We start from the raw sequence: 113,752 nt of genomic DNA, 5'->3' as shown, positions 1-113,752 counted from the left end.
ACGAGGCCCGTGCCGAAATCGGTGGTCCCGGCCCCGGTGTCGGGCGCCTCCTCCGCCGGGGCCCCCGGGAGGACCACGGGTTCGGCGGCTCCGGCGGGGGGACCGGCGATCCCGGGTGCCAGCCACAGGCCGAGGCTGAGCAGCGGTCCTGCGGCGAGGACGATGCCGCCCGCGATCTGCACCGGTCGACGGCGGGCGCCGCGACGTGCAGCCGGCACCTCTCCGTCCTGCGGACCGGGCAGCCCCGAGAGGCCGGCCGCCAGGAGGCACAGGGACATCACCGACACGAGCGGACCGGAGAAGGGCGGGATCAGGGAGGTGGCGGCTACCGCGACAGGCAGCGCCGGGGCAACGGCCGCCAGTGCGAGGGCGAGGACCGTGACCAGCCAGAAGAAGCGCACAGCGGTGCGGTGGCCGCCCCGGCTGAACAGCGCGGCGGCCGCCAGCACGAGAACGGGCCCGCCGATGACGACGGCGGCCACAAGTGCCGGCCCCGCCCCGAGGACGCCGGCCGATGCCGGTGGGAGCAGGGGCTGGAAGGACACGGGGAAACCGAGGAGTTGCTGCCAGGGGGCAGCCGGAGCGAAGGGAACCGGGAGGCCGGGATCACCGAGGAGTCCGCGCGGGTCCCGCAGCGCTGACAGGGCATACGGCAGGTGCAGCGCCACGACCGGCAGGAGCGTCCACCACAGAGTACGGGCGCGGCGTCGACCCGCGACCAGGGTGAGGGCGAGCCCGACGAGCACCAGAGGGAGAAGAGACGGCGCGGAGGCGGTGACGACGGCAAGGACCAGCCCGGCGGCCGCCGCGGCGGTCCAGCTCCGGGTGCCATTGATGCCCGGCGTGATGATGCCTTCGGGCAGCGCGCGTTCCGTCTGCGCACCCCCCACCGCCCGGACGATCCCGAGTAGCGCCAGCGGCAGCAGGAGGTGGGCGATCAGGGCGCCGAGGCGCCCGCTGCCCAGAGCCACCTGCAGGGCGGGTGCCGCTCCCCAGAAGAGGGCGGCCCACAGGCGCAGGCCGCGCGAGCGCGTGAAGGCCGCGGAGGCGAACCATGCGGACAGCCCCGCCAGCGGCAGGGCACAGACGATCGTGACGACGACGGCGGTGTTCGCCGAGCCCAGTCCCAGCAGGGAGAGGAGCCAGAGGACGTAGGTGAACGGGGAACCGTGGGCGGCGGAGCCGGTGCCGAGGCCCGTCCACCATGCGGTCGCGCTGTCCCAGACGGCACCGGGTGTCTGTGCCACCGGCAGCAGCGCACCGCCCGCGAGGGCCTGCGCTCCGACCAGCAGGTGAAGGCCCACGAGGGCCGCGGCCAGAAGCACGACGACGGCGACGACGGCGCCCGCCCCGACCCACGGCCGGGCGGGAGCTGTGAGTGCGGCGAAGTCATCGTGGCTGTCGCCCGATGGTACGTACTCCTCCGTGGCCTGCAGTCCCTCCGGGCCGCTGTAGCCCCCGCGTGAGGTGAAGGCGTCGAGGACGGACCTGCGGTGGGACCAGACGTCGCGGCGGGAGGTCACCAGGGACCGGACGATCGACCGGGGCAGTGTCCTGCTACGGGCGGCGGAGCGGCGGGACCGCAGGAGGTGGAGTGGCCGGAAGACCCCGCCGAGGCTCCCGAGCAGTTGTCCGGTGCCGTGCGCGGGGTCCTTCGCCAGGAGCCCCAGGAGGAACCGGACCAGGCCCCCGAGCACGGCTCCGACAGCCAGGAAGGGCACGATCCACGGGGCCGCATGCTTGAGCCGGAGGTACACCTCGGCGGCACGGGCGGCATGGGGGGTGGACGCAGGATGCGGCCGGGAACTCGCGTGGCGCAGGACGGCGTGGGGTACCACCACCACCCGGTTGCCCGCGAGGCGGTTCCGCCAGCACAGGTCGACGTCGTCGCCCACGCCGTGGAAGGCGGGGTCGAATCCGCCGAGGGCGTCCCACACGTCCCGGCGCACGAGCATTCCCGCGGAGTTGACGGCGAAGACGTCGCTCCGGGCGTCGTACTGCCCCTGGTCGTGCTCGTCGACATCGATGAGCGTGAGGCGCTCAGCCCACCTGCTGATGGACAGACCGACGTCCACGAGTTCGCGGGGGTCGTCCCAGGCCACCTGCTTCGCTCCCGCGACAGTCACCGAGGGCGCACGCTCCACGGCGAGGAGGAGTTCGGCGAGCGCGTCGGGCTCGGGTGCGGAATCGTCATGGAGGAGCCAGAGCCAGTGCTGCGTACTCCCGTCCTCCGAGGTCCGGGGTGCAGGGATCTCGGCGACAGCGGTCCGCACCGCGGTGCCGAATCCGGCCCGCACAGGCGCTCCGACCACCGGGCTCCCGGCCGGCAGCTGGAGCTGGAGGATGGAGGCGGAACCGTCCGTCGATCCACTGTCGACGCCGACGCAGAAGTCGGCGGGGCGGGTCTGGCGTTCGAGGGCTTCCAGTGTTCGCGGGAGGTACGAGGCGCCATTGTGGGCTACGACGATGGCGGTGACACGGAGGTGGAGCTGAATCAGACTGCTCGCTTCCGCAATCTGCGCCGCTCGCGCTCGGAGAGGCCACCCCAGATACCGAAGCGCTCGTCGTTCTCCAGCGCGTACTCGAGGCATTCGGACTTCACGATGCAGGCGCCGCAGACCTTCTTGGCGTCACGGGTGGAGCCGCCCTTCTCGGGGAAGAACGCCTCCGGGTCCGTCTGCGCGCACAGCGCGTCGGCCTGCCAGGAGAGTTCGCCGTCGTCGTCCGGGTTGCCCGGCACCAGCGGCAGGCCGACCCAGGCCGGCTGCCCGGCGGGGGCCGAGTGCGGCCGTGCGTCCTCGAGCTCGTCCGGCAGGATGCCGGAGGTCTCCGGATCCAGGCTGGGCAGGACGAACAGGCTGCTCGGACGGTCCTCGACGTCGGGGAGTGAGGTCAGCGCCTCATGCGCGGCGAGGAAGGCCGTTGCCTGGTCCTCGAGCACGGAGCGGGTCTCTTCACGGTACCGCTCCCCTGCCAGGGGGTCTGCGGGGTCCAGGAACCAGTCGGCAGGAACGCCCCGTGAGCCGTAGCGGGCCGAGGCCTGCGCTGCGATGTCTGGTCGTTCCTGAATGCGTTCTGCCTGCCCCATGTCAGCCTTCCCGGTGTTGCCGTTCCAACATCAGCATGGGTCGACCCTCGCGCCCCGCTGCTGGAACAAATCCGATGAGCTAATTACACGTGTGTAAGTCCGACCCGTCAAGCGGGGAGGGGATCTTATAGACTCGGAAGCAGACATTCACGGGCGCCACGCCGATTTGACTACCTGTTCGACTACCTGCTTTTGGTGGCGGACCCGAGTAGTCCGGCCGCCCAGAACGGAAGGGCCATCATGCCACAGACACCTGCAGGGCTCCTGGCCAGGCTGCGGTCCGTCCATCCCTCCTCGCCCCGTCTCGTCTGGCACGGCCGGGACGGCCGGATCGAGCTGTCGGGGCGCGTGTTCGACAACTGGGTGGCCAAGAGTTCGAACCTCCTCGCGGACGAACTCGACGCGGCCGGCGGCACCCTCGTCGAGTTCGACCTCCCCGTCCACTGGAAATCCGTGGCGCTCGCCTTCGCGTGCTGGCAGGTCGGCGCCGTCACCGTCCTGCAGGACGGAGTCCTCCCCGACCCTGCTCCCCCGGTCTCCCCCGGGCACCCGCAGGGGGCCGACATCGTCCTGTCGTCGCACGAGGGCGCCGACGTCGCCCCGCCCCGCCTGCTCGTGTGCGTGGCGCTCGGGTCCCTCGCGCTCCGGTGGGACGGTCCGCTGCCCCGGGGTGCAGTGGACTTCGCGGCGGAGGTCCGCTCCCACGGCGACGTCTACCTCGGAGAGCCCGGCGCCGGCGACGCCCCGCTCGTCTCCACCGGCGGCCGGTCCCTGGCGGCCGCGGACCTCGCGGGCCTCGTGACGCTGCCGCCCGCCGGGGACTCCGGTAGCTCCGGTGACGCTCCCACCGTGCTCCTCGAACCGGGAACGGACCTCCTGCGCGTGCTCGCTGCCGCCCTCGCCGTGTGGCAGCAGGACGGCACGCTCGTCCTCGTGGAAGAGGGCGTCCCCGTGACCGACCGTCTGCTGGCCGGCGAACGGGTCACGGGCCGGCTGGGGACTGCCTGACCGGCTCGGCCGCCTCGACGGGCATGTCGACCGGTCCGTCGGCCGGCTCGCCCGCCGCGACCGGGTGATCGCCCGACTCCGCGCTGTGCGGGTGGAGGATCTCCTGGTCGTGGCTGAACTCGGGCTCGGCGTCGAGCTCGGCGCTGAAGACCCAGAAGCGGTAGGCGACGAAGCGCACCAGGGTGGCGAGCGCGGTGCCGAAGATACCAACCAGGAAGAGGGGGCTCGGCTCCGTGACGTCGAAGACGTACTTGGCGACCCAGACGCAGCCGGCCGCGATGCCCATCCCGATGACGTTGATGAAGATGAACATGACGAGCTCGCGGGCGGCGTTGGGCTGCCGCCGGTGCCGGAAGGTCCAGTAGCGGTTCGCCACCCAGGCGAAGATCGTCGCGACGCCGGCGGAGACGAAGCGGGCCTTCACCTCACTACCGCTCATGGGACCGTGGATCAGGTACCAGTACAGGCCGTTGTCTATGACGAAGGCCACTCCGCCGACGGCACCGAACTTCGCGACTTCGCGCCAGAAAAGGGACGCGAGGCCCCGCATCCGATCCATCAGTCCTGCCACTGCAACCTCCACGGTCTGAATGAGAACGCCGTGAATCCCGGGGGGAGACCCCGGCGATTGCAGGACCAACCGCGACAGGGGCCAGCAGAGCGAGCCACCCCGGCTGACCTTTGCATGGCGTGTTTCGTCCTATTTTACGGTGTGTGTGCTACTGCAGGGTTGCCGGACGGACTCCGGCAGCCTGAGAGTCCGCCGGGAATCCGTGGTAGCGGAGGTGCCCGCGGCTGCCCGGAGGAGGTGCGGCCCGGGAGCGATGCCGGGAGCGGCCCGCTCGGTAGGTACCCTGTGATGGTGACTTTTCCAGTAGTAGGCGTGGTCGGCGGCGGCCAGCTCGCGCGCATGATGGCCGGTCCCGCAGTCGAACTCGGGCTCACGCTCCACGTCCTCGCCGAGGGACCCGACGTGTCCGCGGTGGCCGCCGTGGCCCACTCGAGCGTGGGCGACTACCGCGACCCCGAGACCCTGCGGGCGTTCGCCGCCGGGGTCGATGTCGTGACCTTCGACCATGAGCACGTGCCGGGCGAGCTCCTCGACGAGCTCGCCCGCGAGGGCGTCGCCATCCATCCCTCACCGGCTGCGCTGCGCCACGCCCAGGACAAACTGGTGATGCGACGGGCCGTGGAGGAGCTGGGCCTGCCGAATCCCCGATGGAGGGCCGTCAGCGGCACGTCCGACGTCGAGGCCTTCGCGGCGGAGACGGGATGGCCCGTGGTCCTGAAGACCCCCCGCGGCGGGTACGACGGCAAGGGGGTCCTCGTCCTGCGCGACGCCGACGGGCTCGCGGCCGCGGAGTCCTGGTTCACCGGCGGGGAGCTGCTGGTGGAGCAGTTCGTCCCGTTCAGCCGTGAGCTCTCCGTGCTGGTGGCGCGCCGTCCGTCCGGCCAAGCCGTGACGTGGCCGGTCGTCGAGTCGATCCAGGTGAACAGCGTCTGCGACGAGGTGATCGCACCCGCACCGGACCTGCCCGAGGACGTCGCCGCTGCCGTCACCGCAGCCGCGCTCCGCCTCGCCGAGAGCCTCGATGTCACCGGCGTCATGGCCGTCGAACTGTTCGAGACGCCCGGCCTCGGTGCCGGGTACCTGGTCAACGAGCTCGCCATGCGTCCCCACAACTCGGGCCACTGGACCATGGACGGCGCCGTGACGGGCCAGTTCGAGCAGCACCTACGCGCGGTCCTCGACCTGCCGCTGGGAGCGACGGACCCCGTGGGCCGGCACACCGTGATGAAGAACATCCTCGGCGGACCGAACCTCGACATCTACGCGGCGTACCAGTCGGCGTTGTCCTCAGGACCATCGGCTAAAGTGCACTTCTACGGCAAGGACGTGCGTCCCGGCCGCAAGATCGGACACGTCAATGCGCTGGCGGCCCCGGAGGAACCGCTCGAGGCCGTCCGGGCCCGGGCCACGAGGGTTGCCGCGATACTCCGCGACGGCGCCTGACGACCTCGCCAGGACCGATGGATCGACCGGCCCGGATCAACGGACGGGGATCGCCCGGAATACGCAGGATTACCAAGGATCAACCGGAGGAATGCAGTGACGAACGCTCAGGTGGGCCTTGTGATGGGCTCGGATTCGGACTGGCCCGTCATGGAGGCCGCAGCGGCGGCGCTGGCCGAGTTCTCCATCCCCTATGAGGCCGACGTCGTCTCCGCGCACCGCATGCCCACCGCCATGATCGAGTACGGCCGGACCGCGCACGAGCGGGGCCTGCGTGTGATCATCGCCGGCGCCGGCGGAGCAGCGCACCTCCCCGGCATGCTCGCCTCCGTGACTCCGCTCCCCGTGATCGGCGTGCCGGTCCCCCTGCGCTACCTCGACGGCATGGACTCCCTGCTGTCGATCGTGCAGATGCCGGCAGGCGTTCCCGTCGCGACGGTGTCGATCGGCGGGGCCCGCAACGCCGGCCTCCTCGCCGTCCGGATGCTCGCGGCCGGCACGGACGAGCAGGCGCAGGTCCTGCGCAGGCAGCTCGTCGAGTTCGCGGGCGCGCTCCGGGAGACCGCGGAGAACAAGGGCGCGGCCCTTCGCGACCGCATCGCAGCCTCGACCGCCGAGAAGTCATGATGACCGGCACGCGCGTGCAGGGCACGGATGGCGAGGGCACGACCGGCCTCACCAATCCCGTGAGGTACCCGGAGGCCGCATCACCCGCGGTCCGCACGAAGCGGGCCTTCGTCCTCCTGGCTCTGACCCTCGTCCTGCCAGGGTCCGCGCAGGTCGTCGCCGGCGACCGCCGGCTGGGCCGCCGGGCGCTGAGGACCACCTTCACCTGCTGGGCGCTCGTCCTCCTCGGACTGGTCCTCGCCCTGACCAACCGCAGCCTGGCCGTCGGCGTCGTCACCCACCGCTGGTGGTCCCTCCTGCTGATCGTCGCACTGCTGGGCATGGCCGCGGCCTGGGCCCTGCTGTTCATCAACACCCTGCGTCTGATCAGGATGCCCCTGCTCGACCGCGGCGTACGTCCCCTCGTGGCCGGCACCCTGGTCCTGCTCATGGCGCTCACCAGCGGCTCCCTGGCCTACGGCGCCTACGTGCTCGGGGTCGGCCGGTCGACGGTGGGGTCGATCTTCCAGACCGGTCCGGCGTTCGACCCCGTGGACGGACGGTACAACTTCCTGCTCATGGGAGGGGACGCCGGCGAGGACCGCACGGGCCGGCGGCCCGACAGCATCTCGGTCATCAGCGTCGATGCCGAGACGGGCTCGACGGTGACCTTCAGCATCCCCCGCAACTTCCAGAACGCACAGTTCTCCGACGACTCCCCACTCTGGGAGGCCTACCCCGACGGGTACAACTGCGGCGACCCCTGCATCATCAACAGCCTCTACACCGACGTGACCCAGAACTACGCCGATCTATACCCGGGCGCTGCGGACCCGGGCGCCGAGGCGATGATGGACGCCGCGAGCGGCGTCCTGGGGATCGAGGTCCAGGCCTACCTCCTCGTCGACATGAACGGCTTCGAGAAGCTGGTGGACGCCATGGGCGGCATCAGGATCGATGCAGGCGGCTGGGTCCCGATCACGGCCGGCGAGATCCCCGGCACGGACCCCATCCGCCACTACCCGCCCGACGGGTGGATCAAACCGGGGGTCCAGACGCTCGATGGCTACCATGCCCTCTGGTACGCGAGGTCGCGCGAGTTCGTGACGGACTACGACCGCATCTCGCGCCAGCAGTGCGTCCAGCAGGCCATGATCGCCCAGCTCGATCCCGCCACCGTGCTGACCCGGTTCCAGTCCATCGCGGCTGCCGGCACCCAGATTGTCGAGACGGACATCCCCCAGGACCAGCTGGCGAGCTTCGTGGACCTCGGGCTGAAGGCGAAGGGCCAGCAGACCCGTCGCCTGACCATCGGCCCCCCGGACTTCGGCACGCCTGCGGAGAACTTCGTGACCTACCCCGACTTCGACCGCATCCACAGCCGGGTGCAGCAGACCCTGGCGCAGGGTTCTGCAGAACCGGGCGCGGCGGGCCCGCTGCAGCTCGACCGTGCGGCGCTCGTGGAGGAACTGCCGGCACAGACCACGGGCGACGGCATCACCGAGGAATACCTGCAGGAACTCGCCACCATCGGTGACGACGCCACCCTCGGCGAACTGCTGGCGAACAACGGCGAGTGCTCCCCCGCCTGACCCCGCCCGGCCCGTACGCCCGACCACCCCCAGCCGAAGGATCCGACGATGTACCTCCTGGACAACACCCTTCGCCCCTACGCGTGGGGCTCGGAACGCGCGATCGCCGAGCTGCTCGGACGGGAGCCGTCCGGCGGGCCCGAGGCCGAGCTATGGGTCGGCGCCCACCCCGACTCGCCCTCGCAGGCCGTTCAGCCGGACGGCGCCCGGCGCAGCCTCGCGGACCTGATCGCCGAGGACCCCGAGGGGCTCCTCGGCGAGGCGACGGCAGCGCGCTTCGACGGCCGACTCCCCTTCCTTCTCAAGGTCCTCGCCGCAGGCTCGGCCCTGTCCCTCCAGGTGCATCCGAGCCTGGAACAGGCCGCTGCAGGCTACGACGCCGAGGAAACCGCCGGTATTCCGCGGGACGCCCCGCACCGCAACTACCGGGACCGGAACCACAAGCCCGAGATGATCTACGCGCTCACCCCGTTCGAGGCGCTGTGCGGATTCAGGCCGCTGTCCGAGGCCCTGCGCACCTTCACGGCCCTCGCGTCCGCCGTCGAGCCCGGCTCATGGACCCATGAACTCCTCGACTCCGTCGCAGCCCAGCTTTCGTCCGGCGCGGACTCGGCGTTGCGGTCCGCCTTCACCCTGCTGCTCGAGGCGGCACCGGAGGCCGTTGACGCCGTGGTGGCAGCCGTCGCCGGCGCAACGGGTCCGGCCCAGGCCACCAGCGCCGGAGAGGCGGACGCCGTGGCGGCCGATCTCGCGACCGTCGCCGAGCTGTCCGCGCAGTACCCGGGCGACCCGGGGGTGCTCGTCGCGCTGCTGCTCAACCGCGTCTCGCTCCGGCCCGGGGAGGCCCTCTACCTGCCCGCCGGGAACATCCACGCCTACCTCCAGGGCCTGGGGATCGAGGTGATGGCGTCGTCGGACAACGTGCTGCGCGGCGGACTGACGCCCAAGCATGTCGACACGGCCGAACTGCTCTCCACCGTGGTCTTCGAGCCCATCGCACCACCCGCGCTCGCGCCCGAGTACACGCTCCTCGACCAGGAGCTGTACCGCCCACCGTTCGAGGAGTTCCAGCTCCAGCGGATCGTGCTGGGCGACCCTGCGGCGGGACTGCAGGGCGAACCGGCGGACGGCGCGGACAACGGCCACGAGGACAGCCCGCTGCCGGCCGGCGAGAGCCTCACCCCGGCGCACGTCCCCGTGCTGCAGAACGGTCCCGTGCTGGTGCTGGCGGTCAGCGGGCCGATCCTGCTGGACACCCCCAACTCGACCCTCGAGGTCCCCCGCGGCGGCAGCGCCTTCGTCGCTGCTGGGGAGGCGCCGCTCGTCGTGCGTCCAGCCGCCGACGAGCACGGCGCGACGGACGGCCCCGTGCTGGCCTTCGCCGTCACGACCGGCGGCGGGACACCGACGCTCTAGGAGCGGCTCGCCCCGAGGACCAGGCACCGGCGCTCCAGGAACGGGTCGCCCCGAAGGCCAGGCGCCGGCGATCAGGAGCGGCCCGCCCGCACCTGCCGCACTACGCCGAGGACCCGCCCGGCCTGCCGGCGCGCAACCTGCATGCTGCGCTTGGCAAGCGGCAGCGCCCGGCTGAACAGCGGGTAGAACGGCGAGAGCGGCAGGTCCCAGGTACCCGCGAGCTGGTCCTCGTGCTTCGCCCACCCCATCTTGAACTTGGAAACCCCGTCGTTGAGCAGTCCGTTGAAGTCGTAACGCACCACGCCGCGCACCTTCATCTCGGAGATCGCGAACCACTTGAGGGCGTAGTTCGCGCGCAGGCGCTCACCCTCGTCCGTCATGCCGCCATAGAGCTCGAAGGACGTGGTGTCCGTCGCCGACAGCCACAAAAAGGCGACGACGTCGTCCCCGGAGAACGCCGCATACACCGGCGAGGCGTCACCGAGGTTGTCGAAGATGTCGAGGTAGTAGGAGTCCTCGTGGATGCCGAACCCGGCACGCTCCGCCGTCAGCCGGTAGACGTCGAGGCACGCGCCGATCTCGCTCCGGACGACCCGCCGGATCTCGAGGCCCTCTCGCCCGGACTTCCGGATGTACTGGCGGTGCTTCTTGGTCATGTCGGCCAGCAGCTCGTCCTCCGACCGGCTCAGGTCGAGGATGAGCGTCCGTCCGATCAGGATGGTGTTCGTGCTCGCCCTCCAGCCGGCGGCAGGCAGCGCGCGCACCGCATCGCTTGCGGCGTCCCAGTCCGGTTCGATGGACAGTGCGACCGAGCGGTGCGCAGCGCGGACATAGCCCGCGACGGCCTCGAGGACCTCGACCTCGCGCCCAGGGGCAGTCTGGGGACCACGCGGAATGTAGGCCAGGTTCCGCAGCGGAAGCGGCAGGGACCTGCAGACGATCTGCGCCGCACCGACGACCACGCCGTCCTCGGCGACGATCACGCGGTCGGCGCTCCAGCCGTGCGCCGCCTTCGTCTCGCCCCATCCCCACAGCTGCTGGGGATGGCCTCCCAGCTGGTTGACGGTGGTGTCCCACAGGGCACGGTCGAAGCAGGGCGATACGGAGAGGGTCATCCGACCAGCCTATAGGGGCGCACCGCCCGTCCGTTCCCGAGCGGCGCGCCCCGCCGTGCTCCTACTCCTTGATGCGGGCGTACGTCTCCCACTTGTGGGCCTGGTGCTCGCCGTCGACCACGCGGATGGTGCCGGACTTGGAGCGCATGACCATCGACTGCGTCAGGACCTTGTCCTTGCTGTAGCGGACGCCGCGCAGCAGGTCGCCGTCGGTGATGCCGGTCGCAGCGAAGTAGCAGTTGTCGCTCGTCACGAGGTCGTTGGTCGAGAGCACCCGGTCGAGGTCGTGGCCGGCGTCGAGGGCCTTCTGCTTCTCCTCGTCGCTCGTGGGCCAGAGCCGGCCCTGGATGACGCCGCCCAGGGACTTGATGGCGCACGCCGCGACGATGCCCTCGGGCGTGCCGCCGATGCCCATGAGGGCGTCGACGTCGGTGCCCTCGCGGGCCGCTGCGATCGCTCCGGCGACGTCGCCATCCATGATGAACTTGGTGCGCGCGCCGGCCGCGCGGATCTCCTCCACGAGCGGCTTGTGCCGGTCGCGGTCGAGGATCATGACGTTGAGCTGGCTGACCTTCTTGTTGTTCGCCTTCGCGATGAGGTGCAGGTTCTGCTTCACGGGCAGGCGCAGGTCCACCATGTCGGCGGCCTCCGGGCCCGTCACGAGCTTCTCCATGTAGAACACCGCGGACGGGTCGAACATCGAGCCGCGCTCGGCGACCGCGAGGACGGCCAGGGCGTTGTTGATGCCCAGGGCGGTCAGGCGGGTCCCGTCGATCGGGTCGACGGCGACGTCGCACTCGGGTCCGCTGCCGTCTCCCACGCGCTCACCGTTGAACAGCATGGGCGCCTCGTCCTTTTCACCCTCACCAATCACCACGACGCCGTTGAAGTGGACGGTCTGCAGGAGCGAGCGCATGGCGTCGACCGCGGCACCGTCGGCGAGGTTCTTGTCGCCGAAGCCGACCCAGTGGCCGCCCGCGATGGCCGCGGCCTCCGTGACGCGGACGAGCTCCAGCGCGAGGTTCCGGTCCGGTTCGTCGTCCCCGACGGCCAGAGCCGGTGACAGTGTCGAGTACTGGGCATTCTTAGCGTTCTGGGACACGTCTATCCTCATCGTCGAAGGTGTTCAGGCACTGCGCGGGCGTACCTGTCCGTGCTGTCATCATAGGCGGGCCGGGCGCCGTCGTCCCTGTGATACTGCATACGTGCCCGCCGATGAAGCCCCTTCCGGTTAGGTGGCGGGGCCCGCATCAGCGAAAATGGAGGGGTGAGCAATTCAGGCGAAGAGCGGCCGACCCCGGGAACCGAGGCAGGCTCCGGCGTGCAGCATGCCGGCGGACACGCCGTCGAACGGCCGGTCGGCAGCCCCCGTCCCGATCCAGCCCGGGACGACGACCTGTACGACGACGCGCCTCCCATCACGCTCACGCCGAGCCAGGCGAAGCGTGCCAGCTCGACCGCCCGCGGCATGCTGATCGCCACCGGGGCGACCATCGCCGTCGTCCTGCCCGTCTACTTCCTGAACCCCACCTACACCGCCGAGACGTACAAGCGCGACATCGACGTCGAGACCGTGGCGCGCCAGGCCGCGGGCGACGCCGGCTACCTTCCGGCCTCACCGGACCTTCCCGAGGGCTGGTCCTCCAACTACGCCCGCTGGGTCACCGGCCGCAGCGACAGCGTGGATTTCTGGGAGGCGGGGTTCCTCACCTCGGACAGCGGTTTCATCCAGCTCACCCAGACCGACGACGCCAACCCCACCTGGGTGGCCCAGCGGGTCGGCGATGCGCAGGTGTCCGGCACACGGACCATCGGCGGCCTGGAGTGGGAACTCCTGGACGCGCCGAACGGTGACACGGTGCTGACGTCCGACGTCGACGGCGCGACCGTCATCCTGAACGGGGAGGCCTCCCTCACCGAGTTCGACACCATGGGCGCAGCCGTCATCGAGGACGTACGGCAGAATGCCGCCGAGGAGGCCGAGCGCCTGTCATCTTCCGACACGGACGGGTGAGAACGGCCGGGCCCAGTACAGTGGTCGGCGTGACACAGCAACTGACCCCAGCCGCGGCATGGCGCCGGCTCCAGGAGGGCAACGCCCGGTTCGTCGCCTCCGACGTCTCGCACCCCAACCAGGATGCCTCCCGCCGGACCGCGCTCGTGAACAACCAGAACCCGTTCGCCGTCATCTTCGGCTGCTCGGACTCGCGCCTGGCGGCGGAGATCATCTTCGATCTCGGCCTCGGCGACGTCTTCGTGGTGCGGACGGCCGGCCAGGTGATCGACGACGCCGTCCTCGGCTCGCTCGAGTACAGCGTCAGCGTCCTGGGCGTGCCGCTGATCGTAATCCTCGGACACGACAGCTGCGGAGCCGTCACCGCGACCGTCAACGCCGTCGAGACCGGGGAGATGCCCGTCGGGTTCATCCGTGACCTCGTGGAGCGCATCACGCCGTCGGTCCTCACGGCGCGCAGGGCCGGCATCACCGACATCAACACGACCGTCATCGAGCACACGAAGCAGACCGCGGGGCGGCTCGTCGACAGCTCGCGGGTGATCGCGGAGGCCGTGGAGAACGGGTCCGTCGCCGTCATCGGCGTCTCCTACCGCCTGGACGAGGGCAAGGCCGTGCTCGTGTCAGGATTTGGCGCACTGTAGCGCCAGCGGTGAGAATTGCCGCATGACTCCAACGCCTGCAGCCAGCCCTGAACCCAGCTCCACGACCGGCGCGACGCCCGGCACGGAGGATGCGGAGTACCGCATCGAACACGACACCATGGGCGAGGTGCGCGTCCCGGTCAACGCCCTGTACCGGGCCCAGACGCAGCGCGCCGTCGAGAACTTCCCGATCTCCGGAACCACCCTCGAGCGCGCGCACATCGAGGCGCTCGCCCGCATCAAGAAGGCCGCCGCGACGGCCAACGCCGAACTCGGCGTGCTCGACGAAGAGCGTGCGCGGGCCATCGAGGCGGCAGCCGAGGATGTCGCCTCGGGCCGGTACGACGGCGACTTCCCCGTGGACATCTACCAGACCGGTTCGGGGACGTCCTCGAACATGAACGCCAACGAGGTCATCGCGACCCTCGCCAGCCGGGCGCTCGAAGCCGCCGGCAGCTCGACCTCGGTCCACCCCAACGACCACGTGAACGCGTCGCAGTCCTCCAACGACGTCTTCCCGACGTCCGTCCACGTGGCGGCGACGTCGGCACTCGTCAAGGACCTCATCCCGGCCCTGGCACACCTCGCGGAGGCGCTGGAGCGCAAGGCCGAGGAATTCAGCACCGTGGTGAAGTCCGGCCGCACGCACCTCATGGACGCCACACCGGTCACCCTCGGCCAGGAGTTCGGCGGCTACGCGGCGCAGGTCCGCTACGGCATCGAGCGCATCGAGGCGTCGCTGCCCCGCGTCGCGGAGGTCCCCCTGGGCGGCACGGCCGTCGGCACCGGCATCAACACCCCGGCCGGCTTCTCGGCACGCGTCATCGAACTCCTCGCCGAGGACACCGGGCTCCCCCTCACCGAGGCACGCGACCACTTCGAGGCCCAGGCCAACCGCGACGCCCTCGTCGAGGTCTCGGGCATGCTGCGCACCATCGCCGTCTCCCTCACCAAGATCCACAACGACCTCCGTTGGCTCGGGTCCGGCCCCAACACCGGTCTGGGCGAGATCGCACTCCCCGACCTGCAGCCCGGCTCGTCGATCATGCCCGGCAAGGTCAACCCGGTCATCGCCGAAGCCGTCCTCATGGTCTGCGCCCAGGTGGTCGGCAATGACGCCACAGTGGCCTGGTCGGGGACGAACGGTGCCTTCGAGCTGAACGTCGGCATCCCCGTGATCGCCCGCAACGTGCTCGAGTCCATCCGCCTGCTCAGCAACTCGACGCGGGTCTCGGCCGACCGCATGATCGACGGGATCACCGCCAACGTCGAGCGTGCGCGCTTCCTGGCGGAGGCCTCCCCCTCGATCGTGACGCCGCTGAACAAGTACATCGGCTACGAGAACGCGGCCAAGATCGCGAAGAAGGCCGTGGCCGAGGGCCTCACCGTCCGCGAAGCCGTCGTCGCGCTCGGCTTCGTGGAGCGCGGTGAACTCACCGAGGAGCAGCTGGACTCCGCCCTCGACGTCCTGTCGATGACGCGTCCGCCGCAGGCCTGACCGCAGCCGGCACCCGTCCGGGGAGGGCGCACCATCCGGTGCGCCCTCCTTTTCTCTGCCTGCCGAAGCTAAATTTGCACCATAGGCCCCCTAGTGCAAATATGTACTCTGTGATGATAAGTGCAACAAATAGCGAGCCCGGGCTGCGGGAGCGCAAGCGCCGACAGACGAGGGCCTCCCTCGTCTCCGCTGCCCGGCGGCTGACGCTCGACCACGGTCTCAGCGGATTCACGGTCGAGCGGCTGTGCGACGAAGTAGGCATCTCCCGCCGGACGTTCTTCAACTACTTCCCCTCGAAGGAGGACGCCGTGCTCGGCTCCTCCGACGAGGGACTCCCGGAGGAGCTGCTCTCCGACTTCGTCGCATCGGGCCGGGGGAATCCGCCCCGCCCCCTCCTCGACGCGCTCACCACCCTGTTCGTCGCGTTCGGCAGCAGGATCGGGATCTCGCGTGAGGAGTACGAGACGATGTCCGCCGTCCTCCACCGGGAGCCGCAGCTCCTGGCCCGGATGTTCGCGAAGGCCGAGTCGAAATCCCAGCTCCTGATCGAACTGATCACCACGCGGGAAGGCCTGCCCGCGGGCCACCCCACCGCGCGCGTCGCCGTCCTCGTCTTCGGAGAGCTCTTCCGCCGGTCACTGGACGAGTTCTTCGCCGAGGGCAACGACCTGAGCTACGCGGAGGTCTTCCGCCGCAACATGGACGCCCTGCACTCCCTTTTCACCTCCTCCAGCCCCCAGGTCCTCCCCGACCGACCCTCCCAGAACCAGGAACCAGCATGAGCACCACGACGGCGCCGGACGGCCCGCTCCTCCTGACCCAGAGGCGCATCTGGATCATCTTCTCGGCGCTCATCGCCGGGATGCTGCTCTCCAGCCTCGACCAGACGATCGTCTCCACGGCGATGCCCACCATCGTGGGCCAGCTCGGCGGCGTCGAGCACCAGACCTGGATCACGACGGCGTACCTCCTCGCCACCACGATCGTCATGCCGATCTACGGCAAGTTCGGCGACGTCCTCGGACGCCGGAACCTGTTCCTCTTCGCGATCGCGCTCTTCACTGTCGCCTCCATCGGGTGCGCCTTCGCCACCGACTTCTGGGCCTTCGTGGTCTTCCGCGCCATCCAGGGCCTGGGCGGCGGCGGCCTGATGATCCTGTCCCAGGCGATCATCGCCGACATCGTGCCTGCCAACGAGCGCGGCAAGTACATGGGCCCCCTCGGCGGCATCTTCGGCCTCAGCGCCGTCGCCGGTCCCCTTCTCGGCGGCTACTTCGTGGACCACCTGACCTGGAACTGGGCCTTCTACATCAACATCCCCGTCGGCATCGCGGCCTTCACGATCGCCTGGTTCACGCTGCGCCTCCCCTCCAAGAAGGCCACCCGGCGCATCGACATCCCCGGCGTCGTGCTGCTGTCCATCGCCACGACCTGCCTGATCTTCTTCACGGACTTCGGTGGCGACGCGGCCGAGGGCTGGACCTCCCCGCTCACCTGGACCTTCGGCGCGGGCATGGTCCTTGCCGGCATCGCCTTCGTGCTGGTGGAGCGCCGCGCGGAGGACCCCATCATTCCGCTCGGACTGCTCCGCAACCGGACCTTCGTCACCAGCACCGGTATCGGCCTGACGCTGGGCCTCGGCATGTTCGCCGCGTTGGCCTTCATGCCCACCTTCCTGCAGATGGCGTCGGGCACCTCGGCCGCGGTGTCCGGCCTGCTCCTCGTCCCGATGATCGTGGGCCTCATGGGCACCTCGATCTTCTCCGGTATCGCCATCTCGCGCTCCGGCCGGTACCGCAAGTACCCGATCATCGGCGTCTCGCTGACGCTCGTGACGCTGCTCTGGATGTCCACCCTGGCCGCGACCACGCCCATCTGGGTCATCTGCACCATGCTCTTCTTCTTCGGCGCGGGTCTCGGCCTCATCATGCAGGTCATCGTGCTCGTGGTGCAGAACTCGGTGGCCCCCACCATGGTCGGCGTCGCGACCAGCACCAACAACTACTTCCGCGAGGTGGGCGCGTCCCTCGGCGTCGCCGTCTTCGGCGCCATCTTCACGAGCCGCCTCTCGGAGCGGCTGAACGCGACGTTCGCCTCCTTCGGTGCCAGCCCGGAAGCAGCAGGGCAGGCGACGTCCAGGCTCGATCCCGCCGCCCTGAACGCCCTGCCGGACCAGGTGCGCGACGCCGTCGTGAGCGACTACGCCGAGTCGCTCGCTCCGGTCTTCCTGTACCTGGTGCCGTTCCTCGTCCTCGCCCTGATCCTCGCGCTCCTGCTGCGGGAGATCCCGCTGTCCGACACTGCGGGGGTGGTCGCGCGCGGCGAGGCGATCGGCGGCGAGGAAGCGGTCCGGCTGGAGCGCGAGCGCGCCGCGGCGTCGGCCGGAGGACAGGGCGACCAGTCTGATGCCCCGTCCCTGCAGGGAGGACCGGCGGGCTCCCGGACCACGTCCGGAAGCGGGACCGGGACTCCGGGGCAGTCCGACGCCTGAGCCGCAGCGCGCGGTTCCCTGAATTGCAGCGGAGGAGCTCCGGCCCGGCAGTCCTCCGACTGCCGGGCCGGCCGTGTTCCGAGGGCGTTCAGGAAGAGGGCGCGGTGGTCAGCTGACGAAGCGGGTGACGCCGTCGAACCCGCCCGCGCCCTGCACCAGCCGGAGGTGCCGCGCGTTGAGCTCCGGGAGGTCGTCCAGCGGGAACCAGCGAACGTCGAGGGATTCGTCGTCATTCACGCGAGCAGTCCCGCTGATCCAGCGGCACCGGAAGTCGAGGGTGAGGAAGGTGCACACGTCACCGTTGGGATAGGTGATCGGGCCCACGACCGACGTGTCGAGCAGGTACTCGACCTCGACGACGACGCCGGTCTCCTCCAGGACCTCCCGCTGCAACGCCACGGCAGGTTCCTCACCGGGATCGACCATCCCGGTGATGATGGTCCATCGGCCGTTGTCCGAGCGCTGCCCGAGGAGCACGTGCCCCTCGTCGTTGAAGACGACGCCCCCGACCCCGGGGAGCCAGAGCGGGTCGTGGCCGATCTTGCGGCGCAGGGCGACGACGAACTCCGGGGTAGGCATGGTTTTCACCCTAGTACAGCAAGGGCCAGCGCGGTTCCGGCGATGAGGAAGGGCCCGAACGCCACCGGGGAGCGGAGTGTGGCCCGGCGTGCGGTGACGAGCGCCAGACTCCAGAGACCGCCCAGCACGACGGCGAGGAAAGGCCCCCACCACACCTCCGGCCAGCCGGCGAAGCCGAGATAGAGGCCCAGCAGCCCGGCGAGCTTGACGTCGCCGAAGCCCAGCCCACGCCGATGCAGCAGGTGCAGTGCCCCGAAGCCCGCCCCCAGGGATGCACCCCCGGCGAGCATCCCTCCGATGCGGTACCACTCCCCTGCGGCACCGGCCGCGGCGCCGAGCAGGAGGACGGCGGCGGGGTAGGACGGAAGGGTGATGCTGTCGGGCAGCCGGTGCGTCCGCCAGTCGACCAGGCCCAGCCGCACCCCGACCACGACGAAGGCGGCGAGCGCGACGGCGAGGAGGACGAAGGCGACGGGCTCTTCGCCCCGGTACCCGGCGAGGACGGGGATCACGCGGCCTACGGTACGCCACGGCCCTGATGCCGCGACAGGGGTCCGGTTACACTGTGGAAATGGCGGCCCAGAGCAGTTCCGGTACCAGTTCCGAGGAGACCTTCCGCTCGCTCTGCCGCTCCTCCCCCTGGCGCTGGGAGACCCTGCGGTTCACCATCACCTGGCGTGCGCCGTCGGACTCCGGCATCGATACGCCGCCACCCCTCAAGGCGTGGCTGCGCAGGCCCGCGGCGTTGCGCGTGGAGGCGGCCGACGGCTCGCTGCTCCACTCGACGACGGGCACCGAGACCTCCCGCGACGCACTGTACGTGAGCGCGACGCGGAAGTCGTGGCTCCTTCCTCCGCGGCTCGTGACCCCCGTGTACGACCACGCCGGCCTCGTACGGCGGCGGCCCGAAGCGGCCTACGGCGAGGCGGCCTTCGGCGACCCGCGCTGGTCCTCGATGCTCGACCCTGTGGAACTCGCCGGCAATGCGCCGGTTTCCATGGTGTTCCCCGGCGCGAACCGCGTCGACGTGGAGGACCTCGCCGAGGAGACGTTCGCCGGCAGGCCCGTCCTCGCCGCCACCGTCCGGCCCAATGCGTCCTTTGTACCCACGGCGCCGGGCCGGCCGCTCGTGGGCGAGGGCCGGACCCGTGTGGTCATCGATGCCGGCACGGCGGTGTGCGTGTCGACGACGGCCCTCGACGGCCCGTCGCGGGGCGCCGGGCACGACCTCTTCGTTCTCGGCGTGGACGAGTACCTCACCGATGACTACTTCCGGGCTGCTCCTCCCGAGCTGAGCGACGTCAGCAGGCACGTGCCCTGGGTCGTCGGCTGACCCTTCCCGCGCTTCCCTGCACCAGCCAAGGCGGCTGGCACAACCGAGACAGCCGGAGGCCCCGCCGGAGCGGGGCCTCCGACGCCTCCTAGATCTCCGTCCCCTCCAGCAACTCGGTGACGAGGGCCGCTATGGGCGAGCGCTCCGAGCGGGTCAGTGTGACGTGGCCGAAGAGGGGATGCCCCTTGAGGATCTCGACCACGGCCGCGATCCCGTCGTGGCGCCCCACGCGCAGGTTGTCCCGCTGGGCGACGTCGTGCGTGAGGACGATCTTGGAGTTCTGCCCGATGCGGCTCATGACCGTGAGGAGCACGTTCTTCTCGAGGGACTGCGCTTCGTCGACGATCACGAAGGAGTCGTGCAGGCTGCGCCCGCGGATGTGGGTGAGCGGCAGCACCTCCAGCATGCCGCGGTCCATGACCTCCTCCATGACCTCCTGCGAGACGAGGGCTCCGAGCGTGTCGAAGACCGCCTGGGCCCACGGGTTCATCTTCTCGTTCTCGCTGCCGGGCAGGTAGCCGAGTTCCTGGCCGCCCACGGCGTAGAGGGGGCGGAAGACGACGACCTTGCGGTGCTCGCGCCGCTCGAGGACGGCCTCGAGGCCGGCGCACAGTGCCAGGGCCGACTTGCCGGTTCCCGCGCGTCCGCCGAGGGACACGATTCCCACGTCGGGGTCCATGAGCAGGTCGATCGCCAGCCGCTGCTCCGCCGAGCGTCCGTGCAGTCCGAAGACGTCGCGGTCGCCGCGCACCAGCCGGATCTGCTTGTCCGCGCCGACGCGGCCCAGAGCCGACCCCCGCGGGGAGAGCATGATGACGCCCGTGTTGACGGGCTGCTCCGCCCCGGCCGGGGAGAAGACCGCCTGGTGGTCGTACAGCGCGTTGACCTCCTCGGCCGTGGCATCGAGCTCCGCCACGCCCGTCCAGCCCGAGTCCTTGACGAACTCGTTGCGGTACTCGTCGGCCTGCAGGCCCATCGCCGAGGCCTTCACTCGCATCGGCAGGTCCTTCGAGACGACCGTGACATCGCGCCCCTCGACGGCGAGGTTCTTGGCGACCGCGAGGATCCGGGAGTCGTTGTCACCGCTCCGGAACCCCACGGGGAGCACCTCGGGCGACACGTGGTTCAGCTCGACGCGCAGCGTCCCGCCCTCCTCACCGAGGGGAACGGCCCTGTCGAGTCCACCGTTCTCGACCCTGAGGTCGTCCAGCAGCCGGAGTGCCTTCCGTGCGAAGTAGCCGAGTTCCGGGTCGTGGCGCTTGCCCTCGAGTTCGGAGATGACGACGACGGGAAGGACCACTTCGTGTTCCGCGAACCGCAGGATGGCGCGGGGATCGGACAACAGCACCGAGGTGTCGATGACGTAGCTGCGGCGGGCCGCCGCTGCGTCGTGGTCCTCAGCCGACACGGCACCAGCTGCGTCGGGGGTACCGGTGGTGGCGTCCTGCCGGGAGGTGTTGGGTATAGCCACGTGGACTCCGCTCCGGGGTGAGCACACCCCGAATTCGTAGGGTTGGGGTGGATCGCTCCGGCCTGGAGGCCGGGCGCGGCCTCCCCGACTCGTACGAGATGCCTGTCAGCACCGTCGGCGTCATCAGCGGCCTTCCATCGACGGATTCGGACTCCCGTCGATGGACTGACCCTACGCCGTCGTGGAGCCCGACGCAGTCCTTTTTCGCATGGTTATTGTTACGAACTGGTGAACACTCAGGAGCCGAACCGCCGCTGCCTGCGGCCGAAGTCGCGGAGGGCCCGCAGGAAGTCGACGCGCCTGAAATCCGGCCATAGGGCCTCGCAGAAATAGAACTCGCTGTACGCGCTCTGCCACATGAGGAAACCGGACAGCCGCTGCTCGCCGGAGGTCCGGATGACCAGGTCCGGGTCCTGCTGGCCGCGGGTGTAGAGGAAGGACGAGATGTGCTGGTCCGTCAGTTCCTCGGCCAGGGTCTCGAGCGACATGCCCTTCTCCGCGGCGTCGCGCATCAGTTCCTTAACGGCGTCGACGATCTCCCGCCGCCCTCCGTAGCCCACCGCCACATTGACGTGGAGCCCGTCGATCTTCTCCGTGGACGCCGCGAGGCTGGTGAGCTTCTCGCTCAGGTCCCGCGGCAGCAGGTCGAGGGCGCCCACGGGCTGGACTCGTACCCGGTTGCTCTCGCCCAGCCTGTCCAGGGTGTTGGCGATGATGTCGAGGAGCTGGTCGATCTCCTCCTGGGGCCGGCCCATGTTGTCGGTGGACAGCATGTAGAGCGTCACGACGTCGACGCCGAGTTCCTCGCACCAGCCGAGGAATTCGTGGATCTTGTCGGCGCCCGCCTGGTGCCCGTGACTCGTGGGCGCGCCCGCGAGCTTCGCCCAGCGACGGTTGCCGTCCACCATGACGCCGATGTGGTGCGGGATGCGCTCGGGCGCGAGATTGCGCTGCAACCTGCGCTCGTAGAAGCTGTAGCCGACTTCGGGGAACTTCCACGTCACGCCCGGCTGCCCTCCCCTGGTCCAGCTCCGGCCCGGCCGGAGGAATTCTCGATGCGGAACGCCTGCGCCCCGGATGCCTTTTCCTACCGTACCGGCAGTTGCCTGACAACAGGCTGTATTGACGGCATCGGCCATAATTATCGGCCCCGTCGACAACCCCGTCTCCTGCCCTGTGAGCTCCCTCATTCTCCGCGGGAATCCGGCGGTGACCCTCGGGCGCCTGGGCTAGAATCCGGACATGACCTCGCGCCATCCGACCTCCGGACCGGGCCCCTCGGAACCCGCCGGCGGCCGCGACAGGACACTCGGGGACGCCGTCGAATCGGTGGCAGGACCCCTGGCGGATGCGATGGCGACCAAGCCGCTCTGGCGCGGCTGGATCCACGCCGTCGCCACTCCACTCGCGGTCGCTGCGGGGATCGTCCTGGTGGTCCTGGCACCGACTCCGGGACTCAGGATCGCGTCCGCCATCTATGCCCTGACCGGCGTCCTGCTCTTCGGCGTGAGCGCGGTCTACCACCGGGGCAACTGGAGCCCGCGCGTGAAGGTGGTCCTGAAGCGCCTGGACCACACGAACATCATGCTCGTGATCGCAGGTTCCTACACTCCGCTGGCATGGGCCCTGCTGGAGCGTGGACGGGCGGAGATCCTCCTCTGGATCATCTGGGGCGGCGCGATCGCCGGCGTGCTGTTCCGGAACCTGTGGGTCGACGCCCCGCGCTGGCTCTACGTACCGATCTACGTGGCACTGGGGCTCGGCTCCGTGTTCTACATGCCCGACTTCTTCGCGGCGAACGCCCCCGCCGCGACACTGATCTGCGTCGGCGGGGCCTTCTACATCGCCGGAGCGGTGTTCTATGGGATCAAGCGCCCCAACTTTTCGCTACGCGTGTTCGGCTTCCACGAGCTCTTCCACGCCTTCACGGTGGCCGCGTTCGCCGCGCACTTCGTCGCGATCATGCTCGCCGTCCTCCATCCGGTCCACACCTAGCGTCAGCAGGCGCCTCCCCGCCCGGCCGACGGCGCCTCGCCGGACTACGACCGGCCGCGATCCCTCCGTCGGCGGAACCGACGACCGCCACCTGAGGCCGTCACGCTCCCCCGTGTCCGCGGGGACGGCGTCCGTTCAGCGGTTGTCCGGTCCGTGCTCCCCGCCGGGCCTGCGCAGGTCGTTCCCGTCCGGGCCCTGCAGTCGACGCTGCCCGGCGTCGCCCGCTTCCGCCGGCGGAACGGACCCGCCGTCCGCGGCCCCGCGCTGCACCCGGGCCTGCTGCACCTCGGCGGTGTACCGGACCCTGCGGATGCGCTTGGTCATGTCCCGGATCAGGAAGATCACCACGACGACGACGAACAGTGTCGCCAGGAAGCCCAGGGTCCCGGGCGTCACGGACGACGGATCGAGGTCCGGCCGCAGCGTCGGATCTCCCGACGGCGTCGTCATTGCAGCCAGGTTGAGGGTAAGCACCACGCATGCACCACTTTCGAAGCTCACGGCGGATTCCGATGGCCCGCCGCCTGCAATTCTACGCGGGATAGAAATTCCGCGTGGACTTCGGATCAGGGCGCGATGCCCGTGAAGAAGTCGTCCTCGGGCAGCGGCGACTCGACCCGCGACGTGATGAGGGAGTAGTCCTCCCACGGCCACACCTTCTGCTGCAGCTCGACCGACACGGCGAAGAAGAAGCCGTCGGGGTCGACCTGCGTCCGGTGCGCGAGGAGGGCCCGCTCACGGTGCCCGAAGTAGTCGCCGCAGTCGATCTGCGTGGTGGTGGGGTGGGCCGGGGGCGGGGGCTGATGGCCTTCGGCGTCCGCCTCGAGCCACTGTGCGAGCCGCTCGGCGTACGGAGACTGCAGGCCGGCCTCCTCGAGGGCGAAGTGCAGCGCGCGGAAGCGCTCCGGGTTGAACGCACGGTCGTAGTAGAGCTTCGACGCGCTCCACGCCTCGCCGGTTCCCGGATACCGCTCCGGGTCCGCTGCGGCGTCGAACGCCTCGACGGCGATGCGGTGCGCCATGATGTGATCCGGGTGCGGGTACCCGCCGTTCTCGTCGTAGCTGATGATCACGTGCGGGCGGAACTCCCGGACGAGTTTCACGAGGGGGGCGGCCGCCCGCTCGAGGGGCTGAAGGGCGAAGCAGCCGAAGGGGAGATCCGGGAGCGGGTCACCCTCGGGCAGACCGGAGTCGGTGAAGCCGAGCCACCTCTGCTGCACCCCGAGTTCGGCGACCGCGCGCGCCATCTCGATCCTTCGCAGGCCCGGGAGGTCGCGCTTCGCATGGGGGTCGTCGTCCATGGCCGCATTGAGGATGTCGCCGCGCTCACCCCCGGTGCAGGTCGCGACCATCACCTCTGCTCCCGCCGCGACATAGCTGGCCATGGTGGCAGCACCCTTGCTCGACTCGTCGTCGGGGTGGGCGTGGACCGCAAGAAGGCGGAAGCCCTCACGGGACACACGGGGATGATCCTGGTTCGGCAACACGTGCTCCTGGCTCTGCGGGGGAAGGACGGCGGCCGGAGGAGGCCGGGCCGGGCGGACGGTAAAATAACAGCGTGAGCTCCGCCTATACGCCAACACCAAGAGTAGCCAATCGCTACGGCGCCCCAAAGCCGAAGAAGCCGATCGGTCGGGTGCGGATGCTGCTGGTTGCGGTGCTCCTCGCTGCCGTGGCGGCGATAGCCGCCGTCGCCCTGACCTCCGGAAGCCCGGGCGTCTCCTCCAAGGACGTCGGGTTCTCGCTCACCTCGGACAGCCGGGCGAGTGTCGACTTCGAGGTGACGAAGGACCGCACGGCCACTGCCCAGTGCGCCGTGCAGGCGCTGAGCGAGAACTACGCGGTGGTCGGCTGGAAGGTCGTGACCATCGGCCCGAACAGTGCCGGTGAAGGCGCGAACAACGGCGGCACCACGGCGCACCGTGCCGACGTGCGCACCGACTCGCCCGCCGTGTCGGGCGGCGTGAACGCCTGCTGGATCGTCGAGGACTGAGCGGGGCCCGCGGCTCCTTCTTGGGTTATGGCCCTCCCCCCTCTAGACTTGAGGGATACGTATCGCCCCGCTTCACCGGCGTACCGGCCTTCCGGTCCCACGAGGCGGGGTGTTTGCTTGCCGGTGACAATGGCCCCGCCATTGCCCGGTCGAGTGACCATGAGCCCCGCCGATGCCGGCGGCGGCCGTACCTAAGGAGTTATCCCGTGTCCACTAACAGTGCACCTGTCGCCTGGCTCACGCAGGAGTCCTACAACCGGCTCAAGAGCGAGCTGGAGCACCTGTCGGGTCCCGGCCGCACCGAGATCGTCGCCCGTATCGAGCAGGCCCGCTCCGAGGGCGATCTCAAGGAGAACGGCGGGTACCACGCCGCCAAGGAGGAGCAGGGCAAGGCCGAGGCCCGTATCCGCCAGCTCACCCACCTGCTGAACAACGCGCACGTCGGTGAGGCTCCCGCGGACAACGGCGTCGTCGAGCCCGGCATGATGGTCTCCGCGAAGATCGCGGGCGACGTGGAGAACTTCCTGCTCGGCAGCCGCGAGGTGGCCGGCGACACGGACATCGACGTGTACAGCGAGAAGTCCCCGCTGGGCGCGGCCATCCAGGGCAAGAAGGCCGGCGACACCGTCACCTACGCCGCACCCAACGGCAAGCAGATCACCGTCGAGATCCTCTCGGCCACGCCGTACGCCGGCTGAGCGCTAGGCACCGAACCGGAAGCGGTCCGTCCCTCCTGGGACGGGCCGCTTCCGTTTGAGCAGGAAAGCGGCGAGGATCCCGCCGAGCGCCCCGAAGAGGTGTGCCTGCCAGGAGATGGAGGAACCGACGATCGGCAGGATGCCCCACAGGATGGACCCGTAGCCGGCGAACAGGACGACGGCGAGCAGGATCTGCTTCCAGTCCCGGTTGTAGAAGCCGCGCGTGATCAGGTAGGTGAAGAGGCCGAAGACCACGCCCGAGGCGCCGATGGTCAGGCCACCACCGAACAGCCAGGTCCCCAACCCCGAGGTGACCCAGCTCGTGCCGATGGCCACGAGGAAGCGCCGCGCTCCCTCCAGAAAGGCGAGGAACCCGAGGACGAGCAAGGGCAGCGTGTTACTGGCCAGGTGGCCGATCCCCCCGTGCAGCAGCGGGGCGAACACGACGCCGTCGAGCCCGTCCACGCGCCGCGGTGCGATCCCGAACGTCCGGACGAGGACGTTTCCGAGGACGAGGTTCAGCAGGAACACCGCCCACATCAGGGCGACGAGGCCGACGACGGTCACGAGGCCCGCCTGCGCCCGGCGTGCGAGGGGCGTCACTGCCGCTCCTCAGCCCTGGATGACCACCGGCTGGAAGCCCTCGGCGCGCAGGTTGCTGAGGACCTGCTCGCAGTGCTCGTGGCCCTTGGTCTCCATGTTGATGGTGATCGCGACATCGCCCATGCTGATCGACCCGCCCACTCTCGTGTGGTCCACGCCGGTGACGTTCGCATCCGATTCGGCGATGATCCGCGAGATCGTGGCGAGTGAACCGGGCCGGTCGTCGAGCAGCATGCGCACCACGAGGTACCGGCCGGCTGCCGCGAGGCCGCGCTGGATGACCTTGAGCATCAGCATCGGATCGATGTTGCCGCCGGAGAGCACCACCACGGTGTTGCCCGGGTCTGCTCCGTTCTCCGTCAGCTTCCCGTCGAGGAGGGCCGCCACGCCCACGGCCCCGGCAGGCTCCACGACCATCTTCGAACGCTCCAGCAGGAAGATGAGCGCCCGAGCGAGCGAATCCTCGCTGACGGTCACGACGTCGTCCACGAGTTCGCGGATGATCGAGAACGGTAGCTGGCCGGGCCGCCCGACGGCGATGCCGTCCGCGATGGTCGAGACCTTGGTCAGCGGCACGAGGGCGTCGGCGGCAAGGGACGGCGGGTACGCGGCGGCGTTCTCCGCCTGCACCCCGATGATGCGGATCTCCCGGCCCAGCTCCTTGGCCCGGGCCTTGACGGCCACGGCCACGCCCGCGAGCAGCCCGCCGCCACCCACTCCCATGAGGATGGTGTCGACGTCCGGGACCTGCTCGAGGATCTCGAGGCCGATGGTCCCCTGGCCCGCCACCACGTCCACGTTGTCGAACGGGTGGACGAACACCGCCCCGGTCTCGTCGGCGTACCTCTTCGCCTCGGCGAGTGCCTCGTCGACGTTGTGCCCGTGCAGCACCACTTCCGCCCCATGCCCGCGCGTCGCAGCCAGCTTGGGCAGTGCGACGCCCAGGGGCATGTAGATGCGCGCGGCGATGCCGAGCCGGGACGCGGCCACGGCCACGCCCTGCGCGTGGTTGCCCGCCGATGCCGCGACGACCCCGCGGGCACGCTCGGCCTCGCTGAGCTTCGCCATCCGGTTGTAGGCACCGCGGACCTTGAAGGAACCGGCGCGCTGCAGGTTCTCGCACTTGAAGGAGACCGTCGATCCGGTGAGTCGTCCAAGGGCGCGCGACTGCTCGATGGGGGTACGGGCGATGACGCCCTCGAGCGTCCGGTGCGCGGCCTCGACGTCGGCGAGGGTCACAGGAAGATCGGTCGCGGGGGGAAAAGCGGGGGGAAAGTCCGGCACGGTGGCGGTCGCGGGATCGCTCGCCGCGCTTGCGGAGACGGTCCCGGACTCGGTTCCGGGGTCGGTCCCGGACTCGGTTCCGGGGTCGGTCGTGGGGGTTGCTACGGATTGCTCGGTCACGGGGTGGTCTCTTCCTGAAGGGCTGGCGCCGGCTGCGCGGGGTAGGGGTCCGGGGTGCTGGCCGGCGACGCGGGATGTCCCGCGGTCGCCGGCCCGCTAATGCCGTACCCTCCCTGATCGGGCCGGTGCTCCCGCGCGACGACCGGGTCGTATTCCCAGGCCCGTTGCGCGATGTAGCGTACGGAGGTGTTGAGGACCGCCAGGAGCGGGACGGAGAAGAGCGCGCCGGGGATGCCTGCCAGCAGTGTTCCGCCGGCGACCGCGAGGACGACGGCGAGCGGGTGCAGGGCGACGGCCGGTCCCATGATGAGCGGCTGGAGGACGTGGCCCTCGAGCTGCTGGACCAGCAGAACGATCACGAGCATCACGAGGGCGTTGACCCACCCGTTGGCGACCAGCGCGAGCAGGACCGCGACGGACCCCGTGGCGAGCGCGCCGACGATCGGGATGAAGGACCCGATGAAGACGAGGACGCCGAGGGGCAGCGCGAGCGGGACGCCGATGACGGCGGCCCCGACCCCGATGCCGACGGCGTCGACGGCCGCGACGAGCATCTGGACGCGGACGTAGCTGGCCATCGACATCCAGCCCCTGCGGCCGGCGCCGTCCAGCGCCGCGCGGGCCGGCAGCGGCGCGAGCCCGACGACGAAGCGCCAGATGCGCCCGCCGTCGAGCATAAAGAAGATCAGCGCGAACACGGTGAGCAGCGTCCCGGCGCCCACGTGGCCCGCCGTCGTCCCGAAGGACAGCGCTCCGTTGAGGATCGAGGCACTGTTGTTCTGGAGCGCGTCCCCGATGTCCTGGAGGTACTGGTCGATCTGGGTCGCGGTGAGCTGCAGCGGCCCCTGGGCCAGCCAGTCGAGCATCTGCTGGCTCCCGGCGCGGGCCTCTCCCCAGAGGCTGGACAGCCCGAGCGCGAGCTGGCTGCCGACGAGGAGGAGGGCGGCGGTGATGAGGCCGAAGAACCCGAGGAGCGTAGCGGCCACCGCCAGCCCGTTCGGCACCCGCCGGCGTCGGAGCGCGTTCTTGAGCGGCAGGAGCAGGGCGGCGAGCAGCCCGGCGATCATGAGCGGGATGACGAGGAGGGAGACCTGGCTGAGCAGGTAGATCAGCACGCCCCCGACGACGACGACGAGCCCCAGCCGCCAGGACCAGGACGCAGCGACGCGCAGCGCGAAGGGGACGTCGGAACGGTCATCGGATCGCGGCGGCCGCCGGGGGGCGGCAGGCTGCTGTGGCAACGGCTCCGGCAGCGCGGCAGCTCCGCGGCTCACGGCACGCTGGAGGGCGCGCTGGGGTTTCGCTCCGCGGAGACGCTGCATGACCCAATCTTTCCATAGAAGACTGGAGGGCCCCTATCCGAGAGCTGGCAGTATGCCCCACCTCGCCGAGAAGGAAGCCCCCGGTTCGAGCCAGCGGAGGCCCTCCCCCGAATTGAAGGCGTCCGCGGGCGCGGTCATCGGTTCGATGGCCACCGCCCTGCTCACGCCGGGATAGCTCGTGCTCACGTAGACATGCGCGTACGCGAAGGATTCCTCGGCCCAGAGGGTGACGCGCCGGCCGTCCGGCGCCGACAGGACGTGCTCGTGCCGGCCCTCGACGATCCCGAGTCCGGTGAACGCCGCATCCAGCCGGAGGTCGCCGATCCGCCGGCCGTTCCGGAGATCGTCCTGCCCGGACACGGGACGCTTGCCCTTGGGAATGGACCGGTCGTCCGACTCGAATACCTCGTCCGCGAGGATCGTCAGTGTGAGCTCCTCGGTGGGGACGTCGGAGATCTTGAGGTAGGGATGCGCACCCAGCGCGAAGGGAGCGGCTTCCGCCGAGAAGTTCGTGAGCTCCTGGGTGACGGTGAGCTGCTGCTCGGTGAGGCTGTAGGTGGCCCGATGCAGCAGGTGGAAGGGGTACCCGTGCTGCGGGAACACCTCGGCCTCGAGGACCACGCCGGCCGGACCGGTGTCGACGGCCCGGTAGCCGGTGTTGCGGAGGAGCCCGTGGCTGGCGTTGCCCTTCGACGGCTCGGTGATGTCGAGCTGCTGCTCCTTGCCGTGCAGGGTCCAGCGACCGCCCGCCACGCGGTTGGGCCAGGGCGCCAGGAGGATGCCGCCACCACCCGCAGGGATGTCGCCGTCCCCCCAGGTCTCGGTGAGGGCGACACCGCCGCACTCGTAGGACCTCAGGGCCGCGGCGAGGCTGGCGACGACGGCGGTCGAGGAACCGGCCCTCAGGGTGAAGTTGGTGCCGCTTGCCGGACGGGGAGTCGACGGAGTCATGGAGCGATGCTACCGCTGCCGATGCGCGGTCCTGACCGTTCCATTCCTGTCGACCTGCTTCTGTGATAGGTTTTGTTCGCTTTAGTTCGGACTCGTTCATTTCGCGCATCGTCCCGTTCCGTCCCGCCCCGTTCCGTCCCGCCAGGAGGATCATGCTCGCCGCAGAGCGCCATGCAGCCATCCTCGAGCGCCTCGCCCACCACTCCGCGATCCGGGTCAGCGACGTCGCACTCGCGCTGGGGGTCTCGGAGATGACCGTGCGCCGGGACATCGACGTCCTCGAGTCCCGGGGCGCCCTGGTGCGCGTGCACGGCGGAGCCGTACGCCCCGGCAGCCTGAGTTCCGTGGAGCCCGGTTTCGACGCCAACCGGAGCCGGGGCGGCCGGGCCAAGCAGGGCATCGCAGCCACGGCCGTCTCCCTCCTGGTTCCCGGCATGACGGTCTCCATCACGGGCGGCACCACGACCTACGCCCTGGCTCCCCTCCTGACACGCGTGCGGGGACTGACCGTCATCACCAACTCCCTCCCCCTGGCGGACGAACTCCACCGCCTGAACGCCGCATCGGCACAGGACGGTGCACCCCGGGTGCTGCTGTCGGGCGGAGAACTCACGCCGTCGAAGGCGCTCGTCGGGCCCCTCGCCACGAGCACCATCGCCTCCCTCCGGGCTGACCTGTGCTTCATGGGAGCACACGGCGTGGACGCGGCCGCGGGGATCACCACTCCCAACCTGGCGGAAGCCGACACGAACCAGGCCTTCGCCCGTACCTGCGGCAAGCTCGTCATCCTCGCGGACGCGACGAAGATCGGCGTCGTGAGCCTCGCCCGGGTCGCCCCGCTCGACGCCGCTGCCGCCCTCGTCACCGACTCCCAGCCCGGCGCCGAGTACGCCGCGCTCACCCGGATCCTCCGCGACCCCGTCCCCGACCCCCACCTGGAAGAGCGCCCATGACCTTCATCACCCCGACCCGCCTCTCCGACGGGCGCGAGCTGATCTACTTCGACGCGAGGGAAGACGGCGCGGCGCGGCACCGGGACGCGACGGCGACAGCCGACGCCCGAGGCCTGCCGCCCCGCGGCCCGGCCGGCACGGCGCGGTACGACGCGCTGACCGGCGAGTGGATCGCCGTCGCGGCGCACCGCCAGTCGCGCACGCACCTGCCCCCCGCGGACCAGTGCCCGCTGTGCCCCACCACGCCCGCCAACCTCTCCGAGATCCCTGCAGCGGACTACGAGGTCGTGGTGTTCGAGAACCGCTTCTCCTCGTTCGGCCCGGATCTGGGCAGCCTCCCGGGCGATCCCTCCTGGGGTACGACGGCGACGGCGTACGGGCGGTGCGAGGTGGTCGCGTTCGACTCCGCCCACGAGGGCTCCTTCGGCTCCCTGAGCCCCGAGCGGGCCCGGACCGTCGTCGACGCATGGGCCCAGCGCACCGAGGCCCTGTCCGCGATGCCCGGCATCAAACAGGTCTTCTGCTTCGAGAACCGCGGCGCCGACATCGGCGTCACCCTGCTGCACCCGCACGGGCAGATCTACGCGTATCCGTTCATCCCGCCCCGCGCTGCGGTGCTCGCAGCGAGGGCGGCCGCATTCTTCGAGGCCTCCGGGGGGAAGCAGACACTGATGGGCCACGCCCTCTCCTCGGAGCGGAGTTCCGGCGAGCGCATGGTGATCGAGGGCGAGCACTTCAGCGCCTTCGTCCCCTTCGCGGCCCGCTGGCCCCTCGAGGTGCACCTGGTCCCCCACCGCCAGGTGGCCGACCTCGCCGGCCTGACGGACGCGGAGCGCGACGAGCTCACCACCGTCTACCTGGACCTCCTCGGCAGGCTCGATGCCCTCTACCCGACTCCCACGCCGTACATCGCGGCCTGGCAGCAGGCTCCGGTCGACGACGTCCTCCGGCCGGCAAGCTACCTGCACCTCCAGCTGACCTCCCCGCGCAGGGCCGCCGACAAGCTGAAGTTCCTGGCGGGCTCGGAGGCCGCCATGGGGGCCTTCATCAACGACACCACTCCGGAGACGGTCGCGGAGGCACTCCGCACCGCGACTCCCGCAGCCCGGAAGGACTCCGTATGACCACCCCCCTCGACCTCGCAGCCGCCTTCACCGACCGCTTCGGCAGCGAACCGGACGGCCTGTGGTCCGCCCCGGGACGCGTCAATGTCATCGGTGAGCACACCGACTACAACGGCGGCTTCGTACTGCCGTTCGCCATCCGCCACTCGACGACGGTCGCCGCGGCCGTCCGTCCCGACCGGACCGTCCGGGTCGCGTCCACCTTCGCGCCCGACGACGATCCCGTGACCGCCGACCTCGACGCCCTCGAGGAGGGCAGCGTGAAGGGCTGGGCGGCCTATCCCCTCGGCGTCCTGTGGGCCATGGAGCAGTCGGGGTACCGCTGCCCCGGGATGGACATCCTCGTCGATTCGTCCGTACCCGTCGGTGCGGGCCTCTCCTCGTCCGCGGCGCTCGAATGCTCCGTCGCCGTCGCCGTCAACGAACTCTCGGAGGCGGGCGTGTCCCGGCGTGAACTCGCGGTGATCGGGCAGCTCGCGGAGAACCGCATGGTCGGGGCACCCACCGGCATCATGGACCAGTCGGCATCCCTGCTCGGTGAGCCCGGGCACGCCGTCTTCCTCGACTGCCGATCCGGCGATTCCCGGCTCGTCCCCCTCGACCTGGAGGGTGCCGGACTGGAGCTGATGGTCATCGACACCCGCGTCAGCCACTCCCATGCGACCGGCGGATATGCGGCGCGCCGCCGCTCCTGCGAACTCGGCGCCGAGCTGATGGGCGTGCCCTCGCTGCGCGACCTGTCCGTCGAGGATCTCGCCGCAGCGGCCGGCGTGCTCGACGAGGAGACGTTCCGGCGTGTGCGGCACGTCGTGACGGAGAACGCGCGCGTCGAGGACACCGTGCAGGTCCTGACGTCCAAGGGGCCGGCGGACCTCGGATCCCTCCTTGTCGCCAGCCACGCGTCGATGCGCGACGACTTCGAGATCTCCTGCGCCGAACTGGACACGGCGGTGGAGGCGGCGCTCGGCGCCGGAGCGCTGGGCGCCCGCATGACCGGCGGCGGTTTCGGCGGATCCGCCATCGCCCTGACGCGGGTCGACGACGTACCTGCTATCCGTGAGGCGGTGCAGGATGCGTTCGATGCCGCCGGATTCAGGGCACCGGTCATCTTCAGCGTCCTGCCCGGTGCGGGTGCAGCCCGGATCGCCTGAGGACCACCCGCCTGACGGCCGGCGTCACACACACGAAGGGGCCCGCAACCGGACGGTTGCGGGCCCCTTCGTTCTGCTTTCGATCGGACACCGTTCGGAACGGGTCCGGTCAGATCAGTCGACCTGGATCAGTCGTCCTGGATCAGTCGTCGCCGCGAAGGATCGCGAGGACACGCAGGATCTCGACGTAGAGCCAGACGAGCGTCACGGTGAGCCCGAACGCCGCCGTCCACGAGTACTTCTGCGGAGCGCCGTGGCGGACTCCCTCGCTGATCGACGTGAAGTCGATGATGAGCGAGAAGGCCGCCAGCCCGATGGCGACGATGCCGATCAGGACGCCGACGGGGATGCCGAAGATCTCGAAGTCACGCATGCCGAACATGCTGTCCGTCGCGCCGAAGACCATCATGCCGAGGTTGACCAGCGAGAACAGCGCGTAGCTGACCATCGCGATCAGGAAGAACTTCATGGCCTTCGGAGTGGCCCGTACCTTGCCGCTCTTGAACAGGGCCAGTGTGACACCGAAGACGATGAGCGTTCCGAGCAGTGCCTGCAGGGCGATGCCCGGGAACATGGCCTCGAAGAACATGGTGAGTCCGCCGAGGAACAGGCCCTCGAGCCCGGCGTAGGTCAGGATCAGCGCGGGCGACGGCTCACGCTTGAAGGAGTTCACGAGGCCGAGCACGAACCCGCCGAGCGCACCGACCACCATCAGCGGAACGGCGAGGCCCGGAACGAGGAACGCCGGAACCGCGGCACCCAGCAGCACGATGCCCAAGCACAGCAGTGTCTTGACGATGACGTCGTCGAACGTCATGCGTCCCGTCTGCGCAGGCCCTGCGGAGGGCTGGTTGTACATGTGCTCCAGCTGCTGCTGGTTGGCGATCGTCTGGCCCGCGTACGTCGCAGTGCCGTATCCCGCCATTTGGTTGCCTCGGGTAGCGGAACGGAAGGTCTTCCCGTTGAGTACCGGATTACCGCCAAGTGCCATTTCTGTTCGTCCTCCATTAGGGGGCTGAGTGTCCTGCAACCCTACCAATTCCAACGGATCGGGCGGATTTTTGTTCCCGTACAGGCGGCGGCCGCAGGCCACCCGGGAGCGGAATTACAACACCGAGGCGGCTGGGTAAAACTTTCGTTACCGAATTGCTACCTCTGTCGGATGCTTTTGCGAAATGCCGAAACATGCCGCTAGTAACATGAGCCCCACGCCCGTGACACTCGTCACAACTGTTGATCCCGGCGCCCGCCGCCGGGCCTGCCCCCACCGTGGAGGTTCCCATCTTGTTTCCCCTATTGACGCCTGCGCGGATCAGGAGACCCCTGCTGCTGGTGCTCGGCCTCCTGGCCACCGTGCTGCTCGGTGCCCCCGCCGCGCACGCGTCCCCCCAGCCGCCCGTCCCTGGAATACACCAGATCCAGGCCGCCTCGAGCGTCCAGGCCTCCGAGTTCGACTACTCGATCGGCGGCGTACTCCGCGGTGTCGACGGTCCCATCGCCGACGTGACGGTCACGGCGACAGGCAACGGCTTCGAGGGTGAGACCACCTCGGGCCCCAACGGCGCCTGGAGCATCGACGTACCCGAGCAGGGCACCTATGAAGTGGCGATCGACGAGGAGACGCTCCCCGAGGGCGTCGCCCTCGCGGAAGGCCAGCAGAACCCGCGCGAGGTGACGTTCGCCAACACGTCGAGCGCGACCACGCTCTTCCTCTTCGGCGAAGGCATCGTCTCCCAGCAGGCGTCCTTCCTGGACACGCTCGCGGAGCGCGCGCTGGCAGGATTCAGCTTCGGCCTGCTCCTGGCGCTGAGCGCCGTCGGCCTCTCCCTCATCTTCGGCACCACGGGCCTCACCAACTTCGCACACGGCGAGATGGTGACCATCGGCGCCGTCCTGGCCTTCGCCTTCGCGGGCGCCGGACTCCCGATCGCGGTCTCGATCGTGCTCGCCGTCCTCGGTGGCGGACTCCTCGGCTACGTGCAGGACGCCGGGCTGTGGAAGCCCCTGCGGCGCCGCGGCACGGGCCTTGTGCCGATGATGATCGTGAGCATCGGCTTCGCCCTCGCGCTGCGCTACATCATCCAGTTCTTCTTCGGCGGCGCGACGCAGCAGCTGCCCGGTTCGCAGAGCGCGATCATCGAGATGGGATCCGTGGCGATCTCCCGCAACAACCTGACGTCCCTGATCGTGAGCCTCGTGATCATCCTGGCGGTCGCGTTCCTGCTGCTCCGTACCCGGATCGGCAAGGCCACCCGCGCCGTCGCCGACAACCCCGCTCTCGCCGCCGCCTCCGGCATCGACGTGGACCGGGTCATCCGCATCGTCTGGGTCATCGGCGGCATGCTCGCCGCCCTGGGCGGCGTCCTGTGGGCCTACTACCGCCCCGGGGTGTCCTACAACATGGGCCAGCAGATCCTGCTGCTCATCTTCGCCGGCGTCACGCTCGGCGGCCTGGGCACCGTGTTCGGCGCACTCGTCGGATCCATCATCGTAGGGCTCTTCGTGGAGATCTCCACGATCTGGCTCGAGGCAGACCTCAAATACGTGGGAGCGCTGCTGATCATGATTCTCGTGCTCCTGTTCCGGCCGCAGGGTATCCTCGGCCGCCGTGAGCGCATAGGTTAGGGGCTCTTCATGGACTTCGGAAACATTCTCATCAACGCGTTCGGTGAACTGATCAGCCCGACGACGGCGGCCTACGCCCTCGCCGCGCTCGGGCTCGCCGTCCACTTCGGCTACTCGGGCCTCCTGAACTTCGGGCAGGCCGGATTCATGGCCGTCGGGGCGTACGGCTACGCCATCTCGACGCTCAGCTTCAACGCCCCGCTGCCCGTCGCCGTCCTCGTGGCGCTGCTGTCCTCGGTGGTGTTCGCGATCGTGCTGGGCATCCCCACACTGCGCCTCCGGGCGGACTACCTGGCCATCGTGACGATCGCGGCGGCGGAGATCATCCGCTACATCGTGACGACCAACGGCCTCACGGACGTCACGGGTTCCGCGAACGGCCTGGCGGCCTTCGAAGGCGGTTTCTACGGGCTCAACCCGTTCCCACCGGGCAGGTACAACATCGGCCCCCTGGGCATGAACGAGCGGGACTTCTGGATCCGCATCGTCGGCTGGACGGTCGTCATCATCGCATGCCTCGTCGTCTGGCTCCTGATGCGCAGCCCCTGGGGCCGCGTGCTCAAGGGCATCCGCGAGGACGAGAACGCCGTGCGCTCGCTCGGCAAGAACGTCTACGCCTACAAGATGCAGGCCCTCGTGATCGGCGGTGTGCTCGGCTCCCTCGCCGGCATCATCTTCACGCTGCCCCGCGGCGCCGTGCAGCCTGCCAACTACGCGACCGAGCTGACGTTCTTCCTCTACACCTGCCTCCTCCTCGGCGGCCTCGCCACTGTCCTCGGACCGGTCATCGGGGCGATGATCTTCTGGGTGGTGCTCTCATTGACGCAGGGACTCCTGTACGGCGCGATCGAGGTCGGCGCCATCACGTTCCTGTCCAACGCGCAGGCGGGACAGCTGCGCTACATCCTCGTGGGTGTGGCACTGATGCTGCTCATGGTCTTCAGGCCGCAGGGCGTCCTGGGTAACAAGAAGGAGTTGGCGTTCGCATGACCTCCAGCCACAGTGAGAACACACCCGGCACCGACGGCACGCCGGGTACAGGCGGTGCCCACGCGGCACACGCCCCGGTCGACGCCGCGGGAGGAGCCGTCCCTCGGGACACGGCTTCGAGCGACACCGTCTCCCCCGAACGCGACCACATGACGGACTCCGAGCCGATCACGACCGGCACGGCGGGACCGGGGTGCCGCAAGCGCGACCCCATCGTCGTCGCCCGCAACGTCACGCGAAGCTTCGGCGGCATCAATGCCGTCGACGTCGAGCACCTCGAGATCCCCCGGCACAAGATCACCGCGCTGATCGGCCCCAACGGAGCCGGCAAGACCACGCTGTTCAACCTGCTGACCGGCTTCGACGTGCCCAACAGCGGGGACTGGGAATTCGACGGCAAGCCCCTCGCCAAGGTCGCCTCGCACAAGGTGGCCCGCATGGGCATGGTCCGCACGTTCCAGCTCACCAAGGTCATGGGCAAGCTCACCGTCATGGAGAACATGCGGCTGGGCGCCACGGACCAGCCCGGTGAGAGCCTGGCCCGTGCCCTCTTCAAGGGCCTCTGGGGCGGGCGTGAGCGGCAGATCACCCAGCAGGCAGAGGTGCTGCTGGCCAAGTTCAAGCTCGACACCAAGCGCGACGACTACGCTGCCTCGCTCTCGGGCGGGCAGCGCAAGCTCCTCGAGATGGCACGGGCACTCATGGTCCGGCCTCGCCTCGTGATGCTCGACGAGCCCATGGCGGGGGTCAACCCCGCGCTGACGCAATCGCTCCTCGACCACATCAAGAACCTCAAGGCCGAGGGCATGACCGTCCTCTTCGTCGAGCACGACATGCACATGGTCCGCCACATCGCCGACTGGGTGGTGGTCATGGCGGAGGGCAAGGTCGTCGCGGAGGGACCGCCGGACATCGTCATGAAGGACCAGGCCGTCATCGATGCCTACCTCGGCGCCCACCACGACGTCGATCTCGGTGACGACACCGGCATCGAGCGCCTCGAGGAGGAGCTCGCCCACGACGACGCATCGGTCGTCGGCACCGAGAACGAGGGCATCCTCGGCCACGGCGTCACCGAGGTCGGGGGCGCCCATGCCGCCGGCCTCCACCACAAGGATGAGGAGACGAAGTGAGAGAGGAATTCGAGGGGAACTCGGTGGTCAAGGTCACCGACCTCGTCGCGGGCTACATCCCCGGCGTGAACATCCTGAACGGCTGCAGCATCGAGGCCCGCCGTGGTGAGCTGATCGGCATCATCGGTCCGAACGGAGCCGGCAAGTCGACGCTCCTGAAGGCGATGTTCGGCCTCGTCAAGGTCCACTCGGGGACCGTCGTGGTGCGCGGCCAGGACCTCACCGGCCTGAAGGCGAACCGGCTCGTGAGCCGCGGCGTCGGCTTCGTGCCGCAGAACAACAACGTCTTCGGAACGCTGACCATCGAGGAGAACCTCCAGATGGGCATGTACCAGCGGCCGAAGGACTTCAAGGAGCGCTTCGACTTCGTGACCGGCCTCTTCCCCGAACTGGGGAAGAGGAAGGCGCAGCGGGCCGGCTCGCTGTCCGGCGGCGAGCGCCAGATGGTCGCCATGGGCCGTGCGCTCATGATGGACCCCGCGGTGCTGCTGCTGGACGAGCCGTCCGCTGGGCTCTCCCCCGTCAAGCAGGACGAGACGTTCCTCCGCGTCCACGAGATCAACAGGGCCGGTGTCTCCGTGATCATGGTGGAGCAGAACGCCCGCCGCTGCCTGCAGATCTGCGACCGCGCCTACGTGCTGGACCAGGGCAAGGACGCGTACACGGGCACCGGGCGTGAGCTCATGAAGGACCCGAAGGTCATCCAGCTCTACCTCGGTACCCTCGCCGACACCGCCTGAGGCATCCGGACGGACCGTAGGCGCAGAACGCAAGGAGTGGGCGGAACCGGCAACGGTTCCGCCCACTCCCTTTTGATGACCGCTACGTTGGGGGAAACGGAGCGAGTACCACGGGAGGGCCGGCACATGGCAGGAGCGAGTGATGCGATCGGCAAGGGATTCGAGGTGGTGTTCCGCGGCATCAAGCACCTGCGGCGGCACCGCCCCATCCACTCCCGGGGGCTGAGGCTCGACGGCACGGCCGTGGTGCACGACCATGGGCTGAGGAGCGGGATCGCCTGGATCGACCGGCCGGGCGAGACCCCCGCCACCGCCCGGATCTCACGCTCCGTGGGCACCCCGGACGGACTGCCCGACATCGTCGGGCTCGCGGTGCGGATCCACCACCCCGGCTCCGGGCCCCTGACGCCGTTCTCGGACATCCTGCTGTCCTCCACGGGCTGGTCCTTCCCGGGTCGCTTCGCGCTGATTCCCCGACTGCGAGCCTCGCGGGCTCCCCTGACCACGATGATGCCGTACCGCGGCGAGGACGGCCCCGTGCTGCTCGGGGCGCGGACGCTCTCCCCTTCCCGCCTGCCGTCGTCCCTGCGGGGCTTCCGGCGGGTCCTGGGGACCTCGCCGTGGCAGCTCGGCCTGTACTTCGCCACTCCTCGGGGGGCCTGGCAGCACTTCGGCACCCTCACGCTGCGCCTGGACCCCGAGGGAGAGGAGAAGGACCTGCGCTTCGACGCCGTCCTGCACCCCCTGGCCGGCGCCCAGACCTACGACTGGACGCGCAGGGTCCGCGAGCCCTCCTACGCCGTCTCCAGGCGCCGGCCGGGCGACGCCTGAGCGCCGTTCAGGCCGCCCGGCCCTCGAGGGACAGCACGTAGCTCCGTTACCCACCCCCCAGACAGCGGAAGGCCCCGGCCGCGCCTTCCGTCGGAAGGGCGGCCGGGGCCTTGAACCACTGCGTGAAGTACTACCGGAGCCGGGCTCCGGACGGGTCCCTAGAGCTGTCCGACCTCGGAACGGCTCGGCTGGGGCTTGTTGTCGGCGTCGTACTTGTAGATACCGATGGCGGCTTCGGTGGGGTCACCGTTCTCGTCGAAGGTCACGGGACCGGACACGCCGTCGTAGTCGATGTCCTCGCCGTCGCGCAGCAGCGTGACGCAGCCTGCGAAGTCGAAGCACTTGGTGCCGTCCTTCGAGACCCCCTCGAGCTGCTTCGCGATCTCCGTACCCTCGACGCTTCCCGCTGCCTCGGAGGCGAGCGCGATGAGGTTCACGGCGTCGTAGCTCTCGCCCGAGTAGGCATAGCTGGTCAGCTTGGGGTCCACGGTCGCGAGCGCTTCCTGGAATCCGGGGCCGGTGAAGGGGCCGGGGATGGTGCCCTGCGCTCCCTCGAGGGTGCCGGGATCGAGGTCTGCACTGTAGTCGGAGGTGTTGCCGTCGACCATGAACAGCGTGCTCGCGTCGATGCCCTTCGCGACCAGCAGCGGGACGATGCTCTTGGCCTCGTCGAAGCTGATGAGGACGATCGCATCGGGCTTGGCTGCGGCGATGGCGTCCACCTGGCTCGAGAACTGCGAGTCACCGGTGTTGAACATCTCGTTGGCGACGACCTGGCCGCCCGCGGCCTCGACGGTCTCCTGGATGGTGCCCTGCAGACCGGTGCCATAGGCGTCGTTCAGGGTGATCATGCCGACGGTTTGGGCGCCGCAGGTCATGATGTAGTTGCCGAGCGTGCGGCCCTGGAGCACGTCCGAGGGGGCGGTACGCCAGTAGAGGCCCTTGTCGTCCCAGGTGCTGAATTCGGCGGCCGTGTTGGCGGGAGAGAACTGCACGACGCCCGCGCCGGTGATCTGGTTGATGACGGTCTTCGAGACACCCGACGATGCGGCGCCCACGATGGCGCTGACGTCCTGGGACAGCAGGTCCGTGACCGACTGTGTCGCGATGTCGGTGGTGGTGTCACCGGAGTCGCGCTGCGTGATGGAGACGTCCTGGCCGAGCACGCCACCGGCCTCGTTGATCTGGTTGACGGCGAGAGTGGAGCCGGCGATCTCGGGCGGGCCGAGGAACGCGAGGGTTCCGGTGGTCGGCAGGAGGGAACCGAGTTTCAGCGGTGTGGGACTCGTGGTCTTGCTGGCGGGCACGGCCGAGGGGTCACCCTTCTCGCCCTGCTCCTCGCCGGCGCCACCCTCGCTCTCGGGGCATGCCAGAGCCGACGAGGCAGCGGCAGCAGTGGTCTCGGTGTCGCCGGCGCCCTCGGAACTCGTGGTTCCGCCGCCACCGCAGCCGGAGGCAAAGAGCGCGATCCCCAGGCTCAGGGCAGCGACCTTTCCCGCGCGCGTGGCATTGTCCCCGATGCCGAGCAGCGCGGAGTTGCGTGTTGCAGTCATGAATTAGTCTCCTCGACCGAAAGGCTCTTGCTGCCTTTGATGCGATCACCAGGTGTTCCTGGCTTATGGAAAAGCTAATCGATAAATGTGTCTCAGATAAGGGAATCGGGTTACATCCTTGTAACACTCGTCACAGCGGCGATGGCGCACTCTTGACAGCGGGCACCACTCAGGGGGCCGTCCATGGTCATGACCGCGCGGTAGCGGCACCACGTCGGGGAGGGAAGTGCCCCAGCAGGGACTCGAACCCTGACTGAACAGATTTTAAGTCTGCTGCCTCTGCCATTGGGCTACTGGGGCCGGCCAGCCCGTCCAGCGTACCGCGGACGCACCGGACCCGTTCACGGGGGACAGACGAAGAACGACGGCGACCCCGGGAAGGAGGTCGCCGTCGTCCGTCGGCTCGAGCCGTGTTCGTCCGGTGTCAGCCGGGTGTCAGCCGGGTGTCAGGCCGTCGTTTTCGCTGCTGCTGCCTGCCCTGCCGGCGTGGGCGGCTGGCTCGGCAGCGCGGTGTCCTTCTTCGGCGGCGGGGTCGCCGCTTCGCGGAACTGGCGCTGTGGGTTCTGCAGGTCCGAGAGCGGAGCGAGGTCGCGGCCGAAGAGGAAGCTCATGCTCCAGTTGACGATCACGCGGGCCTTGCGCTCGTACATCGGCATCGCGAAGCCGTGGTAGCCACGGTGGGCGAGCCAGGCCGGGAAGCCCTTCATGCCGAAGCCCATGATGTTAGCGACACCCTTGAACTGGCCGAAGCCTGCCACGGCGCCGAGGTTGGTGTGGCGGTATTCCTTGACCTCACCCACGCCGTAGCCGGCGGCGAGGATGTTGGCTGCGAGGAGCTTCGCCTGGCGCACGGCGTGCTGGGCGTTGGGGACGCAGAAGCCTCCGACTCCCCCACCGGTCAGGTCGGGGACGGCGGCGACGTCGCCCGCGGTCCAGGCGTTCTGGAGGGGTCCGTCGTCGCCCGTGATCCTGAGCTCGGCGTTGGCGCGCAGGCGGCCGCGCTCGTCGACCGGGAAGTCCGTCGAACGGACCACGGGGTTGGCCTGGACGCCTGCGGTCCAGATCAGGGTGTCGGTCTCGAACTCGTCGGCCGGCGTCTTGTCCGGCATGTTGATGAGTTTCAGCGTGCCGTCGACGGCGCTGGACAGCGACGTGTTGAGCAGGACCTCGATCTGGCGCGAACGGAGGTGTCCGACGACCCACTCGGCCTGCTGCGCCGTGACCTCGGGCATGATGCGTCCCATGGCCTCGACGAGGACGAAGCGCAGGTCGGAGCGGCTGAGGCGGGGGTTCGCCTTGACGGAGTCGCGGGCAGCGTCCTCCATCTCGGTGATGGTCTCGATACCGGCGAACCCGCCGCCGACGACGACGAAGGTCAGGGCGCGGTCGCGCTCGGGACCCTCGGGCATGACGGAGGCCGTCTCGATGCGCTCGAGCATCTTGTTGCGCAGGGCCACCGCTTCCTCGATGGTCTTCAGGCCGATGCCCTGGTCCTTGAGGCCCTCGATGGGGAAGGTGCGCGTGATGGAACCGGCGGCGACGACGACGTCGCTGTAGCCGAGCTCGAAGGACTCGCCACCGCCCGTGGGCTCGATGGTGGCGGTCCGGCCGGCGTGGTTGATCGACGTGACCTTGCCGGAGATCAGCTCGGTCTTCCGCAGGTGCTTGCGGTGGGACACGATCGCGTGGCGCGCCTCGATGCTCCCGGCGGCGACCTCGGGGAGGAAGGGCTGGTAGGTCATGTAGGGCAGGGGATCCACCAGCGTGACGATGCCGCCGTGGTCCTTGACCTTTTTCTGCAGCCTGTGCGCGACGTACAGGCCTACGTAACCGCCGCCGACGACAAGGATGCGCGGGCGGTCAGAGAAGTGTGGGTTCGATGCCATTCCTCGATGCTACCGGAGTTTGTGAAAATCTTCACTAGCTCCGCGGAGGAGCCGGAGGACCGGTCACCACCGGTTGTTCCCGCCTCCCGCGACGTGCTCGATCCGTCCCGGGTTCTCCTCGGAGGGCACCGGTGTGCGCCTCCTGAGGCGGGTCACGTGCAGGGCCCCGCCGAGGAGCACTGCGAGCATCAGCCCACCGAATCCGAGCACCACGAGCGCGGGCACGGGGTGCACGGAGGTGAGCGGATCCTCTGCCTGCGGCGCCGGCGGAACCGGGATCACCTCGGCCGGCGGATGGCTCGGCAGGGCCGGCGCGGAGACCGGGGGCTGCCCGCCGCGCCGGTAGAGCTGGATCCACTGGGCCATGCTGCCCAGCCGGTTCTCCTTGGGTACCGCGAGGTCGGCATTGACGGCCGCGGCGACGTCGAGCACGCCGTAGCCGTAGAGGGTGTCGAAACCGGGCTGTCCGGCGTCACGTGCCGTGTCCACGATGCGGTTGACGACCTGCGCGGCCGACAGCTCGGGATAGCGGGCGCGGATCAGGGCTGCGACGCCGGAGACGAGCGGTGCCGCACCGGACGTGCCCGACCAGTTCGCGTAGAAGCCGCCGGGCAGTCCGCCCACGAGGTTCTCGGACGGGGCGGCGACCGCGATGCTGATGCCCTCGGAGGACGCTTCGGCGCTCGCGAGGCCCGAACGGTCGAGCCCTGCGACGGCGAGGACGCCGGGTATCGTGGCGGGCGCCCCGACCTGGGTCAGCCCTCCGGCCCGGTTGCCGGCCGCGGCGACGATGACGACGTCGTGCTGCTCCGCGTAGAGGAAGGCGTCGTCCCAGCTCTCGGGCCAGGCGGTGCTCGTGCTGCCCAGCGACATGTTGATGACGTCCGCGCCGTTGTCGACGGCCCAGCGGACCGCCCAGGGGACCTGCTCGTCGACCGACACGCCGGCCGGGTTGGGACCGCTGCTCTGGCCCTCGATCCAGAGGGAGACGGCGAGCAGATTCGCCTTCGGTGCGACGCCGACGATGCCGTCCGGACCGTCCCCGTACTGGCTGAAGGGCTCCGGGGGCGACGAAGGAGCCCTGCCGGAGGGCCTCGGCGTGGCCGGGTCGGTGTGGCCTCGCCCGGCCAGGAGGGTGCTGACCAGGGTTCCGTGGGCCGGCACCTCCCCGATGCCGCGCTGCCCGCCGGGATCGCCCGCACCCGAGGCATCCGTGCCGCCGATCACGGCTCCTGCAAGGTCGGGGTGGGTCGCGTCGATCCCGCTGTCGATCACCGCCACCGTGACACCCTCGCCCTGCGTGCTCTGCCAGGCTTCCTCGATGCCGTAGTCCTCGAGCCAGTACTCCTTGCCCCGGATGTCGTCCGCCACGGCCGGGGTGGCCGGCACGAGGAGGGCGAGGCACACGACGACGGCAGCCCCCGCACGGACGGCGAGGCGCGCTCGGGAGAGCATCAGCTCACCGTTCCCGCTCCGCAACGCTCAGGGCTATCCCGTCGAGGATGTCGTGCTCGCTCGTGATCGCCGTCGTGACGCGGCCGTCGGTGACCGCAGCGACGCGCTCAATAATCGATTTCCAGATCAGGGCACCCGCCCCGATGACGTCGACGCGACCGGGATGCATGTAGGGCAGGGCGGCCCGTGCGGCCCGCGGCAGGTGCAGGAGGTCCGACGCCGCCGCCGAGAGGACGGGAATAGGCAGCTCGGCGCCGTGGATGCGGTCGGCCTGGTAGCGCGGGAGTCCGAGGGCGTGGGCGGTGACGGTGGTGATGCTTCCCGCGACCCCGACGATCTTCGTGATCCGGTCCAGGGGCACCTCGGCCGCGGCCTCATCCATCATCCGGCCGACCTCGGCCTCCATCGCCTCGATCTGCCCGGCGCTGGGTGGATCGTCCGTGAGGAACCGCTCGGTGTAGCGCACGCAGCCCATGTCCGTGCTCTGTGCGGCGATGAGGCCGTCCGCGGTGCCTGCGACGAACTCCGTGCTGCCGCCGCCGAGGTCGATGACCAGGACGGTCTCGTCGCGGTCCGTTTCCAGCACGCTCACGGCGCCGTCGAAGGACAGTCGCGCCTCCTCGTCGCCGGAGACGACCTCGGGCTCCACACCCAGCCGGGCGCGGATGCCGTCGACGAAGTCCTGGCGGTTCTCGGCATCGCGCGACGCCGAGGTCGCCACGAACCGCACGGGCGGGTTGCCGTGCTTCTCGATGAGCGCTGCGTACTCTTCCGTGGCGGCGAACGTCCGGGCGAGCGCTGCCTCCGACAGGCGTCCGGTCGCGTCCACTCCCTCGCCGAGCCGCACCACGCGCATGAGCCGTTCGACGTCGGTCAGGACGCCGTCCTCGGCGTCGGCGATCAGGAGCCGGATGGAATTGGTACCGCAGTCGATGGCAGCTGTGCGCATTACTTCTCCTCGTCGGAAGGCGTGGATTCGGCGGTGGATTCGGCGGTGGATGCGGCGGTGGATGAGGCGGTGGAGTCGGACGCGTCGGGTCCCGGCGAGGTTACCTGCGCCCCGCCGGTTCCGGCATCCCGGCGTCGCGCCGCCCGCTTGGCCTCGAGCTCCTCGGGGCTCAAACCCTGCGTCCTGGTGTGCCTGCTCAGGTCGGCGTGCGGCGCCTGGCCCGTCGTGTCCCAGGCGCCCTCGCAGTAGCAGCGCCCGGGCGTCCACCACTGCGCTATGCGGCCGATGGCCTCGTCGCCCAGCGGGTTCACGCCCGGCCCCGCCGCGAGGGCGTGCCCGACCAGGACGTGCAGGCACTTCACGCGGGTCGGCATGCCTCCCGCCGAGACGCCGGCGATCTCCGGCACGGCCCCCGTGCCGGCGCGTTCGCCCACCGCGTCCCGCGCGGCGAGGTAGGCCTCGTGGGCGGCGCGGTACGCCTCGGCGAGTGCCGCGTCGGTGCTCAGGCGATCGCTCATCTCGGTCATGACGCCCTCGGCCTCGAGCCGCGACACCGCGGCGGTGATCACCGGGTGGCTGAGGTAGTAGGTCGTGGGGAACGGGATGCCGTTCGAGAGGCGCGGTGCGGTGGTGGCGACGAGCGGGTTTCCGCAGACGCACCGGGCGCCGATCTCGACGACGTCCCGGACGGGCCGGCCGAGCTGGCGGCTGAGGACGTCGAGGTCGCGTACGGTCGGGATCCGCGGGCCCTGGCCGTCCTGGCCGAGTTCATCGTGCTCGTCGTGCTGGTCGTGCTGGGTCACGCTGTTCCTTCCTGGGACGCCGCTGCGGGCGTCGGGTTCGCGGCGGGCGGCCGCACTCGCGGCAGCGCCCCGCCGCTCAATCTGTCGCTGCGCGGGCGACCGAGCTCCAGAGCGAGTCGACCCAGGGCAGGTCGGCGGGTTCGGTGGCCGATCCCTCGCCGGTGCTCTCCTCGATCCCGTCGCCACCCTTGACGAGGTAGCGGGTCTCCCCCGGCATCACGAGGAAGATGCGCTCGCGCGCCTGCTGCCGGACGAACGCCGGATCATCCCAGCGGGCGAGCTCCGACTGGTAGTCCGCCTGCTCCTGCTGCTGCCGGGCGATATCCGCGCGCAGGGCATCGAGTTCCGCCTGCTGCTGCAGGTAGCGGCTCACCGACGGCGCCAGCAGCACGATCACGGCGATGAGCACGACGGCGAGGGCGAGCAGGCGGCCCGAGAAGGACTTCGCCGGGATGGGCGTGGCCTCCTCGGCCGGCTCGATCGCCGACTCGGCACGCCGGGACCCGAGCCGTCCTCGGCGGATGCTTCCCGCGAGCTGCGACCGCTCGGCGGCACGCGCCTCCGAGGGGGATGCCGGCGTGGACCGTCCGGCCGCCGGACGCGCGGTCCGCGGCGTCGTTCCGGCCGCCCCTGACGCTGCGCGGGGGTCCCTCGTCCCGGAAGAACCCAGGGAGCGCGGGTCCTTCGTCGCGGAAGGGCCGGCCGCACGGGGTGGGGACGGCTTGCGCTGGCCGGACCCGGCAGGGCGGGGCTGCACGGGACGGGAAGGGGCGGGGACGTGGCCCGCTCCGCGGGTGCCCGCGGCGGAACCGGTGTCGGTGGGGGAACTGCCGGCCCGGGAGCCGGCAGGGGTCTGGCCCTTGGTCGCTCCGGGGGCCGGCCGGTCCTCCGCCGCAGGCGAAGGACGGCCGGCTCGCGGCACGTTAGGGCGGCGGGCAGTCATGAAGCTCCTCGTCAATGCTGTCGCATCTGGTCGCGTCGGATTTCTTCCGAAACCCGTCTAACGAGGGTAACCGCCCGCCCGATCAACTGCTGACGTACTACGCCGTGAAACGCGGGAAGGCGCTGCGGCCGGCGTAGCGTGCGGCGTCGTCGAGCTCCTCCTCGATGCGCAGCAGCTGGTTGTACTTGGCGACGCGCTCGCTGCGGGCAGGAGCACCGGTCTTGATCTGGCCGGCGTTCGTGGCCACGCAGATGTCGGCGATGGTGGTGTCCTCGGTCTCGCCGGAGCGGTGCGAGGTGATCGTCGTGTACCCGGCACGCTGCGCCATCGAGATGGCGTCGAGCGTCTCGGTCAGGGTGCCGATCTGGTTGACCTTCACCAGCAGCGAGTTCGCCGTCTGGCTGGAGATGCCCCTGGCCAGGCGCGTGGGGTTCGTGACGAAGAGGTCGTCGCCGACGAGCTGGACCTTGGTCCCGATCGCGTCCGTGAGGTGCTTCCAGCCCTCCCAGTCGTCCTCGTCGAGGGGGTCCTCGATGGAGACCAGCGGGTAGTCGCGGACGAGCTCCTCGAAGTAGGCACTCATCTCCTGGGTGCTGAGCGTGCGTCCCTCGAAGTGGTACGAGCCGTCCTTGTAGAACTCGGACGCGGCGACGTCGAGGGCGAACGCGATGTCCGTGCCGGGCGTGTAGCCGGCGCGCTCCACGGCGGTGGTGATCAGGTCGAGTGCGTCGCGGTTGGAGGGCAGGTTCGGGGCGAAGCCGCCCTCGTCGCCCAGGCCGGTGGCCAGGCCCTTCTCCTTCAGGACGGACTTGAGCTCGTGGTAGACCTCGACGCCCCAGCGGAGGCCCTCGGAGTAGGACTGCGCGCCGAGCGGCACGATCATGAATTCCTGGATGTCGACGTCGGAGTCCGCGTGCGAACCACCGTTGAGGATGTTCATGAGCGGCACCGGCAGGACGTGGGCGTTCGGGCCGCCGAGGTAGCGGTAGAGCGGCAGCGCGGCGGATTCGGCGGCGGCGCGGGCGATCGCGAGGGAGACGCCGAGCATCGCGTTGGCGCCCAGGTTCGACTTGTTCTCGGTGCCGTCCAGGTCGATCATCGCCTGGTCGATGGCACGCTGGTCCGCGGCGTCGAAGCCGAGGAGGGCCGGCTGGATCTGCTCGATGACGGCTTCGACGGCCTGGAGGACGCCCTTGCCGAGGTACCGGTCCTTCTCACCGTCGCGGCGCTCGTTGGCCTCGAACGCCCCGGTGGAGGCACCGGAGGGGACGGCCGCGCGGCCGAAGGTGTCGTCGTCGAGCAGGACCTCGACCTCGACCGTGGGATTGCCGCGGGAATCGAGGATTTCCCTCGCGTGGATGGCATCGATGATGGCCATGGATTTGCTCCTCTTCGTTGGAGTGTAGGGGTTCACATCTTGTTGGGACGTCTTTGTCAGAGCAACGGAGGTGTTGCTCCCAGCCTAGTTCACGCGCGTCCGGACGTGCGCTGGATCACCCGGTTGTGACGTCGGCGTCCGGATCCCGCCGCCCTCGGTCACCGGCGACGTCCTGCTGGTAGTCCAGCACCGCACGGCGGAGGGCACGCTCGGGGTCCACCCCGGACGCCAGCGCACACCGGGTCAGCTCCAGCAGTTCCCTGCCGAACCGCGCCTCGGCGTCCGGATCCCCCTCGGTACCGCCCGCGGCCGCGGAGTCGGGGGCCCGGGGGGCGTCGGCGCCGTCGGGGGCGTCCATCGCGGGCCGGGCGACCGCGGCCGGGCCAGGGCCCTCCCCCGCGCGCTTGAGGGTCTTGGCGGCCAGGGCGAGCGCGGGCAGGTGGTGCGGTATCCCCTCGAAGGGCGAGGTGCGCCCGGGCCGCTCCTGCGCCTTCACCGCATGCCAGGTGGCGACGATCTCCTCCACGGAGGCGGGGAAGCTCCCGCGGAGGGCGCCGTCGGGCGAGAAGACGTGCGGATTCCGGCGGACCAGCTTGGCGGTCAGCCCGTCCGCCACCTCGGCGAGTCCGAAGGACCCGCGCTCCGTCTGCAGCTGCGCGTGGAGCACCACCTGGAACAGCACGTCCCCGAGCTCGCCCCGCAGCGCGTGGACGAGGCCGGCGCCGGGGTGGTCGGTCCTCGCGACGTCGTCGACGGCCTCGTAGAGCTCGTAGGTCTCCTCGACGAGGTATTCGAGCAGGGTCGCGTGGTCCAGCGCGGCGGTCCAGGGACAGTGCCGGCGGAGGAGGCGGACGACCTCGACGAGGCGCTCGACCGCCGCACCCGGAGGCCGGCCGGGTGCGGAGGGCCGCGGGGCGGGAGCGTCCACTAGGACGCCTGGCGGGCGACCCTGTCGAAGGTGGACGTGATGTGCTCGGCCAGGGCCTCGCGGTCCTCGAGCGGCAGGAAGGCGGCATCGACCGCATTGAGGGTGAGCTCGAGCAGGTCGCCCAGGTCGTAGCCGAACGTGTCGACGAGCAGCTCGAACTCGTCCGTCAGGGTCACACCGCTCATGAGCCGGTTGTCGGTGTTGACGGTGACCTTGAACCCCAGCTGGTACAGCAGGTCGAAGGGGTGGGCATCGATGGTGTTCCCGAAGGACTCGATCGCCCCGGTCTGGAGGTTCGACGACGGGCACAGCTCGAGCGGGATGCCGCGGTCACGGACCCACGAGGCGATGCGGCCGAGGTTCGCGATGCCGACCTCCTCGCCCTCGGGAGATTCCTCGTCGGCGGACTCCTCGATCTCGATGTCCTCGGCGATGCGGACCCCGTGGCCGAGGCGGAGGGCCCGTCCGGCGACGAGCGCGTCCTTGATACTGTCCAGACCGGCGGCCTCGCCGGCGTGGATCGTCACGGGGAACTGCTCGGAGGCGAGGTAGGTGAACGCCTCCGTGAAGCGTGAGGGCGGGAAGCCGTTCTCCGCTCCGGCGATGTCGAACCCGACCGCGCCCCGGTCACGGTGGCGGACGGCGAGCTCGGCGATCTCCTGGCCGCGATCGGCATGGCGCATGGCGGTGATGAGCTGGCCCACCTGGACCACGCGGCCGGCGGCGATGGCCGCGGCGGCGCCCGCGTCGAGCCCCTCCTGCACGGCCTCGACGGCTTCGTCGAGCGTCAGGCCCTTCTGCGTGTGCTGCTCGGGGGCCCACCGGACCTCCCCGTACACGACGCCGTCGAGCGCGAGGTCCTCGACGAATTCCCGGGCGACCCGGATCAGGCCCTCGCGCGTCTGCATGACGGCGATGGTGTGGTCGAAGGTCTCGAGGTACCGCTCGAGCGAGCCGGAGTCCGCGGACTCGCGGAACCACGCCCCGAGCGACTCGGGGTCGGACGCCGGCAGCTCGTGCCCGATCGCGGCCGCGAGGTCGATGATGGTGGCCGGTCGCAGGCCGCCGTCGAGGTGGTCGTGGAGGGAGACCTTCGGCAGGGTCTGGATGTCGATGGCAGCGTCTGACACGAGGTCGTTCGGGATCTGGGTCACGCTGCCCAGCCTACGCGATACGCCTCAGGACGGGTTCGTCCCGTGGGCCGGTTGGAGCTCGTCCCGGGGCTGCAGGGCAGGAGCCTCCAGCGGGGTGGAGCCCCGGACGAAGGCGGTTCCGCGGTCCACGAGAACACCGATGACGACCGCGATCCCGACGGCCACCGCGACGCCGAGCAGGTGGTTGTGCTGGAACCAGGTACCGGCGATCGCGCCGATACCCACCGAGTAGCCGGCCCACACCGTTCCGGAGAGCGCCGTCAGGGCGACGAAGCGGCGCCGGGGGTAGCCGGTGGCCCCGGCGGTGAGGTTGACGGCCACGCGGCCGATCGGGATGAAGCGGGCCACGAGGATGAGCGACGCCGCCCGTTTCGCGAGCTCGCTCCCGGCCCAGCCGAAGGACCGCTGCATCCGGGGACGCCGCATCCACCGGAAGCGCGTGGTGCCGATACCCCTGCCGATGCCGTACGCGATGTTGTCGCCGAGGAAGGCGCCGAGTGCCGCGACCAGGATCAGCAGCCAGGGGTTCAGCACACCCTGGGTGAGGACGAGGGACGCGAGGCCGACGACGACGGACTCGCTGGGGAACGGCGGGAAGAAGCCGTCCACCACGCAGCACACGAGGACGAGGAGGTAGACCCAGGGCTGCCCGGCGGCAGCGAGCACGAGGCCGCTGATGCCGTCGAGTGCACTGGTGATCGCGTCCATCCTGAGGCTCCTCCGCCGTCGCTCCATGCGGACGATGCCACCGGGGTGACGAAGCAGGCATGGCGCCGGACGCCGGATGCCGCCGTTCGGATCGAACCGCGATGCTCTGCCGTGCGTCTGCCTCCAACGCTACGGGCCGGCCGCACGGGAGTCGTCGCCCCTGCGGGCGATCTGCGCCGCGGCCGGCATCACCCCCAGGGATGAGGCCGGCCGCGGATCCCCTAGGGGCGACCCTGAAATGAGCGGACGAGCCCCTAGGCGATGCGGTCGATGATGAGCTGCTGCGCCGGGCGTGAGCCCTCGGGAGCGATGACGACGGCGTCGGCCAGGGCCTCCCGCGCGCGCTCGAACCGGTCCGGGGTATCGGTCAGCAGCGTCATCAGCGGCTCGCCCGCCCGCACCAGGGCACCGGGCTTCGCATGCATCCGCACACCGGCTCCCGCCTGCACCTGGTCCTCCTTGCGGGCGCGGCCCGCGCCGAGACGCCAGGCGGCGACACCGACCGAGAGGGCGTCGAGTCCCACGAGCACGCCGTCGGCCGGTGCGAGGAGGACCTCCGACTCCCGGGCGACGGGCAGCGTGGCGCGGGGATCCCCGCCCTGCGCCTCGATCATCCGGTTCCACACGTCCATGGCGCGGCCGTCCTTCAGGGCGGCGGCAGGGTCGGCGTCGTGCACGCCCGCACAGGCGAGCATCTCCTCCGCGAGGCGGACGGTGAGCTCGACGACGTCGGCCGGCCCTCCGCCCGCTAGGACCTCCACGGATTCCTCGACCTCGATCGCATTGCCCGCCGTGAGGCCGAGCGGAGTGCTCATGTCGGTGAGCAGGGCCACGGTGTTCACCCCGGCGTCCTTGCCGAGCGCGACCATGGTCTCCGCGAGCTCCCGCGCCTGGTCGACGTCCTTCATGAAGGCGCCGCTGCCCACCTTCACGTCCAGGACGAGCGACCCGGTTCCCTCGGCGATCTTCTTGCTCATGATCGAGGACGCGATGAGCGGGATGGCCTCCACCGTGCCGGTGACGTCGCGCAGCGCGTAGAGCTTCTTGTCGGCGGGAGCGAGTCCCGTGCCGGCGGCGCAGATGACGGCGCCGACCTCGGCGAGCTGGCGCAGCATATCCTCGTTGCTGAGGTGCGCCTGCCAGCCGGGGATGGATTCCAGCTTGTCCAGGGTTCCCCCGGTGTGCCCGAGGCCGCGCCCGGAGAGCTGCGGCACGGCGACACCGAACACGGCGACGAGCGGGGCCAGCGGCAGGGTGATCTTGTCCCCCACGCCGCCGGTGGAATGCTTGTCGCTGGTCGGCCGCCCGAGGGACGAGAAGTTCATGCGCTCGCCGGAGGCGATCATCGCGGCCGTCCAGCGGGAGATCTCCGCGCGGTCCATGCCGTTGAGCAGGATCGCCATGTTGAGGGCGGCCATCTGCTCGTCGGCGATGACGCCGCGCGTGTAGGCGTCGATGGTCCAGTCAATCTGCTCGGGCGAGAGGGTTCCCCTGTCGCGCTTGGTCCGGATGATGTCGACGGCGTCGAAGGCTTCGGTCATGGAGGATCCTCGGGTTGTTCGGATGGGCCGGGTCCTCGGAGGAGCCGGCAGGGAGGGCGCGGCGGGATGGGCCGCGCCGGGTCAGGCGAGGTGCTGCGGACCGAAGGCGTCCGGCAGGACCTCGTCCATGGTGCGGATGCCGCTGACGGTCAGGAGCACCATGTCCGGTGCCCGGAACTCGTACAGCAGCTGGCGGCACCGGCCGCACGGCATGAGGGTGTTGCCCTCACCGTCGACGCAGGCGAAGGCACGGATGCGCCCGCCTCCGCTCATCGCCAGGGCGCTGACGAGGGCGCACTCGGCGCACAGCGTCAGGCCGTAGGAGGCGTTCTCGACGTTGCAGCCGGAGATGATCCGGCCGTCGTCGATCAGTGCCGCCACCCCGACGGGGAACTTCGAATAGGGCACGTAGGCCCGGGTCATGGCCTCCCTCGCCGTGGCGGTGAGGTCGTCCCAGGGGATGTCGTTCTCGCTCATGGTGGTCCTAACCCTTGATGTACGGGATGCCGCTGGCGCCCGGTGCCCTCGACCGGCCCACGAGGCCGGCGACCGCGAAGACCGTGACCACGTAGGGCAGCATGCGCAGGAACTGGTCCGGCACCGGCGTGCCGAGGAGGCTCAGCACGTTCGAGAGGTTCGTCGCGAAGCCGAACAGCAGTGCCGCGAAGAACGCCCCGATGGGATTCCAGCGGCCGAAGATGAGTGCCGCCAGTGCGATGTAGCCCTGGCCCGCCGTCATGTCCCGGCCGAAGCCGGAGACGGCCACGAGCGTGAAGAAGGACCCTCCGACGCCTGCCACGACTCCGGCGAGGAGCACGTTCAGGAAGCGCATCCGGTTGACGTTCACGCCGAGGGTGTCGGCGGCCTTCGGGTGCTCGCCGACCGCGCGGGTCCGCAGGCCCCAGCGTGAGTGGTACAGGGCCACGTAAATGACGGCGACCGCGATGTACATGAGGTAGCCCACGATGGTCTGCTGGAAGAGGATCGGGCCGATCACGGGGATGTCCGCGAGGAGCGGGATCTCGATCACGGGCAGGCGCGGCGGCGAGTTCCAGCGCTCGGAGTCCTCGCTGAGGACGGCGGAGAACAGGAAGCCCGTGAGGCCCGAGACCAGCACGTTGAGCACGACGCCGACGATCACCTGGTTCACGACGTAGCGGATGCTGAAGACCGCGAGGACGAGCGACACCAGGACGCCCGCGACGGCGGCGGCGAGCAGGCCGACGAAGGCGCTGCCGGACAGCGACGCCGCGACGGCCGCCGCGAAGGCGCCGAAGAGCAGCTGGCCCTCGATGGCGATGTTGACGACGCCGGACCGCTCGCAGAGGACGCCCGAGAGCGAGCCGAAGATCAGTGGCACCGCCAGCGTGACGGAGCCCGCGAGCAGCCCATAGAGGGCGACGTTCGGAGTGCGGGCGCTGCCCACCACCCAGGTCAGGAACGCGATGAGGAACAGGACCGCGAAGACGGCCGGCACCCAGGCGGGAACCTTCCGCCGGGCGCGGGTACGCAGGATCGCGAGGACGGCGAGGGCGATCATGGCGATCGCCGCGAGCCACCCGATCAGCGGTGCGGACACCACGATCGACGGCAGGACGATCGGATCGTTCTCCTCGGACAGCCGGAAGGTGACGTCGTTGCCCGGCGCCCCGAGCGCGAACACGAGGAGCGCGAAGAGGGCGACGACGGAGAGGATGATCGGGTTCTTCCAGCTCCGCACGGTGGCGTCGCCGGTGCCGCGGGCGGGCGCGGTGGTTGCTGTGCTCATGCTGCTGCTCCGGTCGAGGCTGGCGTGCGGGTCGTGGTGCCGCCCTTGCCGGCGCGCGGGACTCCGGGCGCCGGGAGGCGGAACAGCGCGCGGACGAGCGGCGGCGCTGCGATGAAGAGGACGATGAGCGACTGGACCACGAGGACGATGTCGATGCTCGTACCCGTGGAGGCCTGCATCGCGACGCCCCCGGCGCGGAACGCGCCAAAGAGGATGCCTGCCGCGAACGTGCCCCAGGGCGAGGAACGCCCGAGGAGCGCGACCGTGATGGCGTCGAAGCCGAAGCTCGCGGCCACACCCGAGGTGAGGACCTTCTCGGTGCCGGACACCTGGGCAACCCCGGCGAGTCCGGCGAGCGCACCGGCGATGGCCATGGCGAGGATGTAGCCCTTGCTGACGTTCACGCCCGCGGTGCGGGCCGCGCTGGCGTTGGCGCCGACGGCCCGGAGTTCGAAGCCCACCGTCGAGCGGTTGAGCAGCCACCACACGAGGACGGTGGCGAGGACGGCGACGACGAAGCCCCAGTGCAGGCGGAAGCCGGACCCCAGCAGCGGCGGGTACAGGGCCGACGCGTCGAGCTGGGGGCTGATCGGGTTCGTGGACCCCGGGCGCTGAAACGCCGGGGTGCTCAGGAAGTACAGGACCAGGTTCGTCGCGATGTAGTTGAACATGATCGTGAGGATGACCTCGTGGGCGCCGGTGCGGGCCTTGAGGAGTCCTACGAGTCCGGCCCACACGGCGCCGCCCACCATGCCCGCGAGGATCACGAGCAGCAGGTGGATGCCGGCCGGGAGGTGCAGCGTGAAGCCGACCCAACCGGCGAAGGTGGCGCCGATCAGGATCTGGCCCTGCGCGCCGATGTTGAACAGCCCTGCCCGGAAGGCCAGCGCCACGCCGAGGCCGGCGCAGATGAGCGGGGTCGCGACAGTCAAGGTCTGCGTCAGCGGGTAGATCATCTGGGAGAAGGACTCCCCGCGGACGTTGAAGACGGAGCCCTGGAAGAGCGCGATGTACGCACCCGACGCCGCTGTCCAGGCCGCGCCGAGTGTGTCCTGGGGGCGGCCGAAGAAGTACGACGACGCCCGTGCGACGTTCGGGTCGGTCAGGGCGATGAGGAGTCCGCCGAGGATCAGGGACAGCACCACGGACAGGAAGGCGACGAGCGCGTTCCCCGTCATGACGCGCTGCAGGAGCGTCGATTCCGGCGCGGGGCCGGCGCCGGCGGGGGTCGGCACGGCGGGCGGCGGGAGCTCCCCTCCGGCCGTCTCCACCGCGTTCTCGAGGCGTACCTCGTCCTGGCGCGCAGTGTCCTTCGCCTGCCGACGGGTCAGCGGAGCTCCGCCGTCGGGAGCCGGGGGTACCGGCCGGTCGTCCTGCGGGGTCACAGGGTTCCTCCTTGAACGTCGTGGGTCTGCGCGAGCGCTTCGTCGGCGGGCATGCCGGCCATCATGAGGCCGAGGACATCGCGCGACACCGTGCCGGGCACGATGCCCATGAGGCGCCCGCGGTAGAGCACTGCGATGCGGTCGGCCAGTTCCAGGACCTCGTCGAGTTCCGTGGAGACGATGATGACCGGCGTCCCGCCGTCGCGCTCGGCGACGATGCGCCGGTGCAGGAATTCGATGGATCCGACGTCGACGCCGCGCGTGGGCTGCGATGCGATGAACAGCTTGAGCGGTCGCGAGAACTCGCGGGCCATGACGACCTTCTGCTGGTTGCCGCCCGAGAGCGTGCCGGCGGCGGCGGAGGCCGACTGCGTGCGCACGTCGTACTCGGCGATCTTCTCGTCGGCGTTCTTCCCGATGGCCGCCGGGGACATCGACAGGCCCCGGGCGAAGGGGGCGTCGTCGTAGCGGTTCAGGATGAGGTTCTCGGCCACGGAGAAGGTACCGACGAGGCCCTCCACGCTGCGGTCCTCGGGGACGAACCCGACACCGGCGCGGATGACGTCCTTGACCTTGCGGCCGACGAGCTCGTTCCCGTCCAGAGTGATCGACCCGGTCACGTGGTCCTGGAGTCCCATGATGGCTTCGGTGAGTTCGGTCTGGCCGTTGCCCTGCACGCCGGCGATGGCGAGGATCTCGCCCTGTGCGACGTCGAAACTCAGGCCGTCCACCACGCGCTGGCCGTTGTCCGCCTGCACGGTGAGGTCGCGGACCCGGAAGGTGACCTCACCGGGCGTCGCCGGCTTCTTGTCGAGCGTCAGGCTGACGGAGCGCCCCACCATGAGGGATGCGAGTTCGGTGGTGGAGGCGCCGGGATCGGCGGTCCCCACGACCTTGCCGCGGCGGATCACGGTGATGACGTCGGACACGGCCTTGACCTCGCGGAGCTTGTGCGAGATGAAGACGATGGACTTGCCGTCCGCCGTGAGCTGCGCCATGATCCCGAGCAGTTCGTCGGTCTCCTTGGGCGTCAGGACGGCCGTCGGCTCGTCGAGGATCAGCACCTCGGCGTCGCGCACGAGGGCCTTGATGATCTCGACGCGCTGCTGCACACCGACCGGGAGGTCCTCGACCACGGCGTCGGGGTCGACGTCGAACCCGTACTGGTCCGAGATGCGGCGGATGCGGGTGCGGGTCTCCTGCAGGTTCAGCATGCCGCCGCCCCTGACGGCTTCATTGCCGAGGGCGACGTTCTCCGCGACGGTGAAGACCGGCACGAGCATGAAGTGCTGGTGCACCATGCCGATCCCGGCGGCCATCGCGTCCCCGGGGCCCCGGAAGGTCACGGGCTTGTCGTTGACGCGGATCTCACCCTCGGTGGGGTCGTACAGTCCGTACAGCACGTTCATGAGGGTGGACTTGCCCGCCCCGTTCTCGCCGAGCAGGCTGTGGACCTGTCCCGGTTCCACGACGAGGTCGATGGAGTCATTGGCAACGAGCGATCCGAAGCGCTTCGTGATGCCGATCAGTTCGAGTTTCACAACCCAGCCTGTTCTGTTCTGTTGTCTCCGGTGGAAGTCACCGGCAAGGATACCGGCTGCGGCTTCGGGGCACGCAGGCGGGACGAACGCGAACCGCCTTCCTCCCGCGGGGATCCGCGGGAGGAAGGCGGTTCGGTGGTGCTGTCGTGCCTACTTCGGGCTGGCCGCGGATTCGACCGTGATCTCACCGGAGATGATCTGGTCCTCCAGCTCGTCGAGCTTCGTCTGCAGGTCGGCGGGGACGTTGGCTTCCTGGTCGTGGAACGGAGCCAGGGCGACACCGCCGTTCTCCAGGGTGCCGACGTACGGGGTGCTGTCGAAGGTGCCCTCGACGTCGGTGCTGATGACGTCCTCGACGGCACCGCCCATGAGCTTCATGACGGAGGTGAGGATGAACTCCTCGGCCTTGCCGGCGGTCTCGTAGCCGTCGGAGTCGACCCAGACGGCCTTGACGTCCTTGCCGGCGGCGTTGGCCTCGATGACGGCGTCGAGCGTTCCGGACCCGACCGGACCGGCCACCGGCATGATGATGTCGGCGCCCTCGTTGATGAAGTTCTGGGTGTTGGTCTTGCCAGCGGCCGCGTCCTCGAAGTTGCCGACGAAGGTGCCGTTCTGGCTCTCCTTGTCCCAGCCGAGGAGCTGCACGTCGCCGCCGGTCTCCTCGTTGAAGTAGTCGACACCCTCGGCGAAGCCGTCCATGAAGATGGTGACCGTCGGGATGTTGATGCCGCCGTAGGTGGCCACCTTGCCGGTCTCGCTCGTCGCTGCGGCTGCGTACCCCGCGAGGAAGGCTGCCTGCGCCGTGTCGTAGATGATCGGCTTGACGTTGGGCAGGTCGATCGAGTTGTCGTCGATGATCGCGAAGTTGGACTCCGGGTTCGCCTCCGCGGCGGCCTTCGTGGTGTCGGCGAGCAGGAAGCCGACGGTGACCGTCAGGTTGCAGCCGCCCTTGACCATCGTGTCGACGTTCGGGCCGAAGTCGGTCTCGGCCTGCGACTCGGCCTGGTTGATCTTGATGCCGAGGTCCGCCTCGGCCTTCTTCAGTCCCTCGTAGCTGGACTGGTTGAACGAGCGGTCGTCGAATCCGCCGGAGTCGGAGACGATGCAGCCCAGGTAGTCGCTGTTCGCCTCGGCGCTCGCGCCACCGCCGGCCGAGTCCTCGGCCGGCGGCGCACCGCAACCGGAGAGGACGAGAGCCGATACGCCGAGAACGGCGGCGGACAGGCCTGTTCCGCGCGAAAATTTGCGCAGTGAGTTCTTCAAAATGCCTCCAGGAGAGAAATGCGCCACGGGGACGAATGCCAGTGAGTGTCCAACACGGGTCAGATGGACCCGAGGCTCTGTTTTCACCGGAAGACCGTGGCGCCGCGACACCGTCGGTGCAGCACGTATGCGAACATCCTAGAGGCTGGGTGACGGGGAGCACTACACGGAGATCCGGCCCGGCCCGATCGTTCGGATTTCGTTATCCTCCGCCCCCTCCCCGGGCGCCGTCCACCGGTGGCGGACGGGCCGGCTCAGGAGTGGCGCCCGAGCACGGCCTGCAGTGCGGCGGCTGCCATCACGCGGATCCCGCTCTCGATGGCGCGCTCGTCCGGCGCGTAGTCACCGCGGTGGAGGTCGTACGTCTCCCCGCCGGGCGTGCGTGTCCCGAGCCGCATCATGGCGCCGGGCACCTCCTGCGTCATCCAGGCGAAGTCCTCGCCGCCCATCGACTGCGGGGTCAGGACCACGGCCTCCGACCCGAGTTCCGCGCGTGCGGCGGCCTCGAGGAGTCCCGTCTCGGCCTCCTGGTTCACGACCGGCGGTACCCCGCGGATGTGCTCCAGCTTCACGTCGACACCGAAGGGGGCCGCGACCTCGCGCACGGCGCGGTCGAGCATCTCGCCCGCCGACTCCCAGGCCTCACCGTCCAGGCAGCGGAGCGTCCCCGACATGAAGCCGTGGGCGGGAATGGCGTTGGGCGCGGAGCCGGAATGGATCTGCCCCCACACCACGGACACCGCGCTGCGGACGTCGATACGGCGTGAGAGGACGGCCGGGACGTTCACGGCGATGGAGGCGAGCGCGAACACGAGGTCCTCGGTCAGGTGCGGGCGCGAGGTGTGGCCGCCGCGTCCGCTGAGCTCGACCCGGATGGTGTCGGATGCGGAGGTGATGGCTCCGATGCGCGTGCCGACGAGCCCGACGTCGATCCTCGGGTCGCAGTGCAGCGCCAGGATCCTCGGGATGCCGGTGAGGACCCCCTGGGCGATGACGTCGATGGCGCCGCCCGGCATCATCTCCTCGGCGGGCTGGAAGATGATCCGCACGGTCCCGGGAAGCGGCAGGTCGGCGTCCAGGTCCGCGAGCACGAGCGCGACGCCGAGCATGACGGTCGTGTGGATGTCGTGTCCGCACGCGTGGGTGATGCCCGTCGACTCCGACGCGTAGGGAAGCCCTGTCTCCTCGATGATGGGCAGGGCGTCGATGTCGGCGCGCAGGCCGATCCGGAGGGGCCCCTGGCCGATGTCCACGAACGCACCGGTACCCTCGAGGCGCTTGGGGGCGAGGCCTGCACGCTCGAGCCGGTCGACGATCAGATCCGTGGTGCGGTGTTCCTTGTAGGACAGTTCTGGGAGCCGGTGGATCTCGCGCCGGATCCCGATCAGCTCACCGAGCAGCGGCGCGAGGGCTGCCCCGATACGGGAGACCGGCGGACTCTGGTTGCTGGACGTTTGCACTCCCTCAGGGTACCGACCGCGGGCCCGTCGCCCTTCCACCGCTACGCCGACACGTCGTTGAGCTACGGACGCGCGCTAGAGGACGTCGGTGTCGCCGCTGGCGCGCAGCCGTTCCACGGCCTTCTTCACTTCCTGGGCGTGCTCCTTGGTGGTGACGAGCAGTGCGTCCGGGGTGTCGACGATGACGACGTCGTCGATGCCGATCAGTGCGATGACCCGCTTGGTGTCGGAGACGACGATGCCGGAGGCGTTCTCGGAGAACACGCGGGCGCCCTCCCCCATCACCCTGAGCTCGCTGTTCTCCTCCGCCGGGTTCAGGCGGCCGATGGCGGCGAAGTCCCCGACGTCGTCCCAGTTGAAGTCGCCGGGGATCATCGCGACGTCGCCGGACGCGGCAGCGGGCTCAGCGACGGCGTAGTCGATGGCGATCTTGGGCAGGGTGGGCCAGACACGGCGGGCTACCTCGACGCGGCGGGGGGTGTCCCAGGCCTCCGCGATCTCCATGAGCCCGCTGTAGAGCTCGGGCTCGTTGATGGACAGGTGCTTCAGCATCAGGTCGACCGGGGCCACGAACATCCCGGCGTTCCATGAGTAGTTGCCGCCCTGGAGGTAGCTGTCGGCGACCTCCTGCGAGGGCTTCTCCACGAACTCGACGACGGCGTGGGCGCTGGGAGCCCCCTCGACCGCGAGGGACTCACCCGCCCGGATGTACCCGAATCCCGTCGAGGCATGGGTCGGCTTGATCCCGATGGTCACGATGTAGCCCTGCGCAGCCGTGTGGATGGCCTCACGGACCACCTCCTGGAACACCTCGACCGGCGCGATCACATGGTCGGCGGCGAAGGACCCCATGATGATGCTCGGGTCCCGCTGGTGCAGGATCGCGGCGGCGAGTCCGATCGCAGCCCCGGAATCCTTCGGCTCGGCCTCGAGCACGAGGTTCAGGTCCTCGATCTCGGGAAGCTGCGCGAGGACGGCGCGCCGGTGCACGATGCCGGTGACGACCATGATGCGGCCGTCGCACAGCGGACGGAGGCGTTCGTAGGTCGCGCGGATCAGGGTGCTGCCCGAACCGGTGAGGTCGTGCAGGAACTTCGGCGCCGCCGCACGGGAGAGCGGCCAGAGGCGCGTGCCGGTGCCTCCCGCGGGGATGACGGCATGGAAGCGGTCCAGCACACTGTCAGGGGTCCGGGCAGCCGCCCTCTCTGTACTCATCGCACCACGGTAACCGACGACCGGAGGGAGACGGCATACCCTGCAGCCCCGGATTCGTCCAGACCCGCGTCCTGCCCCCCGCACTCCCCTGCCGCCGCAGGTAGTGCGACTCCCGGATTCTCCCTTACCGACGGCCTGTGGAGACCCGGAATCACCGACATCGGCGGGTATCAGGACGAGTAGCCGCGGGCATCGACGCGGGTATCGACAGGAGGAATCGACACTGCGGACGACGGGTGTCGGAGGTCACATGTGAGGGGCCCCTAAATTGAACCGGAACTGTCACCGGCCTAGATTATTCTTATCGGAAGAGTGCTGTCGCACCGGCGTAATCCCTGCGTATAACGCGCTAACGCCCATGCGATGCAGGGAGGTAATTTCAATGCCGAAGACACTGACACCAGCAGGCACCCTCTACCGTGGCCGGGAAGGCCAATGGTCCTGGGTGGCCCACCGCATCACCGGGGTAGTGATTTTCTTCTTCCTCCTCGTGCACGTCCTGGACACATCCCTCGTCCGCGTTTCGCCCGAAGCCTACGACGCCGTCATCGCGTCGTACAAGAACCCGCTCATGGGTCTCGGGGAACTCGGTCTCGTCGCCGCCATCATGTTCCACGCCTTCAACGGGATCCGCCTGATCCTCGTGGACTTCTGGAAGGACGGCCCCAAGTACCACCGCCAGATGCTCTGGGGCGTCGTGGGCCTCTGGGCGGTCGTCATGATCGCCTTCTCGATCCGCCATCTCTCGCACGTCTTCGGAGGTTAACACCATGGCTACCCCAACCATCGACAGCCCCCGTTCCGGTCGCGTCACCCCGGGCTACTCGCGCACGCCGGGATCGCGCGGCAACTTCGAGATGGTCGCCTGGCTGTTCATGCGCCTCTCCGGCGCCATCCTCCTCGTGATGATCACCGTCCACCTGTACGTGAACCTCGTCGCCGGGGACGGCATCACCGGTGTGGACTTCGGCTTCGTCGCCGGCAAGTGGGCCAACCCGATCTGGCAGGTCTGGGACCTGGTGCTCCTGTGGCTGTCCATGCTCCACGGCACCAACGGCGTCCGCGTGATCATCAACGACTACGCCGACAAGAACAGCACGCGCATGTGGCTCAAGGGAGTCCTCTACGCGGCGACCGTCGTCATCGTGGTCCTCGGCACCCTCGTGATCTTCACCTTCGATCCGTGCCCCGTCATCGACGGAGTCGCGCACGTGGCGGACTACTGCCCCGCATCGTAAGCCCTGCCGGACCTCGGCAGTTCCCGCATGACCGGCCCTGCGGGGCCCCGTCATGCACGACCGGTTTCAACAGAAAGAGCGACCAGCATGCAGGTCCACAAGTACGACGTCGTCATCGTCGGCGCCGGTGGCGCAGGGATGCGCGCAGCCATCGAGTCGGGGCAGCGTGCCCATACCGCCGTCCTGACGAAGCTCTACCCCACCCGTTCGCACACGGGTGCGGCTCAGGGCGGCATGTGCGCTGCACTCGCCAACGTCGAAGAGGACAACTGGGAGTGGCACACCTTCGACACCGTCAAGGGTGGTGACTACCTCGTCGACCAGGACGCGGCCGAGGTCATGGCCAAGGAGGCCATCGAGGCGGTCCTCGACCTCGAGCGGATGGGCCTGCCGTTCAACCGCACGCCCGAGGGGCGCATCGACCAGCGGCGCTTCGGCGGCCACACCCGCGACCACGGCAAGGCCCCTGTCCGCCGGTCCTGCTACGCAGCGGACCGCACCGGCCACATGATCCTGCAGACGCTGTACCAAAACTGCGTCAAGCACAACGTGGAGTTCTACAACGAGTACTACGTGCTCGACCTGCTGATGGTGGACCAGGAAGTCACCGTCGACGGCGTCACCCGCATCCAGAAGCGCGTGGCCGGGGTCGTCTCCTACGACCTCGCCTCGGGTGAGCTGCACATCTTCCAGGCGAAGTCCGTCGTGTTCGCCTCGGGCGGCGTCGGCAAGGTCTACAAGACGACGTCGAACGCCCACACCCTGACGGGCGACGGCATGGGCATCGCGTTCCGCCGCGGCATCCCCCTCGAGGACATGGAGTTCTTCCAGTTCCACCCGACCGGCCTCGCCGGCCTGGGCATTCTGCTGTCCGAGGCGGCGCGCGGCGAAGGCGCGATCCTCCGGAACTCGGAGGGAGAGCGCTTTATGGAGCGCTACGCCCCCACCATCAAGGACCTCGCACCGCGTGACATCGTGGCGCGTTCCATGGCGAACGAGGTCCGCGAGGGCCGTGGCGCCGGGCCGAACAAGGACTACGTCCTCCTCGACCTGACGCACCTCGAGCCCGCGCACATCGATGCGAAGCTCCCCGACATCACCGAGTTCGCCCGCACCTACCTCGGCGTCGAGCCCTACACGGAGCCCGTCCCCGTCTTCCCGACGGCGCACTACGCCATGGGCGGCATCCCGACCAACATCCAGGCCGAGGTCCTGGCGGACAACGACACCGTCGTTCCCGGGCTGTACGCCGCAGGCGAGGTCGCGTGCGTCTCCGTGCACGGGTCGAACCGCCTGGGCACCAACTCGCTCCTCGACATCAACGTCTTCGGCAAGCGCGCCGGCATCGCCGCCGCGCAGTACGCCCTGACGGCCGACTTCGTCGAGATCCCCGAGAATCCCGCGGCCGAGACCGAGCTGCTCCTCGACCGGGCACGCAGCTCGGAAGGCGGAGAGCGCGTCGCGCAGATCCGCAAGGAGCTCCAGGACGTCATGGACGCCAATGTCCAGGTGTTCCGCACCGAGCAGACGCTGCTCGAGGCGCTGCGCGTGATCGATACGCTGGAGGAGCGGTACACCCGTATCACCGTCCAGGACAAGGGCAAGCGATTCAACCTCGACCTGCTGGAGGCCGTGGAACTCGGGTTCCTCCTCGACATGGCGAAGGTCATGACCGCGGCGGCCCTGCACCGCAAGGAATCCCGCGGGGGTCACTTCCGCGAGGACTACCCAGAGCGTGACGACGAGAATTTCATGACCCATTCCATGGCCTACAAGGACCCGAGCGCCACCGAGACAAGCGGCGTCCGCCTTGAGACCAAACCGGTTATCTTCACCCGATACCAGCCCATGGAGCGCAAGTACTGATGAGCACCGAAACGATGGAAAAAGAGCCGGCCTCGAAGATCGAGCTCAGCAAGGACGTCGCCGGCGGAGAGATCCCCACGTTCGACGTCACCCTCAAGGTCCGGCGCTACAACCCGGAGGTCTCCGACGAGGCCCACTGGGACGAGTGGAAGCTGACCATGTACGGCACGGACCGCGTGCTGGACGCCCTGCACAAGGTCAAGTGGGAGCACGACGGCTCGGTGTCCTTCCGTCGGTCCTGCGCCCACGGCGTGTGCGGCTCCGATGCCATGCGCATCAACGGCCGCAACCGCCTGGCCTGCAAGACGCTGCTGAAGGACCTCGACACGTCCAAGCCCATCCTCGTGGAGCCCATCAAGGGCCTGCCGGTGGAGAAGGACCTGATCGTGGACATGGAGCCGTTCTTCCAGTCCTACCGCGAGATCATGCCGTTCCTGATCAGCAAGGGCCACGAGCCTGCGAAGGAGCGCCTGCAGTCCTCGGAGGAGCGCGACCGCTACGACGACACCACCAAGTGCATCCTGTGCGCCGCGTGCACGTCCTCCTGCCCCGTGTTCTGGACCGACGGCCAGTACTTCGGTCCCGCCGCGATCGTGAACGCGCACCGCTTCATCTTCGACTCGCGCGACGATGCCGGGGACATGCGCCTCGAGATCCTCAACGACAAGGAGGGCGTCTGGCGCTGCCGGACCACCTTCAACTGCTCGGAGGCCTGCCCGCGTGGTATCCAGGTCACCAAGGCCATCTCCGAGGTCAAGCAGGCCATCCTGACCCGCAAGGTCTGATCTCGCCACGAGCGAGGACGCACTCCAGCTGCCGAGAAGGGCGGCCCGCACCAGCGGGTCGCCCTTCCTCGTTCCCGGGGCCCCCTGGGCGCGTCGTTGCTGCGAGCAGGACGGGCGGGTCAGGTGGGAGGATTCCCGGTGCCGGGCTTCCGGCGGCTCCGCTGCCGTAGCGTGCCGCCCTTCGCGTGGTGCTCGCGCTCCGCCCTGGTGAGGGCGTCCGCCGACCCTACGGCACACCAGGCGGTCGCCAGCAGGTACACCTGGCTGAGGAGGAAGAACCAGATGAACAACGCCAGGATCACCGCGAAGGACAGCAGCAGCGGGTTGTTGCCGAAAGTGCCGAGGATCTGTGTCGAGAAAGTCCGCAACAGTGTCGTCCCGAGCCCCGCGATGATCGACCCCTGCAACAGGATCCCGCGCGGCATCTGGATGGCCGATGCCGAGTGGAACAGCACCACGGCCACGAGGATGTCCAGCAGGATCATCACGGCGAAGCCCGCCGCCTGCGTCAGCACCTGGCTCACTGCGGTGAGGTGGAGGATCGCCAGGAGAGCGCCCAACGAGTTGGTGGCGACGATACCCAGTCCCGTGGTCACGAGCATGATGACGCCGAGCACTGCGAGCGTGCCCAGATCCTTCAGCCAGACCACGACAGGCGGCGCCGCGACGGGCTGGAGGGCGAAGATCCCGCGCATCGCCTGGCGCATTCCTCCGATCCAACCGAGTGCCGTCACGAGCATCACGGCCGACGACACGACGATCGTCCAGCCCAGCCCACTGGTCGCATCGAAGAGACGGGCGGGGGTCACCAGTCCTCGCCCGTCCTCGCCCATGTCGATCAGTCCCGGCACCGCCCGGTCGAGGGCGTCCACGGAGAGGTCCCGGAGGTCCGCATCCGCCGTAACGACGATGCCGAGCGCGGCGAACCCCACGACCAGGAGTGCCGCGATGGCGAAGAACAGTCGGTATGCCAGCCCGGCCGCCATCAGCGGGCCCCGGCGCTCGTTGTACAGCAGCACCACCCGGACGGGTCGCAGGGTGTAGAAACGGCAGACGGCGAGGTCGAGCCGCGCCAGCAGGAGCTCGGAACCCCCGCTGCCCGAACGGTTCAGGCGGCCAAGCCGAACCTGCGCGTCGATGACCTTGCGCTGGAGGTCCGGGAGATTCGCCGGGGACGGCTGCTCAACCGGAGGTGGCTTCGGAGCCATCAGTGACTTCGCCAAAGTGCAGCTCCTCCCTCAGTTTCCAGAGTCCCGACGGCACGTGCTCGTACAGGCCCATGGACCGCACCTCGAACGAGGCCTCGAAGGCATGGAGCTCCTCGACCGCCGCATCCATCCCGGCCTCGGACACATCGTGCGCCACTGTGACGTGCGGATGGAAGGGGAAATCCAGGTCGCGTTCGAGGGGGCCCCTCTGGAGCTTCGAATGCAGGTCGACGCACTCGTCGAAGCCCTCGGCGAGGTTCAGGAACACCACCGGCGACACCGGGCGGAAGGATCCCGTGCTGTGCAGGCGCACCTCGAAGGGCCGCTGCTGCCGGGCGACGGCCCGCACGTGGTCGATGGTGGCGTCCCAGTCCGACGCCGGCGTCGTCGTGATGAGGGTGATGTGGGGCGGGACGACCGCCGCCAGGGGGTCGCCGAAGGACGCCCTCCACGCCTCCAGGTCGCCGGCGAGGGGTTCCGGGATCGGTATGGTGATCCCCACGCAGCTACCGCTCAGGCCGGAACGGGACGTGGCTGATGCCGCTCCGCTGGTCTGACCGGTGGGTGCACACATGGGTCAGCGGGCTCCGGCGGCAGGGAGGAAACCCACACGGGCATAGACGTCGGCGAGGGTGGGAGCCGCCAGCTCGCGTGCCTTCGCGGCGCCCTTCGCCAGCAGGCGGTCGAGCTCGGCGGGGTCGGACAGCAGTTCCTCCGCGCGGACCCGGACCGGCGTGAGCGCGTCCACGACGACGTCGGCGAGATCCACCTTGAGGTGCCCGTACATGCGGCCCGCGTAGTCCGCCTCGAGTTCGGCGATGCCCTTGCCGGACAGGGCCGAGTAGATCGCCAGCAGGTTCGAGATCCCCGGCTTCTCCGCGGAGTCGAAGCGGATCTCCGTGCCGGTGTCGGTGACCGCGGACTTGATGCGCTTGGCCGTGACCTTGGGGTCATCCAGCAGGTTGATCAGCCCGGCGGCCGACGAGGCCGATTTGGACATCTTCGCCGTCGGGTTCTGCAGGTCGTAGATCTTGGCGGACTCCTTCTGGATGAAGGGTTTCGGCACCACGAAGGTCTCACCGAAGCGCGAGTTGAAGCGCTGGGCCAGGTCGCGGCTCAGTTCGACGTGCTGCCGCTGGTCCTCGCCGACGGGGACGCCGTCGGGCTGGTAGAGGAGGATATCGGCGGCCTGGAGGACCGGGTACGTGAAGAGGCCCACGCTGGCGGCGTCCGTGCCCTGCTTCGACGCCTTGTCCTTGAACTGGGTCATCCGCGATGCTTCGCCGAACCCGGTGAAACAGTTCAGCACCCACGCGAGCTGGGCGTGCTCCGGGACGTGGGACTGCACGAAGAGGGTCGCCCTGTCGGGATCGACGCCGCCCGCGATGTACTGGGCGGCCGTGATCCGCGTGCGGTGGGCCAGTTCCTGCGGGTCCTGGGGCACGGTGATCGCGTGCAGGTCGGGGATGAAGAAGACGGCGTCGTACGTGTCCTGCAGGCGTACCCAGTGCACCAGGGCACCGAGGTAGTTGCCGAGGTGCAGGGAACCCGCGGACGGCTGCATCCCGGAGAGGATGCGCTGGCGCCGGTTCGAGCCCGGAGTCGGGGGGATTGTCATGAAGCTGTCCTGCACTCTAGATCTGGTAGTCGACGACGAGCGGCGCGTGGTCCGAGAACCGCGTGTCCCAGCTCGGCGCCCTGTCGACGTCGGCGGTCACCGCGCTCTTCGCGAGGGCCTGCGTGGCCATCTGGTAGTCGATGCGCCAGCCGGTGTCGTTGTCGAACGCCTTGCCCCGCCAGGACCACCAGGTGTAGGGGCCGTCGACGTCGCCGGCGAGGAGGCGGGCCACGTCCAGGAAGCCGCACTCGTCCGAGAAGAACCGGTCGAAGTACGCCCGCTCCTCGGGCAGGAAGCCGGCGTTCTTGACGTTGCCCTTCCAGTTCCGGATGTCGAACGGGGTGTGGCCGACGTTCAGGTCGCCGACCACGACGGCGTGGTCCGCGCCGTCCCGGAGCTGCGGCAGGCGGGTGGTCATGGCGTCGAGGAAGCGGTACTTGTCGTCCTGCTTCGGGGTGCCGACGTCGCCCGAATGGACGTACGCGCTCACGACCGTCAGGGTCGAGCCCTCCACGGTGAAGTCGGCCTCCACCCAGCGGCCGGCCGTGTCGAAGTAGCTGTCACCGATGGTGGTGCGCGTCGCCGTGGGCTCCTGGCGGGAGGCGATCGCCACACCCGCGCGGCCCTTCGCCTCCGCCTCGGTGTGCAGGATGTGCCAGCCGTCGCCCAGCAGGCTGCGGACCACGGCGTCGGGCGCCCGGACCTCCTGCAGGCAGAGGATGTCGACGTCCCGTCCGTCCAACCATTCCTGCATGCCGCGCTTGTAGGCGGCGCGGATTCCGTTGACGTTGACGGACGCGATGCGCAGCGGTTTCTGCGGAGGATTCGATGCCGGACTCACTCGATCCACCTTACCCCGGAGGGTTTTCCGATTCATCCCACGCGCGGGCGCGTCAGTCGACGACGGTGCCCTCGACGGGGCCTTCCGTCGAGCCCTTCATCATCGAGCGGGCGTTGTGCGAGGTGATCTCGATGGTCTCGAGCGCGCGCTCCACCATGCCCTCGTCCTTGCCGAGGTACTCCCGGACCACGCCGACCTGCACCTGGACGATCTTGAAGCTGTGGTCGAGCTTCATGTCCCGGGCCCGGTCCGCGGCGATGGGCGCGGTCGACCCCTGCCCCGACCCGCCGAACTCGCTGCCCTGGAGGCGAGCGGCGGCCTTCCGCGCCGCCGAGCGGAGGCTGAAGACCACGAAGCTGAAGATCAGGAGCCAGCCGAGGGAGATGATCACCACCAGCCAGCCGACGACGTCGTTCTGGTTCGCTGCGAAGACGACGGCGACCAGGAACACGACCAGCATGACGGCCATCCCGGCGCTGCCCATGCGCATGCTCAGACCCCGGCCCGCCGGCCGCCCAGTACTTCCTAATGACTGCATCCGACCATTCTCCCGTATGGCCCGGACTGCCCCTGTTCCTTCCACCGCGGGCGAACTTCCAGGCTTCTCGAAGATTCCTCCCATCTCCTCCCATCCGTGACCACGCTCACCCCGAAGTACTTCCACGCGCCCCACACGGCGCCTCATTCGCACAACGGAGGAATTTCCAATGAACAAGAAGATGCGTCTCCTCGCAGTACCTGCCCTCGCCATCAGCGCCGTCGCCCTCGCCGGCTCCCCCGCCATGGCAGCGGACGGCTCCTACTCGTCCACCTTGGGCCAGCTCAACGGCACCACGGGCACCGGCACGATCACCCTCGACGTCACGGGCGACAAGGCCATGGTCAACCTTCAGGTTTCCGGCCTCGCACAGACCTTCATGGACGCTCCGTACCCGCACGTCCAGCACATCCACGGTGGAGCGCAGGGCAAGTGCCCCACGCCTGCCGATGACGCCAACGGCGACGGCATCATCAACGTGGCCGAGGGCGTACCGGGCTACGGCGACATCCAGACCACGCTCACCACCTCCGGCGCGACCACCCCTGCCGAGGGCCTGAACCTTCAGCTCGGCGGTCAGGGCGGAACCTACTCCATCCAGCGTGAGATCACCCTGGATGCTGCCACCAAGGCCTCCCTCGAGGCCGGCACCGCCGTCGTCGTCGTGCACGGCCTGGATCCCGCCACCGCCGGTGTCTCCGAGGAAGTCTTCGCCGGCCCGTCGGAGATCGCCCCCGACCTGCCCCTCGGCGCGACCTCGCCCGCACTGTGCGGCACGCTCGTCGCGACCCAGATGGGTGCCATGCCCAATGGTGGGGCCGACACGGGTGTCGCCCAGGAGACCGGCTCCAACACCGGCATGATCGCCCTCGGCGGTGGCCTCGTCCTGGCAGCTGCAGCCGGTGGAACCTACGCAGTGCGCCGCCGCGCAACCAACGCATAATCCTGATCCCATGATCAGTGAAGTAACCGGCCACCGCTGGGGCCTCACGGCTCCGGCGGTGGCCGCTCTTTTCCTCCTTGCCGGCTGCGGTGCATCCCCGGCGGCGACGCCGGAGCCGTCGGCCGTTGCCAGCACCTCGGCCGCTGCGGCCCCCACCTCGTCTGCCGCCCCCACCTCGTCTGCCGCCGCTGCCCCGACTGCGACGTCGACGCCCGCCGCAACCCCCTCCACTCCTGCCGCGGCCCCGGCACAGCCGGCAGTGCTTCCCGCATCGGCACCGGTCACCCTGGAGATCCCGTCCATCGGTGTGCGCACCGACCTGGTTCGCCTGGGCCTGCGCGAGAACCGGAGCCTCGAGGTCCCGCCGGACGGCCCCGGTGCACCCGCCGGCTGGTACGACCGGTCCCCCACCCCGGGTGACCGTGGGCCGGCCGTGATGCTCGGCCACGTCAACGCGACCGACGGCGGCAAGGGCGTTTTCGCCGACCTCCGCGCCCTCAAGGCCGGCGACCGCATGAACGTGACCCGCGAGGACGGCACGACGGCGGTGTTCGAGTTCAAGCGCGGCGAGGCCTACCGCAAGGACGGGTTCCCCACCCTGACGGTGTACGGGAACACGCCCGGATCGGAACTGCGCCTCATCACCTGTGACGGCTACAACCCGGACACGGGCCTGTTCGACGACAACTATGTGGTCTACGCGACCCTGGTGCCCTGAGGCCTGGACCCTGGTGCCGAGGGCTACCTGAGGAAGAGCTTCCGCAGGCGTAGGGTGGTCAGCAGCATCCCCACGGCGATCATGACGAGGAAGTAGCTGAGGTGGAGGACGGCGGCCGGTGTGAACGAGGCGACGCTGATCTGGCGCAGCAGCTCCACGCCGTGCCACAGGGGCAGCGCCTGGATGAACCACTGGATGCCCTGCGGATAGACGCTGAGGGGGTAGAAGGTGGCGGAGAACAGGAACATCGGCAGCAGCACGAAGTTGACCCACTCCATCTGCTGGAACGTCTTCATGAAGCTGGTGATCCCCATGCCGAAGGACGCGAAGCCGAACGCGATCACCACCGACGCCGGGATCACGAGCAGGGCCACCGGGGTGGTGATGAGTCCCATCAGCGCCATCACCGCGGTGAAGCCCGTGGCGTACAGGGCGCCGCGCAGGAGGGCCAGGAAGATTTCCCCGATGGCGACGTCCAGGGGGCCGAGCGAGGTGTAGAGCATGCCCTGGTACAGCTTCGCGAAGTTCATCTTGAAGAACACGTTCCACGTGCTGTCGTACACGGCGCCGTTCATGGCGGATACGGCGAGCAGTGCGGGCGCGATGTAGGCCGCATAGCTGATCTCCTCGCCGTTCGGTCCCGTGACCGTGCCGACCAGCGCACCGAGTCCCACTCCCATGGAGAGGAGATAGAGGACCGGTTCGAAGAAGCCGGACACCATGATCAGCCAGTTGCTGCTGCGGGTGGCCAGGAGTCCCCGCGCGATCACGGCCTTCGCGTTGCGCGAATAGAGCGCGGCCATCGGCCGCTTCGACCCGCTGAGTGCGTAGTCCTTCGCGGTCAGTTGGGCGCTCATCGGCCCAGCCTCCTCGCGTAGACGGTGCGGGCCCTGCGCAGGCCGACGACGGCCAGGACCACCAGGAACAGCACGTGGACGACGGCGAGCTCCGGCGGCACGTCATACCCGTAGGTCAGCGCGCGGCCGAGCTCGGTCCCGTGCCACAACGGTGAGATCCAGCCGATCCAGCGCAGGAACAGCGGAAGGGTGTCGAGCGGGAAGAAGGTCCCCGAGAAGAGGAACAGGGGCGTCACGATGAAGCGCATCACGAGCGCGAACTGTCCCCTGTCCTCCTCGATGCCGGCCGAATAGGCCATCAGCGGGAGGCCGAAGGCGAGTCCGCTGAGCACGGCCACCGGAACGGCGACCACGCCGGTGGGCGACGGGGATGCGCCGAACGCCGCGACGATGAGGAAGTAGATCAGGGTGGTGGCCGTCAGCCGGGCAGTGATGGCGATGATGTGCCCGCGGACGATCTGGTCGGTGCTGAGGGGCGAGGCGTGCGGACCGTAGTAGACCCGCCGCCACTTGAAGCCGTCCATCACGGGGTAGGTGAACTCGGTCGCCGCGGTCATGATGGTCGCCGATGCCAGCAGGGCCGGGGCGATAAACGCCAGGTAGCTGACGCCGCCGAAAGCGCCGGCGGAGTTCTGGTCGACGAGCGTGGCGAGGCCCACCCCCATCGCGAACAGGTACATGACCGGCGTACCGACGCTGGAGGCGAGCAGGGTCCAGCGGTAGCTGTTCATGGCGCGCAGGACGTGCTCGGCGTAGTACCAGGAGCCGAACCTCCGGGCGCGCCGCGCGGACACCTCGGGCCGGTGCGCGGAGAGGCGGTACGGCGGGCTGGACTCCTGCACGGACGTGCCGGGATCGTCAGTCAACGAGGCTCCGTCCGGTCAGGCGCAGGAAGATGTCCTCGAGGGAGGACCGCCGTACGAGGGACGTGATTGGCCGGAGCCCGCGGGAGTTGACCTCTTCCAGCGCCGCCTCGCCGTCGTGCGCGTAGATCAGGACGCGGTCGGGCAAGGGTTCGAGGCGCTCCCCGATGCCCTGCAGCTCGGCCGCGACGGTGGTGTTGCGTTCGGATCCGAAGCGCAGCTCGAGCACCTCGCGCGTCGAGTGTTCGCGGATGAGCTGGGCCGGCGAACCCTCGGCCATGATCCGGCCCTTGTCGACGACCACGAGGCGGTCGCAGAGCTGCTCCGCCTCGTCCATGTAGTGCGTGGTGAGGATGAGCGTCACGCCAGATTCCTTGAGGCGGAACAGGCGGTCCCACAGGATGTGGCGGGCCTGCGGGTCGAGGCCCGTGGTGGGCTCGTCCAGCAGGAGGATCTTCGGCTCGTTGATGAGGGAGCGCGCGATGGTCAGGCGTCGCTTCATGCCGCCCGAGAGCGCATCCACCTTCGCCGCCGCCTTGTCCGTGAGCTGCGCGAACTCGAGCAGCTCGTCGGCCTTGGGTTTCAGGTAGCTCATCGGCAGGCCGAAGTAGCGGCCGTAGACGAGGAGGTTGTCCCGCACCCGGAGTTCCTCGTCGAGGTTGTCCTGCTGCGGGACGACACCGAGGTGCGCGCGCACCTCGGGGCCGTGCTGCTCCGGGTCGAGGCCCATGATGGTGAGCTCTCCGGAGGTGCGCTGCGACACGCCACCGATCATGCGCATGGTCGTCGACTTGCCGGCGCCGTTCGGGCCCAGGAGCCCGAAGGACTCGCCCGCCGGCACGTCGAAGGAGATCCCGTCGACCGCCCGGAAATCACCGTAGTGCTTGCTCAGCTTCCGGGCGGAGATCACCGGTGGTCCGGCGGGTATTGTCGACACCCGCCCAGCCTAGGCGAGAACTCCCGGCGGGAGAATCCACCGGGAGCCCTCGGACGGGTACGGCTAGGCGCGCGCCGCCTGGCGCTCGGCCGCCTCGACGACGTTGGCCAGGAGCATGGCGCGGGTCATGGGGCCCACTCCCCCGGGGTTGGGCGAGAGCCAGCTGGCCACCGACGCTGCCCCCGGGTCGACGTCGCCCGTGAGCTTCGCCTTGCCGGTGGCCGGGTCCTCGACCCGGCTGACGCCCACGTCGAGCACGATCGCGCCGGGCTTGAGCTGCTCGGCCCTGATCATGTGGGCGATGCCGGCAGCGGCGACAACGACGTCCGCCCGGCCGAGGTGGTCGGCGAGGTCGACCGTCCCGGTGTGCGCGAGGGTCACGGTCGCGTTGATCTGCTTGCGGGTCAGCAGCAGGCCCAGCGGACGCCCGACCGTCACGCCGCGTCCCACGACGAGCACGTTCCGGCCCTTGAGGTCGACGTCGTGGCGGAGCAGGAGCTCCACGATGCCGTGCGGGGTGCAGGGCAGCGGCGAATCCATCGGCGCGTTGACGTTCAGGACCAGCTTGCCCAGGTTGGTGGGATGCAGGCCGTCGGCGTCCTTCGCCGGGTCGATGCGGCCCAGGATGGCGTTCGTGTCGATGTGCGCCGGAAGCGGGAGCTGCACGATGTAGCCCGTGGTGGTGGCGTCGTCGTTCAGCTCGTCGAGGACCGCCTCGAGCTCCTCCTGCGTGATCGTGTCCGGCAGGTCCCGGCGCACGGACGTGATGCCGACCTCCGCGCAGTCGCGGTGCTTGCCGGCCACGTAGGAATGGCTGCCGGGATCGTCCCCCACGAGGACCGTCCCCAGGCCCGGTGTCACGCCTCGCTCGCGCAGTGCCGTCACGCGTTCGGCGAGCTCGGCCTTGATCTGCGCGGCGGTTGCCTTCCCGTCAAGAATGCGGGCTGTCGTCGTACTCATGCGATTCGTCCTTCTCGGAGTGCTTGTCCAGTTGCTCGAGCAGGAATGCCTTGCCGCGGTCGCAGCAGCCGGTGAAGCAGCACTCCTCGGTGGGGATGTCGAAGCCGGTCGACGCCGCGGCCTTCGATCGAAGGGCGCCTGGCGGCAACGGCCCTACCACTCCTCCTGGCCCGGGTACAGCGGGAAGTTCGCGGCGAGCGCGGACACGCGGGTGCGCAGTGCGTCCACGTCGGGCGACGGCTTGAGCGCTGCGGCGATGATCTCCCCGACCTCCGTGAATTCGGCGGCGCCGAACCCGCGGGTGGCGAGCGCCGGGGTGCCGATACGGAGACCGGAGGTGACCATCGGCGGACGGGGGTCGAACGGCACGGCATTGCGGTTGACCGTGATGCCCACGGAGTGCAGGACATCCTCGGCCTGCTGGCCATCCAGCGACGAGTGGCGCAGGTCCACCAGGACGAGGTGCACGTCGGTACCCCCGGTGAGGACGGAGACGCCGTGCTCGGCGACGTCGGACGCTCTCAGTCGCTCGGCGATGATGCGGGCACCCTCGAGGACGCGCTCCTGGCGTTCCTTGAACTCGGGCGATCCGGCGATCTTGAACGCCGTGGCCTTGCCCGCGATGACATGCATCAGCGGTCCGCCCTGCTGCCCGGGGAAGACACTCGAGTTGAGCTTCTTGGCCCACTCCTGCTTGGCGAGGATGACGCCGGAGCGGGGTCCGGCGAGGGTCTTGTGCACGGTGGACGTGACGACGTCGGAGTGCGGGACGGGGCTGGGGTGGACGCCGGCTGCGACGAGGCCCGCGAAGTGGGCCATGTCCGTCCACAGGAGGGCGCCGACCTCGTCGGCGATGGACCGGAAGGCAGCGAAATCGAGCTGGCGCGGGTAGGCGGACCAACCGGCGATGATCACCTGCGGCTTCTCGGCCCGGGCCTGCTCGCGGACGCGCTCCATGTCCAGGCGGTGCGTGTCCTCCTCGACGCCGTAGGCGGCGACCTCGTACAGCTTGCCGGAGAAGTTGAGCTTCATGCCGTGCGTCAGGTGTCCGCCGTGCGCGAGGGACAGACCCATGATCTTGTCGCCCGGCTTGATCATGGCGGCGAGCGCCGCGGCGTTGGCCTGGGCGCCGGAGTGGGGCTGGACGTTCGCGAACTCGGCGCCGAACAGTGCCTTGACGCGCTCGATCGCGAGGTTCTCCGCGACGTCGACGTGTTCACACCCGCCGTAGTATCGGCGCCCGGGATAGCCCTCGGCGTACTTGTTGGTCAGCACGCTGCCCTGCGCCTCGAGGACGGCGCGGGGTGCGAAGTTCTCCGAGGCGATCATCTCGAGGGTGTCGCGCTGCCGTGCGAGTTCGTCCCGGAGGACGGCGGCGATCTCCGGGTCCACCTCGGACAGCGGGGCATTGGTGACGGAATCTGCGGCAGCGTGGGATGGAGCCATGGGCGACGTTGTCATCGGTTGATCCTTCTCTGGGTCTCGCGTCGAGGTCAGCTTGAGTCGCGGGCAGGATGCGGATCGACTGTCCGCGCCCGGCCGCTCGTGAAACGTGACCCGCGGCCCAGGCGTGCGATCCGTGGTCTGCACCGGAAGCACAGGACGTCCCGAAGGAGAGCCCTGGCCCCACGCCGCTTCCTGGTGGTTGCCCACCCTACGCCAGTCGCGACGCTCCCATGCTAGCCGTACCGCTGGCCGGGCCGCCACCGATGTCCCGGCCGGCGGACTCTGTATGACGTCCGACGGCGGACGCCTTCCTGCCGTTCAGTAGGGACCGGCAGGGCGGGGCGGAGGGCCCGGTAGGGGGTGGAATACGGGCTTGCACGGGGCTGTTGGGCAGGGTGGGTTCGGAGCTCCGAGAGTCGGAAGCAAGTCTGGGAGAGGGCGGGAGATGCGCGGGTCGTCAGCAGGGCAGACCGGACAGGTGCTGGACGGACCGGTCCGCCGTGTTCGCGTCGTGGTGATCGGCGCCGGCCAGGCGGGGCTGAGCAGCGCGTACCACCTGGGGCGCCGGGGGCTCGAGCCGCACCGCGACTTCGTGGTCCTCGATGCGAATCCCGCTCCGGGGGGTGCCTGGCTGCACCGCTGGCCCGCCCTCACCTTCGACGCCGCCCATGCACTGCACGACCTCCCGGGTTTTCCGCTCGGTACGCCGGACCCCAAGGAGCCCGCGTCCGCCGTGGTGAACCGCTACTACGGGGCCTTCGAGCGGGAGTTCGACCTGCCGGTGGTCCGCCCGGTCTCCGTGGTCCGCGTCGACTCCGGATCCGACGGAGCCCCGGACGACGATGACATAGACGGGGACGACCTGCACGGCGGTGACCGCGGCCCCCTGCACGTGACCACCACCGGTGGCACCTGGGTGGCGGACGTCGTCATCAACGCGACCGGGACGTGGGACCGCCCGTACTGGCCCTATTACCGCGGCCGCGACGTCTTCGCGGGCCGCCAGCTGCACACACGGAACTACCGCTCGGCCGACGAGTTCTCGGGCCAGAGCGTCCTCGTCGTCGGCGGCGGGACGTCCGCGGTGCAGTTCCTGCTCCAGCTCCACGCAGCGGGCGCCAGGCCCCTCTGGTCGACCCGGCGCCCTCCGGAATTCACCCGCAGGCCGTTCGACCCCGAGTGGGGCCGGGAGGTCGAGGCGGAGGTGAATGCCCGGACGAGTGCGGGACTCCCGCCGGCCAGCGTCGTGTCTGTCACCGGCCTGTCCCTGACCGCGCAGTACCAGGCGGGCATCGACGCCGGCATCCTCGTGTCGCGGGGCCCCCTGGCCGAGCTCCGGGAACAGTCCGCGGTCTTCGCCGACGGCTCCGAGGAGCCTGTCGACGCGGTCCTGTGGGCCACCGGTTTCCGGGCCGCCCTGGACCACCTGGCTCCGCTGCACCTCCGCGAGCCGGGCGGCGGCATCCGGATGGACGGCGTGCACGTGCTGAAGGAACCGCGCCTCCTGCTCGTCGGCTACGGCGCATCCGCGTCGACGCTCGGCGCGTCCCGCGCCGGACGGGCCGCCGCAACCGCCGCCGTCGCCAGACTCCGGAGCACCGCCGACAGCGGGGCTACCGGTAACCTTGCCGGGTGACTTCCCCCGATACGCCCCGCTCCTATTCCCTGACCCTGTCCTGCCCCGACCGGCCCGGCATCGTGCACGGCGTGAGCGGTGCCCTGGTCGCGGTGGGAGCCAACATCACCGAATCGCAGCAGTACGGCAGCCCGGACACGGGCACCTTCTTCATGCGGGTTGCGCTCACCACGGACTCCACCGAGGAGGCCCTGCATGCGGCCCTCGAGCCCGTCGCCGCGGAGTACGGGATGGAGTGGTCCCTGGCGGAGTCGGAGCGCCGCACCAGGACCCTCATCATGGTGTCCAAGGCCGCACACTGCCTCAACGACCTCCTGTTCCAGCACCGCTCGGGTACCCTCGCCATCGACATCCCTGTCATCGTCTCCAATCACCGCGACCTCGAGGACCTCGCCGCCTTCTACGGCGTCGAGTTCCACCACATCCCCGTGACCCCGGACACGAAGGCCGAGGCCGAGGACGCGCTGCGCGCCCTCATGGACGAGCACGACATCGAACTGGTGGTGCTCGCCCGGTACATGCAGGTCCTCAGCGACACGCTCTGCGAGGACCTGCGGGGCCGGGCCATCAACATCCACCACTCGTTCCTGCCGTCCTTCAAGGGCGCCCGGCCGTACCACCAGGCCCACGCGCGCGGGGTCAAGCTGATCGGCGCGACCGCCCACTACGTCACGGCGGCCCTCGACGAGGGGCCGATCATCGAGCAGGAGGTCATCCGCGTGGACCACGCCCGCACCGCCGAGCAGCTGGCATCGATCGGACGCGAGCTCGAGGGACGCGCACTGGTCCAGGCCGTGCAGTGGTACGCGGAGCGCCGCGTCCTCCTCGACGGGCGCCGCACCATCGTCTTCAACTGACCGGTCCTCGCTGACCGGCCCTCGCTGCCCGGTCCTCGCTGGCCGGTCCTCGCTGGCCGGGACCGATCCGCTCCCCGGCCGGCAGGGCGTCGCCTAGGCTGGCGCCATGGCACACCTGATCCCCTTCCGGGGCAATACCCCCGACGTCAGCGATTCCGCATTCACCGCCCCGACGGCCTCCCTCATCGGTGAGGTGGTGCTGGGGCCCTTCGCCAGCGTCTTCTACGGCGCCACCGTCCGCGCGGACACCGCTCCCATCACCATCGGTGAGGGCACCAACCTGCAGGACAACGTGGTGGTGCATGCGGACCCGGGTCACCCGGCGAGGATCGGCGACCGCGTGAGCGTGGGGCACGGCGCCGTCGTCCACGGGTGCACCATCGAGGACGACTGCCTCATCGGCATGGGCGCGACGGTGCTCAACGGCGCCGTCGTCGGTTCCGGCTCCCTCGTCGCCGCGGGCGCCGTGGTGCTCGAAGGCATGGTCGTCCCTCCCCGCTCGCTCGTCGCAGGAGTGCCCGCGAAAGTGCGCCGGGAACTCGCTGACGACGAGGTCGCCGCCGTGAAGGCCAACGCGGAACGCTATAAAGCACTCGCGCAGGAACATCGTCAAGCGTTAACTTCTTGACTACAAGTGGCCCCTGCGGCACCCTAGAGGTCATGCCCGCAGAATCCACCTCGACGGCGAGGACACGCTTGAGCGCCGCGCTCCCGAAGCCGGGCTCCCAATCCGCACTGCGCGAGCAGAACCAGCAGCGGGTCATCGCGGCGCTCATGAGCGGCGGCCCCCAGACGCAGGCGGAACTGTCACGGCAGACCGGGCTGTCGACCGCCACGGTCTCCAACATCGTGAAGGTCATGGCCGCCACCGGCGTCGTCAGCACCTCACCGACCACCAGCTCGGGACGGCGCGCCCTCTCGGTGATCCTCAATGACAACGGACAGGTCGCGGCCGGCATCGACATCGGCCGGCGGCACCTCCGTGTCGTCCTTGCAAGCCCCAACTACCGGGTCGTCCAGGAAGCCTCCGTCGCACTCCCGCTGGGACACAGCGCCGTGGAGGGACTCACGGCGGCCTCGGACCTCCTCGACAGGCTGCTCGAGAACGGGGGCATCAGCCGGCACGCGCTCCTCGGCGCCGGCATCGGCATTCCGGGGCCCATCGACCGACGGACCGGGACCGTGGTCCAGGGTGCCATTCTGCCCGAGTGGGTGGGCATCAACATCCACGAGACCTTCAGCGAGAGGCTCCAGGTGCCCGTCTTCATCGACAATGACGCGAATCTGGGCGCGCTGGCGCAGGTGACGTGGGGTCCACACAGCTCGGTCGACAACCTGATGTTCATGAAGGTGGGCTCCGGCATCGGATCCGGCCTCGTGCTCAATGGAGCGCTCTACTACGGCAACGTCGGCATCACCGGGGAACTGGGCCACACGACCATCAACGAGCACGGGGTGGTGTGCCGGTGCGGAAACCGGGGCTGCCTCGAGACGGTCGCGTCGACGTCGACGATGATCGAGCTGCTCAGCCGCGCCAGCATCGAGACCATCGACACCCAGCGCATCATCGACTGGGCCCTGGCCGGCGATAAGGCCACCCTGCGCGTGATCGACGACGCCGGCGTCGCCATCGGCCGGGCGCTGGCCCACACTGCCAACCTTATCAACCCGGAGACCATCGTCATCGGGGGGCCACTCACCAGCCTCGGGGAGATCCTCCTCGAGCCCATCCGCCGCGGGCTGGCCCGCCACGCCGTGCCCATCATCGGCGAGACGACGAGCGTCTGCATGTCCTCCCTCGGCGACCGCGCGGAGGCCCTGGGGGCCGCCGCCGTCGTCCTCGCCCAACCTGGTCTGTCCCCGCGGCTGGCAAGTTCCGCATAACGTTCCCGTCTCTATTTCGTGCGCTTTGCGTTCAACAGTTGACGACAAGGCGATATAGCGTGTTCAATTCTTTCGGGCCGTGGTTGGGCCTGCACCAAGACAACGCCGTCACCGCGGGAGGCCCCATGAATAACCACACCATCCTCGAGATGCGTTCCATCACCAAGGAATTCCCGGGAGTCAAAGCCCTCTCCGACGTGTCACTGGAAGTCCAGGCGGGCGAGATCCACGCCATCTGCGGGGAGAACGGCGCCGGCAAGTCCACGCTCATGAAGGTCCTCTCAGGGCTCTACCCCCACGGTGACTACACCGGCCAGATCTTCTTCCAGGGCAAGGAGGTCCAGTTCAAGGACATCCGGTCCAGCGAGGCGGCGGGTATCGTCATCATCCACCAGGAACTCGCGCTCATCCCGGAACTCTCGATCGCCGAGAACATCTTCCTCGGCAACGAGCCCACCCGCTTCGGCGTCATCGACTGGGACTACGTCAACCGCACCACGCTGGAACTCATGGCCCGCGTGGGCCTCAGCGAGGACCCGGTCACCAAGGTCAAGGACATCGGCGTCGGCAAGCAGCAGCTCGTCGAGATCGCCAAGGCGCTCAACAAGTCCGTGAAACTGCTGATCCTCGACGAGCCCACGGCGGCCCTCAACGAATCCGACTCCCAGCACCTGCTGGACCTCATGGCGGGCCTGCGCTCCAAGGGCATCTCGTGCATCATGATCTCGCACAAGCTCAACGAGATCGAGCAGATCGCCGACTCGATCACCATCATCCGCGACGGAAAGTCGATCGAGACGCTGCACGTGAAGAACGACGGCGTCGACGAGGACCGCATCATCCGCGGCATGGTGGGCCGGTCGCTCGAATCCCGCTTCCCCGAGCACACGCCGAAGATCGGTGAGACGTTCTTCGAGGTCCGCAACTGGACGGTCGGCCACCCCACGGTGTCCGACCGCCTCGTCTGCAAGAACTCGAGCTTCCACGTGCGCCGGGGTGAGATCGTCGGTTTCGCCGGTCTCATGGGCGCGGGACGCACGGAGCTCGCGCGCTCCGTCTTCGGCCGGTCCTACGGCACCTTCAAGTCGGGACAGATCTTCATCAACGGCAAGGAGGTCACCCTTCGCTCGGTGCCGCAGGCGATCCACGCGGGCCTCGCGTACGTGACGGAGGACCGCAAGTCGCTCGGGCTCAACCTGCTCGACGACATCAAAACCACCACGGTGTCCGCCGACCTGAAGAAGATCACCCGCGGACTCGTCGTCGACAAGGACGAGGAGTACAGCGTCGCGGAGGAGTACCGGAAGTCGCTGCGCACCAAGACGCCGAGCGTCAACGAGGGCGTCGCGAAGCTCTCCGGCGGCAACCAGCAGAAGGTGGTCCTGTCCAAGTGGATGTTCACCGATCCCGAACTCCTGATCCTCGACGAGCCCACCCGCGGCATCGACGTCGGAGCGAAGTACGAGATCTACGGCATCATCCAGAAGCTCGCAGACCAGGGGAAGGGCGTCATCGTCATCTCCTCGGAACTGCCCGAACTGCTCGGCCTCTCGGATCGGATCTACACGATCTTCGAGGGCGCGATCACGGGTGAACTCACCCGCGACGACGCGAACCAGGAATCCCTGATGAAACTCATGACCGCCAGCAGGAAATCTGCCTGACCGTAGCTCCCTAGGAAAAACACCATGAATTCCCTCAAACAAATCTTCGGCGGAGACACCCGCCAGTTCGGGATGATCTTCGCCCTGGTCGCGCTCGTCGTGTTCTTCCAGTGGCGCACGGGCGGCAAGACGCTCACATCCGTGAACATGATGAACCTCTTCAACGGCAACTCGTACATCCTGATCCTGGCCATCGGCATGGTGCTCGTGATCATCGCCGGCCACATCGACCTCTCCGTCGGTTCCGTCGCAGCGTTTGTCGGCATCGTCGTCGCGATCGCCATGCGCGACTGGGGCATCCCGTGGTACCTCGGTGCGCTGCTCGGCCTCGTCCTCGGTGCGCTCATCGGGGCCTGGCACGGTTTCTGGGTGGCGTACGTCGGCATCCCGGCGTTCATCGTCACCCTGGCCGGCATGCTCCTGTTCCGCGGCGCCAATCAGTCGGTGGGCAACTCCCTCACCGTCCCGGTGCCCGAGGGATTCCGCTACCTCGGCGCAGGTTACCTCCCCGAGGTGGGACCCAACACCGGCTACAACAACCTCACGCTGCTGATGGGACTCGCCCTGGTGGCGTTCGTGATCTACAGCGAGTTCCGCGGCCGCCGCAAGCTGGCCAAGATCCACGCCGACCTGCCCCCCATCTGGGTTCCGGTCACCAAGGTCGTCCTGCTCTCCGCCGTCATCCTGTACGCGACCTACCTCTTCGCGACCGGCCGTCCCGGCACCTCGTTCCCCGTTCCCGGCCTGATCCTCGGCATCCTCGTCATCATCTACGCGTTCATCTCCAACAAGACGATCCTCGGTCGCCACGTCTACGCCGTCGGCGGCAACCGCCACGCAGCCGAGCTGTCCGGCGTGCAGAGCAAGAAGGTGAACTTCATGGTCATGATGAACATGTCCATCCTCGCCGCCCTCGCCGGCATGATCTTCGTCGGCCGCTCGACCGCATCGGGCCCGTCCGACGGCGTCGGCTGGGAACTGGACGCGATCGCAGCCGTCTTCATCGGTGGTGCAGCCGTCACCGGCGGCGTCGGTACAGTGGTCGGCTCGATCATCGGAGGCCTCGTCATGGCCGTCCTCAACAACGGTCTCCAGCTGCTCGGCGCCGGCGCCGACGACACCCAGATCATCAAGGGGTTCGTCCTGCTCGTCGCCGTCGCGTTCGACGTCTACAACAAGAGCCAGGGCAAGCCGTCCATCATAGGCATGCTCACCAGGAACTTCGGCGGAGGCAGCGGTGGGGGCAAGACGCCCGCCCCCACCCCGCAACCCGCTCCCACCGAGCAGGCTGTCGGCACGAAGGAAGTCATCTCCCACGAGGTCTAGGGCCGGGACACCCCGCCTCCAGGCACCAACGCTCCACCCGACCACAAGAGCAAGAGCAACAGAAAGAGAACGAGAATGCGTAAGTTCGCAAAGTCCTTCGCAGCCATTGCTGCGATATCAGCGCTGGCGCTGACCGGCTGCGGTCGCGAAGAAGCGACCCCCGGAGCCGAGGGCAGCGGCGCTGCCGCCGCCGGGTTCGAAGAAGGATCGGCCATCGGCGTCGCCCTCCCGCAGAAGACGTCGGAGAACTGGGTACTCGCCGAGACCCTCTTCAACGACGGCCTGACCGAGGCCGGCTACGAGCCGGACGTCCAGTTCGCCAACGGTGGCGTCTCCGAGCAGCAGAACCAGATCAGCTCCATGATCACCAACGGCGTGAAGGTCCTCGTCGTCGGGGCGATCGACGGATCCCAGCTCGGTACGCAGCTCCAGCAGGCCAAGGACGCGGGCATCACGATCATCGCCTACGACCGCCTCCTGACCAACACGGAGAACGTTGACTACTACGTGGCGTACGACAACTTCCAGGTCGGCGAACTTCAGGGTCAGGCCCTGCTCGACGGCATGAAGGCCGCCAAGCCCGAGGGACCGTACAACATCGAGCTGTTCGCCGGTTCGCCCGACGACGCCAACGCGAAGGTCTTCTTCGACGGCGCCATGAGCGTCCTGCAGCCCGAGATCGACAACGGCAACCTGGTGGTCGTCTCCGGCCAGACGACCTTCGACCAGGCCGTCACGCAGGGCTGGAAGGCAGAGAACGCCCAGAAGCGCATGGACACCCTGCTCTCCGGCAACTACAGCTCCGAAGAGCTCGACGGCGTCCTGTCCCCCAACGACACGCTCGCCCGCGCGATCCTGACCTCGGTCGAGGGTGCAGGAAAGAGCATCCCGGTCGTCACCGGCCAGGACTCCGAGGTCGAGTCCGTGAAGTCCATCATGGCGGGCAAGCAGTACTCCACGATCAACAAGGACACGCGGGCCCTCGTCGAGCACGCCATCGAAATGGTCGGCAACCTCCAGGCCGGCGAGGAGCCCGAGGTCAACGATCCCGACTCCTACGACAACGGCGTGAAGACCGTTCCCGCCTACCTCCTCGAGCCGCAGATCGTGACCAAGGAGAACGCAGCGGAAGCGTACAAGAACGACCCCACGCTGTCCGCTCTCACCAAGTAGCTCCCCGCCGGACCCCTCCGGCAGCATGACCAGAAGCGCCCCGGCTCCGGCCGGGGCGCTTCGTCGTTCGGCTGCAGGGTTCGGTGTAACGCTCGTGTACGCGATGGACGCGGGAGCGCCCAGCGGCAAGGATGGGATCATGAACCCCCAGAACCGCATTGCCGTTCCCCCCTGCGCCGAAGCAGGAGCTCCCAGCCCGATCGTGGCCACAGGCCGTCCACTGAAGTGGGGAGTCATCGCCACGGGCGGCATCGCCGCGAAGGTCACCCAGGACATCGCCCTGCTCGAGGACGCCGTCCTCCACGCGGTCAGTTCCCGTAGCGCGGACAGTGCCGCGGCCTTCGCCGAGCGCTTCGGATTCGTCACGAGCTACGGCAACGACGACGGCGGAACGGGTTACCAGCACCTCGTGGACGACCCCGAGGTGGACGTCGTCTATATCACCACGCCGCACGCCCAGCACTACGACGTCGCCAAGGCGGCGCTGACGGGCGGCAAGCACGTGCTGTGCGAGAAGCCGTTCACCATCAACGCCGCCGAGGCGGAGGAACTGGCAGGACTGGCGGCCGAGCGCGGACTGTTCCTCATGGAAGCCGTATGGACCCGCTTCCTGCCGAGCATCAACCGCGCGTGGGAGATCATCCACTCCGGCGAACTGGGAGACATCCGGTGGGTCCAGGGCGACCTCGGATTTCCTGCGCCGGAGGATCCCGCCAGCCGCCTCTGGGACCCGAAGGCAGGTGGCGGCGCCCTGATGGACCTCACCGTCTACCCGCTCACCTGGGCACTCGGATCCCTCGGCTTCCCGGACTCCGTCGCCGCCGTCGGAACGCTGAACAGCGACGGCGTCGACGTGCAGAACGCCGTGACCCTGAGCTACGGGAACGGCGCATATGCCCAGCTGTCGTCGTCGCTCATCGCCTCATGCCCGGGCCAGGCGACGGTCGCCGGTTCGAATGGCTGGCTGAAGAGCGGGGGTGGGAACCTCCACAACCCGAAGGAACTGACCATCAGGATCGGCCAGGGCGACGCGCGGGTGGAGCAGTTCGAGCAGGTCGGTGCGGGGTACACCTACGAGCTGCGCGAGGTCACCCGCTGCATCCAGCAGGGACTGACCGAGAGCCCCACCATGCCCATCGCGGACACTGTGAGGACCATGCGGCTGCTCGACGGCGTGCGGGGCCAGATCGGCTTGCGCTACGCGAACGACGACGCCTGACGGTTCTCCTCCACCTTCTACGCTCCTCCCCCATTTCGTCCCGTGCTGAAGGACGGGTCCCCCGCGGTTTCTGCCGCGGGAGACCCGTCCTTTCCCGTCTCAGGGAGGCTACAGGGCTAGGCGACTGCCTTCGGCCGGCGGGCGACCAGCAGGCCAAGCGCTCCGCTGAGGACCAGGAGTGCACCGGACAGCAGGACCTGCTGCTGGTCGAAGCCTGTGGAGGCAAGTGCCCTCGGCGTCGACGACCCGGAGGCGGCAGCGACCGCTGCGGGAGCAGTCGTCTTCACCGTCGCGATTGCGAGCGAGACTGTACCGGTAGTGCTGTCAGTACCGGTAGTGATGCCGGTGCTGGCACCGGTGCTGAGGCCGGGGTTGCCAGCCGGAGTGATACCAGCGGATGCGGTGGTACCGGCGGATGCGCCGATGGGCGTGCCTGCCGAGCCGCCATTGTCCGAGCCACCAGCATTCGATCCACCAGCATTCGATCCACCAGCATTCGATCCACCGGCGTTCGATCCATCGGTGCCCGCCCCATCGCTGTCCGTCCCGCCGTGACCGTCCGAGGCAGGCGCCTCAGGACCGGGCGTGGTCGGCGTCGCAGGAACGGTCGGCATCGTGGGATCGGTCGGCGTCGCGGGATCGGTCGGCGTCGCAGGAGTTGTGGTGCCTGCGCCACAGTCGGTACTGCTGCCGCCGATCACTGCGACTCCGTTGCAACCGACGGTCACCGGGACCACGACCTCGGGTGCAACCTCGTTCCCGTTGAGGACCCCGCCGTCCAGCAGGCCGCCGTCGACGGAACCATCGGTCGAACCACCCGTCGAACCACCCGTGTTGTCACCGCTGATTCCGCCGGCCGCATCGGTCGTGCAATCCGACGCGCTGTCACCGATCAGGGCCACGGTGTTGCAGCCGACATTCACCGGAACTACAACCTCGGGCGAGACCACGTTCCCATCGAGGATGCCACCGTCCAGCACGCCGCCGTCCAGCACGCCGCCGTTCAGCAAGCCACCGTCGAGGAGGCCGCCTTCGGGGTCGCCCTCAGTCGTACCACCCGTGCTGCCACCGCTCGTTCCGCCGGTCGCACCCGAATCACCTTTCGAGGACGAATCTCCGATTACCGACACCGAGTTCCCGGAGACGTTCACCGGAGCCACGACCTCGGGCACGACCACGTTCCCGTTGAGGACCCCGCCGTCCAGCAGGCCGCCGTCGACGGCACCATCGGTGGTGCCTGCGGACGAACCGCCCGTGCTGCCACCGCTGGTTCCCCCGGCCGCACCCGTCGCGCAATCCGATGCGCTATTACCGATCAGGGCCACTGTGATGCAGCCGGCATTCACCGGACCCACGACCTCAGGCGACACCACGTTCCCGTTGAGGATCCCGCCGTTCAGCAGGCCGCCGTCGACGGAACCATCGGTGGTGCCTGCGGACGTACCGCCCGTGCTGCCACCGCTGGTTCCCCCGGCCGCACCCGAATCACCCGTCGAGGACGCATCCCCGAGCACCGCCACCGAGTTACCGGACACATTCACCGGAGCCACGACCTCGGGCGAGACCACGTTCCCGTTGAGGATCCTGCTCTCGGTCGATGCCGGCGCGGTGCCGCTCGGATCGGTGGCGGTCATGCCTGTAGCACCCGAATCGCCCGTGGAGGACGCATCCCCGAGCACCGACACTGAGTTCCCGGACACGTTCACCGGTACGGCGATCTGCGGTGCGACCTGATCGGCATTCGCCACTCCGCCGTCGAGCAGGCCGAGGGTGGAACCGCCCAGCAGGCTGTTGCCGGAGTCACGCCCGTCGCCGAGATCGAGCGAAGCGTCGAGGGAGACCACGGTTTCCTGGACGATCGAAGAGCTCGTCGTCCCGGACGGAAGGGGCGCGGTGATGAAGGCGCCGAGACCCGAAGCGGTCTCTGCATCCGATGTCGTGGACAGGTCCGCAGCTGTCGCTGCTCCTGCTCCGAGGACTACGAAGCCCCCGGCGAGAAGGGCGCCGTAGAGCCCTCGCTGCACGTATGTACGCATGATGTTCTCCTGTAGATCGAAGTGGGTTGAAGGTGCCGTGGGGCACCATGAGCCGTCGGCCACGCACGAAGGCGCGACGGGGCAACCACTAATCAGGAAATGAACCGGGTTCCAACGCCGGGCCCGCGGGCAGACCGGCTGTCGCGCCCCGGTGACCCGGACCGACAAGGGCCAGGAAGACCAGGAGGGCCACGCCACCGATGGCGGCGAAGGGGCCCGCCGTCCCGGCACCCGTCATGGAGGACAGGGCGCCGGCCCACGACGCAAGGGGCACCGCGGGCAGTTCGGGAAGATCGTGCGCCATCCGTGCGACGCCCGCCAGAACGGCCGGCACGACGACGTCGACCGCGGCACTGGCGAGGGTCGAGGACGCCTGCACCGCGGACTCTGGACCGGAGCTCCTCGTGGCAACGCCCTCTCCGGCGTCGGTCGCCACCGCGTCGGAGAGCGCCGGGACCTCGGGACCGGCAGTCGTTCCACCGGCAGCAGTCGGGTCGGCGGCGGCAGCAAGAGAAGCGGCCACAGGAACAGCGGCTGCCGGAGCCGGATCAGCCGGCGCGTCGGCGCCCGGCACGGCGGGAAGGACTTCGGTCGCCGGCGTCGGGAGGGGCACGACCGGAACGGCTGGGTCGAATCCGGGAACGGGTGCCACGGCGTCGATCACCGGATCGACGCCGCCCACGACGGGAGCCACCACCTCGAGCACCGGTTCCGTGACGCCGCCGACCGTCCCGTCGACGGTATCGAGGATCGGCGCGGTAACCTCGGTGACCACCCCGGCGGGTACCACCGACTGCACGATGGGCACCTCGGCGACCACCTCGTCGACGAGGGATGTCACAGGGGCGAGGATCGTCCCGGTCGGCTCGGAGGTGAGCTGAGGCACCTGTGCCGCGAGATCGGAGACCAGGAAAGCGGTGCCCGCGAGGCTGCTCGACGGACCCGCCGCAGGAGACGTCTCGGCCGTCACCGCCTGCAGAGGGTCGGCAACGGCGGACAGCGTCGACGACACCGGGGAGCTGCTCTCGACAGCACCTGCCACCGAGCCGAGCAGCCCGGTGTCGGAAGGGAGTTCGGCGGCTGACGCTCCACTGGCGCCCAGAGCCATCCAACCCAGCGCTCCGGCTCCTGCAAGGATCGACAGGCGCACGGAAGTAGCGAGAGACCGACGCTTCTGCATCTTCATCGCACGTACACCCCCAGGCTGAGACCTGAGGCAACCATAAACCGACGTGCGCCTGACTGTAAATGGCATCGCTTAAATTCATCAGCCGGTGGACCAGAACGGTCCACCGGCTGATTAAAAGGCGGGACGCGCCTACTTGGCGAGGATCGCCAGGACCTCGGACAGCTTCGCCGACGGCCGCATCACCTGGGTCACCTTGGTGACGTCGGGGTGGTAGTAGCCGCCGATGTCCACCGGTGAGCCCTGCACGGCCAGCAACTCGGACACGATGGTGTCCTCGTTCCCGGTCAAGGCCTCGGCGACGCGGGAGAAGCTCTGGGCGAGCTCGGCGTCCTGCTCCTGCTTGGCCAGCTCCTCCGCCCAGTACCGGGCGAGGAAGTAGTGGCTGCCGCGGTTGTCGATCTCCCCGACGCGACGGCTGGGCGACTTGTTCTCGAGCAGGAACGTGCCCGTTGCGCGGTCGAGCGTGTCGGCGAGGATCTGCGCACGCGCGTTCCCGGTCGACGTCGCGAGGTGCTCGAAGCTCACGGCGAGGGCGAGGAACTCACCCAGGCTGTCCCAGCGCAGGTGGTTCTCCTTCACGAGCTGCTGCACGTGCTTGGGAGCGGACCCGCCTGCACCGGTCTCGAAGAGTCCGCCACCGTTCATCAGCGGGACCACCGAGAGCATCTTGGCGCTGGTGCCGAGTTCGAGGATGGGGAACAGGTCCGTGAGGTAGTCACGCAGCACGTTGCCGGTCACCGAGATGGTGTCCTCACCCTTGCGGATGCGCTCGAGGGTGAAGGCCGTGGCGTCGACGGGCGTCATGATCTCGAGCGAGACGTCGTCGGTGCCGTGCTGGGCCAGGTACTCCCTGACCTTGGCGATCAGGTTCGCGTCGTGGGCCCGGCCCTCGTCGAGCCAGAAGACGGCCGGCGTGGCCGAGGCGCGGGCGCGGTTGACCGCGAGCTTCACCCAGTCGAGGATGGCGGCGTCCTTGGTCTGACAGGCACGCCAGATGTCGCCGGGTGCGACGTCGTGCTCGATCAGCACGGTGCCATCGGCGTCGACCACCTGCACCTTGCCGGCAGCGGGAATCTCGAAGGTCTTGTCGTGGCTGCCGTACTCCTCGGCCGCCTGCGCCATGAGTCCGACGTTGGGCACGGTGCCCATGGTCGTCGGGTCGAACGCGCCGTTGGCACGGCAGTCGTCGAGGACGACCTGGTAGATACCGGCGTAGCTGCTGTCGGGGATGACGGCGAGCGTGTCGGCTTCCTTGCCGTCCGGTCCCCACATGTGGCCGGACGAACGGATCATCGCAGGCATCGAGGCGTCGACGATGACGTCGCTCGGCACGTGCAGATTGGTGATGCCCTTGTCGGAGTCCACCATGGCGATCGCGGGGCCGTCCTCCATGCCCTTCGTGATGGCCTGCTGCACTCCCTCGCGGACGTCCTCGGGAAGCTTGTCGAGACCGCCGAGGATCGAGGCCAGGCCGTTGTTGGGGCTCAGGCCGGCGGCGGTCAGCTGCTCGCCGTACGTCTCGAAGAGCTCGGGGAGGAAGGCACGGACCACGTGTCCGAAGATGATGGGGTCGGAGACCTTCATCATGGTGGCCTTCAGGTGGGCCGAGAACAGCACGTCCTCCTCCTTGGCCCGGGCGACGGAGGCCTTGAGGAAGTCGTTGAGGGCGTCGGCGCGCATGACGGTCCCGTCGACGACCTCACCGGCGAGGACCGGGAAGGAGTCCTTGAGGACGCTCACGGAACCGTCGGCGGCGACATGCTGAATGGAGATGGTGCCGTCCGCGGGGATGACGACGGACTGCTCGTTGGACCGGAAATCGTCGCTGGTCATGGAGGCGACGTTCGTCTTGGACTCCGGCGTCCAGGCACCCATGCTGTGAGGGTTCTGGCGCGCGTAGTTCTTGACCGACGCGGGAGCGCGGCGGTCCGAGTTGCCCTCGCGGAGGACGGGGTTCACGGCGCTGCCCTTGACCTTGTCATAGCGGGCGCGGATGTCCTTCTCCTCGTCCGTGGACGGGTGGTCGGGATAATCCGGCAGGGCGTAGCCCTGGCCCTGGAGCTCGGCGACGGCCGCCTTGAGCTGCGGGATGGACGCGCTGATGTTGGGCAGCTTGATGATGTTGGCTTCCGGCGTCTTCGCCAGCGCTCCGAGTTCGGCGAGCGCGTCCGCCTGTCGCTGGTCCTCGGTGAGGTGGTCGTTGAAGAGCGCAATGATGCGTCCGGACAGCGAGATGTCCCGGGTCTCCACCTCGACACCCGCCGTTGACGCGAACGCCTCGATGATCGGCAGGAACGAATAGGTAGCCAGCATCGGCGCTTCGTCGGTGTGGGTGTAGATGATCTTGGCCATGGGTAGGCATCTCCCTGGTGCTCTGACGTTGTGCGGTCGGTTGGGCATCGCCCATCGGCTCTAACTTACCGATGTCCCCGGGGCTTCGCCTAACGGCGGGAGCCCCGGGACCACGGCATTGACGGGCCGACACCGGAGGGCGCCTCTCGGCGCCCTCCGGTGTCGCGGGGACCTCAGGGGCGTCAGTGGAAGAAGTGGCGGGCCCCGGTGAAGTACAGCGTCACGCCGGCCGCGTTCGCCGCGTCGATCACTTCCTGGTCGCGCACCGAACCGCCCGGCTGGACGACGGCGCGGACACCGGCGTCGACCAGGATCTGAAGCCCGTCGGCGAAGGGGAAGAAGGCATCCGACGCCGCGACGGAGCCCCGCGCGCGCTCGGTGTCGGCGAGGGTGTTGGCCCGCTCGACGGCGAGGCGGCAGGAGTCGACGCGGTTGACCTGGCCCATGCCGACGCCCACGGACGCACCGTCGCGCGCCAGCAGGATGGCGTTGGACTTCGCAGCGCGGCACGCCTTCCAGGCGAAAGTGAGGTCGGCGAGCGTGGCGTCGTCGGCCGCGTCTCCCGCCGCGAGCGTCCAGCCGGCGGGGTCGTCGCCGTCGGCGTCGAGCCTGTCGGCGACCTGCATGAGCACACCCCCGGACACCTGGCGGAATTCCACGGGGTTCCGCCCGTAGCCCTCGGGCAGGGTCAGCAGGCGGATGTTCTTCTTCTGCGAGAGGATCTCGACCGCCTCGGCCGAGAACGACGGCGCGATCACGACTTCCGTGAAGATGTCCTTCACGGTCTCGGCCATGCCCGCGGTGACCTCCCGGTTCGCGGCAATGACGCCACCGAAGGCGGATACGGAGTCGCAGGCGTGGGCCTTGGCGTGGGCATCCGCAATGGGATCCTCCGCATCGGCGGAACCGACGGCGACGCCGCACGGATTGGCGTGCTTGATGATCGCGACGGCGGGCTCGTCGAAGTCGAAGGCCGCGCGGAGGGCTGCGTCGGCGTCGACGAAGTTGTTGTAGCTCATCATTTTGCCGTGGAGCTGGTCCGCCTGGGCGATGCCCGGCGTCGCGCCCTTCTCCACGTACAGCGCCGCCTGCTGGTGGGGGTTCTCGCCGTACCGGAGCACCTCGGAGCGCTCGAGTGCGAGGCCCGCGTAGCCGGGCCAGGCGAAGGCGTCGTCGTCCGTCTCGAACTGCTCGGCAGTCCAGGACGCCACCGCGGTGTCGTAGGCGGCGGTGTGCGCGAAGGCGAGCGCAGCCAGCCGGCGTCGTGCTTTCAGGTCGAACCCGCCTTCCGCGGCAGCCGTGACCACGTCGGGGTATGCGGCGGGATCGACGACGACGGCGACCGACGGGTGGTTCTTGGCCGCGGACCGGACCATCGCGGGCCCGCCGATGTCGATCTGCTCGACGACGGCGTCGGGCTCCGCGCCCGACCGCACGGTCTCGACGAAGGGGTAGAGGTTCACGACCACGAGGTCGAAGGCCTCGATCTCGAGTTCGGCGAGCTGGTCGATGTGCTCCTGGCGCCGGCGGTCGGCGAGGATGCCTGCGTGGACCTTGGGGTGAAGGGTCTTCACGCGGCCGTCGAGGGTTTCGGAGAACCCTGTGACCTCGGAGACCTCGGTCACCGGCACGCCTGCGGCGGCGATCCGCTGCGCGGTGGAGCCCGTCGAGACGATGGAGACGCCTGCGCGGTGCAGGCCCTGCGCCAGCTCCTCCAGGCCGGTCTTGTCGAACACCGAGATGAGTGCTCGACGGATGGGGACACGGTCAAGGTGGGTGAGGCTCACGCAGATCTCCGTCAGGTCGCTTCGCTGGGGGTCACAGCAAGTCTATAGGCGTGGTGTTCGTCGTCGAAGAGATGACGAACGCGCGAACTCGGGACAGCAGCACGCTGGCGGTACAGTTCTCGCAGTACCCAGCCCCTCTCCGAAGGCATCATGAGCATCAATACCCAGCTCCCCACCGGCGACCAGGTGGTGCAGGACCTCCCCTGGCGATGGAAGGTCCAGGGAAGGATCTTCCTCATCGGCGGCCTCGGCTTCATGTTCGACGCCTGGGACGTCACCCTCAACGCCTACCTGATCCCGCTGCTGATCGGCGACTGGGGGCTGTCCGCCGGACAGGCGGGATGGATCGCGACGTCGAACCTGATCGGCATGGCCGTCGGCGCTTTTGCCTGGGGGTCCGTCGCGGACATCATCGGGCGCAAGAGGGCGTTCACACTGACCCTGCTCGTCTTCTCGCTCTTCACGGTGCTCGGAGCCTTCTCGCCCGGCATCGTCTGGTTCTGCATCTTCCGGTTCCTCGCCGGATTCGGCCTCGGCGGGTGCATCCCCGTGGACTACGCGCTCGTGGGCGAGTTCACGCCGCGCCGCCAGCGCGGCCGGGTCCTCACGGCGATGGACGCCTGGTGGCCGGTGGGCGCCTTCCTGTGCGGGGCGGTCACGACGGCGGTCGTCGCGCAGTTCGGCGACTGGCGCTACGCGATGCTCGTGATGGTGCTTCCCGCACTCCTCGTGTTCTGGGTGCGGCGCGGGGTCCCCGAGTCGCCGCTCTACCTCGTCCAGCGTGGCCGGCGGGAGGAGGCCCGGGCCGTCATCGACGACCTCGTGGCCAGGACGGACGGCGAGCAGCGCGCCTGGCGGCTGCCGGACCCGGAGGAGACGCCACGGCTGTCCCTCGGCAGCATCTCGGGACAGCTCACCGGGCTGTGGCGCTACAACTGGCGCATCACCCTGACCGCCTGGACCCTGTTCCTGACCATCCTCCTCGTGTACTACGGGGCGCTCACGTGGATGCCGCGCATCCTGATCGCCTCCGGCTATGCGCAGTCGGTCGCGTTCATCACGACGACGTTCATGACCGGCGTCGGGTTCCTCGGCGTGATCGCCGCGGCGCTCCTCGTGGAGCGCGTGGGCCGCAAGTGGCTCCTGGCCATCACGGGTCCGGGGTCCGCAGCGATCCTCGTGGTCTTCGCGCTCACGCTCGACCTGCCGGCCGTCGCCACGGCCTGGCTGTTGGGCTTCGGCTTCGTGGTGCAGGTGGCCATCCCCGTCCTGTACACCTACGTCTCGGAGCTGTACCCGACAGAACTGCGGGGCAGCGGCTTCGGCTGGGCGTCGACCATCTCGCGGATCGGTGCGGGCCTCGTGCCGCTGATCTTCGGCACCCTGCTGTGGCCCACCCTGGGACTCCCGCTCACCTTCGCCCTGACCGGCGCTCTCGTGGTCCTCGCGGTCGTCTTCATGGCCTTCAATGCACCGGAGACGCGGAGCGCCAAGCTGCACTGACCGGTACGACGACGAAGGAGGTGCCACCGCGGTGGCACCTCCTTCGTCATTCCGGGATCGTGCCGGGCATCAGGCCTCGGGCAGTTCCGCGTCCGGGGTCTCCTCGAGCGCAATGAGCTTCCAGGCCCCGTCGGCGTAACGGATCGTGGCGCTGTAGATGGTCCCCTCCGGGGAGAAGGGACGCTGCTCGCTGATCGAACCGTCCTCGGAGAACTCGGTGTACGCGTCGGGGTTGACGGGGATCAGGGCGGTGACGTTGGTGCCCTCCGCCACCTCCTCCGTGGTGAGGTAGACGTTCTCCACCTTCGGCTGGCCGCCGAGCACCCAGCCGCCGCCGTCGTACACGGCGGAGAGCCGTTCCGCCTCGGCCTGCTCGCCCGCAGCCCCGTCGAGGAGCTCGAGCATCGCGGGTGCATCACCGGTCTGGAGGACGTAGGCCTTCAGGTCGAAGTAGTAGTAGAGGAACGCGCGGGCTCCTTCGGGGCTGACCTCGCCGACGAGCTCGTTGCTCGGGGGCCGCTGGATGTTGACGGCGGCCGACGACGAACTCGCGGGCGAGGGCGCAGCGGGCGAGGGTGCGGCTGCAGGGGATTCGGAGGTGCCGGCACAGGCGGTGAGTGCCAGCAGGGCGAGAGCGGCGGTGGCCGCGACGCGGAGAGAGTTCATGGGGGTCCCAACGGTGTTCGAGAACAGAGGTGGCCGAAGCCTCCCCTACCTTACCGGTGCCCGAGGCAACGGGAGTGTCCTAGAGCCAGTCGTTGCGCTTGAAGATCCCGTAGAGGCCCAGGCCCATACCCACCATGAGGAGGAGGGCGAAGGGATACCCGAGAGTCCAGTGCAGCTCGGGCATCACGTCGAAGTTCATGCCGTAGATCGAGGCGATCAGCGTCGGTGCGAAGAGGATCGCCGCCCACGAGGAGATGCGCTTCACTTCCTCCCCCTGCGTCAGGGATGTCTCCGTCAGGCGCGTCATCTCCTCGTTCTGGCGCTGCGCCACGAGCGTGGTGTGGACGGTCAGGGCGTTCTGCAGCAGCGCGCGGAACGTGTTGATGCGTTCGACGATGCGGATCACGTGGTCCTGGACGTCGCGGAGGCTGCGGGCCAGTTCGGGGTCCATCCGGTACTTCTCCGACCCGAGCAGGAGCGCCTCCATCATGGCCTGCAGGGGCTGGGCGGCGCGCTGGAACTCCATGACCTCGCGGTGCAGCTCGTAGATCCTGCGCGACACGTCTGGCGCTCCCCCGAACAGTTCGTCCTCGATCTCGTCGATGTCGTTCTCGAGCCCCTGGACCACGGGCCCGTACTCGTCGACCACCTGGTCGAGCAGCGCGTACAGGACGGCCTGCGGCCCGGTGTGGAGCAGCGCAGGATCGGCCTCGAGCCTCCTCCGCACGATGCCGAGGTCCGGCGACTCGGCATGCCGGATCGTCACGACGAAGTCGCTTCCGATGAAGATGTGCAGTTCGCCGAACTCCACCTTCTCCTCGGCATCGAGGTAGCGCGCGGGGCGCAGCACCACGAAGAGCGTGTCACCGTAGCGTTCGAGCTTGGCGCGCTGGTGTCCGTTGGTGGCGTCCTCCACGGCGAGGGGGTGCAGCCCGAACTCCTCCTCGACGGCGGAGATCTCCTCGCGCTCGGGACGGTACAGGCCGATCCAGCCCATGCCACCGCTCTCGCGCATGATCTCGAAGGTCTGGTCGAGCGTCTCGGGGACACGCTTCTCCCCGCTGACATAGACGGCGTTCGCGACGAGGGGCATGTCAGGCAGCGCCGGTTCCGGCAGCGGCGAGCGAGCCGAGCGTCGCGATCAGGAGCCTGCGCTCCTCGACCTTGATGCGCTCGTGCAGGGTCTCCTCCGTGTCGTCCGGCAGGACGGCGACGGGGGCCTGGGCGAGGATGGGGCCGGTGTCCACGCCGGCGTCCGCGATCATGACGGTGCAGCCGGTCACCTTGACGCCGTAGGCCAGTGCGTCACGGACGCCGTGCGCGCCGGGGAAGCTGGGCAGCAGCGCGGGGTGCGTGTTCAGGTAGCGGTTCGGGAACCGGTCCAGGAAGTGCTGGTCGACGATCCGCATGAACCCGGAGGACACCACGAAGTCCGGCTCGTGCGCGGCGACAGCCCCGGTGAGGGCCCGGTTCCAGTCCGCCCGGTCGTCGTACTGCCGGAAGTCGACCTCGAAGGTCGCGATTCCCGCGTCCCGGGCCCTCTCCACCCCACCGGTTCCGGGCCGGTCGGCGCCGACGGCGGCGACGGTCACCGGGAGGCTGCCGTCGGCGACGGCGTCGATCACGGCCTGGAGGTTCGATCCGCTTCCGGAGACGAGGACTACGATGCGCATGGCTCAACCTTAGGGTCTCGCCTCGCCTAGGGTTGAACCATGCCGAGGGAGGACCGATGAAGAAGCAGGGCACCGTGCCGGACGGGTCGCGCAGTCCGGAGACCGGACGCAAGGGGCCCGATGACGTTGCGGGCGCGCGGACCGCGTCCGCAGGATTGTGGCTACGCCTGTTCCTGCTGTCGTTCTTCTGCGGAGCGCTGGCGAGCAGCCTGATGCTGCCCTGGAAGGTCCTCGGGCTCGTGCTGGCGCTGTTCGCCCTGGCCGCCGGCGTCATCGCGCTCGTCAAGGCGATCGGCGCGAAGCTGTCCCCGCTGGTGGTGCTCTCGACATCCCTGGGCCTCGCTGCCGCCCTGTTCCTCACGGCCGGCACGGGCGTCTCGGTGCTCCTGTGGCCCGTCACGCAGAACTACGAGGACTGCATGTCCCGGGCCCTGACGCTGCAGGCGCGGGACGACTGCCAGGAGGGCCTGCAGCGGCTCGAGGGATTCGGACCGGGCAGCGTCGGCCGGTAACAGCGGTAACACCCCGGCCGGTACCTCCCGCGCGGCAGTCGCCAGTGGGCGGGATCAGCGGCGGGTGGGATCAGCGGCGCCGGGGCTCCCGCTCGAGCAGCGGCCCGACGGCGTGGCCCAGGACAGCGCCCACGGCCACCTCCAGTGCGAGCCACAGACCGACCGTCAGCGGATCCGGCCCGAGGTCGGTGAAGCGCCCGAGGCCGAGCGAGGCACGCGAGATGAGGGCGACGACGACGCCGCCGAGTCCTGCGGCGATGCCGATGAGCCCCGCGAGGGCCAGGGTGGAGGCCGTCGCGGTCAGCCACCGGTGGCTGCTGCGGAGGACGAGCCACTCGTCGAAGTGGTTCTCCCCGTCCCGGAAGAACCACCACCCTGCGAGGAGGCCGGCGACGACGGGGATGGCCAGCGCGGCGTAGCCGTAGTCGAGAGTCCCGGCCGGCAGGGCTCCCAGGATGGGCAGCGCCGGCAGCGGACCCACGGTGCTGGTGAGCGGCGTCAGCGAACTGCCCGTGCCGAGGGCGAATCCCGCCCCGGTGGACCAGGCCATCGTCCAGACCGCGAGGTTGGGCAGGAGCCCGAGCTGGAACAGGGTCACCATGGAGGCACCCGCGATCCCGCCGTCGATCCGCTCGTAGATCGCCGCGATCCCCGCCCAGTTCAGCCCGATCGCGACGGCGAGCAGCACGGCCGACAGGCAGACGGCGACCATCACCGCGAGGAAGCCGGAGCGGAGGACCGACCAGGCGTAGGACCCGGCCCACCGCGAGTGCTGGCTCGTGCGGCCGACCCAGGCGGCGAAGTCGACGCCGACGAGCCTGCTCCAGGCCCCCGCCTCTCGGTAGGCGCCGGTGATCAGGCCGATGGCCGCGGAGACCGGCGGGATCAGGGCCCCGGCGGCGAGCGGAGCGGCGGCATCGGCAGTGGTCGACACGTGGGCCACGGCCGCACCGATCGCGGCATAGGCCACCATCGCGCCGAGGAACGCCTGCCACAGCTGGTCGGTGTAGGAGGCCCGGGCGAGCCGCCGTCCTGCCCGCCAGGCGAGCAGCAGCGGTACCAGGATCAGTCCGAGCGGAAGGACGTGGAGCAGGCCCGACACGGCGTCCGCCCCCGCCACGCCTGCCGGGAACCGGAGGACGAGCGGCACTCCATGCATGACGAGCCACGCCTGACCGGCCAGGCGCGCGGCGGACTCCGGCACGCGGTCCGCGAACCCGCCGGTCAGCCATACCGCGGCTACCGGGACGGCTACGAGCAGTGCCGAGATCACGGCGGACTGGCCGAGCTCGAGCACCCCCTGCAGCCACAGGGGCATGGGAAGGGCACGGGGTTTGGTGGGGAGTTTCATCCCTTCCATGGTGCCATCGGCAGCCACCGTCGGAGCCGAGCGACGCGGGCCCGGCGCCCGTCCTTGCCCCGTGGTGCCCGTCACCCGAGGATGTCGGCGAGGCCCTTGACGACGGCGAGGCCGGCCCCGATGAACGCGATCACGACGACGAAGAGCCGCGCCTGGTCGTCCCGGACGAACCGCGCGATCTTCTCACCCGTGAAGATGCCGGTCACGATGGCCCCGCCGATCGCGAGCCACATCCACGGCGCCAGGACCGGAGCCTGGGACGGGTCGAGGAGCAGCTTCGCGACCAGCGTGACCGTGCCGATGCAGACGAAGAAGGGCTGGAGCGTGGCCGCGAACGGCCGCTGCGGCCACCGCGCCAGCAGGGCGTAGGCGCTCACGGCGGGACCGCCCACGCCTGCCATCGAATTCGTGACCCCGGCTGTGAATCCCGCCACGGCCTTCGGGACGTTGCCGCGCACTACGACGTCGGACCGCTGGAGCACCAGGGAGATGGTGAGCGCCACGAGCACGACGGCACCGACGGTGACCGACAGGGGCGCCGACGGGACGGACACGGCGAGGATCGAGCCGGGAATCGACCCGAACAGGGACGGGACCACGAGCCAGCGGAACATGCTCCAGTCGATGTCCTTCCAGACGCGGCCCACGATGATGCTGGAGGAGACGACACCGCAGATGTTCACGAGGAGGACCCCTGCGTGCGGGCCGAGGATGATCACGAGGAACGGGGCGATCAGCAGGGCGAAGCCGAGGCCGGCGATGCGCTGCGCGACGGCCCCCACGAGGATGGAGGCCAGCACGATGCAGAAGATGCCCAGAGTCACCCCAGCTACAGTACGCAACCCCGCCTCCCTCCCGGCCCTGCCGCGGACGGCGGAACCGGCGGTAGCCTGAAGCCATGACGGCCCTCACCACCGCCCTCGCTACGGCAGACTGGCGCCAGCGCGTCTTCGGCCTCTACGGCGCCGTCCGCGAGCGTGCCGTGTCGGAGTCGCCCGAAGCCGCCCACGCCCTGTGGCGGACGGGCCGCGACGAGCTGTTCCGCGACCATCCGGCGTCCGCCCTCCGGATAGACGCCAGGGAATCCTTCGCGGGACTGGCGATCGCACCCTACGATCCGGCGTTCCGCTTCGAAGCGGTCCTGGACGACGGCGGAGCCGGCGAGGTGATGGACGTGGAGACCGGTACGGACGGCGTCGTGCCGTTCCGCCGCCTCGGCACCCTTCTGCTGCCCGGGCTCGGACAGCTCGCGCTGTGGAAGCTCGCCTCCTACGGGGGCGGCCTCTTCCTGCCGCTGCGGGACGGAATGGCAGGACGAGCCGGCGGCACCTACGGCGGCGGGCGCTACGTCCTGGACACCATCAAGGGCGCGCACCTCGGGGAGGGCCGCGCTGCCGGCAGCCTCGTCATCGACCTCAACTTCGCCTACAACCCGTCGTGCGCCTACGACGAGGAGTGGGCCTGCCCCCTGCCGGGCCCGGACAACCGGCTCGTGGACGACGTCCCGGTCGGTGAGCTCTACCGTGAGTACTGACCGCACAGGCACCCGGGAATGGGCACGGAACGATGAGCAGGGTCCCATGAAGCAGCACCAGTGGCAGCGCCGCACCGAGATACCACTGATCGTCGCGGCCGTCGTCTATCTCGTCGCCTACTCGGTGCAGGTGACGATGCAGCCCGAGCCCGCCCTGGGCCGCGCCCTCGAGGGCATCATCTGGGGTGTCTGGGCCCTCTTCCTCGTCGACTACCTCGTGAACCTCCTCTCCGCACCGGCCCGCGGCCGCTGGTTCGTCCGGCACCTGCACGAACTCGTCATCCTGCTGCTGCCCATGCTGCGGCCCCTGCGGCTGCTGCGGCTCCTCCCGCTGCTGCGGATCCTCAACCGCTCCGGCGGCAACGCCCTGCGGGGGCATATCGTCCTGTACGTCATCGGCGCCATGACGGTGCTCGGCTATGCGGGCGCGCTCGCGGTGCTCGACGTCGAGCAGGACGCCCCCGGCGCCACCATCCTCACCCTTCCGGATGCGCTCTGGTGGGCACTCACCACCGTCACCTCGGTCGGCTACGGCGACTACTACCCGGTGACGGGTGCAGGACGGCTCGTCGCGGCAGGACTCATGATCGGCGGCATCGGCGTGCTGAGCGCCGTGACGGCGGCGTTCGCCTCGTGGCTGGTCGAGAACGTCGCCACGGCACGCGCCGCGGAGGCGAAGACCGCGGAATCGGACGCCCGCATGCAGGACCAGCTGAAGAGCGTGAGCCTGCAGATCGACACCCTCACGCGGCAACTGGCGCACGGCTCCCACCCGGGACACCCCGGACAGGAGTAGCAGCCGGGAGGAGGGGCCCCCGTCCGGATTTCACCGGGCGTTCACCGGCCCTCCATCCGGTGGTGGCCTCGACTCCTCCCGAAGGGGCCAGGATCGAGCAGAGTGTGCGCCCGGCGCGCCGCAACCCATACCCTGTCGGTCGGGGGTCTGGACGGCACCGCTCCGAAGGGGTATCGTTCCTCTTCGCATTCCCGGCGTCCCTGCAGGCCCTATCATGGGGAATAAACCCATCCACTTTCCGGAGGCTCCGATTACAGACCTGGTTACCCAACACGACATTTATTTCGGCGCACCAGAGCCGGAAAATGAAGCCGAGATCCTTGAATCGGCCTCTCGCGCCGCGGTAGCCCGTCTCGAAGGCCGTTCCGACATCACGACCGTCAAGGGACGCTTCACGCTCATCAACTCCGACCGCACGCCGCACCAGGCGATGGTGGAGGACCTGCTGTTCATCCGCTCCGTCCTGGACACCGCAGGCATCGGGTTCCTCCTGGTCCGCGGCAACGACCAGCGTCCGGTCATCGCCGTCGACCTCGACGACCGCGAAGCCCTCCGCGCCGCGCTCGTCGAGGCGTGCCGTGACGAGCCCTTCTACTCCCGCACGGTCGACACGAAGCGCCGGACCACGCTGCTGGTCAGCGACGGAGACCTCTCCCACAGCCGCAAAGCCCGCATCTTCCGCCTGTTCCGCCCCCGCATCGAACCCGTGGGCGGCCTCGCCTACGGGCCGTCGGCCGGTGTGCAGATAGAACTCTGGGCGCTCGGCGGGACCACGATCGAACTGCCCGTGGAGAACTCCCTGACAAGGCGTGTGCTGCCGGCGGCCGAAGTGGTGCGCGGCAAGGTGGAGCGCCACGGCCTCACCTGGCCCACGATCGACAACATGTTCGCCGACCACGCCACGGACATCGACTTCGAGATCGACCTCGTCTTCTCGTGGGTGGACGGCAGCAGCCCCGAGTACCGCGCCGCCCGTGCTGCCCGCATGCAGGGCGTGGTGGTGGGCGAGGGTGATGACCACGAGGCCCGCTTCCGCCAGATCAACGAACTCAAGTACGCGCTGCGCTCGGTCTACATGTTCGCGCCGTGGATCCGCCGGATCTTCATCGCCACCGACTCCGAGCGGCCGGCGTGGCTCGCCGACCACCCCACCGTGACGCTCGTACCGTCGGAGGAGCATTTCCGGGACCCCTCCGTCCTGCCCACACACAACTCACAGGCCGTCGAAGCCCAGCTCCAGCACATCCCCGGACTGTCCGAGTACTTCCTCTACTCGAACGACGACATGTTCTTCGGGCGTCCCGTGGCACCGGACATGTTCTTCTCCCCCGGCGGGATCACCAAGTTCATCGAGGCGGACACCCGCATCGGGCTGGGTGAGAACGACGCCGAGCGGAGCGGTTTCGAGAACGCGGCGCGCGTCAACCGGCGCCTGCTGCACGCGCGCTTCGGCCGCATCACCACGCGTCACCTCGAACACACCGCGGCGCCCCTGCGGAAGAGCGTCCTGCTCGAGATGGAGGCGGAGTTCGCCGCCGATTTCGCCGCCACCGCCGCATCGCGTTTCCGCGCCAAGGACAACATCTCGGTCACCAACTCGCTGTACCACTACTACGCCCTGCTGACGGGCCGCGCGGTGACGCAGGAGATGGCGAAGGTGAAGTACGTGGACACGACCATGCGCTCCGGGCTCAAGAGCCTCAACAAGCTGCTCGACAAGCGGAACCACGACTTCTTCTGCCTGAACGACGGCAGCTTCCCCGAGGTACCGGCCGAGGAGCGGGCGCACCGGGTGACCGAATTCCTCGAGAAGTACTTCCCGGTCAAGGCCCCCTGGGAGATCTGAGCCTCCCGGGCCGGATGCGGCGGTGCGTGCAAGACTGGCCGCATGCAGACCTTCCTGCCCTACCCCGATTTCGCGGCGAGCGCCGCGGTCCTGGACCAGGCGAGGCTCGGCAAGCAGCGGGTGGAGACCCTGCAGGCTCTGCGCGCCCTGGTCATCCCCGACTACGGCTGGCGGCAGCACCCGGCGATCCGCATGTGGATGGGCTACGTCCCCGCCCTGACCGTCTACGGGCTGGCCATGGTCGCCGAATGGGTCTCCCGCGGCCATGCCGACTCGACGCACCGGCAGATCCTGGAGTTCGCCCCGCACGTCCTGGACGATCCCGCCGTGCCCATGCCGCCCTGGCTCGGGGATCCGGCATTCCACGTGAGCCACCAGTCCAACCTGATCCAGAAGGCGCCGGAGATCTACCGGAGCAGGTTCCCCGGCGTCCCCGAGGACCTGCCGTACTACTGGCCCTCCCCCGAGCAGGAGCGCATCCCCGCGGAGCCGGAGGGCCCGCGCCTGTGGGTCTGGCGGGCGGCGTCGCATCCACCGGAGGGTGACGCCACGCTGCTCATGCCGCCCGAGCCGCCCAGCGGGCGCGCGGCCCCGAAGTGGGAGCGGCAGCTCCACACGTTCGAGGAGGCCATCGAGGACGGGGACGCCGTGGCGATCGCCGATCCCGACGGCGAGCACTTCCGCACCGGGCGGGTAGGCCCGGTACTCATGCACGAGGACGGACTGCTACGGCAGGCCCGGCTGCACGGCTGGCTGCGGCGCTCCGATTTCGACCCGCCTGCGCTCCTGCAGGACCCGAGGACGCTCTTTCCCGTCGGTCTGCCCGGCTCACTGGTGTCCTGACGCCCGGTTCGCTTACCAGTGGCCTCCGGCGGACGTAAGCCGGCGGCGGGCCCCGCTTCCGTCGTCGATGGTCACGCCGTGGGCCTCGAGCCGGCGCCGGGCTTCCTCGCGTGGGACCACCTCTCCCACGGACCCGTGCCGGCCGGAGGGGACCACCGAGTGGACGATGGTCTCCTCGTACACGTGCACGAGGTTGTAGGACTGGGCGCCGTCCTGTCCGCGGGTGCCGCCCGCCTCGAACAGGAGGTCCTGCGTGTAGCAGGTGGCACTCGCCACCGAGACGGGGACGCCGGCGAACATCGCCGTCGTCGAGTAGTGGAGGTGGCCGGCGAGAATCGTCCTCACGTCGGACCCACGGATCACGTCGGCGAGCGAGCGCTGGTCACGCAGTTCCACCAGCGCGGCGAGCTCCTGAACGCTCGGGACGGGAGGGTGGTGCAGGGCGAGGATGGTCCCGTGGGGCGCCGGGACCGACAGCTCATGGGCGAGCCAGCTGAGCTGGCCGGTCGTGAACTCGCCGTGGTGGTGCCCGGGGACCGTGGAGTCCAGGGCGATGATGCGCAGCCCGTCGACGAAGTGGACGGCGTCCACCGGAGCGTCGGGACGGGCGGAGGAGGGCTGTCCGTCGAGGAGGCCCGCCCGGAAGGCGGCGCGGTCGTCGTGGTTGCCCATGGCCCAGATGACCCGGGCCCCGAGCCGGGCCGCTGCGGGATCCACGATGGCCCGCAGCTTCGCGTACGCCCCCGGCTCCCCCTTGTCCGCGAGGTCCCCGGTGAAGACCATCGCCTGCGGCCGCGCACCCGATGCCTCGAGGTCCTCGAACAGGTCCCGGAGGCGCTGCTCGCTGTCCACCGCCCCGTACAGCGGGCGGTCACCGCCGACGAGGTGCGTGTCGCTCAGGTGCAGGAGGAAGTGCTGTGGCCGGGGGTGTTCTGCTGTCCGGGGGTGCATGGGAACCTACTCCGCTCGCTGGTGGTCAGGCTCCCCCATTCCAGCAGAGGCACCTGCTGATCGCCTGAACCCGCCCCGGCAGGTCGGCGAACATCAGGGAAACTTCTGCCGGTCCGGCCCGGGGAGGGCACTTCTCCTCCGGCGTCATCCCGGCCGGGGCCGGTTGCCAAGGGCCGCCGGGGCGAGCAGGAGCGCTGGCGGGGCGGCAGCACGCGTCGTAGGCTTCCACTCGAAGCACCAACCGCGCAGCGAAAGGAAGCATCATGGCATTCCGGCCCAGTCACATCCCCCTCCGCCTCACCACGGGAGCTTTCATCCTGAACTCCGGACTCGGGAAGACCAACCTGGACGAGGGGTCCGCGGGATACATGCAGGCCATGGCGGCCAAGGCCTTCCCGCAGATCGGTCAGCTCCAGGCGCAGCAGTTCGGCAAGGCGCTGGCGGCCTCCGAGATCGCCATCGGCTCGGCACTGCTCGCCCCGTTCATCCCGAGCAAGCTGGCCGGCCTCGCCCTGCTCGCCTTCTCGACGGGGATGATGACCATGTACCTGAAGACTCCGGAACTCACACAGGAGGACGGCATCCGCCCGACGCAGGACGGCACCTCCGTGGCGAAGGACGTCTGGCTCGTGGGCGTCGCCCTGTCGCTCCTGCTCGACAGCAAGAAGAAGTAGGCCCGTCGTGGCCCTGCCGCCGGCGGCGGGGCCACGCTACTCCCTTCCGCCGGGAGACAGGAGACCTGGGTATGTGCGGACGCTTCGTCATCGCGGGGAACAAGGCCGACCTCATCGACGCGTTCGATGTCGACGAGTCGCTGGAGGACGAGATCGAACCCTCGTGGAACGTCGCACCCACGAACACCGTCCAGCTCGTCGTCGAGCGGCTCGATCCGGACACCGGGGAGCTCACGCGGCGGCTCGAACCCGCGCGCTGGGGCCTGATCCCCTCCTGGGCGAAGTCCGCAGCGGTGGGTGCGCGCATGATCAACGCCCGCAGCGAGACTGTTTTGGAGAAGCCGTCCTTCCGGGCGGCCGCGCTCAAGCGCCGTGGGCTGGTCCCGGCGGACGGGTACTACGAGTGGCGGAAGAACGACGACGGCTCCAAGACCCCCCTCTACCTGCACGACCCCGACGGCGCCGCGCTCGGGTTCGCCGGGCTGTACGAGTTCTGGCGGGATCCCGCGACGGCGTCGGAGGAGCACCCGCAGGGGTCCTGGGTGGTGAGCTGCACCATCATCACCCGCCCGGCGAGCGATGCCCTCGGTGAGATCCACGACCGCACACCGGTGATCGTGCCGCCCGTGCTGCGCGGCGACTGGCTCGACCCGCGCAACGACTCCCGCCCCGCCGTCCAGGAACTGCTCGACGCCATCCCCGATCCGCACCTCGTCCCCCGCCGCGTGGGGCCCCGTGTCGGCTCGGTACGGAACAACGGCCCGGACCTCATCGAGCCCCTCCCGGGCGACGTGACGGCCGACGGCGAGCAGCAGATGCTCCTCTAGCCGCACGTACCGCTCCGTTGCTCGTGTTCACCCATGCCCGTCGTCATCTCCGTGCCTTCCGGGAACGCTCCGGACGCGCGTCCGAAGCGGCACCGCCGTCGTGTCCTGTCCATCCGGCTCTCTAGCTAGCGACGCGCGCGGGATAAGGGAAGTTTACGGGACCGCTCTGGTGCTCCCCTTGTTGCAGCGCGCCACCGCGCCTAGGGTCGGACGCAGGTGACGACGGAAGGAGAGGCATGATCAGGACGGATATCGCCCCGGGGATCCATTACCTCGAGCATGCGCGGACCAACGTCTACCTGGTGGAGGACGACGACGGCGTCCTGCTGGTGGACACCGGCCTGCCCCGCTCGAAGGCCCTGCTGCTGCAGGCACTCTCCCGCATCGGGAGGACCGTCCAGGACATCCGCGCCGTCGTCCTGACCCACGGTCACTTCGACCACGTGGGCACGGCGGAGCACCTCCGGACGAAGTACGGGATCCCGGTGTACTGCCACCCCGACGACGCCTTCCTCGCCGCCCATCCGTACAGCTACGAGCACGAGCGTTCCCCGTTCCTGTATCCGGTGCGGTATCCGCGCGCCATCCCCGGCCTGCTGCGTATGAGCGCCGCGGGAGCCCTTGCCGTCAAAGGAGTTCCGGACACCCTCCCGCTCACTCCCGAGGCCGCCGCAGCCCTGCCCGGTTCGCCACTACTGGTCCCGACCCCCGGTCACACGAAGGGCCACTGCGCCCTGCACTTCCCCGACCGCGAGTCCGTGATCAGCGGTGACGCACTGGTGACGCTCGACCCCTATACCGGCCATCCCGGCCCGCAGGTCGTCGCGCGCGCGGCGACCGCCGACACCGCGACCGCCCTGCGCTCCCTCGAGGGGCTCCGCTCCACCGGGGCCCGGACCGTCCTGCCGGGCCACGGCTTCCCCTGGAGCGCCGGCGTGGACTCGGCTGTGGCGCAGGCTATCGAAGTCGGCGGCCATTAGGCGCCCTCCTCGTGGCGACACCCGGCGCGGCCCGGGGCGATACGCTGGGCGCATGGGCTGGCTGAGGCATTCCACGGTTATGGGCTTCGCACGGGGCACGGTCAAGCGTGCAGCGATCGCGCTCCTCTCGGCGCAGGCGGTGGTCATCGCAGGACTCGTCGGCGTCGATACGTACCAGAAGCGCCAGCGCACCAGGCGGGACGGCTTCCCCCAGCCGGGGACCTTCAGGACGACGATCGCCGACACGGACACCACGGTCTACACCTACGGGGAGGACCTCTACGACGCCATGATCGCGGCCATCGACAGGGCCGAACACCAGGTCCTGCTCGAGACCTACATCTGGAAGGGCGACGACGTCGGCACCCGGTTCCGGGACGCGGTGAACCGTGCCGCGGAGCGTGGCGTGAAGGTCTTCGTCATCTACGACGGGTTCGCCAACCTCGTGGTCAACCCCTTCTTCTACAGATTCCACCCGCTCGTCAACACCTACCGCTTCCCGGTGGTCCGTCCGTCGATCGTCTTCACGAACATCCGCGGTACGGGCTTCGACCACCGCAAGGTGCTCGTGGTGGATGACGAGGTCGGGTTCGTGGGCGGATACAACATCGGCTCGGACTACGCGACGAAATGGCGCGACACCCACCTCGAGATCCGCGGGCCGTCGGTCTGGGAGCTCCGGGAGGCGTTCGTCAGTTTCTGGAACTTCCGCGCCATGCCGCGCCGGCCCGAACTCCCCGACCTCAGCGCCTCCTTCTGGGAGCCGCGCATCCGTGCGGTGAACAACATCCCGGCCAACCTCGTGTTCCCGATCCGCGGCGTCTACCTCGATGCGATCAACCGCGCCGAGCGGCACATCTTCATCACGATGGCGTACTTCATCCCCGACCGGCAGATCCTCGAAGCCCTGCTGCGAGCGAGCCGCCGGGGCGTCGACGTGCGCGTGATCCTGCCCGAGGACTCGAACCACGTGGTCTCGGACTGGCTGTCCCGCGGCTTCTACTCGGCGATGATCGGCGCCGGGGTCCAGATCCTGCTGTACCAGAACTCGATGATCCACGCGAAGACGGCGACGATCGACGGCGAGTGGAGCACCATCGGTACCGCCAATATCGACCGCCTCAGCCTCACCGGGAACTACGAGATCAACCTGGAGATCTTCGACCGCGCACTTGCGGCGACCATGGAGGAGATCTTCGCGGTGGACTCCTCCAACTGCCGGCTGCTGAGCCGCGAGGAATGGGAGAGCCGGCACGTCGTGGCCCGGGTCAGCGAATTCATCCTCGCTCCGCTGCGCCCGTTCCTGTAGTCCCGGACCCCGTCCGGCCCGGCGCGGAGAACCGCTCCAGGTATCCGTGCTGGGAGGATTCCACGTGCCCGGCCATGAGCCGCTCCGCCTCGGCCTCGTTCCCTGCGTCGATCGCCGCGAGAATTCCCCGGTGCTCGCTCCAGGACTGCTTCCCGCGGTTGTCGACGTCGGCTGCGTAGAGCCACTCGATCTTGCCCGAGATCTGCCGGAGGAGCGCGGCAAGCGATGCGCTGCCGCTCAGTTCGGCGACCCCCAGGTGGAAGCGGATGTTCAGTTCGGGCAGGTCCGCGAGGGCGTCGTCGGCCACGGCCCGGTCGCCGTCGTCGAGGATCTCCGCGAGCGCGCGCCTCGCGGGGAACCATCCGGTGCTCGGCGCATCGGCCACGAACTGCGCTGCCGCCCGACGTGCGGCGCGGCGTGCGATGGTCGCTTCGATGACGCGCCGGACGGCGAACAGGTCCTCGGCGTCGTCGAGCGGGATCTCCGCCACCGTGGAACCGGCGTAGGGTCTCGATTCGACGAAGCCCTCCGCCTCCAGCGCCCGCAGTGCCTCCCGCACGGGTACGCGTGACACGCCGTACTTGGCGGCCAGCGCGGCCTCCGTGACCCGGGCGCCCGGGTGCAGGACGCCGAAGATGATGTCGTGGCGGATGGCGTCGAGGACGCGCTGGGGCGCTGCGGCGTCCTGCTCAGGCCGCATCCGCAGCGCCCGTCCGGTGGTCAGCGTCCTGCGGCATAGCCCTGTGCTCCCCTGGGGTTGGCGGCGGCGGACAGCACGCCGGTCTCGGGGTCCCTGGTGACACAGGACAGCCGGCCGAGGGCCCAGTCCCCCGCCCGTGTGATGACGTGGCCCCGGCGCTCCAGGTCGGCGATCACGTCCTCGCCCAGCCGGTCCTCGACGACGGCACCGCCCGGTTCCCAGATGCGCGGCCAGAAGGAGCCGGGGATGGACGTGGTGTGGAGGGACGGTGCGTCGATGGCCTGCTGCGGCGTGTACCGTCCGACGATGGTGCGGAGGATGTAGAGCAACTGCCACTGGTCCTGCTGGTCGCCACCGGGTGATCCGAGGGCGACGACGGGCTTGCCGTCCCGCAGGATGAGCGTCGGGGTGAGCGTGGTACGGGGCCGCTTGCCCGGCTGCAGGGTGGACGGCGCCCCGTCCTCCAGCCAGGTCATCTGCAGCCGGGAGCCGAGGCAGAACCCGAGTTCGGGAATGGCGGGTGAGGACTGCAGCCAGCCTCCGCTCGGCGTCGCGGAGACCATGTTGCCCTGCGAGTCGACGACATCGATGTGGCACGTGTCGCCGCGCGTCTCCCCGCTGCGCGAGACGGTCGGTTCGCCCACTCCGGCGAACCCGCTGCCGCCGGCGAGGGCGGGCGGGGTGTAGTCGACCCGGAGCGGAGGAGTGAAGGGGTCGACGCCAGGGACCCTCCCGGGCCTGAACTCGAGCGACGCCTCATCCCCGATGAGGGCACGCCGCTCGGCGGCGTACTCCTGGGAGAGCAGGTGGTCCAGCGGGACGTCGGCGTCCCCGTAGTAGGTTTCCCGGTCGGCGATGGCCAGCTTCTGCGCCTCGAGGATGGTGTGCGCGCCGATCCCGGTGGATGGGTCGAGGCGCTCGTCGTCGAACCCGTCGAGGATGGCGAGGGTCTGCAGCAGCGCCGGGCCCTGACCCCAGGGCCCGGTCTTGGCGATGGTGTACCCGCGGAACTCGAGGGTCGTCGCCTCCTCGTACCCGGCTTCGAAGCCGGCGAAGTCCTCGACGGTGAGGACGCCCGCGTGGTCCAGCCCGGAGGAGTGCCGGTGGGGCCTCCGGACGAACTCGGCGGCCGCCTGGGCGACGAGCCCTGTGCGCCACTCGAGACGGGCGGCGTCGATGCGCTCGGCTCGCGTGGCGCCGTCGGCCGCCGCGCCGACCAGGGACCCGAGGACGCGGGCGTATGCCTCGTTCCGGACGACCTCGCCCTCGCGTGGCGGCCTGCCCTCGGGCATCCAGAGGGCCGCCGACGTGGGCCAGTGCTCGGTGAAGAGGTCCGCCACGGCGGCGATGGTCGCTCCGACGCGGCCGAGGACGGGGTGGCCGTCGCGGGCATAGCCGATCGCGAAGGCCAGGACATCCCCGAGCTCCCACGTCCCGTGGTCGCGCAGGAGGACCAGCCAGGCGTCGACGGCAGCAGGGACCGCCGCGGCGAGCGCACCTGCGCCCGGGACGAGCTCGAGCCCCTCGGCAAGGTAGTGCTCGCGGGTCGCGGCGGCCGGTGCCGGGCCCTGACCCATGAGTACGACGGGCCTGCCGGGCTCCTCGGCGGTGGCGAAGACACCGGTCATGTCGCCTCCCGGTCCGTTGAGGTGCGGTTCGACCACATGCAGGACGAACGCCCCGGCGACGGCGGCGTCGAACGCGTTGCCGCCGCGTTCCAGCACGGCCTGCGCCGATGCCGTGGCCAGCCAGTGCGTCGATGCGCTCATGCCGAAGGTGCCCTGCAGGGTAGGTCGCGTGGTGAAGGAGGAAGGGGAGGTGTACGTCATCGGCTGCCTTTCGACGGGAGCGCCCGGGGCGATCGTGCGCAGCGGCAGGGGCGTTCTCAGGGGCCGGTGCGGATTGAATACAATCAACGCTACGACGATAGGCGTCGTATACATTCGCGGCAAGACTGCAGACGAGGGACATCATCGTGAAGAAGCGCGTGGCGACGGACCGGCTCCATCTCTGGCTCATGCTCGGCCTGACGTTCTCGACCGGCGTCATCGACGCCGTCGGCTACCTCGGCCTCGACCGCGTGTTCACGGGCAACATGACGGGCAACGTCGTCCTCCTCGGCATGGCCTTCACGGGTGGCACCGGCCTGCCCGTCCTCCGGCCCGCGCTCGCGCTCGCCTTCTTCATGGTCGGCGCGGCGCTCGCCGGCCGCGTCCTGCGGAAGGGGCCGGAGGGGTGGTCGGCCCGCACCTCGAGCACGCTCCTCACGGTGACCCTCGGACTGACCGCCCTCGCGGTGTACGTCGCGCTCGTCGACGTGCAGGCCGAGGAGGTGCTCGGCAGCATCACCACATCGGTGCTCGCAACCATGATGGGCATCCAGGCTGCGACGGCCAAACGACTGAAGGTCGCCGAGATCACCACCGTCGTGGTGACCTCCACCATCACGGGCCTCGCCTCGGACTCCCGGCTCGCCGGCGGGAAGAGTCCCTTCTGGGCGCGCCGTTTCTCCGCCATCGCGCTCATCATGGCCGGGGCCGTCGTCGGCGCCCTCACGCTGAAGGTGGACCTCTGGCTCGGCGTGGCCGTCTCCGCACTGCTCTCCGCCGTCGTCACCCTCCTGGGCCACCTCCGCCACCGTCGGGACCGCGGGGAAGCCGTCGCAGGAAGCGCCAAGGAATCCGCACTACGGTAGAAGCATGGAACAGGTCGACCAGCAGTTCGAATTCCACCGTCTGGCCCGCTCGTGGCCGCAGTACCGGTGGTGGAAGCCGCTCCTCACGGCGCTGCTCGGAATCGCCTTCTACGTGGTCTTCACGGTGATCCTGCTGATCGCGGGAGCGGTCGCCGCACTCAGCACGTCGGCGGACGTCTCGCAGTACCTCGACGCAGCGGCGGCGATCGACCTGAGCGACCCGGCGATCTTCGCCTTCACCCTGGTCTCCCTGATCCTCATGATCCCGGCCCTCGCGCTCGCCGTGCTGGTCACCGGACCGCGGCCCCTCGGCCTGCTCTCGTCCGTCGCCGGCCGCATCCGCTGGCGCTGGCTGGGCCTGTGCGCCGCCGCGGCCCTGGCCGTGTTCCTGGTGAGCCTGGGCATCTCCACCGTTCTCGGCTTCCTCTTCCCGGAGGAGGCCGCCGCAGCGCCCGTGCAGCAGGACACGTCCACCCTGGTCGTCCTGCTGGCCCTCTCCCTCCTGGCCGTCCCGTTCCAGGCCGCGGCCGAGGAGTACGTGTTCCGCGGCTTCCTGATGCAGGCCGTCGGCGGCTGGCTCCGCCACCCCGCCTTCGCGATCCTGCTGCCCGTGCCGCTGTTCGTCCTCGGCCACCTCTACGATCCGCTCGGCCAGGCCGACGTCGCGATCTTCGCCGTCGTCGCCGGCTGGATCACCTGGCGCACCGGCGGCCTGGAAGCGGCCATCGCGGTGCATGCGATCAACAACATGACCATCTTCGTGCTCGGCGCCTTCGGCCTGGTCGACGTCAACTCCACCGAGGGATCCGTGAGCGGGCTCCTCGTGTCCGTGGCGACCCTGGCGGTGACCGCCGGTGTCATCGTCCGCCTCGCGAACCGCCGCGGCATCGACCGGACCCGCACGGTCGTTCCGCAGGCCCCGCTCGAGCACGCCTACCTCTCGTACGCCCTTCCGGCAGCGGGCGGGAGCGCGCCGTACGGGTACCAGGTACCGCCGGTTCGCAACCCCTGGGCACAGGAACTGCACCCGGAACAGCCGGGCGGCTACGATCCGGCGCAGTACGACCGCGCGCAGTACGCGCAGCAGCCTGCCGGCGTCGGGCCCTTTCCGGCCCCGACTGCCCCCATGGCCCGGCCCACTACCCCGCCCGCTGCCGCGCCGCGGATGACCCGCCCGTCGCAGGCGATGCCGGACGCCGTCGCCGGCCCGCCGGTCCCCTCGCCCCATGCGCGGGCCGCACCCGTGTCCTCCGATGGGCGCGTGCCATCGGGAGCCCCCGCGCCCCTCGAATCGCAGCGCCCGGCGGCGGGGTCGCATCCGGCCTTCCGGGACGACGGCGCAGAGCGCCACCCCACGGGCCCTGCACATCCTCCGGGACCAGGGCATCCCTCCGGGACGTCGCACCCCACCGGCCCGGGGTACCCCGCAGCGGGATGACCCGCAGCACCGGCGCACAACAGCACCTTTCCGCCTGTCAGCCCTCGACGCGCAGGCCCATGCTGTCGGCGAGGAAAGGAGCCAGCAGCTGCAGCTGGTACTCGTCGATCGTGGCGCCACGCAGGCCGTCGAGGCCGCTGATACCCCGGAAGCTGCTGGTGCGGAGGTCGGCGTCCTTCAGCTGGGCGCCGT

106 protein-coding genes and 1 tRNA gene (2 of these 107 only partly in view) are annotated in these 113,752 nt (G+C 69.4%); 48 read left to right on the top strand and 59 right to left on the bottom strand.

Annotation, left to right across the window (positions count from 1 at the left end; translation table 11 throughout):
- A protein-coding gene (locus tag ACX80I_RS10965) for a glycosyltransferase family 2 protein (RefSeq protein WP_459345170.1) crosses the window boundary here: on the bottom strand, positions 1-2,426 show its 5' portion. It extends 1,102 nt beyond the left edge of the window; the window shows 2,426 of its 3,528 coding nt (coding positions 1-2,426); it begins with the start codon at positions 2,424-2,426; the stop codon falls past the left edge of the window.
- 68 nt (positions 2,427-2,494) lie between these two features.
- Positions 2,495-3,088, bottom strand: a complete 594-nt coding sequence (locus ACX80I_RS10960; protein ID WP_459345137.1) for a WhiB family transcriptional regulator — start codon at positions 3,086-3,088, stop codon at positions 2,495-2,497.
- A 240-nt stretch (positions 3,089-3,328) separates the two neighbouring features.
- Between ACX80I_RS10960 and ACX80I_RS10955 the strand changes: the two genes are divergently transcribed.
- Positions 3,329-4,096 carry a TIGR03089 family protein gene (locus ACX80I_RS10955; RefSeq protein WP_459345136.1) on the top strand — a complete coding sequence of 256 codons (768 nt, stop codon included), beginning with the start codon at positions 3,329-3,331 and terminating at the stop codon, positions 4,094-4,096.
- Here ACX80I_RS10955 and ACX80I_RS10950 read toward each other — a convergent pair.
- Positions 4,071-4,646 carry a GtrA family protein gene (locus ACX80I_RS10950; RefSeq protein WP_459345169.1) on the bottom strand — a complete coding sequence of 192 codons (576 nt, stop codon included), beginning with the start codon at positions 4,644-4,646 and terminating at the stop codon, positions 4,071-4,073. The two genes, ACX80I_RS10955 and ACX80I_RS10950, sit on opposite strands and share 26 nt — an antisense overlap.
- Before the next feature lie 309 nt (positions 4,647-4,955).
- Between ACX80I_RS10950 and ACX80I_RS10945 the strand changes: the two genes are divergently transcribed.
- From ACX80I_RS10945 to manA, 4 genes are all read left to right on the top strand, one after another.
- Positions 4,956-6,110, top strand: coding sequence for a 5-(carboxyamino)imidazole ribonucleotide synthase (locus tag ACX80I_RS10945; protein ID WP_459345135.1), 1,155 nt, complete (start codon positions 4,956-4,958; stop codon positions 6,108-6,110).
- A 123-nt stretch (positions 6,111-6,233) separates the two neighbouring features.
- Positions 6,234-6,737 (top strand): 5-(carboxyamino)imidazole ribonucleotide mutase, encoded by a 504-nt coding sequence (gene purE / locus ACX80I_RS10940; protein WP_459345168.1) that lies wholly within the window; start codon positions 6,234-6,236, stop codon positions 6,735-6,737.
- A complete protein-coding gene (locus ACX80I_RS10935; RefSeq protein WP_459345167.1) occupies positions 6,737-8,308 on the top strand; it encodes an LCP family protein in 1,572 nt (523 codons plus the stop codon). Before purE ends, ACX80I_RS10935 begins: the two co-directional genes overlap by 1 nt.
- Positions 8,309-8,356: 48 nt before the next feature.
- Positions 8,357-9,724 (top strand): mannose-6-phosphate isomerase, class I, encoded by a 1,368-nt coding sequence (gene manA / locus ACX80I_RS10930; RefSeq protein WP_459345134.1) that lies wholly within the window; start codon positions 8,357-8,359, stop codon positions 9,722-9,724.
- 71 nt (positions 9,725-9,795) lie between these two features.
- On the opposite strand, the gene ACX80I_RS10925 is transcribed toward manA, so the two are convergent.
- Both ACX80I_RS10925 and glpX read right to left on the bottom strand, forming a co-directional pair.
- Positions 9,796-10,839 carry a lipid II:glycine glycyltransferase FemX gene (locus tag ACX80I_RS10925; protein ID WP_459345133.1) on the bottom strand — a complete coding sequence of 348 codons (1,044 nt, stop codon included), beginning with the start codon at positions 10,837-10,839 and terminating at the stop codon, positions 9,796-9,798.
- 61 nt (positions 10,840-10,900) lie between these two features.
- The gene (glpX, locus tag ACX80I_RS10920; RefSeq protein ID WP_087074845.1) at positions 10,901-11,953 is read right to left on the bottom strand and encodes a class II fructose-bisphosphatase; all 1,053 of its coding nucleotides are present in this window, start codon (positions 11,951-11,953) and stop codon (positions 10,901-10,903) included.
- A gap of 153 nt (positions 11,954-12,106) precedes the next feature.
- Between glpX and ACX80I_RS10915 the strand changes: the two genes are divergently transcribed.
- The 5 genes from ACX80I_RS10915 to ACX80I_RS10895 all read left to right on the top strand — a co-directional run bounded on the left by ACX80I_RS10915 (position 12,107) and on the right by ACX80I_RS10895 (position 17,486).
- The gene (locus ACX80I_RS10915; protein ID WP_459345132.1) at positions 12,107-12,853 is read left to right on the top strand and encodes a DUF4245 domain-containing protein; all 747 of its coding nucleotides are present in this window, start codon (positions 12,107-12,109) and stop codon (positions 12,851-12,853) included.
- A 29-nt stretch (positions 12,854-12,882) separates the two neighbouring features.
- Positions 12,883-13,497, top strand: a complete 615-nt coding sequence (locus ACX80I_RS10910) for a carbonic anhydrase (RefSeq protein ID WP_459345131.1) — start codon at positions 12,883-12,885, stop codon at positions 13,495-13,497.
- A gap of 22 nt (positions 13,498-13,519) precedes the next feature.
- Positions 13,520-14,995: a class II fumarate hydratase gene (locus tag ACX80I_RS10905; protein ID WP_459345130.1), complete on the top strand. Its 1,476-nt coding sequence runs from the start codon at positions 13,520-13,522 to the stop codon at positions 14,993-14,995.
- A 113-nt stretch (positions 14,996-15,108) separates the two neighbouring features.
- A complete protein-coding gene (locus ACX80I_RS10900; RefSeq protein WP_459345129.1) occupies positions 15,109-15,777 on the top strand; it encodes a TetR/AcrR family transcriptional regulator in 669 nt (222 codons plus the stop codon).
- Complete coding sequence (locus ACX80I_RS10895) at positions 15,774-17,486, top strand: MDR family MFS transporter (protein WP_459345128.1); 1,713 nt, start codon at positions 15,774-15,776, stop codon at positions 17,484-17,486. Before ACX80I_RS10900 ends, ACX80I_RS10895 begins: the two co-directional genes overlap by 4 nt.
- 108 nt (positions 17,487-17,594) lie before the next feature.
- Here the strand turns inward: ACX80I_RS10895 and ACX80I_RS10890 are convergent, their stop codons facing one another.
- Positions 17,595-18,065, bottom strand: a complete 471-nt coding sequence (locus ACX80I_RS10890; protein WP_459345127.1) for an NUDIX hydrolase — start codon at positions 18,063-18,065, stop codon at positions 17,595-17,597.
- 5 nt (positions 18,066-18,070) lie between these two features.
- Positions 18,071-18,577 carry a prepilin peptidase gene (locus tag ACX80I_RS10885; protein WP_459345126.1) on the bottom strand — a complete coding sequence of 169 codons (507 nt, stop codon included), beginning with the start codon at positions 18,575-18,577 and terminating at the stop codon, positions 18,071-18,073.
- A 59-nt stretch (positions 18,578-18,636) separates the two neighbouring features.
- Here ACX80I_RS10885 and ACX80I_RS10880 point away from each other — a divergent pair, with 59 nt between their 5' ends.
- The gene (locus ACX80I_RS10880; protein ID WP_459345125.1) at positions 18,637-19,398 is read left to right on the top strand and encodes a hypothetical protein; all 762 of its coding nucleotides are present in this window, start codon (positions 18,637-18,639) and stop codon (positions 19,396-19,398) included.
- An 88-nt stretch (positions 19,399-19,486) separates the two neighbouring features.
- On the opposite strand, the gene phoH2 is transcribed toward ACX80I_RS10880, so the two are convergent.
- Both phoH2 and ACX80I_RS10870 read right to left on the bottom strand, forming a co-directional pair.
- On the bottom strand, positions 19,487-20,806 hold the full coding sequence (gene phoH2 / locus ACX80I_RS10875) for an RNA 5'-3' helicase PhoH2 (RefSeq protein WP_459345166.1): 1,320 nt from the start codon (positions 20,804-20,806) through the stop codon (positions 19,487-19,489).
- A 299-nt stretch (positions 20,807-21,105) separates the two neighbouring features.
- A complete protein-coding gene (locus ACX80I_RS10870; RefSeq protein ID WP_459345124.1) occupies positions 21,106-21,873 on the bottom strand; it encodes an isoprenyl transferase in 768 nt (255 codons plus the stop codon).
- A 349-nt stretch (positions 21,874-22,222) separates the two neighbouring features.
- Between ACX80I_RS10870 and trhA the strand changes: the two genes are divergently transcribed.
- Positions 22,223-22,864 (top strand): PAQR family membrane homeostasis protein TrhA, encoded by a 642-nt coding sequence (gene trhA / locus ACX80I_RS10865; protein WP_459345165.1) that lies wholly within the window; start codon positions 22,223-22,225, stop codon positions 22,862-22,864.
- Between the two features lie 135 nt (positions 22,865-22,999).
- Here trhA and ACX80I_RS10860 read toward each other — a convergent pair whose 3' ends face one another.
- Together ACX80I_RS10860 and mca are read right to left on the bottom strand one after the other, a co-directional pair.
- Complete coding sequence (locus ACX80I_RS10860; RefSeq protein ID WP_459345123.1) at positions 23,000-23,365, bottom strand: hypothetical protein; 366 nt, start codon at positions 23,363-23,365, stop codon at positions 23,000-23,002.
- Between the two features lie 65 nt (positions 23,366-23,430).
- Positions 23,431-24,348 carry a mycothiol conjugate amidase Mca gene (gene mca / locus ACX80I_RS10855; RefSeq protein ID WP_459345122.1) on the bottom strand — a complete coding sequence of 306 codons (918 nt, stop codon included), beginning with the start codon at positions 24,346-24,348 and terminating at the stop codon, positions 23,431-23,433.
- Positions 24,349-24,422: 74 nt separating this feature from the next.
- Here mca and ACX80I_RS10850 point away from each other — a divergent pair, with 74 nt between their 5' ends.
- Together ACX80I_RS10850 and greA are read left to right on the top strand one after the other, a co-directional pair.
- Entirely contained in the window at positions 24,423-24,857 is a 435-nt protein-coding gene (locus tag ACX80I_RS10850) for a DUF4307 domain-containing protein (protein WP_459345121.1), read from the top strand.
- 206 nt (positions 24,858-25,063) lie between these two features.
- On the top strand, positions 25,064-25,555 hold the full coding sequence (gene greA / locus ACX80I_RS10845; protein WP_459345120.1) for a transcription elongation factor GreA: 492 nt from the start codon (positions 25,064-25,066) through the stop codon (positions 25,553-25,555).
- Positions 25,556-25,558: 3 nt separating this feature from the next.
- Here the strand turns inward: greA and ACX80I_RS10840 are convergent, their stop codons facing one another.
- The 4 genes from ACX80I_RS10840 to ACX80I_RS10825 all read right to left on the bottom strand — a co-directional run bounded on the left by ACX80I_RS10840 (position 25,559) and on the right by ACX80I_RS10825 (position 29,835).
- Positions 25,559-26,158 (bottom strand): rhomboid family intramembrane serine protease, encoded by a 600-nt coding sequence (locus tag ACX80I_RS10840; protein WP_459345119.1) that lies wholly within the window; start codon positions 26,156-26,158, stop codon positions 25,559-25,561.
- 9 nt (positions 26,159-26,167) lie between these two features.
- Complete coding sequence (gene ilvA, locus ACX80I_RS10835; protein WP_459345164.1) at positions 26,168-27,442, bottom strand: threonine ammonia-lyase; 1,275 nt, start codon at positions 27,440-27,442, stop codon at positions 26,168-26,170.
- 116 nt (positions 27,443-27,558) lie between these two features.
- Positions 27,559-28,884 carry an AI-2E family transporter gene (locus ACX80I_RS10830; RefSeq protein WP_459345118.1) on the bottom strand — a complete coding sequence of 442 codons (1,326 nt, stop codon included), beginning with the start codon at positions 28,882-28,884 and terminating at the stop codon, positions 27,559-27,561.
- Between the two features lie 33 nt (positions 28,885-28,917).
- The gene (locus ACX80I_RS10825) at positions 28,918-29,835 is read right to left on the bottom strand and encodes an aldose 1-epimerase family protein (RefSeq protein ID WP_459345117.1); all 918 of its coding nucleotides are present in this window, start codon (positions 29,833-29,835) and stop codon (positions 28,918-28,920) included.
- 152 nt (positions 29,836-29,987) lie between these two features.
- Between ACX80I_RS10825 and ACX80I_RS10820 the strand changes: the two genes are divergently transcribed.
- The 3 genes from ACX80I_RS10820 to galK are packed head-to-tail and all read left to right on the top strand — an operon-like array spanning position 29,988 to position 33,063.
- Complete coding sequence (locus ACX80I_RS10820; protein WP_459345116.1) at positions 29,988-30,788, top strand: DeoR/GlpR family DNA-binding transcription regulator; 801 nt, start codon at positions 29,988-29,990, stop codon at positions 30,786-30,788.
- Positions 30,785-31,912 carry a galactose-1-phosphate uridylyltransferase gene (galT, locus tag ACX80I_RS10815; protein ID WP_459345115.1) on the top strand — a complete coding sequence of 376 codons (1,128 nt, stop codon included), beginning with the start codon at positions 30,785-30,787 and terminating at the stop codon, positions 31,910-31,912. Before ACX80I_RS10820 ends, galT begins: the two co-directional genes overlap by 4 nt.
- On the top strand, positions 31,909-33,063 hold the full coding sequence (gene galK, locus ACX80I_RS10810) for a galactokinase (protein ID WP_459345114.1): 1,155 nt from the start codon (positions 31,909-31,911) through the stop codon (positions 33,061-33,063). Before galT ends, galK begins: the two co-directional genes overlap by 4 nt.
- Before the next feature lie 142 nt (positions 33,064-33,205).
- Here the strand turns inward: galK and ACX80I_RS10805 are convergent, their stop codons facing one another.
- Entirely contained in the window at positions 33,206-34,054 is an 849-nt protein-coding gene (locus ACX80I_RS10805; RefSeq protein ID WP_459345113.1) for a Bax inhibitor-1/YccA family protein, read from the bottom strand.
- Between the two features lie 293 nt (positions 34,055-34,347).
- On the opposite strand from ACX80I_RS10805, the gene ACX80I_RS10800 reads away from it, so the two are divergent.
- The 5 genes from ACX80I_RS10800 (at position 34,348) to ACX80I_RS10780 (ending at position 39,382) form a co-directional block, all read left to right on the top strand.
- Entirely contained in the window at positions 34,348-35,688 is a 1,341-nt protein-coding gene (locus ACX80I_RS10800; RefSeq protein ID WP_459345112.1) for a branched-chain amino acid ABC transporter permease, read from the top strand.
- 9 nt (positions 35,689-35,697) lie between these two features.
- Positions 35,698-36,678: a branched-chain amino acid ABC transporter permease gene (locus tag ACX80I_RS10795; protein WP_459345111.1), complete on the top strand. Its 981-nt coding sequence runs from the start codon at positions 35,698-35,700 to the stop codon at positions 36,676-36,678.
- Positions 36,679-36,827: 149 nt separating this feature from the next.
- Positions 36,828-37,811 carry an ABC transporter ATP-binding protein gene (locus tag ACX80I_RS10790; protein WP_459345163.1) on the top strand — a complete coding sequence of 328 codons (984 nt, stop codon included), beginning with the start codon at positions 36,828-36,830 and terminating at the stop codon, positions 37,809-37,811.
- A complete protein-coding gene (locus ACX80I_RS10785) occupies positions 37,808-38,551 on the top strand; it encodes an ABC transporter ATP-binding protein (RefSeq protein WP_459345110.1) in 744 nt (247 codons plus the stop codon). The genes ACX80I_RS10790 and ACX80I_RS10785 overlap by 4 nt, the downstream gene beginning before the upstream one ends.
- Positions 38,552-38,677: 126 nt before the next feature.
- Positions 38,678-39,382, top strand: coding sequence for a hypothetical protein (locus tag ACX80I_RS10780; RefSeq protein ID WP_459345109.1), 705 nt, complete (start codon positions 38,678-38,680; stop codon positions 39,380-39,382).
- A 158-nt stretch (positions 39,383-39,540) separates the two neighbouring features.
- Here the strand turns inward: ACX80I_RS10780 and ACX80I_RS10775 are convergent, their stop codons facing one another.
- The 19 genes from ACX80I_RS10775 to ACX80I_RS10685 form a co-directional block, all read right to left on the bottom strand.
- Positions 39,541-40,935, bottom strand: coding sequence for an ABC transporter substrate-binding protein (locus ACX80I_RS10775; RefSeq protein WP_459345108.1), 1,395 nt, complete (start codon positions 40,933-40,935; stop codon positions 39,541-39,543).
- A 227-nt stretch (positions 40,936-41,162) separates the two neighbouring features.
- Positions 41,163-41,235, bottom strand: a tRNA-Leu gene (locus ACX80I_RS10770).
- A 146-nt stretch (positions 41,236-41,381) separates the two neighbouring features.
- The gene (locus tag ACX80I_RS10765) at positions 41,382-42,821 is read right to left on the bottom strand and encodes an NAD(P)/FAD-dependent oxidoreductase (protein ID WP_459345107.1); all 1,440 of its coding nucleotides are present in this window, start codon (positions 42,819-42,821) and stop codon (positions 41,382-41,384) included.
- A gap of 63 nt (positions 42,822-42,884) precedes the next feature.
- The gene (locus ACX80I_RS10760) at positions 42,885-44,276 is read right to left on the bottom strand and encodes a S8 family serine peptidase (RefSeq protein WP_459345106.1); all 1,392 of its coding nucleotides are present in this window, start codon (positions 44,274-44,276) and stop codon (positions 42,885-42,887) included.
- 4 nt (positions 44,277-44,280) lie between these two features.
- Positions 44,281-45,225, bottom strand: a complete 945-nt coding sequence (locus ACX80I_RS10755) for a Ppx/GppA phosphatase family protein (RefSeq protein ID WP_459345105.1) — start codon at positions 45,223-45,225, stop codon at positions 44,281-44,283.
- Positions 45,225-45,965: a DUF501 domain-containing protein gene (locus ACX80I_RS10750; RefSeq protein WP_459345162.1), complete on the bottom strand. Its 741-nt coding sequence runs from the start codon at positions 45,963-45,965 to the stop codon at positions 45,225-45,227. The genes ACX80I_RS10755 and ACX80I_RS10750 overlap by 1 nt, the downstream gene beginning before the upstream one ends.
- Before the next feature lie 139 nt (positions 45,966-46,104).
- Positions 46,105-46,971 (bottom strand): FtsB family cell division protein, encoded by an 867-nt coding sequence (locus ACX80I_RS10745; RefSeq protein ID WP_459345104.1) that lies wholly within the window; start codon positions 46,969-46,971, stop codon positions 46,105-46,107.
- A gap of 97 nt (positions 46,972-47,068) precedes the next feature.
- On the bottom strand, positions 47,069-48,349 hold the full coding sequence (gene eno / locus ACX80I_RS10740) for a phosphopyruvate hydratase (protein ID WP_459345103.1): 1,281 nt from the start codon (positions 48,347-48,349) through the stop codon (positions 47,069-47,071).
- Positions 48,350-48,464: 115 nt separating this feature from the next.
- Entirely contained in the window at positions 48,465-49,277 is an 813-nt protein-coding gene (locus ACX80I_RS10735) for a MazG nucleotide pyrophosphohydrolase domain-containing protein (protein WP_459345102.1), read from the bottom strand.
- On the bottom strand, positions 49,277-50,431 hold the full coding sequence (locus ACX80I_RS10730) for an adenosine deaminase (protein WP_459345101.1): 1,155 nt from the start codon (positions 50,429-50,431) through the stop codon (positions 49,277-49,279). Before ACX80I_RS10730 ends, ACX80I_RS10735 begins: the two co-directional genes overlap by 1 nt.
- A 24-nt stretch (positions 50,432-50,455) precedes the next feature.
- The gene (locus tag ACX80I_RS10725) at positions 50,456-51,139 is read right to left on the bottom strand and encodes a DedA family protein (RefSeq protein WP_459345100.1); all 684 of its coding nucleotides are present in this window, start codon (positions 51,137-51,139) and stop codon (positions 50,456-50,458) included.
- A gap of 254 nt (positions 51,140-51,393) precedes the next feature.
- Positions 51,394-52,680: a thymidine phosphorylase gene (locus tag ACX80I_RS10720; protein ID WP_459345099.1), complete on the bottom strand. Its 1,287-nt coding sequence runs from the start codon at positions 52,678-52,680 to the stop codon at positions 51,394-51,396.
- An 81-nt stretch (positions 52,681-52,761) separates the two neighbouring features.
- Positions 52,762-53,157, bottom strand: coding sequence for a cytidine deaminase (locus ACX80I_RS10715; protein WP_459345098.1), 396 nt, complete (start codon positions 53,155-53,157; stop codon positions 52,762-52,764).
- A 7-nt stretch (positions 53,158-53,164) separates the two neighbouring features.
- Complete coding sequence (locus tag ACX80I_RS10710) at positions 53,165-54,448, bottom strand: ABC transporter permease (RefSeq protein WP_459345097.1); 1,284 nt, start codon at positions 54,446-54,448, stop codon at positions 53,165-53,167.
- On the bottom strand, positions 54,445-55,833 hold the full coding sequence (locus tag ACX80I_RS10705) for an ABC transporter permease (RefSeq protein ID WP_459345096.1): 1,389 nt from the start codon (positions 55,831-55,833) through the stop codon (positions 54,445-54,447). Before ACX80I_RS10705 ends, ACX80I_RS10710 begins: the two co-directional genes overlap by 4 nt.
- Positions 55,830-57,374 carry an ABC transporter ATP-binding protein gene (locus ACX80I_RS10700; RefSeq protein WP_459345095.1) on the bottom strand — a complete coding sequence of 515 codons (1,545 nt, stop codon included), beginning with the start codon at positions 57,372-57,374 and terminating at the stop codon, positions 55,830-55,832. The genes ACX80I_RS10705 and ACX80I_RS10700 overlap by 4 nt, the downstream gene beginning before the upstream one ends.
- Positions 57,375-57,524: 150 nt before the next feature.
- Positions 57,525-58,637: a BMP family lipoprotein gene (locus ACX80I_RS10695; protein ID WP_459345094.1), complete on the bottom strand. Its 1,113-nt coding sequence runs from the start codon at positions 58,635-58,637 to the stop codon at positions 57,525-57,527.
- A gap of 254 nt (positions 58,638-58,891) precedes the next feature.
- Positions 58,892-60,097: an amidohydrolase gene (locus tag ACX80I_RS10690; RefSeq protein WP_459345093.1), complete on the bottom strand. Its 1,206-nt coding sequence runs from the start codon at positions 60,095-60,097 to the stop codon at positions 58,892-58,894.
- Between the two features lie 75 nt (positions 60,098-60,172).
- Complete coding sequence (locus tag ACX80I_RS10685; protein ID WP_459345092.1) at positions 60,173-61,312, bottom strand: mannose-1-phosphate guanylyltransferase; 1,140 nt, start codon at positions 61,310-61,312, stop codon at positions 60,173-60,175.
- A gap of 382 nt (positions 61,313-61,694) precedes the next feature.
- Here ACX80I_RS10685 and sdhC point away from each other — a divergent pair, with 382 nt between their 5' ends.
- From sdhC to ACX80I_RS10665, 4 genes are all read left to right on the top strand, one after another.
- Positions 61,695-62,078 carry a succinate dehydrogenase, cytochrome b556 subunit gene (sdhC, locus tag ACX80I_RS10680; protein WP_087074914.1) on the top strand — a complete coding sequence of 128 codons (384 nt, stop codon included), beginning with the start codon at positions 61,695-61,697 and terminating at the stop codon, positions 62,076-62,078.
- 4 nt (positions 62,079-62,082) lie between these two features.
- Positions 62,083-62,550, top strand: coding sequence for a succinate dehydrogenase hydrophobic membrane anchor subunit (locus ACX80I_RS10675; RefSeq protein ID WP_459345091.1), 468 nt, complete (start codon positions 62,083-62,085; stop codon positions 62,548-62,550).
- An 87-nt stretch (positions 62,551-62,637) separates the two neighbouring features.
- Positions 62,638-64,416: a succinate dehydrogenase flavoprotein subunit gene (gene sdhA / locus ACX80I_RS10670; RefSeq protein WP_459345090.1), complete on the top strand. Its 1,779-nt coding sequence runs from the start codon at positions 62,638-62,640 to the stop codon at positions 64,414-64,416.
- Entirely contained in the window at positions 64,416-65,201 is a 786-nt protein-coding gene (locus tag ACX80I_RS10665; RefSeq protein WP_459345089.1) for a succinate dehydrogenase iron-sulfur subunit, read from the top strand. The genes sdhA and ACX80I_RS10665 overlap by 1 nt, the downstream gene beginning before the upstream one ends.
- A gap of 119 nt (positions 65,202-65,320) precedes the next feature.
- Here the strand turns inward: ACX80I_RS10665 and ACX80I_RS10660 are convergent, their stop codons facing one another.
- The 5 genes from ACX80I_RS10660 to ACX80I_RS10640 form a co-directional block, all read right to left on the bottom strand.
- On the bottom strand, positions 65,321-66,409 hold the full coding sequence (locus ACX80I_RS10660; protein WP_459345088.1) for a YihY/virulence factor BrkB family protein: 1,089 nt from the start codon (positions 66,407-66,409) through the stop codon (positions 65,321-65,323).
- Complete coding sequence (locus ACX80I_RS10655; RefSeq protein ID WP_459345087.1) at positions 66,384-66,911, bottom strand: 2'-5' RNA ligase family protein; 528 nt, start codon at positions 66,909-66,911, stop codon at positions 66,384-66,386. Before ACX80I_RS10655 ends, ACX80I_RS10660 begins: the two co-directional genes overlap by 26 nt.
- A 75-nt stretch (positions 66,912-66,986) precedes the next feature.
- Positions 66,987-68,027, bottom strand: a complete 1,041-nt coding sequence (gene trpS / locus ACX80I_RS10650) for a tryptophan--tRNA ligase (protein ID WP_459345086.1) — start codon at positions 68,025-68,027, stop codon at positions 66,987-66,989.
- Between the two features lie 16 nt (positions 68,028-68,043).
- Complete coding sequence (locus ACX80I_RS10645; protein WP_459345085.1) at positions 68,044-68,877, bottom strand: exodeoxyribonuclease III; 834 nt, start codon at positions 68,875-68,877, stop codon at positions 68,044-68,046.
- Positions 68,878-68,920: 43 nt separating this feature from the next.
- A complete protein-coding gene (locus ACX80I_RS10640) occupies positions 68,921-69,406 on the bottom strand; it encodes a hypothetical protein (RefSeq protein ID WP_459345084.1) in 486 nt (161 codons plus the stop codon).
- Between the two features lie 169 nt (positions 69,407-69,575).
- Between ACX80I_RS10640 and ACX80I_RS10635 the strand changes: the two genes are divergently transcribed.
- Together ACX80I_RS10635 and ACX80I_RS10630 are read left to right on the top strand one after the other, a co-directional pair.
- Positions 69,576-70,349 (top strand): GVDTG sorting domain-containing protein, encoded by a 774-nt coding sequence (locus ACX80I_RS10635; RefSeq protein WP_459345083.1) that lies wholly within the window; start codon positions 69,576-69,578, stop codon positions 70,347-70,349.
- A 10-nt stretch (positions 70,350-70,359) separates the two neighbouring features.
- Positions 70,360-71,067, top strand: a complete 708-nt coding sequence (locus ACX80I_RS10630) for a class F sortase (RefSeq protein WP_459345082.1) — start codon at positions 70,360-70,362, stop codon at positions 71,065-71,067.
- A 23-nt stretch (positions 71,068-71,090) separates the two neighbouring features.
- Here the strand turns inward: ACX80I_RS10630 and ACX80I_RS10625 are convergent, their stop codons facing one another.
- From ACX80I_RS10625 to glyA, 6 genes are all read right to left on the bottom strand, one after another.
- Positions 71,091-71,924 (bottom strand): ABC transporter permease, encoded by an 834-nt coding sequence (locus tag ACX80I_RS10625; RefSeq protein ID WP_459345081.1) that lies wholly within the window; start codon positions 71,922-71,924, stop codon positions 71,091-71,093.
- Complete coding sequence (locus tag ACX80I_RS10620) at positions 71,921-72,790, bottom strand: ABC transporter permease (protein ID WP_459345080.1); 870 nt, start codon at positions 72,788-72,790, stop codon at positions 71,921-71,923. Before ACX80I_RS10620 ends, ACX80I_RS10625 begins: the two co-directional genes overlap by 4 nt.
- Complete coding sequence (locus ACX80I_RS10615) at positions 72,783-73,724, bottom strand: ABC transporter ATP-binding protein (protein WP_459345079.1); 942 nt, start codon at positions 73,722-73,724, stop codon at positions 72,783-72,785. The genes ACX80I_RS10620 and ACX80I_RS10615 overlap by 8 nt, the downstream gene beginning before the upstream one ends.
- Positions 73,725-73,787: 63 nt before the next feature.
- Complete coding sequence (locus tag ACX80I_RS10610) at positions 73,788-74,684, bottom strand: bifunctional methylenetetrahydrofolate dehydrogenase/methenyltetrahydrofolate cyclohydrolase (RefSeq protein WP_459345078.1); 897 nt, start codon at positions 74,682-74,684, stop codon at positions 73,788-73,790.
- Positions 74,656-74,832 carry a hypothetical protein gene (locus ACX80I_RS10605; protein WP_459345077.1) on the bottom strand — a complete coding sequence of 59 codons (177 nt, stop codon included), beginning with the start codon at positions 74,830-74,832 and terminating at the stop codon, positions 74,656-74,658. The genes ACX80I_RS10610 and ACX80I_RS10605 overlap by 29 nt, the downstream gene beginning before the upstream one ends.
- Before the next feature lie 5 nt (positions 74,833-74,837).
- Positions 74,838-76,145, bottom strand: a complete 1,308-nt coding sequence (gene glyA, locus ACX80I_RS10600; RefSeq protein ID WP_459345076.1) for a serine hydroxymethyltransferase — start codon at positions 76,143-76,145, stop codon at positions 74,838-74,840.
- Between the two features lie 430 nt (positions 76,146-76,575).
- Here glyA and ACX80I_RS10595 point away from each other — a divergent pair, with 430 nt between their 5' ends.
- From ACX80I_RS10595 to ACX80I_RS10560, 8 genes are all read left to right on the top strand, one after another.
- On the top strand, positions 76,576-77,766 hold the full coding sequence (locus ACX80I_RS10595; RefSeq protein WP_459345075.1) for an FAD-dependent oxidoreductase: 1,191 nt from the start codon (positions 76,576-76,578) through the stop codon (positions 77,764-77,766).
- Positions 77,763-78,623 carry a formyltetrahydrofolate deformylase gene (purU, locus tag ACX80I_RS10590; RefSeq protein WP_459345074.1) on the top strand — a complete coding sequence of 287 codons (861 nt, stop codon included), beginning with the start codon at positions 77,763-77,765 and terminating at the stop codon, positions 78,621-78,623. The genes ACX80I_RS10595 and purU overlap by 4 nt, the downstream gene beginning before the upstream one ends.
- A 106-nt stretch (positions 78,624-78,729) precedes the next feature.
- Complete coding sequence (locus tag ACX80I_RS10585; RefSeq protein WP_459345073.1) at positions 78,730-79,251, top strand: gamma carbonic anhydrase family protein; 522 nt, start codon at positions 78,730-78,732, stop codon at positions 79,249-79,251.
- A 32-nt stretch (positions 79,252-79,283) separates the two neighbouring features.
- Positions 79,284-80,507: an ROK family transcriptional regulator gene (locus ACX80I_RS10580; RefSeq protein ID WP_459345072.1), complete on the top strand. Its 1,224-nt coding sequence runs from the start codon at positions 79,284-79,286 to the stop codon at positions 80,505-80,507.
- Between the two features lie 125 nt (positions 80,508-80,632).
- Entirely contained in the window at positions 80,633-82,171 is a 1,539-nt protein-coding gene (mmsA, locus tag ACX80I_RS10575) for a multiple monosaccharide ABC transporter ATP-binding protein (RefSeq protein WP_459345071.1), read from the top strand.
- A 24-nt stretch (positions 82,172-82,195) separates the two neighbouring features.
- On the top strand, positions 82,196-83,497 hold the full coding sequence (mmsB, locus tag ACX80I_RS10570; RefSeq protein ID WP_459345070.1) for a multiple monosaccharide ABC transporter permease: 1,302 nt from the start codon (positions 82,196-82,198) through the stop codon (positions 83,495-83,497).
- A 75-nt stretch (positions 83,498-83,572) separates the two neighbouring features.
- Positions 83,573-84,670 carry a substrate-binding domain-containing protein gene (locus ACX80I_RS10565; RefSeq protein ID WP_459345069.1) on the top strand — a complete coding sequence of 366 codons (1,098 nt, stop codon included), beginning with the start codon at positions 83,573-83,575 and terminating at the stop codon, positions 84,668-84,670.
- Positions 84,671-84,809: 139 nt separating this feature from the next.
- Positions 84,810-85,889, top strand: coding sequence for a Gfo/Idh/MocA family protein (locus ACX80I_RS10560; protein ID WP_459345068.1), 1,080 nt, complete (start codon positions 84,810-84,812; stop codon positions 85,887-85,889).
- A 116-nt stretch (positions 85,890-86,005) separates the two neighbouring features.
- On the opposite strand, the gene ACX80I_RS10555 is transcribed toward ACX80I_RS10560, so the two are convergent.
- From ACX80I_RS10555 to purH, 4 genes are all read right to left on the bottom strand, one after another.
- Entirely contained in the window at positions 86,006-87,925 is a 1,920-nt protein-coding gene (locus tag ACX80I_RS10555; protein ID WP_459345067.1) for a hypothetical protein, read from the bottom strand.
- An 88-nt stretch (positions 87,926-88,013) separates the two neighbouring features.
- Positions 88,014-89,075: a hypothetical protein gene (locus tag ACX80I_RS10550; RefSeq protein WP_459345066.1), complete on the bottom strand. Its 1,062-nt coding sequence runs from the start codon at positions 89,073-89,075 to the stop codon at positions 88,014-88,016.
- A gap of 168 nt (positions 89,076-89,243) precedes the next feature.
- Positions 89,244-91,466, bottom strand: a complete 2,223-nt coding sequence (locus ACX80I_RS10545) for an NADP-dependent isocitrate dehydrogenase (RefSeq protein ID WP_459345065.1) — start codon at positions 91,464-91,466, stop codon at positions 89,244-89,246.
- Positions 91,467-91,648: 182 nt separating this feature from the next.
- The gene (gene purH / locus ACX80I_RS10540) at positions 91,649-93,253 is read right to left on the bottom strand and encodes a bifunctional phosphoribosylaminoimidazolecarboxamide formyltransferase/IMP cyclohydrolase (protein WP_459345064.1); all 1,605 of its coding nucleotides are present in this window, start codon (positions 93,251-93,253) and stop codon (positions 91,649-91,651) included.
- A 150-nt stretch (positions 93,254-93,403) separates the two neighbouring features.
- On the opposite strand from purH, the gene ACX80I_RS10535 reads away from it, so the two are divergent.
- A complete protein-coding gene (locus ACX80I_RS10535) occupies positions 93,404-94,756 on the top strand; it encodes an MFS transporter (RefSeq protein ID WP_459345063.1) in 1,353 nt (450 codons plus the stop codon).
- Between the two features lie 69 nt (positions 94,757-94,825).
- Here ACX80I_RS10535 and ACX80I_RS10530 read toward each other — a convergent pair whose 3' ends face one another.
- The 3 genes from ACX80I_RS10530 to purN form a co-directional block, all read right to left on the bottom strand.
- Positions 94,826-95,422 carry a DUF6318 family protein gene (locus ACX80I_RS10530; RefSeq protein WP_459345062.1) on the bottom strand — a complete coding sequence of 199 codons (597 nt, stop codon included), beginning with the start codon at positions 95,420-95,422 and terminating at the stop codon, positions 94,826-94,828.
- Between the two features lie 79 nt (positions 95,423-95,501).
- A complete protein-coding gene (gene corA / locus ACX80I_RS10525; protein WP_459345061.1) occupies positions 95,502-96,515 on the bottom strand; it encodes a magnesium/cobalt transporter CorA in 1,014 nt (337 codons plus the stop codon).
- A 1-nt stretch (position 96,516) separates the two neighbouring features.
- Complete coding sequence (purN, locus tag ACX80I_RS10520; protein ID WP_459345060.1) at positions 96,517-97,095, bottom strand: phosphoribosylglycinamide formyltransferase; 579 nt, start codon at positions 97,093-97,095, stop codon at positions 96,517-96,519.
- 56 nt (positions 97,096-97,151) lie between these two features.
- Between purN and ACX80I_RS10515 the strand changes: the two genes are divergently transcribed.
- The gene (locus ACX80I_RS10515; RefSeq protein ID WP_459345059.1) at positions 97,152-97,607 is read left to right on the top strand and encodes a hypothetical protein; all 456 of its coding nucleotides are present in this window, start codon (positions 97,152-97,154) and stop codon (positions 97,605-97,607) included.
- A 70-nt stretch (positions 97,608-97,677) separates the two neighbouring features.
- Here ACX80I_RS10515 and ACX80I_RS10510 read toward each other — a convergent pair whose 3' ends face one another.
- Both ACX80I_RS10510 and ACX80I_RS10505 read right to left on the bottom strand, forming a co-directional pair.
- Positions 97,678-98,958: a cell division protein PerM gene (locus ACX80I_RS10510; RefSeq protein WP_459345058.1), complete on the bottom strand. Its 1,281-nt coding sequence runs from the start codon at positions 98,956-98,958 to the stop codon at positions 97,678-97,680.
- A gap of 80 nt (positions 98,959-99,038) precedes the next feature.
- Entirely contained in the window at positions 99,039-99,791 is a 753-nt protein-coding gene (locus ACX80I_RS10505) for a TSUP family transporter (protein ID WP_459345057.1), read from the bottom strand.
- A gap of 74 nt (positions 99,792-99,865) precedes the next feature.
- Between ACX80I_RS10505 and ACX80I_RS10500 the strand changes: the two genes are divergently transcribed.
- From ACX80I_RS10500 to ACX80I_RS10485, 4 genes are all read left to right on the top strand, one after another.
- A complete protein-coding gene (locus ACX80I_RS10500; RefSeq protein WP_459345056.1) occupies positions 99,866-100,501 on the top strand; it encodes a DUF1684 domain-containing protein in 636 nt (211 codons plus the stop codon).
- A gap of 46 nt (positions 100,502-100,547) precedes the next feature.
- A complete protein-coding gene (locus ACX80I_RS10495; RefSeq protein WP_459345055.1) occupies positions 100,548-101,297 on the top strand; it encodes a potassium channel family protein in 750 nt (249 codons plus the stop codon).
- 214 nt (positions 101,298-101,511) lie between these two features.
- A complete protein-coding gene (locus ACX80I_RS10490) occupies positions 101,512-103,143 on the top strand; it encodes a stealth family protein (protein WP_459345054.1) in 1,632 nt (543 codons plus the stop codon).
- Positions 103,144-103,185: 42 nt separating this feature from the next.
- Positions 103,186-103,986, top strand: coding sequence for an MSMEG_6728 family protein (locus tag ACX80I_RS10485; protein ID WP_459345053.1), 801 nt, complete (start codon positions 103,186-103,188; stop codon positions 103,984-103,986).
- 12 nt (positions 103,987-103,998) lie between these two features.
- Here the strand turns inward: ACX80I_RS10485 and ACX80I_RS10480 are convergent, their stop codons facing one another.
- The gene (locus ACX80I_RS10480; RefSeq protein WP_459345052.1) at positions 103,999-104,937 is read right to left on the bottom strand and encodes a phosphodiesterase; all 939 of its coding nucleotides are present in this window, start codon (positions 104,935-104,937) and stop codon (positions 103,999-104,001) included.
- 263 nt (positions 104,938-105,200) lie between these two features.
- Between ACX80I_RS10480 and ACX80I_RS10475 the strand changes: the two genes are divergently transcribed.
- The 4 genes from ACX80I_RS10475 to ACX80I_RS10460 all read left to right on the top strand — a co-directional run bounded on the left by ACX80I_RS10475 (position 105,201) and on the right by ACX80I_RS10460 (position 108,727).
- On the top strand, positions 105,201-105,611 hold the full coding sequence (locus ACX80I_RS10475) for a hypothetical protein (RefSeq protein WP_459345051.1): 411 nt from the start codon (positions 105,201-105,203) through the stop codon (positions 105,609-105,611).
- 71 nt (positions 105,612-105,682) lie between these two features.
- Positions 105,683-106,438 carry an SOS response-associated peptidase gene (locus tag ACX80I_RS10470; protein ID WP_459345050.1) on the top strand — a complete coding sequence of 252 codons (756 nt, stop codon included), beginning with the start codon at positions 105,683-105,685 and terminating at the stop codon, positions 106,436-106,438.
- A gap of 236 nt (positions 106,439-106,674) precedes the next feature.
- Positions 106,675-107,418 carry an MBL fold metallo-hydrolase gene (locus tag ACX80I_RS10465; RefSeq protein WP_459345049.1) on the top strand — a complete coding sequence of 248 codons (744 nt, stop codon included), beginning with the start codon at positions 106,675-106,677 and terminating at the stop codon, positions 107,416-107,418.
- Positions 107,419-107,470: 52 nt separating this feature from the next.
- Entirely contained in the window at positions 107,471-108,727 is a 1,257-nt protein-coding gene (locus ACX80I_RS10460) for a phospholipase D-like domain-containing protein (protein ID WP_459345048.1), read from the top strand.
- On the opposite strand, the gene ACX80I_RS10455 is transcribed toward ACX80I_RS10460, so the two are convergent.
- Positions 108,696-109,427: a GntR family transcriptional regulator gene (locus ACX80I_RS10455; RefSeq protein ID WP_459345047.1), complete on the bottom strand. Its 732-nt coding sequence runs from the start codon at positions 109,425-109,427 to the stop codon at positions 108,696-108,698. The genes ACX80I_RS10460 and ACX80I_RS10455 overlap by 32 nt on opposite strands.
- 20 nt (positions 109,428-109,447) lie before the next feature.
- Positions 109,448-111,256, bottom strand: coding sequence for a gamma-glutamyltransferase family protein (locus ACX80I_RS10450; protein ID WP_459345046.1), 1,809 nt, complete (start codon positions 111,254-111,256; stop codon positions 109,448-109,450).
- Positions 111,257-111,402: 146 nt separating this feature from the next.
- Between ACX80I_RS10450 and ACX80I_RS10445 the strand changes: the two genes are divergently transcribed.
- Together ACX80I_RS10445 and ACX80I_RS10440 are read left to right on the top strand one after the other, a co-directional pair.
- Positions 111,403-112,122, top strand: coding sequence for a YoaK family protein (locus ACX80I_RS10445; protein WP_459345045.1), 720 nt, complete (start codon positions 111,403-111,405; stop codon positions 112,120-112,122).
- Positions 112,123-112,126: 4 nt separating this feature from the next.
- Entirely contained in the window at positions 112,127-113,560 is a 1,434-nt protein-coding gene (locus tag ACX80I_RS10440) for a CPBP family intramembrane glutamic endopeptidase (RefSeq protein WP_459345044.1), read from the top strand.
- A gap of 37 nt (positions 113,561-113,597) precedes the next feature.
- On the opposite strand, the gene ACX80I_RS10435 is transcribed toward ACX80I_RS10440, so the two are convergent.
- Positions 113,598-113,752, bottom strand: partial view of a pentapeptide repeat-containing protein gene (locus ACX80I_RS10435; protein ID WP_459345043.1) — the 3' end only. 517 nt of this gene lie beyond the right edge of the window; the window shows 155 of its 672 coding nt (coding positions 518-672); its start codon lies off the right edge, out of view; the stop codon is at positions 113,598-113,600.

The sequence above is a fragment of the Arthrobacter rhamnosi genome (assembly GCF_054510855.1).
This window is presented reverse-complemented; position numbering and strand designations above follow the sequence as displayed.

What these genes read in the sequence shown, in the direction of transcription:
- ACX80I_RS10960 (WP_459345137.1), bottom strand. Translation starts at nt 3,088, where the DNA reads ATGGGGCAGGCAGAACGCATTCAGGAACGACCAGACATCGCAGCGCAG.
- ACX80I_RS10955 (WP_459345136.1), top strand. Translation starts at nt 3,329, where the DNA reads ATGCCACAGACACCTGCAGGGCTCCTGGCCAGGCTGCGGTCCGTCCAT.
- ACX80I_RS10950 (WP_459345169.1), bottom strand. Translation starts at nt 4,646, where the DNA reads ATGCGGGGCCTCGCGTCCCTTTTCTGGCGCGAAGTCGCGAAGTTCGGT.
- ACX80I_RS10945 (WP_459345135.1), top strand. Translation starts at nt 4,956, where the DNA reads ATGGTGACTTTTCCAGTAGTAGGCGTGGTCGGCGGCGGCCAGCTCGCG.
- purE (WP_459345168.1), top strand. Translation starts at nt 6,234, where the DNA reads ATGGGCTCGGATTCGGACTGGCCCGTCATGGAGGCCGCAGCGGCGGCG.
- ACX80I_RS10935 (WP_459345167.1), top strand. Translation starts at nt 6,737, where the DNA reads ATGACCGGCACGCGCGTGCAGGGCACGGATGGCGAGGGCACGACCGGC.
- manA (WP_459345134.1), top strand. Translation starts at nt 8,357, where the DNA reads ATGTACCTCCTGGACAACACCCTTCGCCCCTACGCGTGGGGCTCGGAA.
- ACX80I_RS10925 (WP_459345133.1), bottom strand. Translation starts at nt 10,839, where the DNA reads ATGACCCTCTCCGTATCGCCCTGCTTCGACCGTGCCCTGTGGGACACC.
- glpX (WP_087074845.1), bottom strand. Translation starts at nt 11,953, where the DNA reads ATGAGGATAGACGTGTCCCAGAACGCTAAGAATGCCCAGTACTCGACA.
- ACX80I_RS10905 (WP_459345130.1), top strand. Translation starts at nt 13,520, where the DNA reads ATGACTCCAACGCCTGCAGCCAGCCCTGAACCCAGCTCCACGACCGGC.
- ACX80I_RS10900 (WP_459345129.1), top strand. Translation starts at nt 15,109, where the DNA reads ATGATAAGTGCAACAAATAGCGAGCCCGGGCTGCGGGAGCGCAAGCGC.
- ACX80I_RS10895 (WP_459345128.1), top strand. Translation starts at nt 15,774, where the DNA reads ATGAGCACCACGACGGCGCCGGACGGCCCGCTCCTCCTGACCCAGAGG.
- ACX80I_RS10890 (WP_459345127.1), bottom strand. Translation starts at nt 18,065, where the DNA reads ATGCCTACCCCGGAGTTCGTCGTCGCCCTGCGCCGCAAGATCGGCCAC.
- ACX80I_RS10880 (WP_459345125.1), top strand. Translation starts at nt 18,637, where the DNA reads ATGGCGGCCCAGAGCAGTTCCGGTACCAGTTCCGAGGAGACCTTCCGC.
- trhA (WP_459345165.1), top strand. Translation starts at nt 22,223, where the DNA reads ATGGCGACCAAGCCGCTCTGGCGCGGCTGGATCCACGCCGTCGCCACT.
- ACX80I_RS10830 (WP_459345118.1), bottom strand. Translation starts at nt 28,884, where the DNA reads ATGCAGCGTCTCCGCGGAGCGAAACCCCAGCGCGCCCTCCAGCGTGCC.
- ACX80I_RS10825 (WP_459345117.1), bottom strand. Translation starts at nt 29,835, where the DNA reads ATGACTCCGTCGACTCCCCGTCCGGCAAGCGGCACCAACTTCACCCTG.
- ACX80I_RS10820 (WP_459345116.1), top strand. Translation starts at nt 29,988, where the DNA reads ATGCTCGCCGCAGAGCGCCATGCAGCCATCCTCGAGCGCCTCGCCCAC.
- galT (WP_459345115.1), top strand. Translation starts at nt 30,785, where the DNA reads ATGACCTTCATCACCCCGACCCGCCTCTCCGACGGGCGCGAGCTGATC.
- galK (WP_459345114.1), top strand. Translation starts at nt 31,909, where the DNA reads ATGACCACCCCCCTCGACCTCGCAGCCGCCTTCACCGACCGCTTCGGC.
- ACX80I_RS10805 (WP_459345113.1), bottom strand. Translation starts at nt 34,054, where the DNA reads ATGGCACTTGGCGGTAATCCGGTACTCAACGGGAAGACCTTCCGTTCC.
- ACX80I_RS10795 (WP_459345111.1), top strand. Translation starts at nt 35,698, where the DNA reads ATGGACTTCGGAAACATTCTCATCAACGCGTTCGGTGAACTGATCAGC.
- ACX80I_RS10790 (WP_459345163.1), top strand. Translation starts at nt 36,828, where the DNA reads ATGACGGACTCCGAGCCGATCACGACCGGCACGGCGGGACCGGGGTGC.
- ACX80I_RS10780 (WP_459345109.1), top strand. Translation starts at nt 38,678, where the DNA reads ATGGCAGGAGCGAGTGATGCGATCGGCAAGGGATTCGAGGTGGTGTTC.
- ACX80I_RS10775 (WP_459345108.1), bottom strand. Translation starts at nt 40,935, where the DNA reads ATGACTGCAACACGCAACTCCGCGCTGCTCGGCATCGGGGACAATGCC.
- ACX80I_RS10765 (WP_459345107.1), bottom strand. Translation starts at nt 42,821, where the DNA reads ATGGCATCGAACCCACACTTCTCTGACCGCCCGCGCATCCTTGTCGTC.
- ACX80I_RS10760 (WP_459345106.1), bottom strand. Translation starts at nt 44,276, where the DNA reads ATGCTCTCCCGAGCGCGCCTCGCCGTCCGTGCGGGGGCTGCCGTCGTC.
- ACX80I_RS10755 (WP_459345105.1), bottom strand. Translation starts at nt 45,225, where the DNA reads ATGCGCACAGCTGCCATCGACTGCGGTACCAATTCCATCCGGCTCCTG.
- ACX80I_RS10745 (WP_459345104.1), bottom strand. Translation starts at nt 46,971, where the DNA reads ATGACTGCCCGCCGCCCTAACGTGCCGCGAGCCGGCCGTCCTTCGCCT.
- eno (WP_459345103.1), bottom strand. Translation starts at nt 48,349, where the DNA reads ATGGCCATCATCGATGCCATCCACGCGAGGGAAATCCTCGATTCCCGC.
- ACX80I_RS10725 (WP_459345100.1), bottom strand. Translation starts at nt 51,139, where the DNA reads ATGGACGCGATCACCAGTGCACTCGACGGCATCAGCGGCCTCGTGCTC.
- ACX80I_RS10720 (WP_459345099.1), bottom strand. Translation starts at nt 52,680, where the DNA reads ATGACCGAAGCCTTCGACGCCGTCGACATCATCCGGACCAAGCGCGAC.
- ACX80I_RS10715 (WP_459345098.1), bottom strand. Translation starts at nt 53,157, where the DNA reads ATGAGCGAGAACGACATCCCCTGGGACGACCTCACCGCCACGGCGAGG.
- ACX80I_RS10710 (WP_459345097.1), bottom strand. Translation starts at nt 54,448, where the DNA reads ATGAGCACAGCAACCACCGCGCCCGCCCGCGGCACCGGCGACGCCACC.
- ACX80I_RS10685 (WP_459345092.1), bottom strand. Translation starts at nt 61,312, where the DNA reads ATGAGTACAGAGAGGGCGGCTGCCCGGACCCCTGACAGTGTGCTGGAC.
- sdhC (WP_087074914.1), top strand. Translation starts at nt 61,695, where the DNA reads ATGCCGAAGACACTGACACCAGCAGGCACCCTCTACCGTGGCCGGGAA.
- ACX80I_RS10675 (WP_459345091.1), top strand. Translation starts at nt 62,083, where the DNA reads ATGGCTACCCCAACCATCGACAGCCCCCGTTCCGGTCGCGTCACCCCG.
- sdhA (WP_459345090.1), top strand. Translation starts at nt 62,638, where the DNA reads ATGCAGGTCCACAAGTACGACGTCGTCATCGTCGGCGCCGGTGGCGCA.
- ACX80I_RS10665 (WP_459345089.1), top strand. Translation starts at nt 64,416, where the DNA reads ATGAGCACCGAAACGATGGAAAAAGAGCCGGCCTCGAAGATCGAGCTC.
- ACX80I_RS10660 (WP_459345088.1), bottom strand. Translation starts at nt 66,409, where the DNA reads ATGGCTCCGAAGCCACCTCCGGTTGAGCAGCCGTCCCCGGCGAATCTC.
- trpS (WP_459345086.1), bottom strand. Translation starts at nt 68,027, where the DNA reads ATGACAATCCCCCCGACTCCGGGCTCGAACCGGCGCCAGCGCATCCTC.
- ACX80I_RS10640 (WP_459345084.1), bottom strand. Translation starts at nt 69,406, where the DNA reads ATGCAGTCATTAGGAAGTACTGGGCGGCCGGCGGGCCGGGGTCTGAGC.
- ACX80I_RS10635 (WP_459345083.1), top strand. Translation starts at nt 69,576, where the DNA reads ATGAACAAGAAGATGCGTCTCCTCGCAGTACCTGCCCTCGCCATCAGC.
- ACX80I_RS10630 (WP_459345082.1), top strand. Translation starts at nt 70,360, where the DNA reads ATGATCAGTGAAGTAACCGGCCACCGCTGGGGCCTCACGGCTCCGGCG.
- ACX80I_RS10625 (WP_459345081.1), bottom strand. Translation starts at nt 71,924, where the DNA reads ATGAGCGCCCAACTGACCGCGAAGGACTACGCACTCAGCGGGTCGAAG.
- ACX80I_RS10610 (WP_459345078.1), bottom strand. Translation starts at nt 74,684, where the DNA reads ATGAGTACGACGACAGCCCGCATTCTTGACGGGAAGGCAACCGCCGCG.
- glyA (WP_459345076.1), bottom strand. Translation starts at nt 76,145, where the DNA reads ATGACAACGTCGCCCATGGCTCCATCCCACGCTGCCGCAGATTCCGTC.
- ACX80I_RS10595 (WP_459345075.1), top strand. Translation starts at nt 76,576, where the DNA reads ATGCGCGGGTCGTCAGCAGGGCAGACCGGACAGGTGCTGGACGGACCG.
- ACX80I_RS10585 (WP_459345073.1), top strand. Translation starts at nt 78,730, where the DNA reads ATGGCACACCTGATCCCCTTCCGGGGCAATACCCCCGACGTCAGCGAT.
- ACX80I_RS10580 (WP_459345072.1), top strand. Translation starts at nt 79,284, where the DNA reads ATGCCCGCAGAATCCACCTCGACGGCGAGGACACGCTTGAGCGCCGCG.
- mmsA (WP_459345071.1), top strand. Translation starts at nt 80,633, where the DNA reads ATGAATAACCACACCATCCTCGAGATGCGTTCCATCACCAAGGAATTC.
- mmsB (WP_459345070.1), top strand. Translation starts at nt 82,196, where the DNA reads ATGAATTCCCTCAAACAAATCTTCGGCGGAGACACCCGCCAGTTCGGG.
- ACX80I_RS10565 (WP_459345069.1), top strand. Translation starts at nt 83,573, where the DNA reads ATGCGTAAGTTCGCAAAGTCCTTCGCAGCCATTGCTGCGATATCAGCG.
- ACX80I_RS10560 (WP_459345068.1), top strand. Translation starts at nt 84,810, where the DNA reads ATGAACCCCCAGAACCGCATTGCCGTTCCCCCCTGCGCCGAAGCAGGA.
- ACX80I_RS10555 (WP_459345067.1), bottom strand. Translation starts at nt 87,925, where the DNA reads ATGCGTACATACGTGCAGCGAGGGCTCTACGGCGCCCTTCTCGCCGGG.
- ACX80I_RS10545 (WP_459345065.1), bottom strand. Translation starts at nt 91,466, where the DNA reads ATGGCCAAGATCATCTACACCCACACCGACGAAGCGCCGATGCTGGCT.
- ACX80I_RS10535 (WP_459345063.1), top strand. Translation starts at nt 93,404, where the DNA reads ATGAGCATCAATACCCAGCTCCCCACCGGCGACCAGGTGGTGCAGGAC.
- ACX80I_RS10530 (WP_459345062.1), bottom strand. Translation starts at nt 95,422, where the DNA reads ATGAACTCTCTCCGCGTCGCGGCCACCGCCGCTCTCGCCCTGCTGGCA.
- corA (WP_459345061.1), bottom strand. Translation starts at nt 96,515, where the DNA reads ATGCCCCTCGTCGCGAACGCCGTCTATGTCAGCGGGGAGAAGCGTGTC.
- purN (WP_459345060.1), bottom strand. Translation starts at nt 97,095, where the DNA reads ATGCGCATCGTAGTCCTCGTCTCCGGAAGCGGATCGAACCTCCAGGCC.
- ACX80I_RS10515 (WP_459345059.1), top strand. Translation starts at nt 97,152, where the DNA reads ATGAAGAAGCAGGGCACCGTGCCGGACGGGTCGCGCAGTCCGGAGACC.
- ACX80I_RS10510 (WP_459345058.1), bottom strand. Translation starts at nt 98,958, where the DNA reads ATGAAACTCCCCACCAAACCCCGTGCCCTTCCCATGCCCCTGTGGCTG.
- ACX80I_RS10500 (WP_459345056.1), top strand. Translation starts at nt 99,866, where the DNA reads ATGACGGCCCTCACCACCGCCCTCGCTACGGCAGACTGGCGCCAGCGC.
- ACX80I_RS10495 (WP_459345055.1), top strand. Translation starts at nt 100,548, where the DNA reads ATGAAGCAGCACCAGTGGCAGCGCCGCACCGAGATACCACTGATCGTC.
- ACX80I_RS10490 (WP_459345054.1), top strand. Translation starts at nt 101,512, where the DNA reads ATGGGGAATAAACCCATCCACTTTCCGGAGGCTCCGATTACAGACCTG.
- ACX80I_RS10485 (WP_459345053.1), top strand. Translation starts at nt 103,186, where the DNA reads ATGCAGACCTTCCTGCCCTACCCCGATTTCGCGGCGAGCGCCGCGGTC.
- ACX80I_RS10480 (WP_459345052.1), bottom strand. Translation starts at nt 104,937, where the DNA reads ATGCACCCCCGGACAGCAGAACACCCCCGGCCACAGCACTTCCTCCTG.
- ACX80I_RS10475 (WP_459345051.1), top strand. Translation starts at nt 105,201, where the DNA reads ATGGCATTCCGGCCCAGTCACATCCCCCTCCGCCTCACCACGGGAGCT.
- ACX80I_RS10470 (WP_459345050.1), top strand. Translation starts at nt 105,683, where the DNA reads ATGTGCGGACGCTTCGTCATCGCGGGGAACAAGGCCGACCTCATCGAC.
- ACX80I_RS10465 (WP_459345049.1), top strand. Translation starts at nt 106,675, where the DNA reads ATGATCAGGACGGATATCGCCCCGGGGATCCATTACCTCGAGCATGCG.
- ACX80I_RS10460 (WP_459345048.1), top strand. Translation starts at nt 107,471, where the DNA reads ATGGGCTGGCTGAGGCATTCCACGGTTATGGGCTTCGCACGGGGCACG.
- ACX80I_RS10455 (WP_459345047.1), bottom strand. Translation starts at nt 109,427, where the DNA reads ATGCGGCCTGAGCAGGACGCCGCAGCGCCCCAGCGCGTCCTCGACGCC.
- ACX80I_RS10450 (WP_459345046.1), bottom strand. Translation starts at nt 111,256, where the DNA reads ATGACGTACACCTCCCCTTCCTCCTTCACCACGCGACCTACCCTGCAG.
- ACX80I_RS10440 (WP_459345044.1), top strand. Translation starts at nt 112,127, where the DNA reads ATGGAACAGGTCGACCAGCAGTTCGAATTCCACCGTCTGGCCCGCTCG.